This is a genomic window from Streptomyces lienomycini, assembly GCF_027947595.1.
Taxonomy (GTDB): domain Bacteria; phylum Actinomycetota; class Actinomycetes; order Streptomycetales; family Streptomycetaceae; genus Streptomyces; species Streptomyces lienomycini.
This window is the reverse complement of the sequence record NZ_CP116257.1, coordinates 5,504,481-5,617,616: the sequence shown is the minus strand read 5'-3', so window position 1 is coordinate 5,617,616 and position 113,136 is coordinate 5,504,481. Positions and strand designations below refer to the sequence as shown.

Annotated in this window: 104 protein-coding genes, 1 tRNA gene and 3 pseudogenes (2 of these 108 running past the window's edge); 61 read left to right on the top strand and 47 right to left on the bottom strand. The window is 73.3% G+C overall.

The window, feature by feature from the left end:
* A protein-coding gene (locus BJ961_RS25595; RefSeq protein WP_271417164.1) for a glycoside hydrolase family 15 protein crosses the window boundary here: on the bottom strand, positions 1-1,139 show its 5' portion. 664 nt of this gene lie to the left of the window's left edge; 1,139 of the gene's 1,803 nt are visible here — the first part of the coding sequence; it begins with the start codon at positions 1,137-1,139; its stop codon lies beyond the left edge, outside the window.
* 584 nt (positions 1,140-1,723) lie between these two features.
* Between BJ961_RS25595 and BJ961_RS25590 the strand changes: the two genes are divergently transcribed.
* The 12 genes from BJ961_RS25590 (at position 1,724) to BJ961_RS25535 (ending at position 15,156) form a co-directional block, all read left to right on the top strand.
* On the top strand, positions 1,724-3,373 hold the full coding sequence (locus BJ961_RS25590; RefSeq protein WP_271415145.1) for a CTP synthase: 1,650 nt from the start codon (positions 1,724-1,726) through the stop codon (positions 3,371-3,373).
* An 85-nt stretch (positions 3,374-3,458) separates the two neighbouring features.
* The gene (locus BJ961_RS25585; protein WP_271415144.1) at positions 3,459-4,094 is read left to right on the top strand and encodes an NUDIX domain-containing protein; all 636 of its coding nucleotides are present in this window, start codon (positions 3,459-3,461) and stop codon (positions 4,092-4,094) included.
* A 195-nt stretch (positions 4,095-4,289) separates the two neighbouring features.
* The gene (locus tag BJ961_RS25580; RefSeq protein WP_271415143.1) at positions 4,290-6,317 is read left to right on the top strand and encodes a tetratricopeptide repeat protein; all 2,028 of its coding nucleotides are present in this window, start codon (positions 4,290-4,292) and stop codon (positions 6,315-6,317) included.
* Positions 6,318-6,451: 134 nt separating this feature from the next.
* Positions 6,452-7,576 (top strand): alanine dehydrogenase, encoded by a 1,125-nt coding sequence (gene ald / locus BJ961_RS25575; RefSeq protein WP_271415142.1) that lies wholly within the window; start codon positions 6,452-6,454, stop codon positions 7,574-7,576.
* Between the two features lie 399 nt (positions 7,577-7,975).
* Positions 7,976-9,106 (top strand): ParA family protein, encoded by a 1,131-nt coding sequence (locus BJ961_RS25570; protein ID WP_271415141.1) that lies wholly within the window; start codon positions 7,976-7,978, stop codon positions 9,104-9,106.
* Positions 9,091-9,654 carry a hypothetical protein gene (locus tag BJ961_RS25565; RefSeq protein WP_271415140.1) on the top strand — a complete coding sequence of 188 codons (564 nt, stop codon included), beginning with the start codon at positions 9,091-9,093 and terminating at the stop codon, positions 9,652-9,654. The genes BJ961_RS25570 and BJ961_RS25565 overlap by 16 nt, the downstream gene beginning before the upstream one ends.
* 18 nt (positions 9,655-9,672) lie before the next feature.
* Positions 9,673-10,779, top strand: a complete 1,107-nt coding sequence (locus BJ961_RS25560; protein WP_271415139.1) for a segregation and condensation protein A — start codon at positions 9,673-9,675, stop codon at positions 10,777-10,779.
* Between the two features lie 98 nt (positions 10,780-10,877).
* The gene (gene scpB / locus BJ961_RS25555; protein WP_271417163.1) at positions 10,878-11,447 is read left to right on the top strand and encodes an SMC-Scp complex subunit ScpB; all 570 of its coding nucleotides are present in this window, start codon (positions 10,878-10,880) and stop codon (positions 11,445-11,447) included.
* Complete coding sequence (locus tag BJ961_RS25550) at positions 11,447-12,562, top strand: pseudouridine synthase (RefSeq protein WP_271415138.1); 1,116 nt, start codon at positions 11,447-11,449, stop codon at positions 12,560-12,562. Before scpB ends, BJ961_RS25550 begins: the two co-directional genes overlap by 1 nt.
* 92 nt (positions 12,563-12,654) lie before the next feature.
* On the top strand, positions 12,655-13,374 hold the full coding sequence (locus tag BJ961_RS25545; protein ID WP_271415137.1) for an NUDIX hydrolase: 720 nt from the start codon (positions 12,655-12,657) through the stop codon (positions 13,372-13,374).
* Entirely contained in the window at positions 13,371-14,393 is a 1,023-nt protein-coding gene (locus BJ961_RS25540) for an ADP-ribosylglycohydrolase family protein (RefSeq protein ID WP_271415136.1), read from the top strand. The genes BJ961_RS25545 and BJ961_RS25540 overlap by 4 nt, the downstream gene beginning before the upstream one ends.
* A gap of 4 nt (positions 14,394-14,397) precedes the next feature.
* On the top strand, positions 14,398-15,156 hold the full coding sequence (locus BJ961_RS25535) for a nucleotidyltransferase domain-containing protein (protein ID WP_271415135.1): 759 nt from the start codon (positions 14,398-14,400) through the stop codon (positions 15,154-15,156).
* Here BJ961_RS25535 and BJ961_RS25530 read toward each other — a convergent pair.
* Positions 15,082-15,840 (bottom strand): nucleotidyltransferase domain-containing protein, encoded by a 759-nt coding sequence (locus BJ961_RS25530; protein ID WP_271415134.1) that lies wholly within the window; start codon positions 15,838-15,840, stop codon positions 15,082-15,084. The genes BJ961_RS25535 and BJ961_RS25530 overlap by 75 nt on opposite strands.
* 159 nt (positions 15,841-15,999) lie before the next feature.
* Between BJ961_RS25530 and aroH the strand changes: the two genes are divergently transcribed.
* The 5 genes from aroH (at position 16,000) to der (ending at position 20,649) form a co-directional block, all read left to right on the top strand.
* Positions 16,000-16,362: a chorismate mutase gene (aroH, locus tag BJ961_RS25525; protein WP_271415133.1), complete on the top strand. Its 363-nt coding sequence runs from the start codon at positions 16,000-16,002 to the stop codon at positions 16,360-16,362.
* Positions 16,359-17,444, top strand: a complete 1,086-nt coding sequence (locus BJ961_RS25520; protein WP_271415132.1) for a prephenate dehydrogenase — start codon at positions 16,359-16,361, stop codon at positions 17,442-17,444. The genes aroH and BJ961_RS25520 overlap by 4 nt, the downstream gene beginning before the upstream one ends.
* 288 nt (positions 17,445-17,732) lie before the next feature.
* The gene (gene cmk / locus BJ961_RS25515) at positions 17,733-18,437 is read left to right on the top strand and encodes a (d)CMP kinase (RefSeq protein ID WP_271415131.1); all 705 of its coding nucleotides are present in this window, start codon (positions 17,733-17,735) and stop codon (positions 18,435-18,437) included.
* Positions 18,434-19,096 (top strand): lysophospholipid acyltransferase family protein, encoded by a 663-nt coding sequence (locus BJ961_RS25510; RefSeq protein ID WP_271415130.1) that lies wholly within the window; start codon positions 18,434-18,436, stop codon positions 19,094-19,096. The genes cmk and BJ961_RS25510 overlap by 4 nt, the downstream gene beginning before the upstream one ends.
* 74 nt (positions 19,097-19,170) lie before the next feature.
* Positions 19,171-20,649: a ribosome biogenesis GTPase Der gene (gene der, locus BJ961_RS25505; RefSeq protein ID WP_271415129.1), complete on the top strand. Its 1,479-nt coding sequence runs from the start codon at positions 19,171-19,173 to the stop codon at positions 20,647-20,649.
* Between the two features lie 66 nt (positions 20,650-20,715).
* Here der and BJ961_RS25500 read toward each other — a convergent pair whose 3' ends face one another.
* Both BJ961_RS25500 and BJ961_RS25495 read right to left on the bottom strand, forming a co-directional pair.
* Positions 20,716-21,009, bottom strand: a complete 294-nt coding sequence (locus BJ961_RS25500; protein ID WP_271415128.1) for a hypothetical protein — start codon at positions 21,007-21,009, stop codon at positions 20,716-20,718.
* Positions 21,010-21,082: 73 nt separating this feature from the next.
* Positions 21,083-21,880 carry a hypothetical protein gene (locus BJ961_RS25495; RefSeq protein WP_271415127.1) on the bottom strand — a complete coding sequence of 266 codons (798 nt, stop codon included), beginning with the start codon at positions 21,878-21,880 and terminating at the stop codon, positions 21,083-21,085.
* Between the two features lie 410 nt (positions 21,881-22,290).
* On the opposite strand from BJ961_RS25495, the gene BJ961_RS25490 reads away from it, so the two are divergent.
* Together BJ961_RS25490 and BJ961_RS25485 are read left to right on the top strand one after the other, a co-directional pair.
* On the top strand, positions 22,291-23,154 hold the full coding sequence (locus tag BJ961_RS25490) for a hypothetical protein (protein WP_271415126.1): 864 nt from the start codon (positions 22,291-22,293) through the stop codon (positions 23,152-23,154).
* Positions 23,155-23,508: 354 nt separating this feature from the next.
* Complete coding sequence (locus BJ961_RS25485; RefSeq protein ID WP_271415125.1) at positions 23,509-23,724, top strand: I78 family peptidase inhibitor; 216 nt, start codon at positions 23,509-23,511, stop codon at positions 23,722-23,724.
* 21 nt (positions 23,725-23,745) lie between these two features.
* Here the strand turns inward: BJ961_RS25485 and BJ961_RS25480 are convergent, their stop codons facing one another.
* Both BJ961_RS25480 and BJ961_RS25475 read right to left on the bottom strand, forming a co-directional pair.
* Positions 23,746-24,765: a phosphatase PAP2 family protein gene (locus BJ961_RS25480; protein WP_271415124.1), complete on the bottom strand. Its 1,020-nt coding sequence runs from the start codon at positions 24,763-24,765 to the stop codon at positions 23,746-23,748.
* A 235-nt stretch (positions 24,766-25,000) separates the two neighbouring features.
* Positions 25,001-26,188 carry a mannosyltransferase family protein gene (locus tag BJ961_RS25475; RefSeq protein WP_271415123.1) on the bottom strand — a complete coding sequence of 396 codons (1,188 nt, stop codon included), beginning with the start codon at positions 26,186-26,188 and terminating at the stop codon, positions 25,001-25,003.
* 260 nt (positions 26,189-26,448) lie between these two features.
* Here BJ961_RS25475 and BJ961_RS25470 point away from each other — a divergent pair, with 260 nt between their 5' ends.
* Positions 26,449-28,056 (top strand): MFS transporter, encoded by a 1,608-nt coding sequence (locus BJ961_RS25470; protein ID WP_271415122.1) that lies wholly within the window; start codon positions 26,449-26,451, stop codon positions 28,054-28,056.
* Positions 28,057-28,209: 153 nt separating this feature from the next.
* Positions 28,210-29,403 (top strand): acyl-CoA dehydrogenase family protein, encoded by a 1,194-nt coding sequence (locus BJ961_RS25465; protein WP_271415121.1) that lies wholly within the window; start codon positions 28,210-28,212, stop codon positions 29,401-29,403.
* Positions 29,404-29,446: 43 nt separating this feature from the next.
* On the opposite strand, the gene BJ961_RS25460 is transcribed toward BJ961_RS25465, so the two are convergent.
* Positions 29,447-29,884 carry a cell division protein SepF gene (locus BJ961_RS25460; RefSeq protein ID WP_271415120.1) on the bottom strand — a complete coding sequence of 146 codons (438 nt, stop codon included), beginning with the start codon at positions 29,882-29,884 and terminating at the stop codon, positions 29,447-29,449.
* Positions 29,885-30,233: 349 nt separating this feature from the next.
* On the opposite strand from BJ961_RS25460, the pseudogene BJ961_RS25455 reads away from it, so the two are divergent.
* The 5 genes and pseudogenes from BJ961_RS25455 to BJ961_RS25440 all read left to right on the top strand — a co-directional run bounded on the left by BJ961_RS25455 (position 30,234) and on the right by BJ961_RS25440 (position 35,202).
* Positions 30,234-31,369 (top strand): annotated as a pseudogene (locus BJ961_RS25455) (DUF5685 family protein).
* A gap of 401 nt (positions 31,370-31,770) precedes the next feature.
* Complete coding sequence (locus tag BJ961_RS25450) at positions 31,771-32,685, top strand: LLM class flavin-dependent oxidoreductase (protein ID WP_271415119.1); 915 nt, start codon at positions 31,771-31,773, stop codon at positions 32,683-32,685.
* 196 nt (positions 32,686-32,881) lie between these two features.
* A pseudogene (locus tag BJ961_RS36205) lies at positions 32,882-33,133 on the top strand (alpha-lytic protease prodomain-containing protein); the annotation flags it as partial.
* Between the two features lie 75 nt (positions 33,134-33,208).
* Positions 33,209-33,805, top strand: coding sequence for a S1 family peptidase (locus BJ961_RS25445; RefSeq protein ID WP_381332896.1), 597 nt, complete (start codon positions 33,209-33,211; stop codon positions 33,803-33,805).
* Between the two features lie 314 nt (positions 33,806-34,119).
* On the top strand, positions 34,120-35,202 hold the full coding sequence (locus tag BJ961_RS25440; protein WP_271415117.1) for a S1 family peptidase: 1,083 nt from the start codon (positions 34,120-34,122) through the stop codon (positions 35,200-35,202).
* Between the two features lie 87 nt (positions 35,203-35,289).
* Here BJ961_RS25440 and BJ961_RS25435 read toward each other — a convergent pair whose 3' ends face one another.
* Positions 35,290-36,351: a DUF3533 domain-containing protein gene (locus tag BJ961_RS25435; protein WP_271415116.1), complete on the bottom strand. Its 1,062-nt coding sequence runs from the start codon at positions 36,349-36,351 to the stop codon at positions 35,290-35,292.
* A gap of 173 nt (positions 36,352-36,524) precedes the next feature.
* Here BJ961_RS25435 and BJ961_RS25430 point away from each other — a divergent pair, with 173 nt between their 5' ends.
* Both BJ961_RS25430 and BJ961_RS25425 read left to right on the top strand, forming a co-directional pair.
* Entirely contained in the window at positions 36,525-40,085 is a 3,561-nt protein-coding gene (locus BJ961_RS25430; protein WP_271415115.1) for a DNA polymerase III subunit alpha, read from the top strand.
* Entirely contained in the window at positions 40,082-41,050 is a 969-nt protein-coding gene (locus tag BJ961_RS25425; RefSeq protein ID WP_271415114.1) for a DNA polymerase Y family protein, read from the top strand. The genes BJ961_RS25430 and BJ961_RS25425 overlap by 4 nt, the downstream gene beginning before the upstream one ends.
* Before the next feature lie 12 nt (positions 41,051-41,062).
* On the opposite strand, the gene BJ961_RS25420 is transcribed toward BJ961_RS25425, so the two are convergent.
* Complete coding sequence (locus BJ961_RS25420; RefSeq protein ID WP_271415113.1) at positions 41,063-41,437, bottom strand: cupin domain-containing protein; 375 nt, start codon at positions 41,435-41,437, stop codon at positions 41,063-41,065.
* A 96-nt stretch (positions 41,438-41,533) separates the two neighbouring features.
* On the opposite strand from BJ961_RS25420, the gene BJ961_RS25415 reads away from it, so the two are divergent.
* Both BJ961_RS25415 and BJ961_RS25410 read left to right on the top strand, forming a co-directional pair.
* Complete coding sequence (locus BJ961_RS25415; RefSeq protein ID WP_271415112.1) at positions 41,534-41,980, top strand: MarR family winged helix-turn-helix transcriptional regulator; 447 nt, start codon at positions 41,534-41,536, stop codon at positions 41,978-41,980.
* A 147-nt stretch (positions 41,981-42,127) separates the two neighbouring features.
* Positions 42,128-43,000 carry an esterase/lipase family protein gene (locus BJ961_RS25410; RefSeq protein WP_271415111.1) on the top strand — a complete coding sequence of 291 codons (873 nt, stop codon included), beginning with the start codon at positions 42,128-42,130 and terminating at the stop codon, positions 42,998-43,000.
* A 101-nt stretch (positions 43,001-43,101) separates the two neighbouring features.
* On the opposite strand, the gene BJ961_RS25405 is transcribed toward BJ961_RS25410, so the two are convergent.
* Together BJ961_RS25405 and BJ961_RS25400 are read right to left on the bottom strand one after the other, a co-directional pair.
* Positions 43,102-44,160 carry a lytic polysaccharide monooxygenase auxiliary activity family 9 protein gene (locus BJ961_RS25405; RefSeq protein ID WP_271415110.1) on the bottom strand — a complete coding sequence of 353 codons (1,059 nt, stop codon included), beginning with the start codon at positions 44,158-44,160 and terminating at the stop codon, positions 43,102-43,104.
* Positions 44,161-44,524: 364 nt separating this feature from the next.
* Positions 44,525-44,659 (bottom strand): hypothetical protein, encoded by a 135-nt coding sequence (locus tag BJ961_RS25400; protein ID WP_271415109.1) that lies wholly within the window; start codon positions 44,657-44,659, stop codon positions 44,525-44,527.
* Positions 44,660-44,810: 151 nt separating this feature from the next.
* Here BJ961_RS25400 and BJ961_RS25395 point away from each other — a divergent pair, with 151 nt between their 5' ends.
* Positions 44,811-45,428, top strand: coding sequence for a class I SAM-dependent methyltransferase (locus BJ961_RS25395; RefSeq protein WP_271415108.1), 618 nt, complete (start codon positions 44,811-44,813; stop codon positions 45,426-45,428).
* A 13-nt stretch (positions 45,429-45,441) separates the two neighbouring features.
* Here the strand turns inward: BJ961_RS25395 and BJ961_RS25390 are convergent, their stop codons facing one another.
* Positions 45,442-45,942: a DUF402 domain-containing protein gene (locus BJ961_RS25390; RefSeq protein WP_271415107.1), complete on the bottom strand. Its 501-nt coding sequence runs from the start codon at positions 45,940-45,942 to the stop codon at positions 45,442-45,444.
* Positions 45,923-46,849: a GNAT family N-acetyltransferase gene (locus BJ961_RS25385; RefSeq protein ID WP_271415106.1), complete on the bottom strand. Its 927-nt coding sequence runs from the start codon at positions 46,847-46,849 to the stop codon at positions 45,923-45,925. Before BJ961_RS25385 ends, BJ961_RS25390 begins: the two co-directional genes overlap by 20 nt.
* A gap of 72 nt (positions 46,850-46,921) precedes the next feature.
* Between BJ961_RS25385 and BJ961_RS25380 the strand changes: the two genes are divergently transcribed.
* A complete protein-coding gene (locus BJ961_RS25380) occupies positions 46,922-47,287 on the top strand; it encodes a GntR family transcriptional regulator (RefSeq protein ID WP_271415105.1) in 366 nt (121 codons plus the stop codon).
* Positions 47,288-47,367: 80 nt separating this feature from the next.
* On the opposite strand, the gene BJ961_RS25375 is transcribed toward BJ961_RS25380, so the two are convergent.
* The 5 genes from BJ961_RS25375 to BJ961_RS25355 form a co-directional block, all read right to left on the bottom strand.
* Positions 47,368-48,135 (bottom strand): DUF72 domain-containing protein, encoded by a 768-nt coding sequence (locus BJ961_RS25375; RefSeq protein ID WP_271415104.1) that lies wholly within the window; start codon positions 48,133-48,135, stop codon positions 47,368-47,370.
* A gap of 37 nt (positions 48,136-48,172) precedes the next feature.
* Positions 48,173-49,267, bottom strand: coding sequence for a DUF5925 domain-containing protein (locus BJ961_RS25370; protein WP_271415103.1), 1,095 nt, complete (start codon positions 49,265-49,267; stop codon positions 48,173-48,175).
* A 165-nt stretch (positions 49,268-49,432) separates the two neighbouring features.
* A complete protein-coding gene (locus BJ961_RS25365) occupies positions 49,433-50,269 on the bottom strand; it encodes a polysaccharide deacetylase family protein (RefSeq protein ID WP_271415102.1) in 837 nt (278 codons plus the stop codon).
* Positions 50,262-51,353: a glycosyltransferase family 2 protein gene (locus BJ961_RS25360; RefSeq protein ID WP_271415101.1), complete on the bottom strand. Its 1,092-nt coding sequence runs from the start codon at positions 51,351-51,353 to the stop codon at positions 50,262-50,264. Before BJ961_RS25360 ends, BJ961_RS25365 begins: the two co-directional genes overlap by 8 nt.
* On the bottom strand, positions 51,350-52,189 hold the full coding sequence (locus BJ961_RS25355) for a glycosyltransferase family 2 protein (RefSeq protein ID WP_271415100.1): 840 nt from the start codon (positions 52,187-52,189) through the stop codon (positions 51,350-51,352). The genes BJ961_RS25360 and BJ961_RS25355 overlap by 4 nt, the downstream gene beginning before the upstream one ends.
* Before the next feature lie 532 nt (positions 52,190-52,721).
* Here BJ961_RS25355 and BJ961_RS25350 point away from each other — a divergent pair.
* Both BJ961_RS25350 and BJ961_RS25340 read left to right on the top strand, forming a co-directional pair.
* Complete coding sequence (locus tag BJ961_RS25350) at positions 52,722-53,528, top strand: SGNH/GDSL hydrolase family protein (protein ID WP_271415099.1); 807 nt, start codon at positions 52,722-52,724, stop codon at positions 53,526-53,528.
* 428 nt (positions 53,529-53,956) lie between these two features.
* Positions 53,957-54,226, top strand: a complete 270-nt coding sequence (locus BJ961_RS25340; protein WP_271415098.1) for a hypothetical protein — start codon at positions 53,957-53,959, stop codon at positions 54,224-54,226.
* A gap of 184 nt (positions 54,227-54,410) precedes the next feature.
* On the opposite strand, the gene BJ961_RS25335 is transcribed toward BJ961_RS25340, so the two are convergent.
* Together BJ961_RS25335 and BJ961_RS25330 are read right to left on the bottom strand one after the other, a co-directional pair.
* Positions 54,411-55,205, bottom strand: coding sequence for an ABC transporter permease (locus tag BJ961_RS25335; RefSeq protein WP_271415097.1), 795 nt, complete (start codon positions 55,203-55,205; stop codon positions 54,411-54,413).
* The gene (locus BJ961_RS25330) at positions 55,202-56,203 is read right to left on the bottom strand and encodes an ATP-binding cassette domain-containing protein (protein WP_271415096.1); all 1,002 of its coding nucleotides are present in this window, start codon (positions 56,201-56,203) and stop codon (positions 55,202-55,204) included. Before BJ961_RS25330 ends, BJ961_RS25335 begins: the two co-directional genes overlap by 4 nt.
* Before the next feature lie 63 nt (positions 56,204-56,266).
* Between BJ961_RS25330 and BJ961_RS25325 the strand changes: the two genes are divergently transcribed.
* Positions 56,267-56,971 (top strand): TetR/AcrR family transcriptional regulator, encoded by a 705-nt coding sequence (locus BJ961_RS25325; protein ID WP_271415095.1) that lies wholly within the window; start codon positions 56,267-56,269, stop codon positions 56,969-56,971.
* 53 nt (positions 56,972-57,024) lie between these two features.
* On the opposite strand, the gene BJ961_RS25320 is transcribed toward BJ961_RS25325, so the two are convergent.
* Genes BJ961_RS25320 through hmgA form a run of 3 tightly spaced genes read right to left on the bottom strand, consistent with a single transcriptional unit; the run spans position 57,025 to position 60,310 of the window.
* Entirely contained in the window at positions 57,025-58,185 is a 1,161-nt protein-coding gene (locus BJ961_RS25320; protein ID WP_271415094.1) for a type ISP restriction/modification enzyme, read from the bottom strand.
* Between the two features lie 22 nt (positions 58,186-58,207).
* Entirely contained in the window at positions 58,208-58,957 is a 750-nt protein-coding gene (locus BJ961_RS25315) for a GntR family transcriptional regulator (protein WP_271415093.1), read from the bottom strand.
* Positions 58,958-58,984: 27 nt separating this feature from the next.
* Positions 58,985-60,310 carry a homogentisate 1,2-dioxygenase gene (gene hmgA / locus BJ961_RS25310; RefSeq protein ID WP_271415092.1) on the bottom strand — a complete coding sequence of 442 codons (1,326 nt, stop codon included), beginning with the start codon at positions 60,308-60,310 and terminating at the stop codon, positions 58,985-58,987.
* Between the two features lie 213 nt (positions 60,311-60,523).
* On the opposite strand from hmgA, the gene BJ961_RS25305 reads away from it, so the two are divergent.
* The 11 genes from BJ961_RS25305 to BJ961_RS25255 all read left to right on the top strand — a co-directional run bounded on the left by BJ961_RS25305 (position 60,524) and on the right by BJ961_RS25255 (position 77,909).
* The gene (locus BJ961_RS25305; protein ID WP_271415091.1) at positions 60,524-61,093 is read left to right on the top strand and encodes a hypothetical protein; all 570 of its coding nucleotides are present in this window, start codon (positions 60,524-60,526) and stop codon (positions 61,091-61,093) included.
* 190 nt (positions 61,094-61,283) lie between these two features.
* Positions 61,284-61,913 carry a TetR/AcrR family transcriptional regulator gene (locus BJ961_RS25300; protein ID WP_271415090.1) on the top strand — a complete coding sequence of 210 codons (630 nt, stop codon included), beginning with the start codon at positions 61,284-61,286 and terminating at the stop codon, positions 61,911-61,913.
* 108 nt (positions 61,914-62,021) lie between these two features.
* The gene (locus tag BJ961_RS25295) at positions 62,022-62,885 is read left to right on the top strand and encodes a hypothetical protein (RefSeq protein ID WP_271415089.1); all 864 of its coding nucleotides are present in this window, start codon (positions 62,022-62,024) and stop codon (positions 62,883-62,885) included.
* Positions 62,886-62,891: 6 nt separating this feature from the next.
* Entirely contained in the window at positions 62,892-68,369 is a 5,478-nt protein-coding gene (locus BJ961_RS25290; protein ID WP_271415088.1) for a caspase family protein, read from the top strand.
* Between the two features lie 82 nt (positions 68,370-68,451).
* Positions 68,452-70,704 carry a molybdopterin-dependent oxidoreductase gene (locus BJ961_RS25285; protein WP_271415087.1) on the top strand — a complete coding sequence of 751 codons (2,253 nt, stop codon included), beginning with the start codon at positions 68,452-68,454 and terminating at the stop codon, positions 70,702-70,704.
* Positions 70,705-70,828: 124 nt separating this feature from the next.
* On the top strand, positions 70,829-72,286 hold the full coding sequence (locus BJ961_RS25280; RefSeq protein ID WP_271415086.1) for a CitMHS family transporter: 1,458 nt from the start codon (positions 70,829-70,831) through the stop codon (positions 72,284-72,286).
* A 29-nt stretch (positions 72,287-72,315) separates the two neighbouring features.
* Positions 72,316-73,566: an MFS transporter gene (locus tag BJ961_RS25275; RefSeq protein ID WP_271415085.1), complete on the top strand. Its 1,251-nt coding sequence runs from the start codon at positions 72,316-72,318 to the stop codon at positions 73,564-73,566.
* Between the two features lie 5 nt (positions 73,567-73,571).
* A complete protein-coding gene (locus BJ961_RS25270; RefSeq protein ID WP_271415084.1) occupies positions 73,572-73,763 on the top strand; it encodes a hypothetical protein in 192 nt (63 codons plus the stop codon).
* Positions 73,764-73,939: 176 nt separating this feature from the next.
* The gene (locus BJ961_RS25265; RefSeq protein WP_271415083.1) at positions 73,940-75,277 is read left to right on the top strand and encodes an ABC transporter ATP-binding protein; all 1,338 of its coding nucleotides are present in this window, start codon (positions 73,940-73,942) and stop codon (positions 75,275-75,277) included.
* 122 nt (positions 75,278-75,399) lie between these two features.
* Positions 75,400-76,788 carry an aldehyde dehydrogenase family protein gene (locus BJ961_RS25260; protein WP_271415082.1) on the top strand — a complete coding sequence of 463 codons (1,389 nt, stop codon included), beginning with the start codon at positions 75,400-75,402 and terminating at the stop codon, positions 76,786-76,788.
* A gap of 23 nt (positions 76,789-76,811) precedes the next feature.
* A complete protein-coding gene (locus BJ961_RS25255) occupies positions 76,812-77,909 on the top strand; it encodes a Zn-dependent alcohol dehydrogenase (protein WP_271415081.1) in 1,098 nt (365 codons plus the stop codon).
* Positions 77,910-77,918: 9 nt separating this feature from the next.
* Here the strand turns inward: BJ961_RS25255 and BJ961_RS25250 are convergent, their stop codons facing one another.
* From BJ961_RS25250 to BJ961_RS25235, 4 genes are all read right to left on the bottom strand, one after another.
* On the bottom strand, positions 77,919-78,164 hold the full coding sequence (locus tag BJ961_RS25250) for a DUF397 domain-containing protein (protein ID WP_271415080.1): 246 nt from the start codon (positions 78,162-78,164) through the stop codon (positions 77,919-77,921).
* An 8-nt stretch (positions 78,165-78,172) separates the two neighbouring features.
* Entirely contained in the window at positions 78,173-79,015 is an 843-nt protein-coding gene (locus BJ961_RS25245) for a helix-turn-helix domain-containing protein (RefSeq protein WP_271415079.1), read from the bottom strand.
* A gap of 124 nt (positions 79,016-79,139) precedes the next feature.
* Positions 79,140-79,856, bottom strand: a complete 717-nt coding sequence (locus tag BJ961_RS25240) for an ArsR/SmtB family transcription factor (protein WP_271415078.1) — start codon at positions 79,854-79,856, stop codon at positions 79,140-79,142.
* A 46-nt stretch (positions 79,857-79,902) separates the two neighbouring features.
* Entirely contained in the window at positions 79,903-80,553 is a 651-nt protein-coding gene (locus BJ961_RS25235; protein ID WP_271415077.1) for a TetR/AcrR family transcriptional regulator, read from the bottom strand.
* Between the two features lie 80 nt (positions 80,554-80,633).
* Between BJ961_RS25235 and BJ961_RS25230 the strand changes: the two genes are divergently transcribed.
* The 3 genes from BJ961_RS25230 to BJ961_RS25220 all read left to right on the top strand — a co-directional run bounded on the left by BJ961_RS25230 (position 80,634) and on the right by BJ961_RS25220 (position 82,869).
* Positions 80,634-81,785, top strand: a complete 1,152-nt coding sequence (locus BJ961_RS25230; protein WP_271415076.1) for an acyl-CoA dehydrogenase family protein — start codon at positions 80,634-80,636, stop codon at positions 81,783-81,785.
* Between the two features lie 61 nt (positions 81,786-81,846).
* The gene (locus BJ961_RS25225; protein ID WP_271415075.1) at positions 81,847-82,161 is read left to right on the top strand and encodes a YiaA/YiaB family inner membrane protein; all 315 of its coding nucleotides are present in this window, start codon (positions 81,847-81,849) and stop codon (positions 82,159-82,161) included.
* 60 nt (positions 82,162-82,221) lie between these two features.
* Positions 82,222-82,869, top strand: a complete 648-nt coding sequence (locus BJ961_RS25220; RefSeq protein WP_271415074.1) for a TetR/AcrR family transcriptional regulator — start codon at positions 82,222-82,224, stop codon at positions 82,867-82,869.
* Here the strand turns inward: BJ961_RS25220 and BJ961_RS25215 are convergent.
* Positions 82,860-83,321 (bottom strand): MaoC family dehydratase, encoded by a 462-nt coding sequence (locus BJ961_RS25215; RefSeq protein ID WP_271415073.1) that lies wholly within the window; start codon positions 83,319-83,321, stop codon positions 82,860-82,862. The genes BJ961_RS25220 and BJ961_RS25215 overlap by 10 nt on opposite strands.
* A 142-nt stretch (positions 83,322-83,463) precedes the next feature.
* Here BJ961_RS25215 and soxR point away from each other — a divergent pair, with 142 nt between their 5' ends.
* Positions 83,464-83,994 (top strand): redox-sensitive transcriptional activator SoxR, encoded by a 531-nt coding sequence (gene soxR / locus BJ961_RS25210; RefSeq protein WP_271415072.1) that lies wholly within the window; start codon positions 83,464-83,466, stop codon positions 83,992-83,994.
* Between the two features lie 232 nt (positions 83,995-84,226).
* On the opposite strand, the gene BJ961_RS25205 is transcribed toward soxR, so the two are convergent.
* Positions 84,227-84,964, bottom strand: coding sequence for a 3-keto-5-aminohexanoate cleavage protein (locus tag BJ961_RS25205; protein ID WP_271415071.1), 738 nt, complete (start codon positions 84,962-84,964; stop codon positions 84,227-84,229).
* 148 nt (positions 84,965-85,112) lie between these two features.
* Positions 85,113-85,715, bottom strand: a complete 603-nt coding sequence (locus BJ961_RS25200; RefSeq protein WP_271415070.1) for a hypothetical protein — start codon at positions 85,713-85,715, stop codon at positions 85,113-85,115.
* Positions 85,716-85,937: 222 nt separating this feature from the next.
* Here BJ961_RS25200 and BJ961_RS25195 point away from each other — a divergent pair, with 222 nt between their 5' ends.
* Entirely contained in the window at positions 85,938-88,745 is a 2,808-nt protein-coding gene (locus tag BJ961_RS25195) for a penicillin acylase family protein (RefSeq protein ID WP_271415069.1), read from the top strand.
* 16 nt (positions 88,746-88,761) lie between these two features.
* On the opposite strand, the gene BJ961_RS25190 is transcribed toward BJ961_RS25195, so the two are convergent.
* On the bottom strand, positions 88,762-90,024 hold the full coding sequence (locus BJ961_RS25190) for an exo-beta-N-acetylmuramidase NamZ family protein (RefSeq protein WP_271415068.1): 1,263 nt from the start codon (positions 90,022-90,024) through the stop codon (positions 88,762-88,764).
* Between the two features lie 192 nt (positions 90,025-90,216).
* Between BJ961_RS25190 and BJ961_RS25185 the strand changes: the two genes are divergently transcribed.
* Together BJ961_RS25185 and BJ961_RS25180 are read left to right on the top strand one after the other, a co-directional pair.
* Positions 90,217-90,987, top strand: coding sequence for an SDR family oxidoreductase (locus BJ961_RS25185; RefSeq protein ID WP_271415067.1), 771 nt, complete (start codon positions 90,217-90,219; stop codon positions 90,985-90,987).
* Between the two features lie 134 nt (positions 90,988-91,121).
* Positions 91,122-91,715 (top strand): TetR/AcrR family transcriptional regulator, encoded by a 594-nt coding sequence (locus BJ961_RS25180; protein WP_271415066.1) that lies wholly within the window; start codon positions 91,122-91,124, stop codon positions 91,713-91,715.
* Here BJ961_RS25180 and BJ961_RS25175 read toward each other — a convergent pair.
* The 7 genes from BJ961_RS25175 to BJ961_RS25145 form a co-directional block, all read right to left on the bottom strand.
* Entirely contained in the window at positions 91,654-92,592 is a 939-nt protein-coding gene (locus BJ961_RS25175; RefSeq protein ID WP_271415065.1) for a LysR family transcriptional regulator, read from the bottom strand. The two genes, BJ961_RS25180 and BJ961_RS25175, sit on opposite strands and share 62 nt — an antisense overlap.
* Before the next feature lie 161 nt (positions 92,593-92,753).
* On the bottom strand, positions 92,754-93,968 hold the full coding sequence (locus BJ961_RS25170) for an acyl-CoA dehydrogenase family protein (RefSeq protein ID WP_271415064.1): 1,215 nt from the start codon (positions 93,966-93,968) through the stop codon (positions 92,754-92,756).
* Between the two features lie 6 nt (positions 93,969-93,974).
* Positions 93,975-95,000, bottom strand: a complete 1,026-nt coding sequence (locus BJ961_RS25165; protein ID WP_271415063.1) for a phosphotransferase family protein — start codon at positions 94,998-95,000, stop codon at positions 93,975-93,977.
* A gap of 149 nt (positions 95,001-95,149) precedes the next feature.
* Complete coding sequence (locus tag BJ961_RS25160; RefSeq protein ID WP_271415062.1) at positions 95,150-95,479, bottom strand: DUF202 domain-containing protein; 330 nt, start codon at positions 95,477-95,479, stop codon at positions 95,150-95,152.
* A 2-nt stretch (positions 95,480-95,481) separates the two neighbouring features.
* Entirely contained in the window at positions 95,482-95,874 is a 393-nt protein-coding gene (locus BJ961_RS25155; RefSeq protein ID WP_271415061.1) for a YidH family protein, read from the bottom strand.
* Between the two features lie 49 nt (positions 95,875-95,923).
* Complete coding sequence (locus tag BJ961_RS25150; RefSeq protein WP_271415060.1) at positions 95,924-96,439, bottom strand: NUDIX hydrolase; 516 nt, start codon at positions 96,437-96,439, stop codon at positions 95,924-95,926.
* A 49-nt stretch (positions 96,440-96,488) separates the two neighbouring features.
* Positions 96,489-97,382 (bottom strand): DMT family transporter, encoded by an 894-nt coding sequence (locus BJ961_RS25145; protein WP_271415059.1) that lies wholly within the window; start codon positions 97,380-97,382, stop codon positions 96,489-96,491.
* 281 nt (positions 97,383-97,663) lie between these two features.
* Between BJ961_RS25145 and BJ961_RS25140 the strand changes: the two genes are divergently transcribed.
* Together BJ961_RS25140 and BJ961_RS25135 are read left to right on the top strand one after the other, a co-directional pair.
* Complete coding sequence (locus BJ961_RS25140; protein WP_271415058.1) at positions 97,664-98,614, top strand: hypothetical protein; 951 nt, start codon at positions 97,664-97,666, stop codon at positions 98,612-98,614.
* 86 nt (positions 98,615-98,700) lie between these two features.
* The gene (locus tag BJ961_RS25135; protein ID WP_271415057.1) at positions 98,701-100,239 is read left to right on the top strand and encodes an APC family permease; all 1,539 of its coding nucleotides are present in this window, start codon (positions 98,701-98,703) and stop codon (positions 100,237-100,239) included.
* A 40-nt stretch (positions 100,240-100,279) separates the two neighbouring features.
* Here BJ961_RS25135 and BJ961_RS25130 read toward each other — a convergent pair whose 3' ends face one another.
* The 4 genes from BJ961_RS25130 to BJ961_RS25115 all read right to left on the bottom strand — a co-directional run bounded on the left by BJ961_RS25130 (position 100,280) and on the right by BJ961_RS25115 (position 104,158).
* Entirely contained in the window at positions 100,280-101,341 is a 1,062-nt protein-coding gene (locus tag BJ961_RS25130) for an L-idonate 5-dehydrogenase (RefSeq protein ID WP_271415056.1), read from the bottom strand.
* Positions 101,338-102,099 (bottom strand): SDR family oxidoreductase, encoded by a 762-nt coding sequence (locus BJ961_RS25125; RefSeq protein WP_271415055.1) that lies wholly within the window; start codon positions 102,097-102,099, stop codon positions 101,338-101,340. The genes BJ961_RS25130 and BJ961_RS25125 overlap by 4 nt, the downstream gene beginning before the upstream one ends.
* 46 nt (positions 102,100-102,145) lie before the next feature.
* On the bottom strand, positions 102,146-103,543 hold the full coding sequence (locus BJ961_RS25120) for a GntP family permease (RefSeq protein WP_271415054.1): 1,398 nt from the start codon (positions 103,541-103,543) through the stop codon (positions 102,146-102,148).
* 87 nt (positions 103,544-103,630) lie between these two features.
* Entirely contained in the window at positions 103,631-104,158 is a 528-nt protein-coding gene (locus BJ961_RS25115) for a gluconokinase (RefSeq protein ID WP_271415053.1), read from the bottom strand.
* Between the two features lie 137 nt (positions 104,159-104,295).
* Here BJ961_RS25115 and BJ961_RS25110 point away from each other — a divergent pair, with 137 nt between their 5' ends.
* Positions 104,296-104,997, top strand: coding sequence for a FadR/GntR family transcriptional regulator (locus BJ961_RS25110; protein ID WP_271415052.1), 702 nt, complete (start codon positions 104,296-104,298; stop codon positions 104,995-104,997).
* Between the two features lie 36 nt (positions 104,998-105,033).
* Here BJ961_RS25110 and BJ961_RS25105 read toward each other — a convergent pair whose 3' ends face one another.
* Positions 105,034-105,408, bottom strand: a complete 375-nt coding sequence (locus BJ961_RS25105) for a YchJ family protein (protein WP_271415051.1) — start codon at positions 105,406-105,408, stop codon at positions 105,034-105,036.
* A 67-nt stretch (positions 105,409-105,475) separates the two neighbouring features.
* Positions 105,476-105,563 (bottom strand) — tRNA-Leu (locus tag BJ961_RS25100).
* A 161-nt stretch (positions 105,564-105,724) separates the two neighbouring features.
* Here BJ961_RS25100 and BJ961_RS25095 point away from each other — a divergent pair.
* From BJ961_RS25095 to BJ961_RS25085, 3 genes are all read left to right on the top strand, one after another.
* A complete protein-coding gene (locus BJ961_RS25095) occupies positions 105,725-107,050 on the top strand; it encodes a M20/M25/M40 family metallo-hydrolase (RefSeq protein WP_271415050.1) in 1,326 nt (441 codons plus the stop codon).
* A gap of 133 nt (positions 107,051-107,183) precedes the next feature.
* Complete coding sequence (gene chpH, locus BJ961_RS25090) at positions 107,184-107,417, top strand: chaplin ChpH (RefSeq protein ID WP_019325258.1); 234 nt, start codon at positions 107,184-107,186, stop codon at positions 107,415-107,417.
* Between the two features lie 178 nt (positions 107,418-107,595).
* The gene (locus BJ961_RS25085; RefSeq protein WP_271415049.1) at positions 107,596-108,405 is read left to right on the top strand and encodes a chaplin; all 810 of its coding nucleotides are present in this window, start codon (positions 107,596-107,598) and stop codon (positions 108,403-108,405) included.
* A 90-nt stretch (positions 108,406-108,495) separates the two neighbouring features.
* On the opposite strand, the gene BJ961_RS25080 is transcribed toward BJ961_RS25085, so the two are convergent.
* Positions 108,496-108,684, bottom strand: coding sequence for a DUF5703 family protein (locus BJ961_RS25080; protein WP_003977152.1), 189 nt, complete (start codon positions 108,682-108,684; stop codon positions 108,496-108,498).
* A gap of 47 nt (positions 108,685-108,731) precedes the next feature.
* Between BJ961_RS25080 and BJ961_RS25075 the strand changes: the two genes are divergently transcribed.
* Complete coding sequence (locus tag BJ961_RS25075; protein ID WP_271415048.1) at positions 108,732-109,532, top strand: hypothetical protein; 801 nt, start codon at positions 108,732-108,734, stop codon at positions 109,530-109,532.
* A 97-nt stretch (positions 109,533-109,629) separates the two neighbouring features.
* Here BJ961_RS25075 and BJ961_RS25070 read toward each other — a convergent pair.
* Together BJ961_RS25070 and BJ961_RS25065 are read right to left on the bottom strand one after the other, a co-directional pair.
* A pseudogene (locus BJ961_RS25070) lies at positions 109,630-111,974 on the bottom strand (helix-hairpin-helix domain-containing protein).
* On the bottom strand, positions 111,971-112,957 hold the full coding sequence (locus BJ961_RS25065; protein WP_271415047.1) for an aldo/keto reductase: 987 nt from the start codon (positions 112,955-112,957) through the stop codon (positions 111,971-111,973). The pseudogene BJ961_RS25070 and the gene BJ961_RS25065 overlap by 4 nt, the downstream one beginning before the upstream one ends.
* Before the next feature lie 113 nt (positions 112,958-113,070).
* Between BJ961_RS25065 and BJ961_RS25060 the strand changes: the two genes are divergently transcribed.
* Positions 113,071-113,136, top strand: the start of a protein-coding gene (locus tag BJ961_RS25060; RefSeq protein ID WP_271415046.1) for an LLM class F420-dependent oxidoreductase. 990 nt of this gene lie beyond the right edge of the window; 66 of the gene's 1,056 nt are visible here — the first part of the coding sequence; its start codon is at positions 113,071-113,073; its stop codon lies beyond the right edge, outside the window.

Genomic DNA, 113,136 nt, shown 5'->3' with positions numbered 1-113,136 from the left:
TAGCGGATCAGCTTGAGCTGGAGGACCGAGGCGTAGTCGTTGCGGGCCAGGCCCGTCATGTGGCCCAGGTGCAGGGCCTCGGTCACCTCGCCGTAGACGTCCAGCTGGAGCTGGTGCGCCGCGCCGTTGCCGACCCGGACCGGGGTGGAGTTCTCGTAGCCCGGCAGCCAGTCCAGCTCCGCCTCGCCCAGCTCGCGCTCACCCGCGATGCCGTACATGATCTGCAGGTTCTCGGGATCGCCGGCGACCGCGCGCAGCAGCCACTCGCGCCAGGCCCTGGCCTCCTCGCGGTAGCCGGTGCGCAGCAGCGAGGACAGGGTGATCGCGGCGTCGCGCAGCCAGGTGTAGCGGTAGTCCCAGTTGCGGACCCCGCCGATGTCCTCCGGCAGGGAGGTGGTGGGCGCGGCCACGATGCCGCCGGTGGGGGCGTACGTCAGGGCCTTCAGCGTGATCAGGGAGCGGACCACGGCCTCCCGGTAGGGACCGTGGTACGTACAGTGCTCGACCCAGTCGCGCCAGAAGTCCTCGGTGGCCACCAGCGACTGCTCGGGCTCGGGCAGCGCGGGCGGCTCCTTGTGCGAGGGCTCCCACGAGATGGTGAACGCGATCCGGTCACCCGGCGCCACCGTGAAGTCCGCGTACGTGGTCAGCGCCTTGCCGTAGGTCTCCGCCTCCGTGTCGAACCACACGGAGTCCGGGCCCGCGACGGCCACCGTGCGGCCCTCGTGCTTGTGCACCCAGGGGACCACCCGGCCGTAGCTGAACCGCATCCGCAGCTCCGAGCGCATCGGCACCCGCCCCGTGACGCCCTCCACGATCCGGATCAGCTGCGGGGCGCCGTCGCGCGGCGGCATGAAATCGGTCACCCGGACCGTGCCGCGCGGGGTGTCCCACTCGGACTCCAGGATCAGCGAGTCGCCGCGGTAGCCGCGCCGGGCCGCGGTGGGCGGTTCGGCGCCGGGGGCGTAGGCGGGGCCCATCCGCCAGAAGCCGTGTTCCCCGGTGCCCAGCAGACCGGCGAAGATGGCATGCGAGTCGAAGCGGGGCAGGCACAGCCAGTCGACTGTGCCGTCCCGGCAGACCAGGGCAGCGGTCTGCATGTCTCCGATGAGTGCGTAGTCTTCGATGCGCCCGGCCACGTGCAACTCCAGTCGAACGGCCACGTCACCCCGCATGGGGGCGGTCGCTGGTGCGGTCAAGGGTGAGGTCAGGGGTGTGTGTCAGGGATGTGGGTCGTGCGGTGTGTGTCGTGCGATGTGTGTCATGCGTCGTTGAGTCATGAAGCAAAGCAGCCGTCCGACCGTGAAGCCAAACGCGGTGCCGCAAACGACAACTGTTGCTCAACGAACTGACGAGCTCTCGTTGTTCCGGTGCTGACGGGCGAGGGGTGGTGCCGCGTCGCCGGGCGGACTCGGCAGCGAACGTCCGAGCAGGATACGACGCACGTAGATGATCTGTGTGCCGCTCCGGGCAAGCCGGGTCCGCCGAACGGGTGACCGCCGGGTGAGGAAACGGTGATGTTCCCGCCTGCGTGTCCGGACGTGCGCGGAGGGTGGCCGGAAGCCGCCGCCCCGAGGCGCTGTTACGCTGGTAGCCCGTGGACCGGTGGGAGAAGAACCCCGGAACCGCAGCGACGGCGCCGCCGACGACACCCCGGGAGACCGGGCCGGAGGACGGACGCACCGCACCCCCAGACCGCGACCACGGGAGCCCCGTCTTGGCCATGCCGCCCAAATCCTCGACGACCAAGCACATCTTCGTCACCGGGGGTGTCGCCTCCTCGCTCGGCAAGGGGCTGACCGCCTCCAGCCTCGGCATGCTGCTCAAGGCCCGGGGTCTTCGCGTCGTGATGCAGAAGCTCGACCCGTACCTCAACGTCGACCCCGGCACGATGAACCCCTTTCAGCACGGTGAGGTCTTCGTCACCAACGACGGTGCCGAGACCGACCTGGACATCGGACACTACGAGCGCTTCCTGGACCGTGACTTGGACGGCACCGCCAATGTCACTACAGGACAGGTGTACTCGGCCGTGATCGCCAAGGAGCGGCGCGGCGAGTACCTGGGCGACACCGTGCAGGTCATCCCGCACATCACCAACGAGATCAAGCACCGCATCCGCCGCATGGCGACGGACGAGGTCGACGTCGTGATCACCGAGGTCGGCGGCACCGTCGGCGACATCGAGTCCCTGCCGTTCCTGGAGACCGTCCGCCAGGTCCGCCACGAGGTCGGCCGGGACAACGTCTTCGTGGTCCACATCTCGCTGCTGCCCTACATCGGCCCCTCGGGCGAGCTGAAGACCAAGCCGACCCAGCACAGCGTCGCCGCCCTGCGCAACATCGGTATCCAGCCGGACGCGATCGTCCTGCGCTGCGACCGGGAGGTCCCGACCGCGATCAAGCGGAAGATCTCCCTGATGTGCGACGTCGACGAGGACGCGGTCGTGGCCTGCCCCGACGCCCGGTCGATCTACGACATCCCGAAGGTCATCCACACCGAGGGCCTGGACGCCTACGTCGTCCGCAAGCTGGACCTGCCGTTCCGCGACGTGGACTGGACGACCTGGGACGACCTGCTCGACCGCGTCCACAAGCCCGAGCACGAGATCGTCATGGCCCTGGTCGGCAAGTACATCGACCTGCCCGACGCCTATCTCTCGGTCACCGAGGCACTGCGCGCCGGCGGTTTCGCCAACCGGGCCCGCGTCAAGATCAAGTGGGTCACGTCCGACGACTGCAAGACCCCGGCCGGTGCCAAGGCGCAGCTCGGCGACGTCGACGCGATCTGCATCCCGGGCGGCTTCGGCGAGCGCGGTGTGACCGGCAAGGTCGGCGCCATCAAGTACGCCCGCGAGAACAGGATCCCGCTGCTCGGCCTCTGCCTGGGCCTGCAGTGCATCGTGGTCGAGGCCGCCCGCAACCTGGCCGGCGTCGCGGACGCCAACTCCACCGAGTTCGACCCGGCCACCGCCCACCCGGTCGTCTCCACCATGGCCGAGCAGCTGGACATCGTGGCCGGCGAGGGCGACATGGGCGGCACCATGCGGCTCGGCATGTACCCGGCGAAGCTGGCCGAGGGCTCCATCGTGCGCGAGGTCTACGACGGCAAGGAGTACGTGGAGGAGCGGCACCGCCACCGCTACGAGGTGAACAACGCCTACCGCGCGGAGCTGGAGAAGAAGGCCGGCATCGTCTTTTCGGGCACCTCCCCGGACGGCAAGCTCGTCGAGTACGTCGAGTACCCGCGCGACGTCCACCCCTACCTGGTCGCCACCCAGGCCCACCCGGAGCTGCGCTCGCGCCCGACCCGCCCGCACCCGCTCTTCGCGGGCCTGGTCAAGGCGGCGGTCGAGCGGAAGACGTCGAAGTAGCACACCGGTTGTACGGTGGCCGGGGCACGCGCGTCGACGGCGCGGGCCCCGGCTTTTCGCGTACGTCTGGAAGGGCAGGTCAGGGATGACGGGCAGCACGATCAAGGACACCCCCGAGGAGTGGGAGGTCCGGAGCACCCGGACGCCCTTCCGGGGCAAGAAGACCTCGATCCGCACGGACGACGTGGTCATGCCCGACGGCTCCGTGGCCTCCCGCGACTACCAGGTCCACCCCGGCTCGGTGGCCGTCCTCGCCCTGGACGGCGAGGGCCGGGTGCTGGTCATCAGGCAGTACCGGCACCCCGTGCGCGAGAAGCTCTGGGAGATCCCGGCCGGGCTGCTCGACGTCCCCGGCGAGAACCCGCTGCACGCCGCCCAGCGCGAGCTGTACGAGGAGGCCCACGTCAAGGCCGAGGACTGGCGGGTGCTGACCGACGTCTACACCACCCCCGGCGGCTGCGACGAAGCCGTACGGATCTTCCTCGCCCGGGACCTGTCCGAGGCCGCCGGCGAGCGCTTCGAGGTCGAGGACGAAGAGGCCGACATGGAGCTGGCCCGGGTGCCCGTCGCGGACCTGGTCCGCGGTGTGCTCGCCGGGGACCTGCACAACAACTGCCTGGTCGTGGGCGTGCTCGCGCTGGTCGCGGCGGAGCGGGGCGACGGGTTCGACGCGCTCCGCCCGGCCCAGGCGCCGTGGCCGGCCCGGCCCTTCGAGGCCTGAGGACCGCCCCCGCCCCCGGGGCCGAGAGGCCCGGGCGGCCGCCGGACCCCCACCGATGTGACCATCGGCTGATCCGATCGGGGGATGTGCCCGCCGCGCTCCGCCGGGAACGTCGCAGAGCGTGAACTAGGCTCGGGAAACGCCCGAACCGGGGTTCCGGCGGGCGCCGGTGCGGTGGGATCGGGAGTGTGGCCCGTGACGGATCAGGCGGTGGACACGGACGGCGTCCGGCTGTCGGACGACCCTGCTGAGGAGCGTCGGTTCCTGGGCCGCACTCGGGAGCTGAAGGAGCTGCGCGCCGACATCGAACGCGCGGGCCTCGACACCCTCTCCGGCCGCAAGGCCCCCCGCGCGCGCGTCCTGCTCATCGCGGGCCGGCCCGGCTCGGGACGCACCGCGCTCGCCGAGGAACTGGCCGCCCGGGTCGCGGACGACTACCCCGACGGTGTGCTGCGGGCCCGGCTGAGCGAACCGGACGGCACCCGCGTCCCCGTCGAACGCCTGGCCAGGGGCCTGCTCACCGAGCTGGACCACTCCGCACCGCCCGGGGCCGACGAGGACGACCTCACCGAGGCCCTGCGCACCGCACTCGCCGGACGCAGGGTCCTGCTCCTGCTCGACGACGCCGCCGACGCCGAGCAGGTCGACGCCCTGCTGCCGGACACCCCGGACTGCCTCGCCGTCGCCGTGGCCGAGGGCCCGCTGACCGGCATCGCGGACGTCCGCCCGTGCACGCTGGGCGGCCTCGACACCAAGTCGGCCGTGGAACTGCTGTCCCGCTGCACCGGCTCGGTCCGCATCACCGTCGACCCCCGGGCCGCCGAACAACTGGTCGAGCTGTGCCAGGCCCATCCCGCCGCGCTGACCCTGGCCGGCGGCTGGCTCGCGGCCCGCCCCCAGGCGGCCGTCGCCGACCTCGCCAAGCACGTGCACGCGGAGAGCGACGAGGGGGGCGCCCTCGGCCGCGTCTTCCGCCTCGTCTACGCGTCCCTGCCCGCGGCCGCCGCCCGGATGCTGCGGCTGCTCTCCCTGGCCCCGGCGGGCCTGGTCGACCCGCACACCGCCTCCGCGCTCGCCGGCTGCTCGGTCGGCGGCGCCCGCACCACCCTCGACGACTTCGTCGCCCTCGGTCTGCTGCGCGTCGTCGACTCGCCGCTGCCCGCGTACGAGGTCCCCGGGTGCCTGCACGACCCGCTCAGGCGCCTCGCCCGCAAGCACGACCGGCCGGCCGAGCTGCAGCTGGCCCGCGCCCGCATGCTGGAACGGACGGTACGGCTGCTCCAGTCCTGCCGTGCGGTCACCGAGACCGACAATCCGCAGGCCCGGGAGAAGCTCCTCGGCACACCGCGCGACCTGCGCTTCCCCCACCCCCGGGCCGCCGCCGACTGGCTGCGCGCCCGGCGTCCCGCGCTGCTGGCCTCGGCCCGCCTCGCGGTCGCCGACGGGGAGCTGGACACCCTCGCCCGCAGGCTCATGTCCCAGCTGGTGCGCGCCATGGTGGCCCATTTCGGCACCCGGGCCGCCGCCCCCGACCTCTACGGCGTCCACCGCCTCGTCCTCGACGTCGCCGAGCGCCGCGAGCTGCCCCGGGAGAAGGCCGCGGCCCTGCTGAACCTGGCCGACCTGGACGCCCGTACCGGCCGCACCGCCGAGGCCCTGGTGCGCTACCGGGCCGCGCTGGACGCCGGACGCGAGGCGAACGACCCGTACGCGACCGGCCGCGCCATGGAATCCGTGGGCGGCGCCCACCTGGAGCTGGGGGACTACGACCGGGCCGCCGACTGGTTCGGCCGGGCCCTCGCCCAGCGCCTCGCCCGGGACGAGCGCGACGACGCCGCCCGGATCTACGGCCGTATCGCCACCGCCCACACCTACGCCGGCCGCTACGGCGAGGCGGTGCGGTCCTGGCGCGCGGCCCTCGCCGGACACCGCAGGTCGGGCGACGTGGCGGCGCACGCGCGGGCCCTGTCCGAGCTGGCCCGCGTCCAGGAGTACGCCGGGCGTCCCGAGGAGTCGCTGCGCACCTGCCAGGAGGCCGTCGAATGGGCCCGCCGGGCCGAGGACGTACGCCTCCAGGCCGCCCTCCACCTGCGGCTCGCCGACACGCTCGACCGGCTCGGCGACCCCACCGCGGCCGGGCTGCAGCGGAGCACGGCCGAGCGCATGCTGAGGGAAGAGACCGCAGATGCCTGCGAAATCCGTAGCCCACTGTCTGAAGATTGATGCTTTGAAAGGCTGGACAGTGGGAACGCCTTCATTAGACTGGCTCTGCCGCACATTCTCCTGCGGCTTCTCCCGGTGCGCCCGCGTTCGAGCGGGTATGCCTTGTCATAGCCCCATCCTCTGAGCCAAGGACCGTGATCCACGTGCAGGTCGGCATCCCCCGCGAGGTCAAGAACAACGAGTTCCGGGTGGCCATCACCCCCGCCGGCGTGCACGAGCTGGTGCGCCACGGTCACCAGGTCGTCGTCGAGCGCGGCGCCGGTGTCGGCTCCTCGATCCCCGACACCGAGTACGTCGCCGCGGGCGCGCGGATACTCGACACCGCGGACGAGGTCTGGGCCTGCGCCGACCTGCTGCTCAAGGTCAAGGAGCCGATCGCGGAGGAGTACCACCGCCTGCGCAAGGACCAGACGCTCTTCACCTACCTGCACCTGGCCGCCTCCAAGGAGTGCACGGACGCGCTCATCGAGTCCGGCACCACCGCGATCGCCTACGAGACGGTCGAGCTGCCCAGCCGCGCGCTGCCGCTGCTGGCCCCGATGTCCGAGGTCGCGGGCCGCCTCGCCCCCCAGGTCGGCGCCTACCACCTGATGGCCGCCAACGGCGGCCGCGGCGTGCTGCCCGGCGGCGTCCCCGGTGTGCTCGCGGGCCGGGCCGTCGTCATCGGCGGCGGCGTCTCCGGCTGGAACGCGGCGCAGATCGCCATCGGCCTGGGCTTCCACGTCACGCTGCTCGACAAGGACATCACCAAGCTCAGGGAAGCCGACAAGATCTTCGGCACGAAGATCCAGACCGTCGTCTCCAACGCCTTCGAGCTGGAGAAGGCCTGCCTGGAGGCCGACCTCGTGATCGGCGCCGTGCTGATCCCCGGCGCCAAGGCGCCGAAGCTGGTCACCAACGAGCTGGTGTCCCGCATGAAGCCCGGGAGTGTCCTTGTCGACATCGCGATCGACCAGGGCGGCTGCTTCGAGGACTCCCACCCGACCACCCACGCCGAGCCGACCTTCCCGGTCCACAACTCGGTCTTCTACTGCGTCGCCAACATGCCCGGCGCGGTGCCCAACACCTCCACCTACGCGCTGACCAACGCCACGCTGCCGTACATCGTGGAGCTGGCCGACCGCGGCTGGGCCGAGGCGCTGCGCCGCGACCCCGCGCTGGCCAAGGGGCTCAACACCCATGACGGCAAGGTCGTCTACAAGGAGGTCGCCGAGGCGCACGGTCTCGAGTACGTGGACCCGGCCTCGCTGCTCGCCTAGTCGCCCGACCAAGTCGGCGACCGGAAAAGGCGATACGTCAACAGTGGTCGTCAACCCCACACACCCGGCCGGACCTTGCCCGACAAGGTCCGGCCGGGTGTGTGTATGGTCACTTTGCGATACTCGGTCAACTCGCCTCGAACGTAACGCTTCAACCGATTCGCGCACCGGTGAAACCTGCTGTGCGACGGCCGTACGCCCTTGACAGAGGGATGTTTCATTGCCGACACATCGGGCCGGGTCCGGCGGATTGTGTTGCTGCGGACGGCCGACACGCCATAGAGTCGCCGAACGTCGGCATGGTGCCACGCTGACCTGTCTAGAAGTTCCCTGGTCACCAAGGAGGTAAGACGACTTGTGAATGAGTCGACATTTACTCCCGGGGGTGGTCATCCAGGAATGCCGGCACGGACCCACGGTCCCGGGCGTCTCGAGGCCGTCGGCTCCGTAGCTGTACGCACCTCGGCAGCCGACCACCAGAGTCCGCAGGCAACTCGGACAGCACACATGAGTATGGATGGCCAACACGTGAACGCCATGGCCGGCAACGGAAGTGGCACGCCCCGCAACCACTTCGCCGACTACGACGAACTGCCCGAGGGGCACTTCTACGACCCGGACGCGGAGTACGAACCGGATCCCGAGTACGCCGCCACGCTCGCGCCCGACGCGGCCCGACAGCGCCGTGAGCGCATCGGCCCGACCGGACGCCCGCTGCCGTACTTCCCGATCCCGGGCCCGCTGACCGATCACGGCCCCGCCAAGATCATCGCGATGTGCAACCAGAAGGGCGGCGTGGGCAAGACCACGTCGACCATCAACCTGGGTGCCGCGCTCGCCGAGTACGGGCGCCGGGTGCTGCTCGTCGACTTCGACCCGCAGGGCGCGCTGTCGGTCGGACTCGGCGTCAACCCGATGGAGCTCGACCTCACCGTCTACAACCTGCTCATGGAGCGGGGCATGGCGGCCGACGAGGTGCTGCTGAAGACGGCGGTCCCCAACATGGACCTGCTGCCCAGCAACATCGACCTGTCGGCGGCCGAGGTGCAGCTGGTGAGCGAGGTCGCGCGCGAGTCCACCCTGCAGCGGGCGCTGAAGCCGCTGTTGGACGACTACGACTACATCGTGATCGACTGCCAGCCCTCGCTCGGCCTGCTCACGGTCAACGCGCTGACCGCCGCGCACAAGGTGATCGTGCCGCTGGAGTGCGAGTTCTTCGCGCTGCGCGGTGTGGCCCTGCTGACCGAGACGATCGAGAAGGTCCAGGAGCGGCTCAACCCCGACCTGGAGCTCGACGGCATCCTCGCCACGATGTACGACTCGCGCACGGTGCACAGCCGCGAGGTGCTCGCGCGGGTCGTCGAGGCGTTCGACGACCACGTCTACCACACGGTCATCGGGCGCACGGTCCGCTTCCCGGAGACCACGGTCGCCGGTGAGCCGATCACCACGTACGCGTCCAACTCCGTCGGTGCCGCCGCCTACCGCCAGCTCGCCAGGGAGGTGCTCGCCCGGTGTCACGCCGAGTGAGTCTGCCGGGGGCCGACGAACTCTTCCGTACGACAGGGGGAACGGCGCTCCAGGCGTCCACCCCGCGGCGACCGGCGGGCGGCGAGGCCCGGGTGCCGGCCCCGGCGGGGGAGAGCGACCAGGCCGCCGCCGAGGACGCACCGCAGTCGGTGCCCGCGCGGGGCGGTGACGGCGAGGGCGCGGAGCACGCCGCGGCGGACGCGGAGGCGGGCGAGCCGCGCAGCCGGGGCGCGGAGCGCTCCGCACAGGGCGCCGGGCCGGGTACGGGCGCGCAGGAAGGTTCTGCCGCCGACCGGCCGCGCAACAAGCGCGGCAGAGCCGCCGCACGCCGCCCCAGCGGGCGGGAGCGCCACGACGAGAAGATCACCGTGTACGTCTCCGCCGAGGAGCTGATGGACCTGGAGCACGCCCGCCTGGTGCTCCGCGGCGAGCACGGCCTAGCCGTCGACCGCGGCCGCATCGTCCGCGAGGCGGTCGCCGTGGTCCTCGCCGACCTGGAGACCCGCGGGGACGCCAGCATCCTCGTACGACGGCTGCGCGGGCGGTAGCGGTAGCCTGCGGGGGCCATGACCTCGAACGACGCTCCCAGCCCCGGTGCCCGCGCGGGCCGTCGGCGCGCGCTGGGCAGGGGTCCGGGGCAGCGGGCGGCTCCGCCGGGGCCCGAGGGCCCGCCCGCCGACGCGGACCCGTCGGCGTCCGCCGCGCCACAGGCCGCGGAACCCGCCCCTGCGGTGCCGCTGTCCGAGGCGCCGGACTCCTCGCCCTCGGGAACCTCCGCGTGGAACGACTCCACCTCCGCGGAAGCCGTCCGCGCGACGAGTGAGCGGCTTCCGGGCGTCGATGCGACCGGCGACGGCGGTGGCGACGGCGTCTTCAAGGTGCGGCTCGCCAACTTCGAGGGACCGTTCGACCTGCTCCTCCAGTTGATCTCCAAGCACAGGATGGACGTCACCGAGGTCGCGCTGTCCAGGGTGACCGACGAGTTCATGGCGCACATCCGGGCGCGGGGACAGGACTGGGACCTCGACGAGACGACCGAGTTCCTGGTGGTCGCGGCCACCCTGCTCGACCTGAAGGCGGCCCGGCTGCTGCCCGCCGCCGAGGTCGAGGACGAGGCCGACCTGGCGCTGCTGGAGGCCCGTGACCTGCTCTTCGCGCGACTGCTCCAGTACCGCGCGTACAAGCAGATCGCGGAGATCTTCAACGACCGGCTCGCGGCCGAGGCCCGCCGCTACCCCCGCACCGTCGGCCTGGAACCCCACCACGCCGAGCTGCTGCCCGAGGTCGTCATCAGCATCGGCCCCGAGGGCTTCGCCAAGCTCGCCGTGAAGGCGATGCAGCCGAAACCCAAGCCGCAGGTGTACGTCGAGCACATCCACGCGCCCCTGGTCAGCGTGCAGGAACAGGCCGGGATCGTCGTCGCCCGCCTCAAGGAGCTGGGCGAGGCCGATTTCCGTGTGCTGGTCCAGGACACGCAGGACACGCTCACCGTCGTCGCCCGCTTCCTGGCCCTGCTGGAGCTGTACCGCGAGAAGGCCGTCGAGCTGGACCAGGAGACCGCCCTCGGCGACCTGCTGGTGCGCTGGACCGGCGGCGACGGGGACGCCCCGCCCGCGGTGACCGACGAGTTCGACCGGCCGGCCGAGGCGCCGAAGGAGGAGCGGAAGGCGTGAGGGAAGACACCAACGAGGTGGGAGAGACCACCGGGGCCGCGGAGGGTGCGGACGACGTCACCGGACTCGACCTCAAGCCCGCGCTCGAAGCCGTCCTGATGGTCGTCGACGAGCCCGCGGCCGAGGAACACCTGGCGAAGATACTGCGGCGGCCCCGGCGGCTGATCGCGGACGCCCTGCGCGAGCTGGCCGACGAGTACGCCGTCCAGGGCCGCGGCTTCGAGCTGCGCCTGATCGCGGGCGGCTGGCGCTTCTACAGCCGCCCCGAGTACGCCGCGGCCGTCGAGGGCTTCGTCCTGGACGGCCAGCACGCCCGCCTCACCCAGGCCGCCCTGGAGACCCTCGCCGTCGTCGCCTACCGCCAGCCGGTCAGCCGCGGCCGGGTCTCCGCGGTGCGCGGCGTGAACTGCGACGGCGTGATGCGCACCCTCCTGCAGCGGGGTCTGGTCGAGGAGGCGGGCACGGAACCCGAAACAGGTGCGATCCTGTACGTGACGACGAACTACTTCCTGGAGCGGATGGGCCTGCGCGGTCTGGACGAGCTCCCGGAGCTCGCGCCCTTCCTCCCGGAGGCCGCGGCGATCGAGGCCGACACGCTGGAAGCGGTGCCGTCGTTCGATCCGGACGCCCCGGATTCCGAGGACGCAGACGACAAGACGGAACTTTGATGCGAAGCAGCAGCGGCAGGAACAGCAGCGGAAACAACGGCGGGAGCCGTGGTGGCAACAGCGGCGGCCGCGGCGGGAGCGGCGGTGGTCGCGGCAACCACCGCGGCGCCGGCAACAACCGCGACGACAAGCAGGGCGGCCGTCCCAAGAAGCCCCGCCCCGAGGAGCGGCGCTACGACGTGGGCCCCGGAGCCACCAAGGACGGTCCCAAGTCCGGCCGCGGTGCCTCGGCCCGCGGCGGCGCCAAGGGCGGCCCGAAGCGGCCGCAGGAGCGCGGGCGCAGCGCCCCGGCCACGTCCCGCGAGTACGAGGCGCGGGCCGAGGAGCGCAACCGCGAGCGGTACGCGGGCAAGAAGGACGTCAAGCTGCCCAAGACCTTCCCGGGCGCCGAGCAGGAGGGCGAGCGGCTGCAGAAGGTCCTCGCACGCGCGGGCTACGGCTCCCGGCGTGCCTGCGAGGAGCTGATCGAGCAGGCCAGGGTCGAGATCAACGGCGAGATCGTGCTGGAGCAGGGCCGCCGCGTCGACCCGGAGAAGGACGAGGTCAAGGTCGACGGCCTGACCGTGGCGACGCAGTCGTACCAGTTCTTCTCGCTCAACAAGCCCGCCGGTGTCGTCTCCACCATGGAGGACCCGGAGGGCCGGCAGTGCCTCGGCGACTACGTCACCAACCGGGAGACCCGCCTCTTCCACGTGGGCCGGCTCGACACCGAGACCGAGGGCGTCATCCTGCTCACCAACCACGGTGAGCTGGCCCACCGCCTGACCCACCCCCGGTACGGCGTGAAGAAGACCTACCTCGCGCACATCGTGGGCCCGATCCCGCGCGACCTCGGCAAGCAGCTCAAGGACGGCATCCAGCTGGAGGACGGGTACGCGCGCGCGGACCACTTCCGGGTCGTCGAGCAGACCGGCAAGAACTACCTGGTCGAGGTCACCCTGCACGAGGGCCGCAAGCACATCGTGCGCCGGATGCTGGCGGAGGCGGGCTTCCCCGTCGACCAACTGGTGCGCACCGGCTTCGGTCCGATCACGCTGGGCGACCAGAAGTCGGGCTGGCTGCGCCGGCTGTCCAACACGGAGGTCGGGATGCTGATGTCGGAGGTCGACCTCTAGACCGGCCCCCGGGCGGCCCCGCCCGCGGAACGCTTGTGCCGACCGGCCACCCCCATTTATAGTCGCAGTGACTATTAAGGGGGTGGCCGGTCGTGCGCGGCTACGACAAGTACGCTTTCGAACCCTTCGCCGTCACCGTCGATCTCGCCGTCCTCACGCTCCGCGCGGGCGCGCTGCACGCGCTGCTCGTCGAGCGGGGACAGGAGCCGTACGCGGGCCGCTGGGCACTGCCCGGCGGATTCCTGCTGCCCGAGGAGTCGGCGGAGGAGGCGGCCCGGCGCGAGCTGGCCGAGGAGACGGGCCTGGCGGACGTGACCGGGCTGCACCTGGAGCAGCTGCGGACCTACAGCGAACCCGGCCGCGACCCCCGCATGCGGGTCGTGTCCGTGGCCTTCGCCGCGCTGCTCCCGGACCTACCCGCACCGCACGGCGGCGGCGACGCGGCCGAGGCCCGCTGGGTGCCCTACGACGAGGCCCGGGGCCTCGCCTTCGACCACGACCGGATCCTGGCCCACGCCCGGGACCGCGTCGGGGCCAAGCTCGAGTACACCTGCCTGGCCACCGCCTTCTGCCCGGCCGAGTTCACCCTCGGCGAGCTCCAGCAGGTCTACGAGACGGTCTGGGGCACGGCCCTGGACCGGCCCAACTTCCGCCGCAAGGTCCTCGCCGCCCCGGGCTTCGTCGAGCCCGTCCCGGGCGCCGCCCGCCTGACCGGAGGGCGCGGCAAACCCGCGGCGCTGTACCGCGCGGGCCCGGCCGGCGCCCTCCACCCGCCCCTGCTGCGCACCCCTCGGGAAGGACGCCCCGCATGACCCGGACCACCGTCACCAAGCGCGCCGCCACCGGAGCGCTCACCGGCCTCGCCCTCGGCGACGCGCTGGGCTTCCCCACCGAGTTCAACGACGTGCCGGCGATCCTCGCCAAGTGCGGGCCCTGGCGGGAGATGGAACTGCCCCGGCCCGCGATCGTCACCGACGACACCCAGATGACGCTGGCCCTGGGCAAGGGGCTGCGCGCCGCGACGGACCGGGGCGTCCTGGCGCCCGAGACGATGACCGAACCCGTACGGCGGGAGTTCGTCGCCTGGAACCGCTCCCCGGAGAACAACCGGGCCCCCGGCCACACCTGCCTCACCGCCTGCGACCTCCTGGAACGGGAGGACCGCCCCTGGCAGGACGCCAGCCAGATCCACTCCAAGGGCTGCGGCGCCAACATGCGCGTCGCACCGGTCGGACTCGTCCCCGGCCTCAGCGACGAGCAGCGCGCGGGCGCCGCCCAGCTGCAGTCGGCGCTCACCCACGGGCACCCCACCGCGCTCGCCGCCTCCGACCTCACCGCGCACGCCGTACGGCTGCTCGCGGAGGGAGCCGAGCCGACCGGGCTGGTGGGACTGCTGCGCTCCTACGCCTACGACAACCGCACCCGCTACCACGAGCGCTGGCTCGGCGACCTGTGGACCCGCGCCCAGGACCCCAGCCCCGAGCACTTCATCGCCCGGGGCTGGGACGACTGCCTGGCGATACTCGACCGCCTCCAGGACGCGCTCCGCACGGTCTCGCCCGAGACCGACCCGTGCCTGGCCACCGGCGAGGGCTGGATCGCCGAGGAGGCCATGGCGACCGGCCTGCTCTGCTTCCTCCTCTTCGTCGACGAACCGCTGACCGCCCTGCGCCGCGGCGCCTGCACCTCCGGCGACTCCGACTCCGTCGCCTGCCTGGCGGGCGCCTTCGCGGGCGCGCACCTGGGGGCCGACGCCTGGCCGGCCGCGTGGGCGGACCGCATCGAGTACCGGGGCGACCTGGTCTCCCTCGGAGCGCTCTGGGACGCTTGAGCGCGTGACCGACGCACTCGACATCGACATCGACCTGGCTCCGGTGGTGGCCGAACAGCCCTTCCCGGTGCTCTTCGCCACCGTCTCCGGCGCCCACCTCTACGGCTTCCCCTCCCGCGACTCCGACGTCGACCTGCGCGGCGTGCACCTGCTGCCCGCCGCCGACCTGGTCGGGCTGCGCGAGCCGGAGGAGACGAGGTCGCGGATGTGGGACCGGGACGGCGTCGAGATGGACCTGGTCACGCACGACCTGCGCAAGTTCGTCCGGCTGATGCTCCGCCGCAACGGCTACGTGCTGGAGCAGCTGCTGTCCCCGCTGGTCGTGCACACCACCGACGCGCACCGGGAGCTGGCCGGATTCGCGCCGGGGGTCCTCACCAGCCACCACGCCCACCACTACCGGGGGTTCGCGGCGACCCAGTGGCGGCTGTTCGAGAGGACCGGCCAGCTGAAGCCGCTCCTGTACACCTTCCGGGTACTGCTCACCGGCGTTCACTTGATGCGTTCCGGCGAGGTGCAGTCCCACCTGCCGACCCTCGTCGAGCAGGTCGACGCCGCTCCGGGATACCTGCCCGAGCTGGTCGCCGCCAAGGCCGAGCGGGAGCACGGGAACGCCGATGTGGACCACGCGCGCGTGCGGGCCGACGTGGAGCGGCTGCACGGCGTGCTGGACGCCGCCCAGGGCGCCTCAGCCCTCCCCGACGCCCCGTCCGCGTACGACGCCCTGCACGACTTCGTCGTACGGACCCGGCTGGAGCGCTGAGGCGCGGCGGGTGCGGATCAGGAAGTCCTCGACGCGGCGCCGGTCCGGCTCCTCGGGCAGGGGGCTGCGCGCGGCGGCCTCCTCGCCCTCGCGTGCCAGGCGTGTCATCCGCGCCTCCACCTCCGGCCAGGGCACCTCGCCGCGCTTCACGGCGAGCAGCGACTCGCGGGCCTCGCCGACGTCGACCGTCAGGGCGCCCGTGCGCAGCAGGTCGCGGGCGGAGATCAGCAGCCTCAGCAGGTGCATCGCGTGCTTCCAGCGCGGGGCGCCGTGGGCACGAACGTCGGCGTCCAGCTTGCGGCGCTGACCGTGCGCGTAGCGGGTGAACGTCTCGTGGGCCCGGCGGGACAGGAACGCCTCGCGCAGGGCGAGCAGTTCGCGGCCCGTGTCGTCCACCGACTCCACGAGCGGGGAGTGCAGGCACTCCAGGATGTTCGGGTTCGCGCGCAGCGCCAGCTCGCAGAAGCGCTCCAGCTCCCAGCCGAACTGCTCCGGCGCCGGGCCCTCCACATGCGTCGGCGGCTTCTCGAAGCGCCAGAACAGGGCGGTCGGGGCGAGGAAGACGCCCCGCCGGTCGGTGTCGCTGTCCTCCGTCGCCAGACCGAACGCGCGTGAACCCATGACACAGGCGTAGATCGTGTGGTCGCGCACCAGGGTCTCGGGCAGCGGCGTCTCGGGAGGCATGGCGGGAGCGTACGCGGGCGCACCCCCGCGGGCGCACCGGATTTCCCGCCGCCGCCGTCTCAGGGGACGGGCGGCGGCGGCCGGTGCGCGGCGCGCTGACTAGGCTGGACGGACCAGGAACCGACACCTGCGTCAGCAACGTCAGCAAGGAGCATCGCCGTGGCGGTACGAGCGGTCCGGGGCGCCGTCCAACTGGAACGGGACGCGGCCGGGCACATGGACGAGCAGGTCGCGGCCCTGCTGACCGCCATGCTGGAGCGCAACGGACTGACGGTCGACGACCTGATCAGCCTGTGGTTCACGGCCACCCCCGACCTGCACAGCGACTTCCCGGCCGCCGCGGCCCGCGGCCTGGGCATCACCGACGTGCCGCTGATCTGCGCCCAGGAGCTGGACGTCGAGGGCGCCATGCCGCGCGTCGTCCGTGTTCTCGCCCACATCGAGTCCGACCGGCCCCGCGTCGAGATCGCCCACGTCTACCTCGGCGCCGCCGCGGCCCTGCGCAAGGACATCGCCCAGTGAGAACCGCACTCGTCATCGGCACCGGCCTCATCGGCACCTCCGCCGCCCTCGCCCTCAGCGCGCGGGGTGTCACCGTCCACCTCGCCGACCACGACCCCGAGCAGGCCCGCACCGCCGCCGCGCTCGGCGCCGGCACCGAGGACGCCCCCGACGGACCGGTCGACCTCGCGGTCGTCGCCGCCCCGCCCGCCCTGGTGGCCGACGTGCTCGCCGACGCCATGGCCCGCGGTGCCGCCCGCGGCTACATCGACGTCGCCAGCGTCAAGGGCGGCCCTCGACGCGAGCTGGAGGCGCGCGGGCTCGACCTCTCCGCGTACATCGGCACGCACCCCATGTCCGGCCGCGAGAAGTCCGGCCCGCTGGCCGCCACCGCCGACCTCTTCGAGGGCCGCCCCTGGGTGCTGACCCCGACCCGCGACACCGACACCGAGGTGCTGAACCTCGCCCTGGAGCTGGTCTCGCACTGCCGCGCGGTGCCCGTCGTGATGGACGCGGACGCCCACGACCGCGCCGTGGCCCTCGTCTCCCACATGCCCCACCTGGTCTCCAGCATGGTCGCCGCACGCCTGGAGCACGCCGAGGAGGCCGCCGTACGGCTGTGCGGGCAGGGCATCCGCGACGTGACCCGGATCGCCGCCTCCGACCCCCGGATGTGGATCGACATCCTCTCCGCCAACCCGGGGCCGGTCGCCGACCTGCTCACCGACGTCGCCGCCGACCTGGAGGAGACGGTACGGGCCCTGCGTGCCCTGCAGTCCGCCGACGAGGACAAGCGCCGCGAGGGCGGCACCGGCATCGCCGAGGTGCTGCGGCGCGGCAACGCCGGGCAGGTCCGCGTCCCCGGCAAGCACGGGTCGGCCCCCCGGGCCTACGAGACGGTGGCCGTCCTCATCGACGACCAGCCCGGCCAGCTGGCCCGCATCTTCGCGGACGCGGGACGTGCCGGGGTCAACGTCGAGGACGTACGCATCGAGCACGCCACCGGGCAGCAGGCGGGCCTGGTGCAGCTCATGGTCGAGCCGAGGGCCGCCGCCGCCCTCACGGCGGCCCTCACGGAGCTGGGCTGGTCGATCCGCCAGTGATCGCGCGCCGCCGGACGCCTGTCGGAGGGGTCCCAGCGGCCCGGTAACCTAGGGCCTGTCTGATGATTCCTGTCTGCCCGGCGACGCCTGGCACGCACGCTCGCCGCGTTGCCGAAACGCCCGCGTGGCTCCGCCACGAGGGCGCTCCGGCGCCTTGCGATCGCACGCACCAGACGCCGCCGGGCCCGCCCTCCGGGCGGACGACGGGAATCATCGGACAGGCCCTGTGCGGGACGCGCTCGCGTCCCGCACACCACCCACCGCACCGCACCAGGAAGGTGTCCCCCCGTGGAAAACGGCGCCGCCCCGACCGCCCCGACCGCCCCGGCCGTGATTGTCGCCATCGACGGCCCCTCCGGCACGGGCAAGTCGAGCACGTCGAAGGCCGTGGCCGCACAGCTCGGCCTCAGCTACCTGGACACCGGTGCCCAGTACCGGGCGATCACGTGGTGGATGGTCAGCAACGGCATCGACACCGACGACCCGCACGCCGTGGCCGCCGCGGCCGGCAAGGCCGAGATCGTCTCCGGCACCGACCCGGCCGACCCGACCATCACGGTCGACGGCGTCGACGTGGCCGGTCCGATCCGCACCCAGGAGGTTACCTCCAAGGTCAGCGCGGTCAGCGCCGTGCCGGAGATCCGCACCCGGATCACCGAGCTGCAGCGCTCCATCGCCGCCGCCGCACCGCTCGGCATCGTCGTCGAGGGCCGCGACATCGGCACCACCGTGCTGCCCGACGCCGACCTCAAGATCTTCCTCACCGCCTCGGCCGAGGCCCGCGCCGCCCGCCGCAGCGGCGAGCTGAAGGGCGCCGACGTCCACGCCACCCGCGAGGCCCTGATCAAGCGGGACGCGGCCGACTCCAGCCGCAAGACCTCCCCGCTGGCCAAGGCCGGCGACGCGGTCGAGGTGGACACCACCGCCCTCACCCTGGCGCAGGTCATCGAGTGCGTCGTCACCCTCGTCGAGGAGAAGCGGGCGGGCAAGTGACCGCATCCTCCGCCGCGCCCACCCCCTCCGAGAAGGGCGCCGAGGTCGGCCGGCGCATCGGCGTCGGCCTGATGTACGGGCTGTGGAAGCCGCGCGTGCTCGGCGCCTGGCGGGTGCCCGCCACCGGCCCGCTGATCTACGCCGTCAACCACGCGCACAACATCGACGGCCCCATGGTCATGGGCGTGGCGCCCCGGCCGACACACTTCCTGATCAAGAAGGAGGCGTTCGTCGGACCGCTCGGACGCTTCCTCACCGGCATCGGCCAGCTGAAGGTGGACCGCCACTCCACCGACCGCACGGCCATAGGACAGGCCCTCGGGGTGCTGGCGGACGGCGGCGTCCTCGGCATCTTCCCGGAGGGCACCCGGGGCGAGGGCGACTTCGCCTCGCTGCGCGCCGGGCTCGCCTACTTCGCGGTGCGCGGCGGCGCCCCGATCGTCCCGGTCGCCGTACTGGGAAGCACGGACCGTCCCGGACGGTTGATAAAGGCGCTGCCTCCGCTGCGCTCCCGCGTGGACGTCGTCTTCGGCGACCCCTTCGACGCGGGCGACGGCAGCGGACGGCGCACCCGCAAGGCCCTGGACGAGGCCACCGAACGCATCCAGAAGCAGCTCACCGCGCACCTGGAAAACGCCAGGCGCCTCACCGGGCGCTGAGTGACACTTGAGTAGTGGATCACCCAGTACAGGGGTGTTCCACCGATCACCACGATGAACGAGGTACGGACTTCATGAACGACCACATCCACTCCGAGGGCGCGGGCGGGGAGCACGACCACGGGGCGCTCGGCGACGCCGAGTACACGCAGTTCATGGAGCTGGCCGCCGAAGAGGGCTTCGACATCGAGGAGGTCGAGGGCGCGATCGAGGAGGCCGGGCACGGCCCGCTGCCCGTCCTCGCCGTCGTCGGCCGCCCCAACGTCGGCAAGTCGACCCTGGTGAACCGCATCATCGGCCGCCGCGAGGCCGTCGTCGAGGACAAGCCCGGCGTCACCCGCGACCGCGTCACCTACGAGGCCGAGTGGGCCGGGCGCCGCTTCAAGGTCGTCGACACCGGCGGCTGGGAGCAGGACGTCCTCGGCATCGACGCCTCCGTGGCCGCGCAGGCCGAGTACGCCATCGAGGCCGCCGACGCCGTCGTCTTCGTCGTGGACGCCAAGGTCGGCGCCACCGACACCGACGAGGCGGTCGTCCGGCTGCTGCGCAAGGCCGGCAAGCCCGTCGTGCTGTGCGCCAACAAGGTCGACGGCCCCAGCGGCGAGGCCGACGCCTCCTACCTGTGGGCGCTGGGCCTGGGCGAGCCGCACCCCGTCTCCGCGCTGCACGGCCGCGGCACCGGCGACATGCTCGACAGGGTCCTGGAGGCCCTGCCCGAGGCCCCGGCGCAGACCTTCGGCACCGCCGTCGGCGGCCCCCGCCGCATCGCCCTGATCGGCCGCCCCAACGTCGGCAAGTCCTCGCTGCTGAACAAGGTCGCGGGCGAGGAGCGCGTCGTCGTCAACGAACTGGCCGGCACCACCCGCGACCCGGTCGACGAGCTGATCGAGCTGGGCGGCGTCACCTGGAAGTTCGTCGACACGGCGGGCATCCGCAAGCGCGTCCACCTCCAGCAGGGCGCCGACTACTACGCCTCGCTGCGCACCGCCGCCGCCGTCGAGAAGGCGGAGGTGGCCGTGATCCTCATCGACGCCTCCGAGTCGATCTCGGTCCAGGACCAGCGGATCGTCACCATGGCCGTCGAGGCGGGCCGCGCGATCGTCGTCGCCTACAACAAGTGGGACACCCTCGACGAGGAGCGCCGCTACTACCTGGAGCGGGAGATCGAGACCGAGCTGGGCCAGGTCGCCTGGGCGCCGAGGGTCAACGTCTCGGCGCAGACCGGCCGGCACATGGAGAAGCTGGTCCCCGCGATCGAGACCGCCTTGGCGGGCTGGGAGACCCGGGTTCCCACGGGCCGGCTGAACGCCTTCCTCGGCGAGCTGGTCGCCGCCCACCCGCACCCGGTGCGGGGCGGCAAGCAGCCGCGCATCCTCTTCGGCACCCAGGCCGGCACCAAGCCGCCGCGGTTCGTGCTCTTCGCCTCCGGCTTCATCGAGGCCGGCTACCGGCGCTTCATCGAGCGCCGGCTGCGCGAGGAGTTCGCCTTCGAGGGGACGCCGATCCACATCTCGGTGCGGGTGCGCGAGAAGCGCGGCGCGAAGAAGAAGTAGGAACGCACAGCGACGAGAGAGGGCGCCCCCGACCGGGGGCGCCCTCTCTCGTCGCTCGTCCGGCGGTCAGGTGCCGGACCGCGGGGCCGGTGGCAGCGCGGCCGGGGCATGGTGCGGGCCGCCGACGCGCTGCCACACCGACTGCTGGCCGACGCGGGCGCTCTGGGCCCCCGCGCTGTAGGCGCTGTAGGCGCCCCGGCCGCGCGGGATGCTCCTGAAGGCCGTGAATCCCAGCTCCTCCTCACCGCTGCGATCGCCCGGCAGCGATCGGAAGGACCGGACGTACTCGGCGTAGAGCGCGTCGTAGATCGGCGTGGCCGAGGGGCCGCCGTGGCGGTGGAAGGCGTCGTATGCGTACACGTATGTCCAAACGACCCCGCGCGGGAAGGGATGCGGCCCAGGTGGTGGCCGTCCGGCAGCCGTGTGAACGGGCTCAGGTCCCCGCCAGCGGCAGCGCCGCCGCGACCAGCTGCCCGTTCGCCGCCGCCTTGTCCAGCGCGTCGCGCAGCAGGTCCTCACGCGGCTGCCGGCCGATCGACCCGACGGGCGCCGCGAACATCAGCACCTGCTGGTGCTTGTTGGCCGCCGTGCGCCAGCCCTCGGTGACCTGGAGCGGCTGGTGCGCCTGCCACCAGGCCACCGGCCCGCCGCCGTTCGTCCCGGGCTGGAGCACCGCGTGCAGCTGGCCCATCGCGAGCAGGACCGACCAGCCGTGCAGTACGGCCGGCGCCGTGGTCAGCTCGGTCACCGGCATGAAGCCCTGCTCGATCAGCAGCGGCAGGAAGTCGTCACCGGCACCGGCCGTGCCGGGCCGCGCGATGGGAGCGGTGGGCTCCACCACGAGGGCCGGGTGCAGCTCCCCGGCGATCAGGATCAGCCCGCTGGTCACCCCGAGCACGGCCTGCTCCGGCGAGGCCTTCCGGGGAGCGGCCGGAGCGGGCTCGGAGCGGGCCTGGTCGGCGCTGATGGACCGCACGGCCCCCTGGAGCTGCTCCTCGGTGACCTTGACGACCTGCGAGGGCAGACAGCCCGCGTGGGCGAAGGCGAGCACGGCGGTCTCGTCCCCGATGAACAGGACGGTGCTGGTGCGCTCCTGCTCGCAGTCGCCCGGGGTGCGGCAGGACGTGCAGTCGTAGCTGCCCGGGGCGGACTCCCCGGCGAGCAGGCGGTCGGCTTCTTCGTCGCCGATCTCGGCGCGTACGTCGTCGCCGACGTCGAGCATGCGCGGCACGGGTGGCTCCCTCGGGATGCGAATGCGTGGCCGGACCGGGTGGCTCCCGGGCCGTGGTCCGGGCGGGTCCCCGGCTCATGCAAGGACAACGGGGGATCGGTGGCGGGAGTCACGCCCCATGGCCGACGGAATCGAACCAGGCGACGCGCACGCCCGTCCGTCGGCCGGGATCGCCGCTGCGGGCCCAAGTCGGCAGCCGTGAGCAGGTGTTGGGCCGTACGGGCAGGTCGAGACCGCCTGTCGGGGAGTCGACAAATCAGGAAATCAGCGAATGAACTGGGTGGCTGGAAACAGCCCGCCTCCGGAGGGACGTCCCGGTCGTGACCACATCGCAATCGGACACGGACAACCAGAAGGCGGGGTTCCGGGTCTAACCGGACGACGGGACATCCAGGAGGGAACCGCACCGCATGACGCCGCCGGCCCCACCGGCCGCCCCGCTGCGCGCCGACTGCATCGGCGACTCGGCGGGCGGTCTGACCTTCGACGTCGCCGCGCGCGGAAACACCGGCGCGGCCCTGCTCATCCTGCGCCGCCGCACCGCCGATGCCACCGGCACCGGCGAGGACGCCGCCGAGAACGCCGCCGAGGACACCGTCAGCCTGCCGCTGGCACCGGCGGCGGAGGGGCGGCTGCGGGCCGCGCTGCCCAGCAGCGTGTCCCTGCCCGAGGGCCGCTGGGACGCCTACGCCCGCCTGTCCGGCGGCGACCCGAGACGCCTGGTGCCCGGCGTCACCGATCTGCGCTCCCTGGCCGAGCGCACCCCCGGCGGGCTGCTCGGCCACGTCGCCGTCCGCATCCCGTACGCCACCCGGCGGGGCCACCTCACCGTCCGCAGCTGGCTGCGCGCCCCGCACGCCGAGGCGGTGGACCTGAGCGTCGCGAGCGGCGGCCTGACCGTGCGCGGCCGGGTGTACGGCACCCGGCTCCTGCCCGGGGCCCACGCCGAGCTGCGCGCCCGCCCGGACGCCGACCGGGGCGGCCAGGGCCCTGGCGCGCGCCTGCTGGACGTCACCGCCGTGGGGACGGAGTTCGCCTTCACGGCGCCCTACGACGGCCTGGCGCCGGGCGACTGGGACCTGTGGCTGCGGCCCGCCGGTGCCCCGGGCCCCGCGGTGCGCCTCGCGCGGCTGCTGGACGACATCGCCGACAAGCACCCCCTCCTCACCGGTCGACGCACCCGCGTGGAGACCCCGTACGGCCCCGCGGAGGCCGGTCCGTACTACACCCGGGACAACGACCTGTCGCTCGCCGTCACTCCGCTGGAAGCGTGACCGCGGAGGAGGAATCTGGCCGCGTGTCCGATGTTCGATCCGTGTAAGCGATCCGTGAAACCCTCCGTACGGATGCACGCACGTTCGTTCGGGATTGTTCGGACGCGCATTTCCGGGGCGCCGCCGAGGCGTCCCCGGCGCCATTTCCGCCCGCTTATCCGACAGAGTGCCGCGACACGCGGAAATTCGCCTCGACCGCCCGTGATACGCGAGCGAAAGCGTCCGTCCGTGTGAAGGAGTTCCCTCAAAACGCGCCCGATGATCCTGTGACAGAAATGTGACCGTAGGTGCACCTGCGACCCGTGTTACCGGTCTGGGCTTCCCCGCTCCCGGGGCAGGGCATAGCGTGGCGGCATGGCACCCATTCCCACACCCCCGGCCGAGCCCCAGGACAGTCCGGACACCTATGTCGGCCTCGGGTCCGACGCGGCCGAACGGCTGGCACGGGAGCGGGGCTGGTCCACGGTGCGTTCGCTGGCACCGGGGACGGTCATCACCATGGAGTACCGCGTGGGCCGCCTCAACTTCGAGGTGAAGGACGGCCGCGTCTCGCGGGCCTGGAAGGGCTGAGGGCCCGCCGTCAGCCGTCCGTCAGCCGCCCGACAGCGGGCGGCCGGCCGGGGCGGAGCCGCGCGGGTGGCGGTCCGGGTGCGGCGGCCTGCGGCTCCCGGCCGGGGTCACCGGCGTACGGTCCGAGCGGGCCGTGTGCGGGCCCGGAGCCAGGTACACCGGGGCCCGGGTGGTACGGGGCGCGGCGACCGGCTCGCGGGCCGGCGCCTCCTCCCGGCCGGAGCCGGCCGGGGCGACGCTCACGGGCGGGCCGACCGGCCGCTTCGTCGTCCTGCCGCGGTCGCGGCGGGCGAACCAGCGGTCGCGCAGGCCGAGGACCAGCGCCTCCGCCCGGGTGATCAGGGGTTCGCACCAGGGAAGCGCGAGCAGGATCAGCAGCCCGGCCGCCCAGCCGAGGAGCACGTCGCTGAGCCAGTGCGTACCGAGGTAGACCGTGGACATGCCGACCCCGAGCGAGGTGACCGCGGACAGCGCGGACAGCCAGCGGCGGGCTCGGTGCGTCGAGGCCAGGTAGGCGAGGATGCCCCAGGTCACGACGGCGTTCGCGGTGTGACCGCTCGGAAATATATCGCCGCCGAGCCACATCTCGTTGGCGCCGATGGTGGTCGCGTAGTGCGGTCCCAGCCGGCCCATGCCGTACTTGGCCGCGCCGACCGTGACGTTCAGCAGGAGCAGGGAGACGCCGAGCGCCAGCAGCGGGCGCAGGGTGTGCTGCCGCCAGGAACGCCAGCCGAGCCAGGCCGCGACCATCACCGCGGTCGGGCCGCGCTGGCCGAGCACCACGTAGTAGTCGACGAACGCGTGGATCTCCGGCCACTGCTGGTAGGGCCGGAAGAACATGACCTGCCAGTCGAGCCGGACCAGCCACGAGGTGATCACCACGGCCCACACGATCGCGAGGTAGAACGCGAGGGTTCCGGCGAACAGCGCGAACCTGTGCCGGGACATCTCCGGCACGTCCAGGAGCGCCGGTCGTTCCGGCTCCCGGTCCAGTCTCGCGAACACCCGGTCCAGACGGGTGGGCTTCCGTTCGGTACGCACCCAATCGACGTTACAGCGAGTGAGGAGTGATCCCGGACGAATCAACGGCTTTGTGATGACGATGTGATGTGGGATTCCTCTCAGGCGGCGCATTGTTTCCGGGTAATGCGCAATCCCGGCCGACTGCGGACTTCAATTCCTTTGATCTGCCCGGTCGACGGTTTTATCGTGCTTACGAATTCGTTCACCGAATGCCGGCCCGGAATTGTCCCGGTGGTCACCCGGCGTCCGCCGGTCAGGGCGGGCCGGAGCCGTTCAGCCAGAACGCTCCGTACACGGCCGACGCCACCGCGACACCGCACACGACCGGCACCGCCCTGGAGGCACGCGCCCGGGCCAGGGCCCGGGCGAGGGGCAGCAGCAGCGGGAAGGCGGGCAGCAGCAGCCGCGGTTTGGAGCCGAAGTAGCTCGACGCGCACAGGGCGAGCGCCATGACGATCCCCGTGTACACCAGCAGCGCGAGCGGCTGGCGCTGCCGGACGCCCACCACGTACAGCCAGAGCAGCAGCGCCACCCCGACGACCAGTCCGACCCCGGCCAGGGCCGCCGGGAACGACGTGAACTTCTCGGCGACGAAGCGGGCGAAGGCCGCGCCCCCGTCGAAGCCGTTGCGCCAGCCGGCCTGTACGTCGAGGTAGCCGAGCGGACCCTTGCCGGTGCGGTGGCCGACCCACAGGACGTAGCCGGCGGCTCCCAGGGGCGCGAGCAGCATGCCCAGCAGGCGCCGTGCGCCGACGCGGGGGACGAGCGCCGGGCGGTGGCCGCCGTCCGCTCCGCCGCCGCTTTGGCTCCGCGTGAACGCCACCACCGCCGCCGCCCAGACCGCCGCCGTCACCGCGAGCCCCACCGGGCGGGTCAGCCCGGCCAGCGCGGCCAGGGTCCCGGCCGTCACCCAGCGCCCGGTCAGCACCGCGTACAGCGACCAGGCGGCCAGCGCCGTGAACAGGGACTCGCTGTACGCCATCGACTGCACGACCCCGACCGGCAGCACCGCCCACAGCAGCACCGCGCACCCGCCGACGCGGGCGCCGTACACGTGCTCCGCCACCGCGAAGATCCCCCAGGCCGCGGCGAGCGAGGCGAGCAGCGAGACGACGAACCCGGCGTCGGCGTACGACAGCGGCGTCACCGCCGCGCCGAGCCGCTCCAGCCAGGGCAGCAGCGGGAAGAACGCCAGATTGGAGTGCACGTCGCCGCCCGGCAGCCGCACCTCGTAGCCGTACCCCAGGTCGGCGACCCTGGTGTACCACAGGGAGTCCCAGCGGGCCGTCAGCAGCGTGTACGCGCTCTTGTCGCGCGCGGCGCTCCACAGGGCCAGGGCCAGCAGGCCCAGGGCGCGTACGGCCGCGTAGCCGAGGAGCGCCGGGGCGGCCCGGCGCAGGGCTCCCGGACGGCCCGAGGTGCGCGTTTCAAGATCGGTCACGGGCCCGATTATCTGCCGGACGCGACGTCGGCCGGACCGCCGGGGCGGGCGGGACGGTGACCGCGGTGGCGCACGCCACACGGGTGACGGGGGATGTGTGAGGCCCGCCACGTGTGCGACGCACGGTCTGGCGTACCCTGACGAACCACTCGCGTTCCGTTGCACGGCCCGGAGCCCCCGCTCCTCTCCGGCCGAGCCCTCGGGGGAGTCCCCACCCCCACGGCCCGCCGGACGCGAGGGAACATCTTGGAGGTACGTACATGTCCGGGACGACCACGGCCGCCGCCGCGCCGCGCCGTCGGGCGGCCGGGGCCGGTGCCAACCGCTGGGTGGTCCTGGTCGTCCTCTGCCTCAGCCTGCTGCTCGTCGCCCTCGACGCGACCGTGCTGCACGTGGCGGTCCCCGCCGTCACCGAGGACCTCAGGCCCGGCGCCATCGAACTGCTCTGGATCGTCGACGTCTACCCGCTCGTCTGCGCCTCGCTGCTGATCCTCTTCGGCACCCTGGGCGACCGGGTCGGCCGCAGACGGGTCCTCCTGCTCGGCTACGCCCTCTTCGGCATCGCCTCCGCGCTGGCGGCCCTCGCCGACAGCGCCCAGGTGCTGATCGCGGCCCGCGCGCTGCTCGGCGTCGGCGGCGCCATGATCATGCCGGCCACGCTGTCGATCCTGCGCCAGGTCTTCCCCGACCGGCGGGAGCGGGCGCTGGCCATCGGCATCTGGAGCGCCGTGGCCGCGGTCGGCGCGGCGGTCGGGCCACTGCTGGGCGGCTTCCTCCTCGAGCACTTCTGGTGGGGTTCGGTCTTCCTCGTCAACATCCCGCTGATGCTGGTCAGCCTGCCGGTGGGCCGGCTGCTGCTGCCCGAGTCGAAGGGCGACGGCCGCGGCCCCTGGGACGTGGCCGGCGCGCTGATGGCGGCGGGCGGGCTGTTCGGCGTCGTCCTGGGCGTGAAGCGGCTGGGCGGCGGGGAGCCGGTGGCGAGCCTGCTCACGCTGCTGCCGCTGGTGGTGGGCGCGGCGCTGCTGGCCGGCTTCGTACGGCGGCAGCGGCGGCGTACGTATCCGCTGGTGGACCTGGCGATGTTCCGGCGGCCGGCGTTCAGCACGTCGGTCGGGTGCATCGTGCTGGCGATGCTGGCACTGGTGGGTCTGGAACTGATCGCGGCCCAGTATCTGCAGCTGGTGCTGGGGCTGTCCCCGCTCCAGACCGGGCTGCGGCTGCTGCCGCTGACCTTCGCGGCGATGGCGGCGGGCCTCGCGGGAGCACGGATGCTGCGGCGCCTGGGGCCACGGCTGATGGTCTGCGCGGGCTTCTGCCTGACGGCCTTCGCGGTGGCGCTGCTGACGGCGATGGGCCGGGCCGACAACGGCGCGCTGCTCCTCGCCGGTTTCGTCCTGCTCGGCTTCGGCCTGGAGACGACCCTGTTCGGGGCGTACGAGTCGATGCTGAGCGAGGCGCCGCAGGAGCAGTCGGGGGGCGCGGCGGCGATCGGCGAGACCTCGTACCAGCTGGGCGCCGGGATCGGTATCGCCCTGCTGGGCAGTGTGATGAACGCGGCGTACGCGCCCGGGCTGACGGGCGGCGTGCCGGGGGTGCCGTCGTCGGCGTCGTCGGCGGCGGGGCATTCGCTGGGAGAGGCGTACGAGGTCGCCGCGCAGCTCGGCGGGCCCGCCGGGGGTGCGCTGCGGCGGGCCGCGGCGGACGCGTTCGTGCACGGGCTGCACGTGACGTTGCTGGTGAGCGCGGGGTTGTTGCTGCTGGGGGCGGTGATGGCGCTGCGGTTGCCGCGGGTGATGCAGTGCGAGGACGAGGCGGCGGTGGCCGTGCCCGCGCCCCGGGACGCGGTGGAGTCCCGCGTCTCCGTGTGACCCCAAGGTCTCCCACCGGCGCACCGGTACCGCCCCGCCGGTCGTGCCGCGGCTGGGGGACGGGCATGGTGGACGTGCGGAGCCCGGCATCGTAACGTCGGCACGAGAGCCGCAACTAGCGCCGCTAGTTTTTGTCGTCCCGGAGGGTGTCCCATGGCCGCGTCCCCCAAGTTGCCCGCGTTCGACCCCGCCGACCCCCTCGGCATCGACGACCTCCTGGAACCGGAGGACCTGGCGGTCCGGGACACCGTGCGGGGCTGGGCCGCGGACCGCGTGCTGCCGCACGTCGCGGACTGGTACGAGAAGGGCGAGCTGCCCGGCATCCGCGACCTCGCGCGCGAACTCGGCTCGATCGGCGCGCTCGGCATGTCCCTCGACGGCTACGGCTGCGCCGGGGCGAGCGCCGTCCAGTACGGTCTCGCCTGCCTGGAGCTGGAGGCGGCCGACTCTGGCATCCGCTCCCTGGTCTCCGTGCAGGGCTCCCTCGCCATGTACGCCGTCCACCGCTTCGGCAGCGAGGAGCAGAAGCGGCAGTGGCTGCCGCGCATGGCCGCCGGGGAGGTCATCGGCTGCTTCGGCCTGACCGAGCCCGACCACGGCTCCGACCCGGCCGGCATGCGCACCCGCGCCAAGCGGGACGCCGGCGGCGACTGGGTGCTCAACGGGCGCAAGATGTGGATCACCAACGGGTCGGTGGCGGGCGTGGCCGTCGTCTGGGCGCAGACCGAGGAGGGGGTCCGCGGGTTCGTCGTACCGACCGACAGCGCCGGATTCTCCGCGCCGGAGATCAAGCACAAGTGGTCCCTGCGGGCCAGCGTCACCAGCGAGCTGGTCATGGACGACGTACGGTTGCCCGCCGACGCCGTGCTGCCGGAGGTCACCGGACTGCGCGGTCCGCTCAGCTGTCTGTCGCACGCCCGTTACGGAATCGTCTGGGGTTCGATGGGCGCGGCCCGCAGTTCCTTCGAGGCGGCCCTGGAGTACGCGAAGTCGCGGGAGCAGTTCGGGCGGGCCATCGGCGGCTTCCAGCTCACCCAGGCCAAGCTCGCCGACATGGCGGTCGAACTGCACAAGGGGATCCTGCTCGCCCATCACCTCGGGCGGCGGATGGACGCCGGCCGCCTGCGTCCCGAGCAGGTCAGCTTCGGCAAGCTCAACAACGTACGCGAGGCCATCGAGATCTGCCGTACGGCCCGCACGATCCTCGGCGCCAACGGGATCTCCCTCGAGTACCCCGTGATGCGGCACGCCACGAACCTGGAGTCGGTGCTCACCTACGAGGGCACCGTCGAGATGCACCAGCTGGTGCTGGGCAAGGCGCTCACCGGACTCGACGCCTTCCGGTAGGAGCCCGGCGGGGAGGGGCGGGGCCGTGGTGCGCGGCCCCGCCTCAGCTCTGGTTGAAGAACCCGTCGGAACGGTGTGCGGCGGACTCGCCGCTGATGACCTCGGTGTCGGCCGGGCTGAGCAGGAACACGCGGGTGGACACCCGCTCGATCGAACCGCGCAGGCCGAAGATGAGTCCGGCCGCGAAGTCGACGACGCGCTTGGCGTCGGTGCCCTCCATGGCCGTCAGGTTCACGATGACCGGGACCCCCTCCCGGAACAGCTCACCGATGGCCCGTGCGTCCCGGAAGCTGTCCGGGGTGACCGTCGCGATGCGGCGGCCCCTCTCCTCGGCCACGTCCGAGGCCACCTTCACCCGCGGGTCGGTGACCCAGGCGTCCCCGGGCTCGGTGCCCTCGGAGTAGTCGTCGTCGTAGTAACGCTCGTCATCGTTGTCGTCGACGAGGCCGAGCCACGCACTCGCCTTGCGTACCGATCCCATGGACGCCTCCTCTCACAGCGGTCTTTCGTGCTTCCGCATCCCTATGGTCATCCATGATGCGGACGTCGCGCCAAGTGGATAGACGCCGCGCGGGGGGTTTGTGACGGTACTGGTGCACAGCGGATCCGTCGAGAGTCCTTGTGTCCCAAGGGTTGTTTCCCAAACGGATGCTGACTGTGAGTGAAATATGATTCTTCACGGCGGACGGGTGAGGGAGGGTGCGTACGGGTGAAGGCGGCAGTCGGTACGATGCCGCAGCTCAGCGTCGTACGAACCATGGGGGAGCGTCGTGTTCGGAATCGTCAGGCCGTGCAGGCACCGGCTCGGAGAGAGCCTCACGAGTGAGTGGATGGCGCATTTGTGCGGGTTGTGCCTCGCCCTGCGCAAGGATCACGGTCAGTTCGCGCGCATCGTGACGAACTATGACGGGCTGCTCATATCGGTCCTGACGGAGGCTCAGGCCACGGCCGGTGGCGCGGGGGGCGGGCGGCGCACCGCCGGCCCCTGCCCGTTGCGCGGGATGCGCACCGCGTCCGTCGCGCACGGCGAGGGGCCCGGCTCGCGGCGGCGGTCTCCCTGGTACTGGCCTCGGCCAAGGTGCGCGACCACGTCGCCGACGGGGACGGGCTGCTGGCCCGCCGGCCGGTGGCCCTCGCCGCCCGCCGGGTCGCCATCGGCTGGGACGCGGCGGGAGCCCGCGGTGGCGGTGCCGTCGGGTTCGACACCGCCGTACTGGTCGACGCCGTGGACCGGCAGGGCGGCATCGAGGCGCTCGCCGGGCCGGGCACCCCCCTGCTCACGGTCACCGAGCCGACCGAGACCGCGACCGCCGCCGCCTTCGCGCACACCGCGCACCTCGCCGGGCGGCCGTGCAACGCCGAGCCGCTCGCCGAGGCCGGGCGCCTCTTCGGCCGGCTCGCCCATCTCCTGGACGCCGTGGAGGACCGGGAGGCGGACGCCGCCTCCGGCGCCTGGAACCCGCTCACCGCCACCGGGACGCCGCTCACCGAGGCCCGGCGGCTGGCGGACGACGCCGTGCGCGGGGTACGGCTCGCCCTGCGGGAGGCGGAGTTCGGGGACGGCCGGCTGGTGCACCGGCTGCTCGTGCACGAGCTGGGGAACTCCGTCGACCGCGCGTTCGGCACCGTCTCGTGCGCCCATGGCAGCCATCCGTACGCCCCTCCCGGCACGCCCGGTACCCCGGGTGCGCCCGGCGGCCCCGGTGGACCGACGCCCCCGGAGCCGCCGCGCCGCGACCGGCGCGGGCTCCTCGCGGGCTGCGCCGTGTGGCTGGGGCTGGCCTGCACGTGCCAGATGTGCTGCGGCACCTTCGACGACCCCTGGAGCGGTCAGCGCAGGGAAGGGCTCTGCTCCCAGTGCGACTGCGGCAACTGCTGCGACTGCTGCGACTGCTGCAGCAACTGCTGCGGTGACGACGGGTGCTGCGACGGCTGCTGCTGCGACGGCTGCGACTGCAGCTGCTGAGACCGCGTCAGCGCCCGGGCATGGGGCAGGGGAGGGGAAGGGGCGCGAGGGGAGGGCGCGTGTGAAGGCGGTGCGGGAAGGGCGGAGGCCCGGGTACGGCCCCGACGGGGCCGGGCGATCAAGGCAGACGGCAGGGGCTTCGGCTCAACAGGAACAGGACCACACTCGACCGAAGTCGATGTGGGAGCGCGTGACCAGCCACTGCTGCGGATGCATGGGCCAAGTGGAACAGGCATCCGGTTCGCCGTCAACGAGTTGAGATGTGCGGCTCACAGTGTGGACAGCCTTGACAGTCGGTCGAGACACCCCCGTAGTCTCGGCGGACGGCGGTGCTGAGGGGCTCGGCCGTGTGAAGGCGCCATCCACCGTGTCCGACTGACTCGATGTCACGGAGCCTTCACATGACCTTCTCCCACGCCAGACGGCGGCTGCACCTGGCCGCCGCCCTCGACCGGCGGTCGGTGCGCGACGCCGACGAGTACGCGGCGGACGCGCGGCTCGCCGAACGCGGCGCGCTCGACTTCGTCACCCTGGGCGACGGCCCCGCCGCCCCCGACGCGCTCGCCGTCCTGTCCCGGGTGGCGCCCGGCACGCGGCGCGTCGGCCTGGTCCCCACCGTCACCACCACCCGCGCCGAGCCGTTCCGGGTCCAGGCGGCCGTGGCCACCCTCGACCGGGTCAGCCGCGGCCGGGCGGGCTGGCGGATCGAGGTGTCCACCACCGAGGGCGAGGCCCGCCTCCTCTGCCACCAGGGCTCCGCGCTCTCCGTCGGGGACGCCTCGGCCCTGCCGCGGCCCCCGCAGGGGCACCCCGTACGCGTGGTCGACGCCACGGACCGGCCCGCGCGGGCGGTCGCGGCCCGGTACGCCGACGTGGCCCTCGTACGTGCCGTGCTCCCCGCGCAGGCCGCCGCCGCGCGGGACGAACTGCGGGCGTCCGCGGCGGCGCACGGCCGGGATCCGGACGCCCTGCGAATCCTCGCCGCCCTGGACGTCGACCTCGGGGACGGCGAGTGCGCGGCCGACCCCTGTCACGGCGGCGGGCCCCGGCCCACCCCGCGCGGCCCGCTGTACCGCGGCGGACCCATCGGCCTGGCCGAACTGATCGCCGCCTGGCACCGGGACGGCACCGTCGACGGCTTCCACGTCACGCCGGTCGACCCGCGCCGTGATCTCGAGCGCCTGGTCAACGGCACCGTGTCCCTGCTCCAGCACCGGGGCCTGTTCCGCACCTTCTACCCGGGCAGCACGCTCCGGGACCACCTGGACCTGGCCCGGCCCGCCAACGGGTGCGCTCCCGCGCGAGGGGTGTCCTGAGCGGACCGGGCGGCGGGAGTTGGTAAAGGGCGGTCAAAGCCCGACGGCCGAAAGGCACTCTTGCGCCGACCGGTCGTTCGGCCGAATACTCCAACCTCAGCGCTTGTCAGGGGCACGACTATCCGGAACCCGGAGGTCCGTCCCTGGCTGCGCCTCACGGGCCCCCAACCCCACACGAGGGCCCCCGACTTCCCCTGTGGAGGAACGAAAAGTGAGGATCAAGCGCACCACCCCCCGCAGCGGCATCACGAGACGGACTCGGCTGATCGCCGTATCCACCGGCCTCGTGGCCGCCGCCGCCATCGCGATCCCCAGCGCGACCGCGGCACCCACCCCGGCCGCCTTCAGTGCCGCCGAGCTGAGCAGTGCCGGCAACGCGGTGCTCCAGGCCGACGTCCCGGGCACCGCCTGGGCCGTCGACAGCGAGAGCGGCCGACTGGTCGTCACCATCGACAGCACGGTCTCCCAGGCCGAGATCGCGAAGATCAAGGAGCAGGCCGGCGACAAGGCCGGGGCGCTCACGATCAAGCGGACCCCCGGCACGTTCAACAAGCTCATCCAGGGCGGCGACGCCATCTACGCGAGCAGCTGGCGCTGCTCCCTCGGCTTCAACGTGCGCACCAGCAGCGGCGCCGAGTACTTCCTCACCGCCGGTCACTGCACCGACGGCGCCGGCACCTGGTGGTCCAACTCCGGACACTCGACCGTTCTCGGCTCGACGGCCGGGTCCAGCTTCCCGGGCAACGACTACGGCATCGTCCGGTACACCAACACCTCGGTCAGCAAGCCCGGCACCGCGGGCGGCGTGGACATCACCCGCGCGGCCACCCCGAGCGTGGGTACCACCGTCATCCGTGACGGCTCCACCACCGGCACCCACAGCGGCCGGGTCACCGCCCTGAACGCCACCGTCAACTACGGCGGCGGCGACGTCGTCGGCGGGCTGATCCAGACCACGGTCTGCGCCGAGCCCGGCGACTCCGGCGGTCCGCTCTACGGCAGCAACGGCACCGCGTACGGTCTGACCTCCGGCGGCAGCGGCAACTGCTCCTCCGGCGGGACGACGTTCTTCCAGCCGGTCACGGAGGCGCTGAGCGCCTACGGCGTCAGCGTCTACTAGGCAGCCGTGGCCTAGCGACCGTTCCACCCGTCAGAGCGCGGCCGGCGGCGCGAAGAGCCCCCGCACACCGAAGCGACGGTGTGCGGGGGCTCAGCCGTGTCCGAGGCGCCCACCGCGCGTCCGCCGCGCGAATCCCGCCGGGACACACCGGAAGGGTGAAGGTCGTGTGACCGCGCTGGAGTTGTCGTGCGCACGTCCTGGAGTCGACCTTGTGTACGGCCTGTGGACTCGGAAGAGTTAACGCTCGTCAACCAGCCTTCCGGTCCGCGAGGTCCCCACAACCTCCGGACCGACCCCCCACAGGAGGACGTGAGTTGAAGCACCGACGCATACCCAGGCGGCGGGTCGCCGTAGTAGGTGCGGGAATCACCGCACTGGTCGCGGCCGGGGTCACCTTCCAGACCGCGAACGCCAGCGAGGCCCCCGCGGCCGCCGCGCCCGAGACCCTGTCGGTCACGGCGGCCGGAAAGCTCGCCTCCACGCTGATCGGCGACCTCGGTGCCGACGCCGCGGGCACGTACTACGACGCGCAGGCCAAGAGCCTCGTCGTCAACGTGCTCGACCAGGCCGCCGCGCAGACCGTCGAGGAGGCCGGCGCCGAGGCGAGAGTCGTCGAGAACTCGCTCGCCGACCTGAAGAGCGCGCGCACCACCCTCACCGAGGACGCGACCATCCCGGGCACGTCCTGGGCGACCGACCCGACCGCCAACAAGGTCGTCGTCACCGCCGACCGCACGGTCTCCGAGGCCGAACTGGCCAAGCTGACCAAGGTGGTCGACGGGCTGGGCGCCAAGGCCGAACTCAAGCGGACCAAGGGCGAGTACAAGCCCTTCGTCGCGGGCGGCGACGCCATCACCGGAGGCGGCGGGCGCTGCTCGCTCGGCTTCAACGTGACCAAGGGCGGCGAGCCGTACTTCATCACCGCCGGTCACTGCACCGAGTCCATCTCGACCTGGTCGGACTCCTCCGGGAACGTCATCGGCGAGAACGCGGCGTCCAGCTTCCCGGACAACGACTACGGCCTGGTCAAGTACACCGCCGACGTGGACCACCCGAGCGAGGTGAACCTCTACAACGGCTCCTCGCAGGCCATCTCGGGCGCCGCCGAGGCCACCGTCGGCATGGAGGTGACCCGCAGCGGCTCCACCACCCAGGTGCACGACGGGACGGTGACCGGCCTGGACGCCACCGTGAACTACGGCAACGGCGACATCGTCAACGGCCTGATCCAGACCGACGTCTGCGCCGAGCCCGGCGACAGCGGCGGCTCGCTCTTCTCGGGCGACCAGGCCGTCGGCCTCACCTCCGGCGGCAGCGGCGACTGCACCTCCGGCGGCGAGACCTTCTTCCAGCCGGTGACGGAGGCCCTGTCGGCCACCGGTACGCAGATCGGCTGAGCGGCACCCGCACACCCGTGAAGTCCCGTCCCGCGCGCGAGGGCGGGACTTCCGCGTGCGCGCGGTGTCCGGGCGCGCGCAGGCGGGTCAGCCGGCCGGTGGGGGCAGTTCCGTCTCCTGCCGGTCGCGGCGCGGCAGTACGGCCGCCAGCATCGTGATCACCGTCCCCGCGACCGCCCACGCCCACAGCACCAGCAGGGAGGCGGTCACGTCGTTCCCCTTGAAGTAGGCGATGGACCGGGCCGCCCAGGTGCCCGCGCCCGGCGGCAGTGCCGGGCCGATCGCCTTCCAGAACGGCGGCAGCAGCGGCAGCGGGAAGGCGCCGCCCGCGCTCGGGTTGCCCGCGACCACCACCAGCAGGATCGCCAGGCCGATGCCGACGATCCCGAAGACGCCCTGGAGGGCGAGCGTGGCCGCGCCCACCGCGAAGGTGATCAGCGCGCCGAGCCCCCACAGGTCCAGCACGCCGCCGGGCAGCGCGCCCAGGACCGGTCCGATGATCACCGCGCCGCCGAGCCCGCCGACGATCGCGACCAGTGCCATCACGATCAGCCGGATCGCCGCCCGGCGCGGGTTGGCCGGTCGGGCGCCGGTGCTGATGGCCAGGATCGAGGCGCACAGATAGCCGCCGACGCACCAGCCCACCACCAGGTAGAAGGACGACAGCCCGTCGAAGTCGTGGGGAGAGGCCGGGGCCACGTCGACGACCCGTACCGTGCGCCGCTCGGCCTGCTCCACCTTGCCGACGACGCCCTCCAGGGTGGTGGCGAGGACGGTGCCTCCGCCGGAGGCGACCAGCAGGGTGTCCTGGCCGCCCTCGGGGTTCAGGACCAGGGCGCCGTCGATCTCCCGGTTCACGATCTGCTTCCGGGCGCTCGCCTCGTCGGCCACCGTGCGCGGATCCAGCGGCGAGCCGGGCAGCCGCTCCAGCCGGTCCACCGTCTGCTTGGCGGCGGCCCCGGGCGCGACCACCCCGAAGGGCACGTCCTTGGCTCTGGGGTCGTGCAGCGCCCCCACGTAGGAGGCGATGAAGAGCAGCTGGAGCGCGATCACGCCGAGCACGAGCAGGGTGGCCCGCGGGGTGACGGCGTCCTTCACCTCACCGAGGAAGGAGCCGCTTCGCGTGCCGGGGCCCGGTGTGTGTGACATGTCCCCACAGTCCGGGTCGGAGCGCGTTTGCGCAGGTGGGGCGGGGCCGAACGGATGTCGTACACACATTCGAGGATGGAGGTATGGTGGGTGAAGTAGCTGGGAACAGACGTTCGATAATGGCGTTCGGGCATACGTGGTCATGCGTCGGTTCATGAGTCGGGAGGTGCGTGGTGCCGGGTTTCACGCATCTGCACACCGTCTCCGGGTTCTCCGCCCGCTACGGCGCCTCCCACCCGGAGCGGCTGGCCGAGCGCGCCTTCGAGCGGGGCATGGACGCCCTCGCCCTCACCGACCGCGACACCCTCGCGGGCGCGGTCCGCTTCGCCAAGGCCTGCGCGAAGGCGGGCGTCCGTCCGCTGTTCGGCGCGGAGCTGGCGGTCGGCGCCCCCGAGTCCGCGGGCGCGGACCGCACGGACACCTCCGTACGCCGGGACCGGCGCCGCGTCCCCGTGCGCGGCGGCGCCTTCGTCGACGAGTCGGCCCCGCGGGTGACCTTCCTCGCCCGCGACGGCGCCCGCGGCTGGGCCGACCTGTGCCGCCTCGTCTCCGCCGCCCACACGGCCGGGGGCACCCCGCTGCTGTCCTGGCCCGACAACCACGCCGACGGGCTGACCGTCCTGCTCGGCCCCGACTCCGACGTCGGCCGCGCCCTCGCCGCGGGCCGCCCCGACCGCGCGGCGCGGCTCCTCGCCCCCTGGCGGGAGGTCTACGGCGACGCCCTGCGCCTGGAGGCCGTCTGGCACGGCCGCGAAGGCACCGGCCCCGGCTCCCTGCGCCTGGCCTCCCGCACCGTCGGCTTCGCCGCCGAGCAGGGGGTGCGGCCGGTGCTCTCCAACGCCGTCCGCTACGCCGACCCCGGCCAGGGCCAGGTCGCCGACGTCCTGGACGCCGCCCGCCGCCTCGTCCCGATCGGCGCCGGCAAGGAACTGGACTCCGGCGAGGCCTGGCTCAAGGACGCCGGCGCCATGGGGCACACCGCCGAGCGGATCGTCGAGTCCGCGGGCTTCAGGCGCGACACCGCCCACCGCCTGCTGGAGCAGACCCGGGCCACGGCCGCCGAGTGCCTGGTCGACCCCGAGGACGACCTCGGCATGGGCGCCGTCCACTTCCCCGAACCGCACCTCGTGGGCGCGGGCCGCCGCACCGCCCAGCGGGCGCTCGCCTCCCGGGCGGCGGCGGGCATGGTGCGGCGCGGCTACGACCGGCGGCCGGGCCGCCGGGAGTACTGGGAGCGGATGCACCACGAGCTGGACATCATCGCCCACCACGGCTTCGCCTCGTACTTCCTCACCGTCGCCCAGGTCGTGGACGACGTACGGCACATGGGCATCCGGGTCGCCGCGCGCGGATCCGGCGCGGGCTCGCTCGTCAACCACCTGCTCGGCATCGCGCACGCCGACCCGGTCGAGCACGGGCTGCTGATGGAGCGGTTCCTGTCCAGGGAGCGGGTCGTGCTGCCCGACATCGACATCGACGTGGAGTCCGCGCGCCGCCTGGAGGTCTACCGCGCGATCATCGGCCGGTTCGGCACCGAGCGGGTCGCCACGGTCGCCATGCCGGAGACGTACCGGGTGCGCCACGCCGTCCGCGACGTGGGCGCCGCCCTGTCCATGGACCCGGCCGAGATCGACCGGATCGCCAAGTCCTTCCCGCACATCCGCGCCCGCGACGCCCGCGCGGCGCTGGAGGAACTGCCCGAACTGCGGGAGCTGGCGGGGGAGTCCCGGCGGGAGGGAGGAGGGCGGTACGGCAAGCTCTGGGAGCTGGTGGAGGGTCTCGACGCCCTCCCGCGCGGCGTCGCCATGCACCCCTGCGGCGTGCTGTTGTCCGACGCCTCCCTGCTCTCCCGTACGCCGGTCGTGCCGACCAGCGGCGAGGGCTTCCCGATGGCCCAGTTCGACAAGGACGACGTGGAGGACCTCGGGCTGCTCAAGCTGGACGTGCTCGGGGTGCGGATGCAGTCGGCGATGGCGCACGCGGTCGCCGAGGTGAAGCGGGCGACCGGCACCGAGGTCGACCTGGACGCCGTACCCGAGGGCGACCCGGCGACGTACCGGATGATCCGGTCCGCCGAGACGCTGGGCTGCTTCCAGATCGAGTCGCCGGGCCAGCGGGACCTGGTGGGGCGGCTCCAGCCGGCCACCTTCCACGACCTCGTGGTCGACATCTCGCTCTTCCGGCCCGGTCCGGTCGCCGCCGACATGGTGCGGCCGTTCATCGAGGCCCGGCACGGGCGGGCGCCGGTGCGCCACCCGCACGAGGACCTGGCCGAGCCGCTGGAGGGGACGTACGGGGTCGTCGTCTTCCACGAGCAGATCATCGACATCGTCGCCATCATGACCGGCTGCGGACGCGGCGAGGCCGACCGGGTGCGGCGCGGGCTCTCCGACCCGGAGTCGCAGGGGCGGATCAAGGTGTGGTTCGCCCAGCACGCGGCGGCGAACGGCTACGACGCGGAAACGATTCAGCGGACCTGGGAGATCATCGAGGCCTTCGGCAGCTACGGCTTCTGCAAGGCGCACGCCGTCGCCTTCGCGGTGCCGACGTACCAGTCGGCGTGGCTGAAGGTCCACCATCCGGCCGCCTTCTACGCCGGGCTGCTCACCCACGACCCCGGCATGTACCCCAAGCGGCTGCTGCTGGCGGACGCGCGGCGGCGCGGGGTGCCGATCCTGCCGCTGGACGTGAACAAGTCGGGGGTCGCACACAAGGTCGAACTGGTGTCTGAATCAGGTGGGCCGCGCAGGGCGAAGACCTGGGGCCTGCGCCTCGCCCTCTCGGACGTGCACGGCATCAGCGAGGCCGAGGCGGCGCGGATCGCCGACGGACAGCCGTACGCCTCCCTGCTCGACTTCTGGGAACGGGCCCGCCCCAGCAGGCCGCTGGCCGGACGGCTCGCCCAGGTCGGCGCGCTGGACGCGTTCGGCGCCAACCGCCGCGACCTGCAACTGCACCTGACCGAGCTGCACCGCGGCGCCCGGGGCGGACGCGGCGACCAACTCCCCCTCACCGGCGGCCGCAGGACCGCCCCCGCCGGGCTGCCCGACCTCACCTCGGCGGAGAAGCTCAGCGCCGAACTCGGCGTGCTCTCCATGGACGCCTCGCGCAACCTGATGGACGACCACAGCGCCTTCCTGCGCGAGCTGGGCGTGGTGTCGGCCAAGCGGCTGCGCGAGGCCCGGCACGGGGAGACGGTGCTGGTCGCGGGCGCCAAGGCGGCCACCCAGACCCCGCCGATCCGCTCCGGGCGCCGGGTCATCTTCTCCACCCTGGACGACGGCAGCGGCCTGGTCGACCTCGCCTTCTTCGACGACTCCCACGACGCCTGCGCGCACACCGTCTTCCACTCCTGGCTGCTGCTGGTGCGCGGGGTGGTCCAGCGGCGCGGCCCGCGCAGCCTCAGCGTCGTCGGCTCCGCCGCCTGGAACCTCGCCGACCTGCTGGAGGTGCGCCGGGAGGAGGGCCTGGAGGGCGTCGCCGCCCGGCTGGCCGCAGCGGGCGGAAGCCAGGAGGGCGACGCCCCCGAGGGCGGCCCGGCCCGCCGCCGCCTCGCCGGTTCGGACGGGCGGCCCGCGCCGGCCGGCTCCGCGGCCCAGGACCCGATGGAGCAGCGGAGGATCCGCATGACCACCGGGTACGAGATGCACCCCTGGGCCGATCTGCGCCCCGCGGGCGAAGGGCCCGCGGTCGGAAGGAAGTTGTGGCACCAGAGTCCGGGGAGTGCGGGATGACCGTTCTGTGCGTACGTTTCCAGCTGCCGCCGATGTACGAGGCGGTCCTGCCCGAACTGCTCGGGCTGTTGGCGGAGTTCACGCCGGTCGTCGAGGCGTTGCCGCCCGACGGCGCGCTGGCCGACCTGCGCGGCGCCGAGCGCTACTTCGGGCGCGGCGCGGTGGAACTGGCCTCGGTGATCCGGGTCCGCGCCCTCGCGCTGTACGGCGTGGACTGCGTGATCGGCGCCGGACCCGGACCGATGCTGGCCCGCATGGCCCTGCGCGACGCCCGGCCCGGACTGACCCGCGCGGTGCCCGGCGGCGAGGAGCGGGAGTTCCTCGCCGGGCGGCCCGTCGCCGCGCTGCCCGGCGTCGGCACCGCGACCGCCCGCACGCTGTGCGAGTACGGCCTCGACACCCTCGGCCGGGTCGCCGCCGCGCCGCTGTCCACGCTCCAGCGCCTGGTCGGCGCGAAGACCGGCCGCGAGCTGTACGAGAAGGCCCAGGGTGTCGACCGCGGCCGGGTCGTCCCCAACGGCGTCTCCCGGTCCCTGGCCGCCGACCGCCCCTTCGGCCGCGACGAACTCGACCCCGACCGCCACCGCCGCGCCCTGCTCTCGACCGCCGGGGAACTGGGCGCCCGGCTGCGCGCCGTGGACAAGGTCTGCCGCACCCTCACCCTCACCGTCCGCTACGCCGACCGGTCGGCCACCACCCGCAGCCGCACCCTGAAGGAGCCGACCGCGCACTCGGCGGCCCTGACCCGGACCGCGTACGACCTGTACGAGGCGCTCGGCCTCCAGCGCGCCCGGGTCCGTTCGATCGCTCTGCGCGCGGAGAGCCTCACGTCCGCCGAACACGCCTCCCACCAGCTCACCTTCGACCCCGTGGACGAGAAGGTCCGCCGGATCGAGGAGGTCGCGGACCGCGCGCGGGCGAAGTTCGGACCGAGGGCGGTGATGCCGGGGTCACTGGCGGCGTGAGGCCCCCGCGGGTCAGTTGGCCCACGGGGGAGTGATGCGGGTGCCGTCGGCCAGCTCCGCCGTCAGGCCGACGGAGGTGGTGACCCAGGAGGTCGCGGTCCGGTCGGTGGGGTTCTCGACGGCGAGGGTCGCCCCGGAGCCGATGATCACGGTGTCGCCCGCGGTGACGCGCTCGGTGCGGCCGTCGAGGGTGATCAGCAGCTCGCCGGTGAGCAGGTGGAAGACCTCCTCCCGGTCGACGGTGTGCGCGGGCGCCCTCGTCCCCGCCGGGATCTCGCCCCGCCAGGCGCACAGCTCCTTGCTGCCGGCGCGGGGACTGGCGTACGAGACGAAGCGGGCGCCGTGGATCTCGTGGGTGACGCCCTCGGACGAGCGGACGACGGGCATGGCTGTCTCCTCACCTATGGTCAAGCAGCTTGACTGACTTCCGCCACCCATGGTCAAGCCGCTTGACCAAAACGTCAAGGGTGTTTCAATGCCCCCGTGCAGAACTCCGACGCCATGGCCCTGACCGCCGCGCTGCTCGCCGCGGCCGGCGGGCTCACGCAGCGCATCCACGAGGGTGTCGTCGCCCGCGGCTTCGAGGGCATGCGGCCCGCGCACGGTTTCGCCTTCGCCCGGCTCGCCCCGGACGGTGCGACGGTCACCGACCTCGCCGTGCACCTCGGGACGACCAAGCAGGCCGCGAGCCAGCTCGTCGACGAGCTGGTCCGCAAGGGGTACGTCGAGCGCCGGCCGCATCCCGCCGACGCGCGTGCCCGGCTGGTCGTGCTGACCGAGGCGGGGTGGGCCTGCGCGCGGGCCGCGGAGGAGGCGGCGGCCGAGGCCGTGGGCGCCTGGGCCGACGTGCTCGGCGAGGACGGGGCGCGTGCGCTGGCCGACGGTCTGCTGCGGGTGGCGCCGAGCGGGCCGGTCCGGCCCGTCTGGTGACGCGGGCCGGCGCTGGAAGTTTTTACTGACGCGTAACTTCACACGTGCGCTACTCGTCCGTAACTTGACGAATGAACAGCATCCCGTGATCCGGATCACAGGGCATCTTGCCGTCGCAACTCCCCACCCCCGCAAGGAGTTCACCCGATGCTGCCCTGGAGCCGAGTGCTCAGACCGCTGACCGCGCTGCTGCTGACCGCCGCGGTCGCCCTGTTCCCCGCCGTCACCGCCACCGCGGCCCCCGCCGCGGACGCGCGTCCCGCCTCCGGCTGGAACGACTACACCTGCAAGCCCTCCGCCGCCCACCCCCGCCCCGTCGTCCTGGTCCACGGCACCTTCGGAAACTCCGTCGACAACTGGCTCGGCCTCGCGCCCTACCTGGAGAACCGCGGCTACTGCGTCTTCTCCCTCGACTACGGCCAACTGCCCGGCGTCCCGCTCTTCCACGGGCTCGGACCGGTCGAGAAGTCGGCGGAGCAACTGGCCGCCCATGTCGACAAGGTGCTCACCGCGACCGGCGCGGCCGAGGCCGACCTCGTCGGCCACTCCCAGGGCGGCATGATGCCCCGCTACTACCTCAGGTTCCTCGGCGGTGCCGCCAAGGTGAACGCCCTGGTCGGCATAGCGCCCAGCAACCACGGCACCACCCTGTCCGGCCTCACCCGCCTGCTGCCGTACTTCCCCGGCGTCGAGGACCTGCTCGACGAGCACACCCCCGCCCTCGCCGACCAGGTCGTCGGCTCCGACGTCCTCACCAGGCTCAACGCGGGCGGCGACACCGTGCCCGGCGTGCGCTACACCGTCCTCGCCACGAAGTACGACGAGGTGGTCACGCCGTACCGCGGCCAGTTCCTCGACGGTCCCGGGGTGCGCAACGTCCTGCTCCAGGACCTGTGCCCGCTCGACCTCTCCGAGCACCTGGCGATCGGGCTGTTCGACCGGATCGCCTTCCACGAGGTGACCAACGCCCTGGACCCGGCGCACGCCACGCCCACCACCTGCGCCTCGGTCTTCGACTGACCGGCGCTCCGGCGATCCGGCGCCCCGGCGCCCCGGCGTTCTGGGGCACGGTGCGGGGCCCGTCCGGCCTGAGCCGCCGGACGGGCCCCGCGTCCCCCGTGTCAGTGGCCGTGCCGGCCACCGGTCGTCGCGCGCCGGCGGACCGACGCGAACAGGACGGCCGCGCCGAGGGCCAGGGCGGCCGCGCCGCCGACGGCGATGTACGGCGTGGTGCTGTCCCCGCCGGTCTCGGCGAGGTTCTCGGTGCCCCCGCCGGCGGCCTTGACCCGGTTGGGCTCGGCGGCGGCGTCGGGAGCCTCCTCGGGAGCGGCCGGGGCGGCCGGGGCGTCCGTCGGGTCCGTGGTGGTCTCCGCGTCCTGGTCGCCGTGGCCGTGGTGCTCGATCGTCGACTTGTCGGCCGCGGCCGCGAGCTGCTCCTCGGACGGCGCGGAGGCCGTGGGCGCCGGGGCGGCACCGGGCGCGTCCGGCGCGGCCCCGGACGCCGTGTCGCCGCCGCTGCCCTCGCCGCCGCTGCCACCGCCGAAGGAGACGTCGGAGCAGGAGTAGAACGCCTCCGGGCTGTCCGAGCGCTGCCACACCGCGTACAGCAGGTGCTTGCCGGAGCGCTCCGGCAGCGTGCCGGAGAACGTGTAGAAGCCGCCCGAGGCGACCGGGTCGGTGGCGGTCGCCACCGGGGCGGACAGGTCCAGGTCGCCCCAGCCGAGCGGCTGCGCCGGGTCGTAGCCCGGCTTCGTGACGTACACCTTGAACGTGCCCTTGTGCGGTGCCGTCACGCGGTACTTGAAGGTGTACGCGCCGCTGCTCACACTGGTCGCGGGCCAGTCCGCGCGGGCCAGGTCCATGCCCTTGAACGCCGGGTCGTTGGCGCTGCACAGCTTGCCGTCCGGGATCAGCTCCCGGTGCTTGCCGGCGGCGTTGCCGATGCGGATGCCGTTCCAGTCGTACAGCGCCTGCGTACCGCCCGCCGCCACCGCCGCCTTGCACGCGGCCGACTTCGGGTTCTCGGGCCCCTCGGCGTGGCACTGCGACACCCGGCTGACCGGGTCGCCCATCGAACCGTGCGCCGACGCGGGCGCGGCGGCCAGCGTGGTCAGGGCGAGCGGGGCGAGACCGGCGACGGCGACGGCGGCGGCCCTGCGGGGCGCGGACGATGCGGGCATGGGGACTCCTCGAACGGTCACTGGGGATGCGGGAACAACCCGGGCCAAAGCCCGTGGGGTTGACCAGCAAGCTAGCCCCAGGAGACCGCGGAACCGCCTGCTGGAGGCGGGTGGCGGAGATCCTTATGGTCGCGTTAAGGGAGTGCTCAGGCTGGGCTGAGGTAGCTGCCGTTCGCGGCATGGAACCAGAGCGCGTCCGCCCGGCGGCCCCCTCGGACGGGCCGGCGGTGAGGGCCGTGACCGACGCCGCGTACCGCCCCTACGTCGTCGTGGACGCGCACGCGCGTGCGCTCGGCCTGTCCGAGGTCAGGCTTCACACGAACGCGATGATGCGGGAGAACCAGGAGATCTCCCCGAGGCACGGTCAGCTCTCCGGCCACCAGGTGCGCGCGATGTCCTTGCGGACCTCCGGGCGCCCCGAGGGGCGCTCGTCGGTCTCCTCGCGGACTCGGCGGGCGTCGCTCTTCTTCAGGGGCTTCTGCACGGTCAGACGGCGCATGGCTGCCTCCTTACGGATCCACCGGGTTCCGCGTTCTCACGGAGGTAGACCCTTTCCCCGAGAGTTGCCCATCGATGCATTTCTGTCAGTGGCGGTTGTCACGTTCCGGTGCCACGACCGCGTTGTCAGTGGCGGGTGCCACGCTTGGCGCATGAACGAAGACAGTGACGGGACGGCCGCGCCGAGTGCCGACTGGGACGCGCTGGCCGCCTCCTTCGACGACGAGCCGGACCACGGTCTGCGCGACGCCGGCGTCCGCCGGGCCTGGGCCGCCCGGTTGCGGTCCTGGCTGCCCCCGCGGGCCGCTGACGTCCTCGACCTCGGCTGCGGCACCGGCAGCCTGTCGCTCCTCGCGGCCGAGCAGGGACACCGCGTCACCGGAGTCGACCTCTCCCCGGCCATGGTGGCGCTGGCCAGGACCAAACTCGCCGGTCGTGACGCGGTGTTCCTCACCGGCGACGCCGCGGCGCCGCCCGTGGGCGAGCGGCGCTTCGACGCCGTGCTGGTCCGGCACGTCCTGTGGACCCTGCCCGACCCCGGCCGGATCCTGCGGCACTGGCGGGGGCTGCTCCGTCCCGGAGGGCGCCTGGTCCTGGTCGAGGGCGTCTGGGGGAGCGTCGCCCCGGTCGGCATACCGGCCGACCGGCTCACCGCCCTCCTCGACCCGCTCGCCGGGCAGGCGCGCGTGGAGCGGCTGTCGGACGACCCCGCGCTGTGGGGGAGGGAGGTGACGGACGAGCGGTACGCGGTGGTGGCGACGTACGCGTGAGCCGGGCGGAGTGTCAGGCGAGCAGGCCGGTGAAGCCCTCCCCGCGGGCCAGCCGCTCCAGTTCGTCCAGCGCGGCCACGGCGGCGGCAGCGGCCCCCGGGTCCCGGTCCGCCAGCCCGCTCTCGGCGAACTCGTCCTCGTCCAGCCGTCGTACGTCCGTGCCGTCGGCGGAGCGCCACAGGTCCAGGTCGAGATCCTCGACGACCAGCTCCGTGCCGGTCAGCACGGCGGGGCGGGTGATGTCGCAGTACCAGCCCTTCAGCGCACCGGCCGCCGTGCGGACCTCCTTCACCGCGTACCACCGGTCCCGCCAGTAGTACTCGGTGAACACGTCACCGGCCTCGAAGCGCACGAAGCCGAAGTCGCGGACGCCGTCACCGGCCCAGCGCGCGCGGACGGCGAGCCGGGTGCCGTCGTCGTGCAGCAGCGTGCTCGCGTACCGGATCTTCGTGCGGCCCGCCTTGACGAGTGCGACGCTCACCTCGGTCGCCGGTTCAGCCGAGTTCACGGACATGCCGCACCTCCGTCGCGCAGATCTCGTACCCGAGCCACTTGTTGATGGCGAGCATCGGGCCGTTGTCGGTGTCGTTGCCGGTCAGCGCCTCCGTGTACCCGGCGGCGCGGGCCCGGTGCAGGGAGGCGGTCTTCGCGAGCCTGGCCAGGCCGCGGCCCCGGTGGGCGCGGACCGTGCCCGTCATCGCGGTCGAATACCGGGTGCCGTCGGTGTAGGCGACGCTGAAGGCGGCGGGGCGGCCGTCGACGACCACGACCGTGGTCAGCTCCCGGTCGAGCAGCGGATGCCGCCAGGTCTCCGCGAGCCAGGCCTCGTAGTCCGTGAACTCGACGCCGACGTCGCCCGGTTCGTCCGCGACCGACTCCGCGTCCAGCTCGAACACGGGCCGGGGGTCGTCCGCGAAGTCGGCGGCGGTACGCAGCTCGGCACCCGGGGGAGGTGACCACAGCGGCGGGAGGGCGGCGTTCGCCAGGTCCAGCCGCAGGAAGTACGCGGCACGCCGCCGTTCGTAGCCGTGCCGCTCGGCGAAGGCCAGGTTGGCGGGCTCGTCCAGCACCCAGGAGTACAGCTTCGTCGCGCCCTCACCGGTCAGGTACTCCTCCGCCGTACGCACCAGCAGGCCCCCGGCGCCGCGCCGGAGCCTCTCCGGGTGGACGTAGACGTTCAGGAAGGCCGGGCCGGGCTCCGCACTGTCGTGCACCAGCCCGATCTGGGCCGTGCCGACCACCTCCCCGTCCTCCTCCGCGACCAGCGACCGGCTCCGGGCACCCGGGGGCGTGTGGACGAGCCGGTGCACGACGGATTCGGGGGTCCACAGGATGAACGGCACGGCGCGATGGCGGACCCGGGCGAAGGCCGCGACGTCGGCCGGGTCGTCAGAACGCAGATCGCGTACAAGAACGGTCATGCGGGCGCACGCTACGGCGGTCGGCCGGTCGGCTGCCTCCCATTTTCGCGGGGGTGCGGGACAATGAGCCGGGTGACCCTGACGATCCATATCGACGACAGCGCGCCGCCCTACGAGCAGGTGCGCGCCCAGATCTCCGAGCAGGCGCGGTCCGGAGCCCTGCCGGTCGGGTACCGGCTGCCGACCGTACGCGGACTGGCCGAGTCCCTGGGGCTCGCCGCGAACACGGTCGCCAAGGCGTACCGGGCGCTGGAGGCGGACGGAGTGATCGAGACGCGGGGGCGCAACGGAACGTTCGTCGCCGCCGCGGGCTCGGCGGCTCAGCGGGAGGTGGCCGCCGCTGCCCAGGGGTATGCCGAGCGGGCTCGGCGGCTGGGGGTGTCGGAGGAGGACGCGTCGGGGGCGGTGCGGGATGCGTTGCGGGCGGCTTACGGGTGAGCGCCGTCGGGGTTCGGGCCGCAGCCCGGCCGCGGGTCCGCTGTGGCTCGTCGCGCCCACGCGGCGGAGCCGCACATGTCTCAGCCCCGCGCCCCTGAGGGCGTACGGGTGACCGTCAGTGCCGACGTGCGAGCCAAGCGTGCGAACGTCGCGGCGTCCTGTACCGCTGCCCCGTTCGGGTCGTTGTTGAAGTAGGTGTAGACGTCGCTCGTGTCCGGCCAGGTCGTCGTGATGCGGTCGGCCCACGTGGCCAGGGAGCGGCGGCCGTAGTGCGGCCAGGCCCCGGCCCGGCCCTCGTGGAAGCGGACGTAGCCCCAGTCGGTGGTGCGCCACAGCGGGGCGACCGGGCGGGCGCGGACGTCCGCCCAGCACAGGGCCGCGCGTCGGGACACGAGGACCTCGCGGACCTCCGGCGTCCACCAGGACGCGTGCCGGGGTTCCACCGCGACCCGCGTGCCCGGCGGGAAGCAGGCGAGGCAGGTGTCCAGGAGGGCCGCGTCGGCGCGCAGGGTCGGGGGCAGTTGCAGCAGGACCGGGCCGAGGAGGCCGCCCAGTCCGGCCGCGTGGGTCATCAGACGGGCGACCGGTTCCGCCGGGTCGCGCAGGCGTTTGACGTGCGTCAGGTAGCGGCTCGCCTTGACGGCGACCACGAAGTCCGGTGGCAGCCGGTCGCGCCACGCCGCGAAGGTCTCCCGGGCGGGCAGGCGGTAGAAGGCGTTGTTGACCTCGACCGTCGCGAAGGCGGCCGCGTAGCGCTCCAGCCAGAGCCGGACGGGCAGACCGGGCGGGTAGAGGACCTCCCGCCAGTCCCGGTACTGCCAGCCCGACGTGCCGACGAACAGGGTCATACCCCCATCAAAGCACCGCGCCGCGGAGACGGGGCTCCTACAGGTACAGCCCCGCCTCGCTGCCCGCCCGCGGTTCCGGCAGCGCCGTCGGCGAGGTGCCCCGGCGCAGCGCGTACAGCTCCGCCAGCGTGGCGCCCTCGCGGCCGACCCCCTCCTCCGTGCCGAGCCAGTCCACCGCCTCCCGCCGGGTGAGCGGGCCGACCTCGATACGGGCCAGACAGCGGCCGGGGCGGACGACGGCGGGGTGCAGGCGCTCCAGGTCCTCGTTGGTCGTGACGCCGACCAGGACGTTGCGGCCCTGGCCGAGAAGCCCGTCGGTGAGGTTGAGCAACCGGGAGAGCGCCTGCCCCGCCGTGTGCTTGGCCTCGCCGCGGATCAGCTCGTCGCAGTCCTCCAGCAACAGCAGCCGCCAGCGGCCCTTGCCCGCCGCGTCCTCCTCGCCGATGGCGATGTCCATCAGATAGCCGACGTCGGAGAAGAGCCGCTCCGGGTCCAGGACGCAGTCCACCTGGCACCAGTCCCGCCAGGACCGGGCCAGCGTCCGCAGCGCCGAGGTCTTGCCGGTGCCCGGCGGCCCGTGCAGGAGCAGCAGCCGGCCCGCGATGTCCTCGGGCGTCGTCTTCATCAGGCCGTCCATCGCGTCCGCGACCGGCGCCGTGTAGTTGGCCCGGACCTCGTCCCAGGTGCCCGCGGCGATCTGCCGGGTGGTGCGGTGCGGGCCCCGGCGCGGGGAGACGTACCAGAAGCCCATCGTCACGTTCTCCGGCTGCGGTTCGGGCTCGTCGGCCGCTCCGTCCGTCGCCTCGCCGAGCACCTTCTCGGCCAGGTCGGCGCTGGTCGCCGTCACGGTGACGTCGGCCCCCCGGTTCCAGCGCGAGACCAGCAGCGTCCAGCCGTCGCCCTCCGCAAGCGTCGCGCTGCGGTCGTCGTCGCGGGCGATCCGCAGCACGCGCGCACCCGGTGGCAGCAGGGTGGCGCCGGACCGTACGCGGTCGATGTTCGCGGCGTGCGCGTACGGCTGCTCACCCGTGGCGAAACGGCCGAGGAACAGCGCGTCGACGACGTCGGACGGGGAGTCGCTGTCGTCCACGTTGAGCCGGATCGGCAGGGCGTCGTGCGGGTTCACGGACATGCCGCCATGATCGGGCACCCGGCCGTCGCGTGCACCCGCTTTCCCGGGCACACGCGGCACGGACGGCACGGACGGCCGACGGAAGGGGCCGACCGGCGCCCGACGGGGCCGACCGGCGCCCGACGGGCGTCCGACGCGCGGGCGACGGACGGGCCGCCGGCGCGGTCAGGCACCGGACCCCGGCAGCCGGCCCCGCCCGAGCACCCGCCGACGTGCCTGCCGCGTCCTGCGGAGCACGGCGTACCCCTTCGTCAGGGCACGGTCCCGGACGAAGGTGCGGGCGATCGCGCGGCCCTCGACCAGCCGGGCGAACTCCTCCGCCCCCGTCGAGCGGCGCACCGTGACCCGCCGCAGGGCGTACGGCCCCTGGGCACGGCGGGCCAGTGCGTTGCCGACGGCGAGCGCCTGCGCGTACCCCGTCTCGCGCACCGCCCGGCGCACCCGGCGGTCGGAGTACCCGTACGGGTAGGCGAACGACGCGGGTACGGTGCCCAGTTGGTCGGCGATGACCTCCTTGCAGTGGATCAGCTCGAACCGCAGCCGGGCCCGGCCGAGCTGGTCGAGCTGCGGGTGGGTGTGGCTGTGCCCGCCGATCTCCACGCCGGCCGCGGCGAGTTCGCGGACCTGGTCCCAGTCGAGCATGGTGTCCGGGGCACCCCCGGTCCCGTACGGGCCGCGGAGCCAGCCGGTCGAGACGAAGAGGGTGGCCGGGAAGCCGTGTCCCGCGAGGACGGGCAGGGCGTGCCGGTGCACGCCCTCGTAGCCGTCGTCGAAGGTGATGAGGACGGGCCGCTTCGGCAGCGGACCGCCGGAGCGCCAGGCGGCGGCCAGCTCCGCCGTGCCGATCGGGGTGCGGCCCCCGTCGGCGATCGCCGCCATCTGCTCGGCGAACGCCTTCGGGGACACCGACAGGGCGCGGGTCGCCTCGTTCGGGCCGTCCGCGACCGCGTGGTACATGAGCACCGGCACGCGCGCGTCGGCCTCGTGGACCTCCTCAGCCATGCGCGCCCTCCCCGACGGGCGCCGAGGAGAACACGACCCCGCCCCGCCGCGCCCGTACGCTCCCCACCACGTAGCCGCCCGCCGCGGTGAGCACCCCGGCGACGATCGCGCCCGCCCGGCCCGCACCGCCCGGCCGGGCCAGCACGGCGTCGCCCAGCCCGCGCAGCACACCCCGGGGCAGCACCCGTGTGGTGTACCGGCGTTCGGACTCCAGGCCCCTGCCGGCGCCCACGCTGCGTGCCACCAGCGCCTTGGACAGGCCCTCGGCGTAGGTGCGGGTGCGGAAGTAGCCGAAGTGCTCGCGTGCCTCCGGCACCCGGTGGTGGATCACCGCGCGGTCGTCGATCAGCAGCACGGCGTCCGGCCGGGCGCGGGAGAGCCGGATGCACAGCTCGGTCTCCTCGCAGCCCAGCGGGCGCCTGTCGCCGTCGCGTCCGATGCCGGTGGCGAAACCGCCCGCGGCGTCGAACGCCTCGCGGCGGAAGGAGGCGTTGCCGCCGAGCACGTTGCGCACCCGGACCCGGCCGGGCGGCAGCCCGCGGTACGTGCAGCCCACCACCCAGTCGAACTCCTCCGGGAACCAGTCGGGCCGGCGCCCCGACGCCCAGATCGGCACCGTGCGCCCGCCGACGGCGACGACCGCCGGGTCGGCGTACCCCTCGGTGAGGTGCCGCAGCCAGTCGCGTTCGGCCACGGCGTCGTCGTCGAGGAAGGCGATCACCTCACCGCGCGAGGCGGCGATGCCGGTGTTGCGCCCGGCCGACAGGCCGCGGGGACCCGCGTTGGCGAGCACCCGCACGCCCCGCACGCCGCCCACGTCCCGCACGCCCCGCACGCCGCCCACGTCCCGCACGCCGTCCACGTCCCGCATGCCCCGCGCGCCCCGCGCACTCCGGCTCTCCTCGTACTCCGCCAGCAGCCGCACCCGCAGCGCCTCGTTGTGGTCGACGACCAGCAGCGTCTCCCGGGCCGGGTGGGACTGCGCCCGCACCGAGGCGACCGCCGCGAGGATGTCCTCCCAGCGGTCCTCGGTGTAGACGCAGATCACCACGGAGACCGTGGGGGCGGCGGCGGGAGCGCTCAAGACGCCTTCCCCGGGACCGGGCCCACGGACACCAGAGTCGTCGCGCGCTCACGACCGCGCAGCGCACGCCGGTTGGAGCGCTCGTCGAGGATGACTCTCAGCACCCGCAGCCCGTCCCGCACGGCGCGCAGGTTGCTCACGCCGTGGATGCGCAGGTACTCGTGGCTGGGGATCTCCTGGACCCTCAGCCCCGCCTTCACGACCCGGATGTTCATCAGGGTCTCCACCTCGAAGCCGGTGCAGTCGAGGTCGATCTTGTCCAGGCAGTGCCGCCAGAACGCGTTGTAGCCGTAGCACAGGTCGGTGTAGCGGGCGCCGAACTTCCGGTTGACCACCGCGCACAGCGCGCGGTTGCCGAGCTTGCGGACGAAGGTCATGTCGTCGGTGCCGCCGCCGTTGGCGAAGCGGGAGCCCTTGGCGAAGTCGGCGCCGGAGACGAGGGCGGAGACGTACGAGACGATCTCCTGGCCGTCGGCCGAGCCGTCGGCGTCGACCATCACGATGATGTCCCCGGTGCACGCCTCGAAGCCGCTGATCAGCGCGTCCCCCTTGCCCTTGCCGCGCTGCTCCACCACCGTGACGTCCGGCCGCAGCTCCCGGGCGACCTCGACGGTGCCGTCGGTGGAGTTGCCGTCCACGAGCACGACCTCGTGGATCCAGTCGGGCAGCGTCTTGAAGACGTAGGGAAGGTTCTCCGCCTCGTTCATGGCGGGTATCACCACGCTCACCGGCGGTGCTATCGCCAGATGCGAGGAGACGGGCCGGTACTCCCCGGCGGGCGGCGGCTCGGGCGACGGATCGCTGCCCGCCGGCGCCGGCTGCAGAACTGAGCTCATGGTCTGGTCCCTCTCGTCCGGCGGACCGCCCGCCCCAGGGGCGGTCCGGCTCTGTCTCCGGTTCGAAAGGGGGGTTCTCATCCACGGCACGACGGCATGGATCTCCGTGCCCGCCAGGTGAGTCGGCAAAGCCTGTCGGCGCCGTGGAAACGGCAGCCGACCGCGCGGCGCGGCCCGGTCACCGGTGCGGTCACCGAGCACGGCACCCCCCTACCGCGCGTCCCGCCCCGGTGCGCCGCGGCCTCGAGCCCTCCCCAGAGCCGCTTGCCGACGTACCGATGACGGGAGATCTATGACGGTATTGACGATTGAACCCGTATGGCAAGACCTGCCAGCAGGCCTCACATTTTTGTCGGTTTGACCGGCCTCAATGTGACGTAGCGTGCAGTGGAGCGTCAAGGGCGCACTGACGTTCCCGCTGACTTTCGTCCGAATGTGAACGACTGTCAGCCATTCATTGGCATGGACACTTCCAGTCAACGCGCGTAGCTGGTACCACGGTTGCGGCAGAGATCCTGCTAAGGGAGGTTCCATGAGACGTTTCAGACTTGTCGGCTTCCTCGGCTCACTCCTTCTCGCCGGGACCGCGGCCCTCACCGGCGCCGCGACCGCCCAGGCGGCCCAACCCGCCGCCGCCGACGGCTATGTGGCGCTCGGCGACTCCTACTCCTCCGGGGTCGGAGCGGGCAGCTACATCAGCTCCAGCGGCGACTGCAAGCGCAGCACGAAGGCCCACCCGTACCTCTGGGCGGCCGCCCACTCACCCTCGACGTTCGACTTCACCGCCTGCTCCGGCGCCCGTACGGGTGATGTTCTCGCCGGACAGCTCGGCCCCCTCAGCTCCGCCACCGGCCTCGTCTCCCTCAGCATCGGGGGCAACGACGCGGGCTTCGCGGACGTCATGACGACGTGCGTGCTCCAGTCCGAGAGCTCCTGCCTCTCGCGGGTCGCCACCGCGGAGGCGTACGTCGACTCGACGCTCCCCGGCAACCTCGACGGCGTCTACTCGGCGATCCGCAGCAAGGCCCCCAACGCCCACGTCGTCGTCATCGGCTACCCGCGCTTCTACAAGCTCGGCACCACCTGCGTCGGCCTGTCCGAAGCCAAGCGGAAGGCCATCAACAACGCCTCCGACCACCTCAACACCGTCATCGCCCAGCGCGTCGCCGCCCACGGCTTCACCTTCGGCGACGTACGCACCACCTTCACCGGTCACGAGATCTGCTCCGGCAGCTCCTGGCTGCACAGCGTCAACTGGCTGAACATCGGCGAGTCGTACCACCCCACCGCGGCCGGCCAGTCCGGCGGCTACCTGCCGGTCCTCAACGGCGCCGCCTGACCCGGGGCGGGAGGAGCGGACCGGGAGGGGAGGCCCCGCGCGTCGGGGCCTCCCCTCCCGACTGCCCCGGTGGCCCCGCGTGCGGGCGAGCGGGGCACCGCGCGGGAGCGGGTACGTGAGATCGCCCACGTTCTCGCGGCTCGCGGTGGCGGCCCGCTGGTCCGACGGCGGCGACACGCCCCTGACCGCGCCCGGCCCGAGCCGCTCCGCCACCTCACTGGCGGTGACGGTCGGGCCGGACGGGGGGCCGGTCCGACCGTCACCGGAGTCGAATGTCCAACTCGCCCTGGAACCTTCCGTATTCGGAGAGTAATCGTCAACCCCCTTACGGGGAAGGTGAATCCTGTGACCGCGATACACGCATGCCGTACCGGGGCGATAGGGTTACCCTGCCCGGGCCGGGTGGACTCGTACGGGTGGGGAGTGACATGGAACAGATAACGGTGCGCAGCAGGGCAAGGGTCCCTGCGATCACCTGCGGCAGCAGCGCGACCAGCTCGCGTCTCGACCGTCATCTCGCGGTGCTCGGAGGGCCTGCCCTCCCGCAGCGGGAGACCGTGGAGGCGACGTCGTTGATGCGTGAGCTGACCGCGCGTGAGCCCGCGCACAAGCGCAGCAGCAGGGGCATCCGGGTGCGCCGGGTCTCGCTGTTCGCGCCGCTGCGTCGACTGCGTCGCTCGCTGTTCGGCGGCAACTGAGGCCCGCGCTCCGGCGGTCACACCGTCCCGGCGCGGCGCCGCGGCACTCGTCCGTCATCCCCACGGCACGCAGCGGCGCCCCGGTGTGCCCCCCGAGCGCGGGTGACCCCCGCACGTACGCCCGTATCCGTACGCCCGGCTCTCGTACGCCCGCCCCGCACGTCCTCCCGCCTTCCCGTCCCGCTCAGCGGCCCCCGTGCGCGTACCGGCGTACGGCGAGCGGGACGAACACCACCAGCAGCACCGCGCACCAGGCCAGCGACCCGGCGACCGGATGCGCCACCGGCCAGGCCGCCCCGTCCGGCACGGGAGCGTTGCCGAAGAGGTCCCGCAGTGCCGTGGTCACCGCGCTGATCGGATTCCACTCCGCCACCGTGCGCAGCCAGCCCGGCAGGCCCCCGGTCGGGATGTACGCGTTGGACAGCAGCGGAAGGATGAAGGTCGCGCCGCCCAGTTGACCGGCGGCCTCCTCGTTCCGGGTGAGCAGCCCCAGGTAGATCCCGATCCACGTCGTCGCGAACCGGAACAGCAGCAGCAACCCCACCGCGCCCACCGCGCCGAGCGCGCCGCCCTCCACCCGCCAGCCCACCGCGAGCCCGACCAGCAGCAGGGGCACCGTCCCGGCGGCCGTGACGACCACGTCCGCGACCGACTGCCCCAGCGGCATCGCCGCCCGGCTCACCGGCAGGGTGCGAAGCCGGTCCGTCACGCCCCGGTGGGTGTCCTGGGCGGCCTGGAACATGCCCGTCATGATGCCGTTCGCGGCCGTGGCGACCAGCAGCCCCGGGACCAGGAAGGCCCGGTACTCCTCGCCCGGCATCGCGAGCGCGCTGCCGAAGACGTACCCGAAGAACAGCAGCATCGTGATCGGCATCGTCTGGGTGAGGATCAGCAGACCCGGGTTGTTCCGCAGCCGCCGCAGCTGGCGTCCCAGCATCGCCGCGCCGTCGTACGCCAGGCCGTGGGCCATCGTGCTCATGCCGCCAACTCCTTGGTGCCGCCGCTGTCGCCGCTGCCGCCGTTGTGATCACCGCTGACGCCACCGCCGCTGTCGCCGGTCAGGCGGAGGAAGACGTCGTCGAGGGTCGGCGGACGCAGGCTCGCGTCCAGCAGCGGCACGCCCGCCGCGTCGAGTTCGCGCACCAGGCGGGGCAGGGTGAGCGTGGGGTCGGTGCTGACGGCGCCGACGGTGCGCCGGTCGGGGTCCAGCGCCGGCTCGACGCCGGTGAGGCGGTCCAGGACCGCCGCCGCCCGGGCCAGCTCGTGCCCGTCCGCGACGACGGCCTCCGCGTAGGACCCGACCAGCGCCTTGAGTTCGGCCGGCGACCCGGTGTGCGCCACCCGGCCGCGGTCCACCAGGGCGATGTCGTCGGCCAGCCGGTCGGCCTCCTCCAGGTACTGCGTGGTGAGCAGCACGGTCGTGCCCTCCTCCTTCAGGGCGCGCACGGCCTCCCAGACGCGGTTCCGGCTGGCCGGGTCGAGCCCGGTCGTCGGCTCGTCCAGGAACAGCACGTCGGGGCGCCGCACCAGACTCGCGGCCAGGTCGAGACGGCGTCGCATGCCGCCCGACAGGGTGGAGGCCGGCCGGTCGGCGGCGTCGGCCAGACCGAAGCGGTCGAGCAGCGCGTCGGCCCGCCCGGCCGCGTCCCGCACCCGGTGCAGCCGGGCGAACAGGCGCAGGTTCTGGCGTCCGGTGAGGTCCCCGTCCACCGACGCGTACTGCCCGGTCACCCCGATCCGGCGGCGGACCGCGGCCGCCTCGCGCACCAGGTCGTGCCCGGCGATCCGCGCCGACCCCGCGTCCGGTCGCAGCAGCGTCGTCAGCAGCCGCACCGCCGTGGTCTTGCCCGCGCCGTTCGGCCCGAGCAGTCCGCAGACCGTGCCCTCGGCCACCGCGAGATCCAGACCCCGCAGCGCGCGCACGGCCCCGAAGCGTTTCTCCAGACCCTCACTAAGTACAGCGTACGTAGTAGTCATGGGACGACCATAGCGCACTACGTACGCTGTACGTAACTAGGATGGAGGCCGAGGTGATGCACGATGGCGGGCCGAGCGGCCGTACCCGAAGTGATCTGGTCGCGCCCCGAGCGCACCGGCCGCGGCCCGAGGCCCGCGTACACCCGCGCCGACATCGCCGCCGCCGCGGTGCGGATCGCCGACGCCGAGGGCCTGGACGCGGTCTCGATGCGCCGCGTCGCCGGCGAGCTGGGCTGCGGCACCATGTCGCTCTACAACTACGTCCCCCGCAAGGAGGACCTGTACGAGCTGATGATGGACGCGGTCAGCGGCGAGCACGAGCTGTGGGAACCGAGCGGCGACTGGCGCGCGAACATGATCCGGGTCGCCCACCAGACCCGCGCCCTGATGCACCGCCACACCTGGCTGCCCCGCCTGATGTCCCCGGTCTACGGCTTCAGCCCCAACGCCCTGCGCTACCTCGAACACTGCCTGGCCTGCCTCGACCCCTTCGAGGCGCCCTACGGCACCAAGATGGAGCTGGTGGCGATGGTGAACGGCGTGGTGACGACGTACGTGAGCAACGAGATCGCCACCGCCGAGCGCACCCGCTCGCTGCCCTGGTCCGAGGAGCAGGAGAACGCGACACGGATCGCCTACCTCGGCCGGCAGGTCGCGAGCGGGAACTACCCGCGGCTGGCGGCGTCCTTCGCCGAGGACGCCGGACCGATCGACCTGGAGGGCGTCTTCGAGCGGGCGCTGACGCGGGTGCTGGACGGGTTCGCCTGAGGCCGAGGCCAGGGCCCCGGCCCGGCGCCACTCGCCACCGCGCCTCCGGGGGCCTACAGCAGCGCCAGCTGACCCTCCGGGCCCTCCTCGCGGCCGTCCAGGACGGAGGCCGGGCGACGGGCCGACGGAGGTACGGGCAGCACGCCGGCCGCCCGCAGCTCGGTCGCGGTGATCTCGTCGGTGACCGTCAACTCCCGGCACCGGCTCCGCACTTCGGCGAGGAGCGCGAGTACCGTGATCAGCTCCAGCAGCTCGGACGTCCAGGTCTGCGGCCAGCCGGACGGACGGACCGCCGACAGCGTGCCCGGCTCGCCCTCGGCCGTGCGGGCCGCGAACCACTGCTCGACCACCCGGACCCCGCCCACCTCGAAGTCCCAGGCGCCGGGCGGCACGGGGGAGACGCGGCCCTCGTCGAGGAAGAGCGCCTCCTCGTCCCGGTCGTAGCGCAGGGTCAGCGGGCGCCGGGGCAGCGGGGCGCGGACGTACGGGCGGCGCCCGCCGGGCAGTTTGGGGCGCTCTCCGTCGCGCCGCATCAGCCACAGCGCGCGCCGGCCCAGTCCGACGCCGCGCTCCCACAGCTCGGGGTCCGCGGTGAGCGGGACCAGCGAGCCGGGCCGCACGGCCGCCACCGACCAGGCGAGCACGTCCGGCGGGCCGGGGCGCACCCCGAGCCGGGCGGTCAGATGGTCCAGGAGGCCCGGGGCGAGGTTGGGCTCCGCACCGCCGGGTCGGCGGTGCAGCGGCCGGATCCGGGCGGGGCCGAACAGCGGCAGCAGCGAGGTCGCGAGCAGCAGCGGCGGACCGGCGGCAGCCGGGGCCTCCACCACGAACACCTGCCGCTCGTCCGCCACCCGCCACAGCTCCGGGCGGGCCGCGTCGATCAGCCGGTGGTCGGGAATCAGCCACTGCTCGTCGAACGGCGCCCGCAGCACCCGCACCGGCTCCGCGGACGGGCCCGAGGCGCGCGCCAGCCGCCCGGTGCCCCCGGCGCCGCCCGGCAGCCGCCCGACCGCCGAGTCCGGGGTGCGCGAGCGGGTCGGCTCGAACAGGGCCGCGCGCTCCGGCCCCTCGGCCTTCACCAGGGCGTCCCAGCGGGCCTTCAGGGACGCCGCGTCGGGAGCCGCCGGCCACCCCCGGCCGAGCCGCGGCGGTGCGACGGACCACGGCATGAGGTCCGCCAGCGGCGGAGCGTCGTCGTGCGTCACGCCGGGCATCGTACGACGGGGCGGCGCGGCCTCACGTGGCGTCCAGGGTGACCGTGAAGGAGAAGCGGTCGCCCCGGTAGTGGATGACCGCCACGTCGAGCACCCGGCCCGCGGTGTCGTAGGTGATGCCCGTGTAGTGCAGGATCGGGCTGAGCAGCGGCACCCGCAGCAGCCGCGCCGTCTCCGGGTCCGCGAGCCGGGCCTCCACGGTGTCCGTGATCCGGCTGATGTCCACGCCCACCACGTCCCGCAGCACCTTCGTCATCGGCCACCGGACGAGGTCGTCCGCGTCGATGCGCGCGGCCAGCTCCGGACGGACGTAGTTGCGGGCGTGGTTGGTCGGCTCGCCCGTCTTCTCGTCGCAGCGCAGCCGGTGGTACATGGCCAGCTCGGCCAGCTCCGGGAAGAACTCGGTGAGGGCGGAGGGCACGGCGGCGGGGCCGTGGTCCAGCAGCTCGGCCTTCATGCCGGACTGCTGCGCCACGATCGCGTCCACCGAACCGAGCAGCCGCACCGGGGCGCCCCGCCGGGCGTGCGGCTCGATGAACGTGCCCCGCCGGCGATGGCGGGTGATCAGCCCCTCGTCCTCCAGCTCCTTCAGCGCCTGCCGCATGGTCAGCACGCTCACCCCGTAGTGCCCGGCCAACTGCTCCTCGGTGGGCAGGCGCAGCGGGTCCCGGGGCGAGCGGCCCAGTATCGAGGCGCGCAGCGACTGCGACACCTGGTACCAGAGCGGCAGCTTGCGGTTGAGGACGACGGAGTCCGGGGCGAAGGAGGTCACGGGTCATCCGTACCGGTAGGGGAAACCTCAGTGCAAGGGGCGGAAGTGCCGCTCCAGGCCCTGCCAGACGTCGTCGTAGCGGGGTTGCAGGTGCTCGGCGCGGGCCGCCTGGGGCGTGAGGGTCACCGGCCACCGGGTCTCGAACATGAACGCCAGCCCGTCGTCGATCCGCTGCGGCTTCAGCTCCGCCGCGCTCGCCCGCTCGAAGGTCTCCCGGTCCGGGCCGTGCGCCGACATCATGTTGTGCAGCGAACCGCCGCCCGGCACGAAGCCTTCCGCCTTGGCGTCGTAGGCACCCTCGATCAGGCCCATGTACTCGCTCATCACGTTCCGGTGGAAGTACGGCGGACGGAAGGTGTCCTCGCCCACCAGCCAGCGCGGCGCGAACACCACGAAGTCCACGCCCGCCAGACCCGGCGTGTCCGACGGGGAGGTCAGCACCGTGAAGATCGACGGGTCCGGGTGGTCGTACGAGATGGTGCCGATGACGTTGAAGCGGCGCAGGTCGTAGACGTACGGCACGTGGTTGCCGTGCCAGGCGACGACGTCCAGCGGGGAGTGGTCGTACTCGGCGGTCCAGAGGTTGCCGCAGAACTTGTTGACCACCTCCACCGGGCCCGTCGTGCTCTCGTCGTCCTCGTACGCGGCGACCGGCGCGTGGAAGTCCCGCGCGTTGGCCAGGCCGTTGGCGCCGATCGGGCCGAGGTCCGGGAGCCGGAAGGGGGCGCCGTAGTTCTCGCAGACGTAGCCGCGGGCGTCCGCGTCGAGCAGCTCCACGCGGAAGCGGACCCCGCGCGGGATCAGCGCCACGTGCCCCGGCTCGGCGTGCAGCAGCCCGAACTCGGTGCGCAGCAGCAGGCCGCCGCGCTCCGGGACGATCAGCAGCTCGCCGTCCGCGTCGCTGAAGACGCGCTCCATGGACGCGGTGGCGTGGTACAGGTGCACGGCCATGCCGGTGCGCTGGGTCGCGTCGCCGTTGCCGCCGAGCGTCCACAGCCCCTCGACGAAGTCCGTGGCGGGTCCGGGCACCGGCAGCGGGTTCCACCGCAGGCGGTTCGGGTCCGGCACGGCCTGGTTGAAGGGCGCCGTGCGGATTCCGCCGTTACCCGAACGGGTGAACGCGGGGTGCGCGGCCGACGGGCGGATCCGGTACAGCCACGAGCGCCGGTTGTGCGCCCTCGGCTCGGTGAACGCCGTGCCGCTCAGCTGCTCCGCGTACAGGCCCAGCGGCGCCCGCTGCGGCGAGTTCCGGCCCTCGGGCAGTGCGCCCGCGACGGCCTCCGAGCTGTGCTCGTTGCCGAAGCCGGACAGGTAGGCCAGCCCCTCCGCGGTCTTCCGCGCGTCCCCGCTCATTGATCGCTCCCTCGCAACCCGATTCCCGCCCGATTCCTATGGCACACCGTAGGATTGCGGTTTCCCGTGCGCAAGGGGGCTCAGGAGGACTTCCCCGCTCCGCGCGGGTTCTCCCCGTTCGGCCCGTTCCTTCTTGGTCGTCCTCCCGGAGGATGACCGGAACCGGACCCCCGGGGGATCCGGAGTGTCGGACCGGTGTTCTAGTCTCACGTCATGTCGTGGACGCGGGGAGTGGTCGCCGTGCTCGCGGTCTGTGTCCTGTTGTTGACGGGGTCCGCGGGCTGCGGCTCCGGTGGTGCGGGTGAACCGGAGGGCGGGGATTCGGCCACGCCGGTCGGCAGGCTGCTCGACGCCACCGACGAGGAGGGCCGCCGCTACCGCGAGGTGGACGCCGACCGCGCGCCCGAGGTCGGCATCGAGGTGCAGCCCGAGGCCGACGACAGCTGGGACGTACGCCTGACCGTCCGCGACTTCCGGTTCTCGCCCGCCGGTACGGAGGCGAAGGCGGTGGCCGGCCGCGGCGTCGCCCACCTCCTCCTCGACGGCGACCCCCTGACCACCCTGCGCGGCCCCAGGTACCGCATCGCCGCCGACCTGGTCCCGCGCGGCACCCACGAGGTCACGGTCCGCCTGTACGCCGACGACGGCACCGTCTGGGCCGTCGACGGCGAGCCCGTCGAGAGCACGGCGGACGTCACCGCGTCGGACGCGGAGCCGACCGGGGCCACGCAACCGGAGGAGATCGGGAGCGCGACGGCCACCGAACCCGCGGCGGACCGGTGAGCACGGCCACCGCCTCCTCCCGGCGCCGAGGGCACCGCGCCGGCTCCGCCCTCGGCCGGGGGCGCGCGGTGGACGCCGCCGCGCCCGCGCCCGGGGTGGGCGGCGGCCCCGGAACAGGCCGCCGGTTCCCGCGGGGCGCCCCGGACCGTACCGGAGGCGGCGGTTCCCCCGGCCGCGCGGGGAGGGCATCATGAGCACCGTGTCCCCAGCGACCCCGCTCCGCCGCGCCCCCGTGCAGCGACGCAGCGCCGAACGCCTGGCCCGCATCCTCGACGCCTGCGCCGACCTGCTCGACGAGGTCGGGTACGACGAGCTGAGCACCCGGGCCGTGGCCGTGCGCGCGGGCGTCCCCATCGGCTCGGTGTACCGCTTCTTCGGCAACAAGCGGCAGATGGCCGACGCCCTGGCCCAGCGCAACCTGGAGCGCTACGCGGAGCGCGTGACCGAACGGCTGACGGAGACGGACTCGGGGCCGGACGGCGGCGGCTGGCGCGGCGCCCTGGACGCCGTGCTCGACGAGTACCTGGCGATGAAGCGGACCGCGCCCGGCTTCTCCCTGATCGACTTCGGCAACCAGATCCCCGTCGGCGACCGCCACGCCGTCCCCAACCACCGTGTGGCCGAGCGGCTGACCGAACTGCTCTCCGGCTACCTCGGCCGCAGCCCCGACGAGGACCTGCGCCGCGTCTTCCTCGTCGCCGTGGAGACCGCCGACACCCTCGTCCAACTCGCCTTCCGGGTCGCACCGGACGGCGACGAGAAGATCATCGAGGAGGCCCGGGAGCTGCTGCGGGCCTACCTGGGCCGCGTCCTCGACTGACGGCGGACCGTCCGCACCGCTCCCCGAAACCGCGCTTCCCGAACCCACCGCCCAGGCCCTCCCGTTGCTAGAGTGATCACGCGTTTGGGTCGGGGCTTGGGGGGCGCGATGGCTCGAGTGGTCTGCATCCACGGGATCGGCCAACAGCACACGGGTGAGCGAGAGTTGCACCGGTTCTGGCACCCCGCGATCAGCGACGGACTGCTGCGCGCCAGGGCCCCCTTCACGCTCGGCGAGGACGACGTGCGCTGCGTCTTCTACGGCGACCTCTTCCGCCCGCCCGGCCGCACCCTCGCGCTGGCCGACCCCCCGCTCGGCGCCCCGGACGTCGCGGCGGGACTGGAGCGGGACCTGCTGCTGGCCCTGTGGGCGGAGGCGGCCCGCACCGACGAGGCGGTGCTGCCGCCGGACGCCCGCACCCTGGCCCGCACCCCGCGCACCGTCCAGCGGGCCCTCAACGCGCTCGGCCGTTCCCGGTTCTTCGCCGGGATCGCGCTGCGCGCCATGGTCCTCGACCTGAAGCAGGTCCGCGCCTACCTGTGCGACCCGGACGTCCACGAGGCGGTGCAGCGGCGGGTCGCCGACGCGGTGACCGACCGCACCCGGGTCGTCGTGGGCCACTCCCTGGGCAGCGTCGTCGCCTACGAGGCGCTGTGCGCGCGCCCCGACTGGCCGGTGCGTTCGCTGCTGACGGTGGGGTCACCGCTGGGCATCCGGCCCCTCGTCCACGACCGGCTGCGCGCCGGTGCGCAGGGCCGGCCCGGTGACTGGCCGGGAAGCGTCGAGCACTGGACCAACATCGCGGACGAGGGCGACGTGGTCGCCCTGGTGAAGGACCTGAGGCCGCTGTTCGGCGACCGCGTCCGCAGCCACCTCGTGCACAACGGCGCCCGCGCCCACGACGCCACCCGCTACCTCAACACCCCGGAAGCCGGCCGGGCGGTCGCCGACGGCTTCGGCCCCGCGGACTGAGACACGATGACGGGCGCGGTCACGGCACCGGGGACACACGGCGCGCACACCGGAGCGCCGGCCGACGGCGGGACGTCCGCGCCCGCCGCCCGCCGCTTCCTCATCGCCGCCGCCGTCACCGACGTACGCGCGCACCCCGAGGCCGCCCGTCCGGAACTCACCGAGGACGTCCGGCGGATCACCGACCTCTTCGTCGGCGAACTCGGCTACCGGACCGCCCTGGACCTCGGCCCCCACCCGACCCGGCGGCAGCTCACCGAGGCGCTGCGCGCCTTCGCCACCGACCCCGACCGCCGCCCCGACGACTACGTCGTCCTCTACTTCGCCGCCCACGGCATCACCGACGAGGACAGCGGACGCCACTACCTCCTCCTGCACGACAGCGACGCCGCCGACCCGTACGGCACCGCCCTGCCCACCGAGGACCTGGTCGGCGGCGTCTGGAACGGGACGGCCGTCGAGCGGCTGCTCGTCCTGATCGACGCCTGCTACGCCGAGGAGGGCGCGGACAAGGCGCTCCACGGCGCCCTGGACGCCCGCCGCTTCCGCGAGCCGGTCACCGAGCACGGCACCACCGGCCTGGTCCTCGTCTCCTCCTCCCGCCGCAAGGAGGAGACGTACACCGGTGCCCTGTCGACCGCCTTCGACCGGGCCGTCCGCGCCCGCGCCACCGCGGGCAACGCCCCCGCCCACATCAGCGTCGAGCACGTCATGGCCGCCATCCGCAGCGACCCCGAGGTCCCGGCGGCCCAGCGCCCCGGCTGGTCCCTGTCCCACGCCACCGGCGGCATCCCCGCCTTCCTGCCCAACCCCCGGCACGTCCCGGACTCCGACGGACTCAAACTGGACGAGATCGACCGCATCGTCGCCCTCGCGGCCCGGGAACGCGAAGCCCGCGACCAGGACATGCGCTCCTTCTTCCTGCCCCGGGCCCGCGGCACCGACGTGGTGACCGACGACGTCTGGGACTTCACCGGCCGGCACGCGGCGCTCGGCGACATCAGCGCCTGGCTCGACCCGCGCCGGACCGACGAACGGCTCTGCGTCGTCACCGGGGACCCGGGTTCCGGGAAGTCCTCCCTGCTCGGCATGGTCGCCGTGCTCACCGACCCGGAACGCGCCGCGGCCGTGCCCCGCGCGGGCCTCCCGCCGCTCCTGCCCCGCCCCGGCGACGTCGACGTGCGCGTCAACGCGAGCCACCTCTCCACCCGGCAACTGCTCGACGCCCTGGCCGCCGCCGCCGGCTGCGCCGCCGCCTCCCTCGGCGCGCTCACCGCCCACCTCCAGACCAGGAAGACCCCCCTCGTCGTCCTCGTCGACTCCCTCGACGAGGCACTGGCACCCCACGAGACCGTCGGCGAACTCGTCGTCCCGCTCACCGACCCCGAACGCAGACTGCCGCTGCGCCTGCTGGTCGGCGCCCGCCCGCACATCGCCGCCCGGCTGCCCGACGACGCGCCCCGCGTCGACCTCGACTCCGAGCGCTACGCCGACCCCGGCGCCGTCCGCGCCTACACCCGCAAGCTGCTGCGCACGCCCGGTTCCGTGCTGGAGGCCGCCGGGGACGCTCTGGTGGACGCGGTCGCCGAAGCCGTCGCCGAGGCCGCGGGCCGCTCCTTCCTCGTCGCCCGCATCACCGCCCGCACCGTCGCCCGCGAGTCCCGCCCGCCCGACCCCGGCGACCGGCGGTGGCGCGAGGAACTGCCCCGGCTGCCCGGCGAGGCCATGGAACGCGACCTGGAGCAACGCCTCGGCCCCCGCGCCGCACAGGCCCGGGACCTGCTCCTCCCGCTCGCCTACGCCCAGGGCGCCGGACTGCCATGGGCGGGCGTGTGGCCACGCCTGGCCGGCGCGATCACCGGCACCCCGTACGGCGACGAACACCTCGTGTGGCTGCGCCAGGAGGCCGGTTCCTACGTGGTGGAGAGCGTGGAGAGCGGCGGATCGGTGTACCGGGTCTACCACCGGGCGCTCATCGAGTACCTGCGCGAGGGCCGGGACGCGGCCCGGGTGCAGCGCACGATGACCGAGGCCCTGCGCACGGTCGAGCACCCGTACGTGCGGCAGTACCTCGCGCTGCACGCCGCGGAGGGCGGAGTGCTCGACCCACTGGTGCAGGACGCGGAGTTCGTCCTGTCCGCCGACCCCGGGCAGCTGCTGGCCGCCCTGCCCGCGCTGCGCACCGCGGAGGGGCGGCGGGCCGGGCAGGCGGTGCGGGACATGGAGACGGAGCTGCGGGCGCGGGCCGGGAGCGGGGCCGACCCGTCGGCGCGGGCCCGGCTGCGGCTGGCCGCGGTGTGCCGCCGGGCGGGGCGGCTGGCGGACTCGTGCGACACGGGGGAGGGCGAGCTGCCCTGGCGGGCCCGGTGGGCGGCCTGGGATCCGCACGGGGGCGGGCGGCGGTATCCCGGGATGTACATCGGGGAGACGGGGGTGGTGGTGCCCGGCGGTTCCCAGGGGCCCCGGTACCTGGAACTGGAGTCGACGCGCGGGCCGTGGTGGTACGACCTGGACGAGGGCGACCGTCACCCCGCCCACCGGGAGAAGGAGGCGGACCACCGCTACTTCCGGGGCCTCACCGCGCCCCCGCAGCTCCCCGGCCTCGCCGCGGCGTGGTCCTACGACACCTACCTCGACCTGGCCCGGCGCGAGGAGACGAAGCGGCGATTCACGCGTCTGCTGCACGTCTGGCGCGGGCGGGAGAGCACCATCTGGGTGCTGCCGGCGGACGACGAGGGCGAGGAGGGCTACGAAGGGCGGCCCCTGCGGTCCGTGGATCAGCTGGTGCTGCTTCCCGGCCGGCGCACGCCCGACGAGCCCGCCGTGGCGGTGGTGCGCCTGAACGACGGACGGGTCCGCGTCTACCAGCTCGGCTCCGCGCCGCACTACCCGCCGCTGACCCGCGGACAGCGCCGCTCGCTCTTCGAGTTCCAGATCCGCGAGTGGGAGGAGCGGGCGCACTGGCGCAGGGCCGCCCTCTCCGCCACCCTCCTGCCCGCCGACGTGGGGGCCCGCGTCACGGCGTGCGCCGCCCCGTCCGGGCTTCCCCCGCGGACCGTACTGCTGGGCTGCGAGGACGGCCGGGTCGTCCTGCACGGGACCGACGACCGAACGACCCGCTCCGTGGTGCGCACCGGCCACGACGGCCCGGTCGTCTCCGTCGACCTGGTGCCCGGCCATCCGCAGCGGCTCGTGGTGACCACCGGCGAGGACGGCACCGTACGCCTCTCCTCGCTCTCCCGCGGCGAGCCCCTTCGCACGCTCCTGACCAGCCCGTACGTCACCGTTTCGGCCGCGGTGCACCGCGTCGGGCGGCAGTGGGTCGTCGCCGCGGTGACCACCGACGGGCAACTGCACCGGATCGACCTCGACAGCGGCCGTCCGGTCGGCCTGCCGCTGCGGGTCGACCCGGGCGCGCGGGTCAGGGTGGCCGCCTTCGACCTCGGACCGGTCGCCTGCGTGTCGGTCGAGGGCGGGGCCCGCGGGCTCCAGCTCCACGACCTCCTCACCGGGGACCGGATCGGCGGCCAGGAGCTGCGGCACTCGGCCGACGCGGTGTGCCGGGCGGGCACCACGGTCTGCGTCGGCGGCTCGGACGGCGTCGTGCGGTTCTGGCCCACCGCCTACGCGGCGGACTCCACCCGGATCACCGCCCACCACGGGGGCGTGCTGGCCCTCGGGGAGGTCCGCGGACCGTCCGGCGCCCCCGCTGTCGTCAGTGTCGGCAAGGACCACGAGATCCGCTGCTGGGACCCCGTACGCGCGCACGAACTGTGGCGCCGGCGGGTGCTCGACCCGGGGCTGTGGCAGTTCCCGCTGATCGGCTGCGCCACCGTCGGACACACCGCCGACGGCCGCGACCTCGTCGCCACCGGAGAGTACGGAGGCCGGGTCCGGGTGCTCGTCCTGCGTGACGGACTGCCCGTCGCCGAGCAGGAGTTCACCGTCCCCGGCATCGTCACCGCGCTGACCGCCGGACGCGTCCGGGACCGGGACGTGGTCGTCGCCGGCACCGACTCGGGGCGGCTCGTCTGCTGGGACGCGGGCGCCGGGCGGAGCTGGGCGTGCGGCCCGGTCCCGGACCGGCCGGCGTGGATCACGGCCCTCGCCCTGTCCCCGGACGGTTCGGGACGGCTCGCGGCGGGGGACCACGACGGATCCGTACGGGAGTGGTCGCTGCCCACCTGCCGGCCCCTCGGTCCGCCCCGCCGGGCGCACCGCGCGGCCGTCACCGCCCTCGCCCACCTCGGGACCCGGTTGTTCGGGTTCGGCACCGACGCCCGGCTGGTGTCGTACGAGGACGGCTGGGAGCGCCGCATGCCGCAGAGCGGCACCTCGCTGCACGCGACGGACGACGGCCTGCTGTGCGGGGACGAGACGGGGAACGTGTGGCGGGTGCGGGACACGGCCGACGGCCGCCTGGTCGAGGAGGCCCTGGACGCGGTGCGGCGGGTGTCCGCCGTGGCGGTGGTGGCGCGGGACGGAGCGCCGGTGGTCGTGGTCGGGGGCGCCGACGGGTCGCTCCAGGTGCGCGAGGCGGAACACGGCGAGGTGGTCCGCCGGCTGCGGCCGGTCGACGGCGCCGACGTGGAGCAACTGGCCGCGGTCTCCTGGCGGTCACCCGGACGGGAGCCGCGCCCCCTGCTCTTCGCCCGCAGCGGCAACGGCCTGCTGGAGTACTGGGACTTCGGCTCGGGGGACCCGGTGCGCGCGGCGGGCCGTCCGCTGGCGACACCCGTGCCCCACCAGCGGGAAGGGGCGCGGCTCGCGGTGGTGCCGGACGACACCGGTGCGCAGTCCCTCCTGTCGCTCGTGCCGTGGGACGAGGCGGACCCCTGGGCCGCCGACTCCTTCGTGGACGGGCGGGTGTCCGTCCACGACGTCGCCCGGGGACCGATCGCGCACCAGCCCTGTTCCGCCTACGACGACGGGAAGACACGCCTCGGGGGCCCGCTCCGCGCGGTGCGGTGCGCCGGGCGGCTGCTCGTCTTCGCGCCCCTCACCGACGACGTGGTGCGGGTCCTGGACACGACGACCCGGCGCTGGGCGCTGCTGCGGCTGCCCGACGAGGGGCTGGTCGACGTGTTCGCCCTGCCCGGGGAGGGCGGCGACGCGCTGCTGGTGGTGGGCCAGGCGTGCACCAGGATCGTCCCGTGGGAGGCGTTCCGTGCCCGTTTCGCGTCGTCCGGCGAGACGCCCGCCCCGCACCACCCGGCCGGCTCGCGCTCCCCGCTGCGGCGCCCCGTCCCCCCGCCGCCGGTCACCCACGAGCACGAGACCCCGCTGTGGGGCGACTTCGCCGCCCTCCTGCCGGGCGGAGACGCCTACGCCCTGGCGTCCCACCGGCACCTGGCCGTCGTCGGCACCCGCACCGGCACCGTGCACCGCGCCCTGGAACTGCCGTCCCCCTGCACCGCCCTCGCCGCCGGCCCGCACGGCGAACTGGCCGTCGGCACGCGCAACGGGCCGATCCTCTTCGACTGATCCCGACAACCCCTCCCCACCATGCATACCGGTCGGTATGCTCACCCGGGACGAGCGTCACCGCCGCCCCCCGGGAGGACCCGTGCCCCGCACCGCCCTGCGTATCTGCCCCCTGTGCGAGGCCACCTGCGGCCTGACCCTCACCGTCGACGGCACCTCGGTCACCGCCGCCCGGGGCGACCGCGACGACGTCTTCAGCCGGGGTTTCATCTGCCCCAAGGGCGCCTCCTTCGGGGCCGTCGACTCCGACCCCGACCGGCTGCGCACGCCGCTGGTGCGCAGGGGCGGCACGCTGCGCGAGGCCACCTGGGAGGAAGCCTTCGACGCGGTCGCCGCCGGTGTCCGGCCGGTCGTCGAGCGGTACGGGCCGCACTCCGTCGGCGTCGTCCTCGGCAACCCCAACGTCCACACCGTGGCCGGTGCCCTCTACCCGAACGTCCTGCTCGGCGCCCTCGGCAGCCGGAGCCTCTTCACCGCGTCCACGCTCGACCAGATGCCCAAGCACGTCTCCAGCGGGCTCCTCTTCGGCGACGCGAACGCCATCCCGGTGCCCGACCTCGACCGCACCGACCACCTCCTGCTCATCGGAGCCAACCCGCTGGAGTCCAACGGCAGCCTGTGCACCGCCCCCGACTTCGCGGGCCGGCTCAGGGCGCTGAAGGCCCGCGGCGGCACCCTCACCGTCGTCGACCCGCGCCGAACCCGCACCGCGAAGCTCGCCGACCGGCACGTGGCGATCCGCCCCGGCGCCGACGCGCTGCTGCTGGCCGCGATGGTCCACGTGCTGTACGAGGAGGACCTGGCCGACCTCGGCGCACTCGCCCCGCACGTCGAGGGCGTCGCCGAAGTCCGCGACGCCGTACGCGACTTCACCCCCGAGTCCGTCGCCGCCGCCTGCGACGTGGACGCGGACGTGACGCGCGCCCTCGCCCGCGAACTCGCCGCCGCCCCCACCGCCGCCGTCTACGGCCGCATCGGCAGCTGCACCGTCCCGCACGGCACCCTCGCCAGCTGGCTCGTGGACGTCCTCAACATCCTCACCGGCAACCTCGACCGGCCCGGCGGCGCCCTCTTCCCGCAGGCCGCCACCGACCGCACCCCGCGCCCCGCCGGACCCGGCCGCGGGTTCGCGCTCGGCCGCTGGCACTCCCGGGTGGGCCGGCACCCCGAGGCGAAGGGCGAACTGCCGCTGTCCGCCCTCGCCGAGGAGATCGACACCGCCACCGGCGCGGGCGAGCCCGTCCGCGCGCTGCTCACCATCGCCGCCAACCCCGTGCTGTCCGCGCCCGACGGCGACCGGCTCGACAAGGCGCTCGGCTCGCTCGACTTCATGGTGAGCGTCGACCCCTACCTGGGCGAGACCTCGCGCCACGCACACGTCGTCCTGCCGCCGCCCCCGCCGGCCCAGAGCCCGCACCACGACTTCGCCCTCAACACCCTCGCCGTGCGCAACCAGGTCCGCTACACCCGCCCCGCGGTCCCGCTGGAGCCCGGCAGGATGGCCGAGACGGAGATCCTCGCCCGGCTGACCCTGGCCGTCACCGGCATGCACGGCGCCGACCCCGCCGCCGTCGACGCCACGGTGATCGAGCAGACGCTCGCCAAGGCCGTACGGGAGCCGCACTCACCCGTGCACGGCCGCGACCCCCGCGCACTGGCCGCCCTGCTCACCGGCGAGAACGGCCCCGAGCGGCGCCTCGACCTGATGCTGCGCCTCGGCCCCTACGGCGACGGCTTCGGCGCCCGACCGGATGGGCTGACCCTCCAGCGGCTCCTCGCCCACCCGCACGGCATCGACCTCGGCCCGCTGCGCCCGCGCCTGCCGCAACCGCTCAAGACCCGCAGCGGCAAGGTGGAGCTGCTGCCGGGACCGATCGCCGCCGACCTGCCGCGTCTGCGGCGGGCCCTGGACGCACGCCCCGCCGGGCTCGTCCTCGTCGGGCGCCGCCACCTGCGCTCCAACAACAGCTGGATGCACAACATCCCCGCCCTCACCGGCGGTTCCAACCGCTGCACCCTCCACCTGAACCCCGGCGACGCCGAACGGCTGGGCGTGCGCGACGGGCAGCCCGTGCGGGTGAAGGGCGCCGGGGGAGCGGTCACCGTCCCCGCCGAGGTCACCGACGCGGTCCGGCCCGGCGTGGTCAGCCTCCCGCACGGCTGGGGCCACGACCGGGCCGGCACCCGCCAGACGCACGCCGCGACCGATCCAGGCGTCAACGTCAACCAGCTCCTCGACGGCAGCGCGCTCGACCCGCTCTCCGGCAACGCCGTCCTCAACGGCGTTCCCGTCGAGCTGACCCCGACGCCCGCGCCGATCGACGCAAAGCTGTGACCTGGAGTTTTGCGCTTATTGCTCGCATGTCAACGTCTTGTTAACGCGGCTTGACGGCACCTAACGTCGCTCGCACCGCCTGCCCCGGTGGGAATGTTCAAGGGCGAACGTTAGGTACTCACTCATGCTGACCATCCTCGGCTTCGCCATGATCGCGACCTTCCTGGTCCTGATCATGATGAAGAAGATGTCGCCGATCGCGGCGCTCGTGCTGATTCCCGCGCTGTTCTGCGTGATCGTCGGCAAGGGCGCCCATCTGGGCGACTACGTCATCGACGGCGTGTCCAGTCTCGCCCCCACCGCGGCGATGCTCATGTTCGCGATCGTCTACTTCGGGGTGATGATCGACGTCGGGCTCTTCGACCCGATCGTCCGGGCCATCCTGAGGTTCTGCAAGGCCGACCCGATGCGCATCGTCGTCGGCACCGCGCTGCTCGCCGCGATCGTCTCGCTGGACGGCGACGGCTCCACCACCTTCATGATCACGGTCTCGGCGATGTATCCGCTGTACAAGCGGCTGAAGATGAGCCTGGTCGTCATGACCGGCGTCGCCGCCATGGCCAACGGCGTGATGAACACGCTGCCCTGGGGCGGCCCCACCGCCCGTGCCGCCACCGCGCTGAAGGTCGACGCCACCGACATCTTCGTCCCCATGATCCCGGCCCTGGCCGTCGGTCTCGTCGCGGTCGTCGTCCTGGCGTACGTGCTGGGTCTGCGCGAGCGCAGGCGCGTCGGCACGCTGTCCTTGGACGGGGCGCCCCAGCCGGAGCCGGAGACCGAGACGGTGCTGGTCGGCGCGGGCACGGGCGCCCGGGCGGGCGGTGCCGGAACCGGTGCCGCCCACGGTGGACCGGCCTCGGGCGGCGCGGGCTCGGGCGGCTTCGGCGGCGCCGGCGACCCGGCGGGTTCCGACGGCCGGGACGAGGAGAGCGAGGACGACTTCAAGGGCCTCGACCCGAACCGGCCCACCCTGCGTCCCAAGCTGTACTGGTTCAACGCACTGCTCACGGTGGCGCTGCTCACCGCCATGATCATGGAACTGCTGCCGATCCCGGTGCTCTTCCTGATCGGCGCCGCGCTCGCCCTCACGGTGAACTTCCCGCACATCCCGGACCAGAAGGCCCGCATCGCGGCCCACGCCGACAACGTCCTCAACGTCTCCGGCATGGTCTTCGCCGCCGCCGTCTTCACCGGCGTCCTCACCGGCACCGGCATGGTCGACCACATGGCCAACTGGCTCGTGGACACCATCCCCGACGGCATGGGCCCGCAGATGGGCCTGGTCACCGGCCTGCTGAGCCTGCCGCTCACCTACTTCATGTCCAACGACGGCTTCTACTTCGGCGTCCTGCCGGTGCTCGCCGAGGCCGGCCAGGCGCACGGCGTGTCGTCGCTGGAGATCGCCCGCGCCTCGATCGTCGGCCAGCCGCTGCACATGTCCAGCCCGCTCGTCCCCGCCGTGTACGTCCTGGTCGGCATGGCCAAGGTCGAGTTCGGCGACCACACGCGGTTCGTCGTCAAGTGGGCGGTCCTGACGAGCCTGGTGATCCTCGCGGCGGGCATCCTGTTCGGCATCATCTGACCGTCGGATCATCAGAAAGGGACGCGCTCATGGTGCCCGGTGGCAACCGCGGCTGGCTGCTCCGCCTCGTCATCGCCTTCGGCTTCGCGCAGGGGGCGGTGTCGATGGCGCGGCCCGCCGTCTCCTACCGGGCCCTCGCGCTGGGCGCCGACGAGCGGGCGATCGGTGTCATCGCCGGTGTGTACGCGCTGCTGCCGCTGTTCGCGGCCGTCCCGCTGGGCCGCCGCACCGACCACGGGCGCTGCGCGCCGCTGCTGCCCGTCGGCGTGGTGCTCATCGCCGGGGGCTGCGCGCTGAGCGGCGTGGCCGGGTCCCTGTGGTCGATGGCCCTGTGGAGCGGAGTCATGGGGCTCGGACACCTCTGCTTCGTCATCGGCGCCCAGTCACTGGTCGCCCGCCAGTCCGCGCCGCACGAACAGGACCGCAACTTCGGCCACTTCACCATCGGCGCCTCGCTCGGCCAACTGATCGGCCCGATCGCCGCGGGCGCGCTCATCGGCGGCCCCGACATGGCCGGCAGCAGCGCGCTGGCCCTCGTGGTGGCGGGCGCGGGCGCGGCGGTCGCCTTCACGTCCCTGTGGCGCATCGAGCACCCGGGGGCCGCCACGTCCCGTGCGGCACGGGGCGCGCGCGTCCCCGTGGGCAGCATCCTGCGCGCCCGGGGCGTTCCCGCGGGCATCCTGATCAGCCTCTCCGTGCTCTCCGCCACCGACATCCTCACCGCCTACCTGCCGGTGGTCGGTGAGCACCGGGGCATCTCCCCGGCCGTCATCGGCGTACTGCTCAGCCTGCGGGCCGCCGCCACGATCGCCTGCCGGCTCGTGCTGACGCCCCTGCTGCGGCTGCTCGGCCGCACGGTGCTGCTCACGGTCACGTGCCTGATGGCCGCCCTGCTGTGCGCCGGGGTCGCGCTGCCGGTGCCGGTGTGGGTGCTCGCCCTGATGCTGGTCGTCCTCGGCTTCTGCCTGGGCGTCGGCCAGCCGCTGTCCATGACGACCGTCGTCCAGGCGGCACCCGACGCGGCGCGCTCCACGGCCCTCGCCCTGCGCCTGACCGGCAACCGCCTCGGCCAGGTCGCCGCACCCGCCGCCGCGGGCCTGATCGCCGGCGTCGCGGGCGTCGCCGCGCCCTTCGTGATGCTCGGCGCGCTGCTCCTGCTCTCCTCGGGCGTCGCCCTGCGCTCCCCTTCGGCGGGTCCGCCCGGCCCCCGGCGCGGGGCGGTCGGGCAGGATGTCCCGGACCGGGCCGACGACAGCCGGCCGTGTCGGGAAGCGAAGTGACGAACATGATCCTGATCCTTCTGTCAGCCGTCCTGGTCCTCGTCCTCGGCGGCTGCGCCTGCGTCGTGTGGGCGGCCCGCGGCGGCCCGCGCTGGACCCGCGGCGTGTCGAGGGCGACCCTGCTGGCGGGCGAACTGGTGCGCGCGTCCGGCCGTTCCGGCGGGAACCGGAACCGCCGTTCCGGCGGGGACGACTGAGGGAATGCGGACGTCCGCTTTCTCACCAGATGGACATCGCGCCGAGTTGTGGTCCAGCGTCTTCCCCCGGCCGGGCACGGTCCGTTAACTTCCGTGACTCACACGCCCCGTACGACCCGCACGAGGGCGTCCGACCGCGGAGCACCAACGCTCAGTGAGCCCCCGGGGGCACCTCCATGACACGCGCCATCTCCCTGCACGACGTGAGCAAGACCTACACGCGAGGCGTCCGCGTGGTGGACCGGCTGTCGCTGGACATCGCGCCGGGCGAGTTCCTCGTCCTGCTCGGCCCCTCCGGCTGCGGCAAGTCGACCGTGCTGCGCATGATCGCCGGGCTGGAGGAGATCAGCGACGGAGCGCTGACGCTGGACGGCGCGTACGCCAACGACCTGCTCCCGGCCGAGCGGCGCATGGCGATGGTCTTCCAGAACTTCGCCCTCTACCCCAACATGACGACCCGCGGGAACATCGGCTTCCCGCTGCGCGTCGAGGACCCCCAGACCGACCCCGCCCCCCGCGTGGACGCCACCGCCCGCATGCTCGGCATCGAGGACCTCCTCGACCGCCTGCCCGCCCAGCTCTCCGGCGGCGAACGCCAGCGGGTCGCCATGGGCCGGGCCATCTCCCGCCACCCCACCGCCTTCCTGATGGACGAGCCGCTGTCCAACCTCGACGCCAAGCTCCGCAACCACCTGCGCGCCGAGATCACCAGGCTGACCCGGGAGCTGGGCGTCACCACGATCTACGTCACCCACGACCAGTCCGAGGCCATGTCGCTGGGCGACCGGGTCGCCGTCCTGCGCGGCGGGATCCTCCAGCAGGTGGACACCCCGCGCGCCGTGTACGCCCTGCCCCGCAACGTGTTCGTCGCCGCCTTCATCGGCACCCCGCGCATCAACCTGCTGCGCGGCCTCGTGCGCGCCCCCCTGGACGGGGCGATGACCATCAGCCTGGGCAAGCAGTTCCTGCGCCTGCCCGAACCGCTCTCCCTGGACCACCAGTTGCTCCGCGTGCAGCAGGGCCGCGAGGTGATCGTGGGCCTGCGCTCGGAGGCCGTGCGGATCGCCGACCCGTCGTCCGCCCGCCCCGGCGAGGTGCTGCTCACCGGCCTCGTGGAGCACGTCGAGTTCCAGGGCCACGAGGTCCTCGTGCACTTCAACACCGGTTCGCGGCCGGCCGTCGTGCCCGACCTGGAGGCGCCGCGCCCCGCCGTCCGCCCGGAACGGCGCCGTCGCCGCGACGGCACGGTCCTGGAGCGGTTGCGGGAGCGGGCGGGCGCCCTGCGCGCCGGACCGGTGGTCGTCCTGGACGAACCCCCCGAGCCGCCGCCCGCGGTCGCCGCCCCCGACGGACGCCTCCCCGGCGACCTGATCGTCCGGACCACCCCCGACATGGACCTCCGCCACGGCATGCAGGTGCCCCTCCTCGTCGACCTCGCCCGCCTGTTCGTCTTCGACCAGCACGGCGACCGGATCTGCCCCGCCCCGGCGCGACTGCCCGACCTGGACGAGTGATCCCGCCCCGATCCCGCACGCCGGGAGGGTGACCCGCGCCACCATCGGGGGAGCCCCTGGTGCCGTAAAACTATCGGCGCTAGTTTGGGGTCGGACGACGAGGCCCGCCCGGAGGGAACGCGATGAAGGCACACGACGGCATGTACATCGACGGAGCCTGGCGCCCCGCCGACGGCCGGGACACGATCGACGTCGTGAACCCGGCCGACGAGCGGGTGATCGGCCACGTCCCCGCCGGGAACGCCCTGGACGTCGACACCGCCGTACGGGCCGCCCGCGCCGCCCTGCCGGGGTGGGCCGCCACCCCGCCCGCCGAGCGCGCCGCCCGGCTGGCCGCCCTGCGGGACGTGCTGGTGGCCCGCAAGGACGAGATCGCCGAGACGGTCACCGCAGAACTGGGCTCCCCGCTGAAGTTTTCCCAGGCCGTGCACGCCGGAGCCCCCATCGCCGTCGCCGGTTCCTACGCCGAGCTGGCGGCGACGTACGCCTTCGAGGAGAAGGTCGGCAACTCCGTCGTCCACCACGAGCCCGTCGGTGTGGTCGGCGCCATCACCCCCTGGAACTACCCGCTCCACCAGATCGTCGCCAAGGTCGCCCCGGCGCTCGCGGCCGGCTGCACGATCGTCCTCAAGCCCGCCGAGGACACCCCCCTCGTCGCGCAGCTCTTCGCCGAGGCGGTGGACGAGGCCGGGGTCCCGGCCGGTGTCTTCAACCTCGTCACCGGCCTCGGCCCGGTCGCCGGCCAGGCGCTGGCCGAACACCCCGGCGTCGACCTGGTCTCCTTCACCGGCTCCACCGCCGTGGGCCGCCGCATCGGCGCCACCGCGGGCGCGGCCGTCAAGAGGGTCGCCCTCGAACTCGGCGGCAAGTCCGCCAACGTCATCCTCCCCGGCGCCGACCTCGCCAAGGCGGTCAACGTCGGGGTCGCCAACGTCATGTCCAACTCCGGTCAGACGTGCAGCGCCTGGACCCGCATGCTGGTCCACCGCGACCAGTACGACGAGGCCGTGTCCCTCGCCGCCGAGGCCGCCGCGAAGTACGGCGACCGCATCGGCCCCGTCGTCAACGCCAAGCAGCGGGAGCGGGTGCGCGGTTACATCGAGACGGGCGTCGCCGAGGGCGCCCGCCTGGTCGCGGGCGGCCCCGAAGCGCCGCGCGAGCAGGGGTACTTCGTCAGCCCGACGGTCCTCGCCGACGTGACCGAGGAGATGACCGTCGCCCAGGAGGAGATCTTCGGACCGGTCCTGTCCCTCCTGCGCTACGAGGACGAGGACGACGCCCTGCGCATCGCCAACGGCACGGTCTACGGCCTCGCGGGCGCCGTCTGGGCCGGGGAGGAGGCCGAGGCGGTCGCCTTCGCCCGCCGGATGGACACCGGGCAGGTCGACATCAACGGCGGCCGTTTCAACCCGCTGGCGCCCTTCGGCGGCTACAAGCAGTCCGGCGTGGGCCGCGAACTGGGCGCCCACGGCCTCACCGAGTACCTCCAGACCAAGTCCCTCCAGTTCTAGCCCGTAGGGGAGTCGTCCACGCCATGGCCGTCCGTACCGCAGTCCGTGCCGCCGTCGTACCCGCCGTAGGCGCCCCGCTGGAGGTCACCGGGATCGAGCTGCCCGAGCCCGGCCCGGGGCAGGTCCGGGTGAGGCTCGCCGCCGCCGGGGTCTGCCACTCCGACCTGTCCCTGTCCAACGGCACCATGCGCGTGCCGCTGCCCGCCGTCCTCGGCCACGAGGGCGCCGGCACCGTCGTCTCCGTCGGCGAGGGCGTCTCCCACGTCGCGCCCGGCGACGAGGTCGTCCTCAACTGGGCTCCGTCCTGCGGCGCCTGCCACGCCTGCTCGCTCGGCGAGGTCTGGCTGTGCGCGAACGCCCTGGCCGGTGCCGCGAACCTGCACGCCCGCCGCGCCGACGACGGCACCGACCTGCACCCCGGCCTGAACGTCGCCGCGTTCGCCGAGGAGACGGTGGTGTCCGCGGCCTGCGTCCTGCCCGCCCCCGAGGGCATCCCCCTCACCGAGGCCGCGCTCCTCGGCTGCGCCGTCCTCACCGGCTACGGCGCCGTCCACCACTCGGCCAAGGTCCGCGAGGGGGAGACGGTCGCGGTCTTCGGCGTCGGGGGAGTGGGCCTCGCCACCCTCCAGGCGGCCCGGATCGCGGGCGCGTCGAAGATCGTCGCGGTCGACGTGTCCCCCGAGAAGGAGGAGTTGGCCCGCGCCGCGGGCGCCACCGACTACGTCCTCGCCTCCGACACCACCGCCCGCGAGGTCCGCGCCCTCACCGGCAAGCAGGGCGTCGACGTCGCCGTCGAGTGCGTCGGCCGCGCGGTCACCATCCGCACCGCCTGGGAATCCACCCGGCGCGGTGGCCGCACCACGGTCGTCGGCATCGGCGGCAAGGACCAGCAGGTCACCTTCAACGCCCTGGAGATCTTCCACTGGGGCCGCACCCTGACCGGCTGCGTCTACGGCAACGCCGACCCCGCCCGCGACCTCCCGGTCCTCGCCGCACACGCCCGCGCCGGCCGCCTCGACCTCGGCGCCCTGGTCACGGAGCGCATCGCCCTGGACGGCATCCCGGCCGCCTTCGACAACATGCTGGCGGGCAAGGGCGGGCGGGCGCTGGTGGTGTTCTGACGGCAGGGGTCAGGATTCGGCCGCGTACGCCAGGAAACCGACCCAAGCCTCGGAGGAAAGCGCCAGTCGCGGGCCCTGGCGCACCTTCGAGTCCCGGACATGGACGGTGTCCGGGCACGCCGCGACCTCGACGCAGTCGCCGGAACCGCCGCTGCTGTAGCTGGACTTGTGCCAGGACAGGGCGACCTCGACGCAGTCGTCTCCGGATCCGCTGCTGTAAGTGCTCTTGAACCAAGCCAGTTCTGTGGCGCTCATTCTGCTCCTCACATGCGCTGCAACAGGTTCAGCGATTCTTCCAGAGACAGGGCCTGCGAGCGCATCCTGGCATACCGCATCTGAAGTGTGCTGACGATCTTCCGTTCGTGAATGAACTGGCCGCTCTCCTGACCTTCGCAGTAGGCCAGCCACCGGTTCTCCGGGGTCTCCATCAGCTGGATGGGACCGTCCAACCCAGCATGGCGCTCACGGACTTGCGGCATCACCTGCATCTCCACGTTCCGCAGCTCCGCCAGCTCCAGCACATGGTCGATCAGCCCACGGGTCACTTCCGCCCCGCCCGTCCGCCGCCGGAACAACTGTTCCTCCAGGATGAAGCTGAACGCCGTGTTGGGCCGCTCCCGCAACAGCCGTTGCCGCTCCGCGCGAGCCACCCACTGGGCTTCGACCTGTTCGTCACCCAGCGGCGGCAGTTGGTTCACGAACAGCGTGCGCGCATACGCCTCCGTCTGCAACAGGCCCGGGATCAGGCGGCACTCGTACGTGTGGAGACTCACCGCCGTCTCCTCCAGCCGCGCCCACTGCCGGAACCAACTGGCCAGCCCGGGCTGCCGCGACAGATGCCGCGCCGCGCCCCGCAGCGCCCCGAACGCGTCCAGCACCTCCTCCGCCCGCTCCACGAACTCGTGCGTGGGGAAGCGCCGACCCTGCTCGATGGAGGCCACGGTCGGAACCGAGTACCGCACCCGCGGAGCGAACTGCTCCTGCGTCAGACGCGCCCGCTTCCTGAACGCCTTGACGACCTCGCCGAACGTCCGCAGGCTGTCCGACACCTCCGGTTCGCCGCCGCCGCAGCCCGGGGCACCCGCCCCGCCCGTACCGTCCGCCATGTGAGGCCCTCCGTCCACCCGTGCCCACCACAACCGCGCCAACTGGGCAAGGGTCACGGACGGTTACCTCTACTGTCCACTGCGTGAAACCGTACGCCGGGTGCGCGTAGGAGTGGTGGGGCACTCAGGCGCGCAGCGCCGCCGCGTCGACGCCCAGCAGCTCGGACAGCGCCCGCTCGCCCGACGGCGTCACCTTCACCGCCCGCTCCGAGCCGATGCGCACGCACCAGCCCGCGTCCAGGGCGTGCCGGCACAGGGCGGCGCCCGCGACGCCCGCGAGATGGGGGCGGCGTTCCGTCCAGTCGAGGCAGGCGCGGGCCAGCGGACGGCGGCCGGTGGGCCGCAACGGGATCCCGGCGGTGGCGAACCAGCCGAGCCCCGCGTCCGTGAGCGCGAAGCCCGTGTCCTGGCGCAGCAGACCCCGCCCGGTCAGCGCGTCGGTGACCGCGATGCCGAGCCGCCCGGCGAGATGGTCGTAGCAGGTGCGGCCCCGGGCCATCGCGGACCCGGCGCTCGACGCCCGCAGGGTGCGCGGACGCCGGGCGGCGGCCCCGGGGGCGACCTGTGCCGCCAGGTCCTCCACCAGCTGGGCGATCCGGTCGTCGGCGAGCCGCACGTACCGGTGCCGCCCCTGGCGCTCCTCGGTGAGCAGCCCGCCCGCGACGAGCTTGCCCAGGTGCTCGCTGAGCGTCGACGCGGCCACCCCGGCGTGCCGGGCCAGCTCACCGGCCGTCCACGCCCGCCCGTCCAGCAGGGCCAGCAGACAGGCGGCCCGCGTCTCGTCGGCGATCAGCGCGGCCAGCCGTGCCAGGCCGGGCGCCCCGGCGTCCCTCTCGGTCATGCCTCCAGGATGCGCCACGCACCGTTCGGCGGGCGCCGAAGTGTCCTCAGACGTCCTGTGCGACCCGCGCGTACTGCTGCGCCAGCCCGTCCAGCAGTGCCGTCAGCCCGGTCTCGAAGGCCCGCTCGTCGATCTTCTCCTGCTGCTCGGCCAGGAGGTGGGCCTGCTGGAGGTGCGGGTAGTCGGCGGGGTCGTAGGCGCCCGGCTCGTCCACGAAGCCCCCGGCGAAGGAACCGAGCGCCGAGCCCATGATGAAGTACCGCATCAGCGCGCCGATGGACGTGGCCTGGGCCGCGGGCCAGCCCGCCGCGACCATCGCGCCGTAGACGGCGTCCGCGAGGTGCAGCGCGGCCGGGCGGCGGCCGGGGCCGTGGGCCAGCACCGGGACGATGTTGGGGTGGTCGCGCAGGGCCGTCCGGTAGGAGACGGCCCAGTCGTGCAGTGCGGTCCGCCACTCCCGGCCGTCCTCGAACATCGACAGGTCGACCTGGGCGCTGACCGAGTCGGCGACCGCCTCCAGGATCTCGTCCTTGGTGCGGAAGTGGTTGTAGAGCGAGGGCCCGCTGACCCCCAGCTCGGCGGCGAGTCGGCGGGTGGAGACGGCCGCGAGGCCCTCCGCGTCCACCAGCGCGCGGGCCGTCTCGACGATCCGGTCGGTGCTGAGCAGGGGCTTGCGCGGTCGGGCCATGGCGCACATAGTAGGGCTGAGACTTTAAACTAGCAGTGCTAATTTAAAGGTCCGACGTTCAAGGACCGTCTTCTGTGGGGTGACTCGGCATGAACCTGGAGCTCAGCGAGGAGCAGGCCGCCGTACGGCAGCTCGCCCGGGACTTCGTGGAGCGCGAGATCGCCCCCCATGTCGTCGACTGGGACCGCGCCGAGGAGGTGGACCGGGGCATCGTGAAGAAGCTCGGCGAGGTCGGCTTCCTCGGGCTCACCATCGACGAGGAGTACGGCGGCTCCGGCGGCGACCACCTCGCGTACTGCCTGGTCACGGAGGAGCTGGGGCGCGGCGACAGCTCCGTGCGCGGCATCGTCTCCGTCTCCCTCGGCCTGGTCGCCAAGACCGTCGCCGCCTGGGGGAGCGAGGAGCAGAAGCGGCGCTGGCTGCCCGGTCTCACCTCCGGCGGGTACGTCGGCTGCTTCGGCCTCACCGAGCCCGGCACGGGATCGGACGCGGGCAACCTGTCCACCCGCGCGGTCCGGGACGGCGACGACTACGTCGTCAACGGCACCAAGACGTTCATCACCAACGGCACCTGGGCCGACGTCGTGCTGCTCTTCGCCCGCTCCACGGACGCCCCCGGCCACAAGGGCGTCTCCGCCTTCCTCGTCCCCACCGACACGCCCGGTCTGACCCGCCGCACCATCCACGGCAAGCTCGGGCTGCGCGGCCAGGCCACCGCCGAACTGGTCCTGGAGGACGTCCGCGTCCCCGCCTCCGCGATGCTGGCCCCCGAGGGCAAGGGCTTCTCGGTCGCCATGTCGGCCCTCGCCAAGGGGCGGATGTCGGTCGCGGCCGGCTGCGTCGGCATAGCCCAGGCCGCGCTGGACGCCGCGGTGACGTACGCGGGCGAGCGCGAGCAGTTCGGCAAGACCATCGCCCACCACCAGCTGGTCCAGGAGCTGCTCAGCGACATCGCCCTCGACGTGGACGCGGCCCGGCTGCTGACCTGGCGGGTCGCCGACCTCATCGACCGCGGGCAGCCCTTCACCGTCGAGTCCTCCAAGGCCAAGCTCTTCGCCTCCGAGGCCGCCGTCCGCGCCGCCAACAACGCCCTCCAGGTCTTCGGCGGCTACGGCTACATCGACGAGTACCCGGCCGGCAAACTGCTGCGCGACGCCCGCGTGATGACCCTCTACGAGGGCACCAGCCAGATCCAGAAGCTGGTCATCGGGCGGGCGCTGACCGGCGTTTCGGCGTTCTGAGTACGCGACCTGAGTATCTCGGCGGATGTGGCCGGTGCCACATCCGCCGACGCTTGTCCCCATGAGTGAGACACCGGTCAAGCAGCAGAACACGGCGGCCTTCTACGGGCAGGCCGTCGCCTCGTTCGCGGTGGCCATGGCCGCCACCGCCATCGGCATCTACCAGCTCCAGGCCGACGCCTGGGTGCGCGCCTTCCTCGCCATCGCCGTGCTGTACCTCGTCACCTCGGCCTTCACCCTGGCCAAGATCATCCGCGATCGCCAGGAGGTCGGGCAGATCGTGAGCCGGGTGGACCAGGCGAGACTGGACAAGATCCTCGTCGAGCACGACCCCTTCCACAAGCCCGGCGGCACCCCTGCGGGCCAGCGCCCCTAAGCGCCCGCTCACCTTCGGCGGTATGGTGGTGCTCCTGTCACCGAGAGGGGCGAACAAGCGATGAGTACGGCGGCCGAGACGACGGGCGGCGACATCGAGCCGTGGGAAGAGGTCACGCCCGACGCGGCCCGCAGGCTCCTGGTCGCCGCCGTGGAGGCGTTCGCCGAGCGCGGGTACCACGCGACCACGACCCGCGACATCGCCGGCCGGGCCGGAATGAGCCCGGCAGCGCTCTACATCCACTACAAGACCAAGGAAGAGCTGCTCCACCGCATCAGCCGCATCGGCCACGACCGGGCACTCGCCATCCTGCGGACGGCGGCCCGGGGGCAGGGAAGCGCCGCGGAGCGGCTGGCCGACGCGGTGGGTTCCTTCGTACGCTGGCACGCCGGACGGCGGACGACCGCGCGCGTGGTGCAGTACGAACTGGACGCTCTCGGACCCGACGCCCGCGCCGAGATCGTGGCGCTGCGCCGGCAGTGCGACGCCGAGGTGCGCCGCATCATCGAGGACGGCGTCGAAGCGGGCGAGTTCGAGGTGCCGGACGTCAAGGGCACGACGCTCGCCGTGCTGTCGCTCTGCATCGACGTGGCCCGCTGGTTCAACGTGAACGGCCCCCGGACGCCCGACGAGGTCGGCGCGCTCTACGCCGACCTCGTCCTGCGGATGGTGGGGGCGCACGGCCGGTCCGGCACCACTCAGACGTAGTACCGCGAGACGGACTCGGCGACGCACACCGGCTTGTCGCCGCCCTCGCGCTCCACGGTGAAGGCGACGCTCACCTGGATCCCGCCCGCGACGTCCTCGACGCCCGTGATCGTCGCCGTGGCGCGCAGCCGCGAGCCGACCGGCACGGGGGAGGGGAAGCGGACCTTGTTGGTGCCGTAGTTGACGCCCATCCGCACGCCCTCCACCCGGATCAGCTGCGGGCCGAAGAGCGGGAGCAGCGACAGGGTCAGATAACCGTGCGCGATGGTGGTGCCGAACGGTCCCGCGGCGGCCTTCTCCGGGTCCACGTGGATCCACTGGTGGTCGCCGGTCGCCTCGGCGAACAGGTCGATCCGCTTCTGGTCGACCTCCAGCCAGTCGGTGTACCCCAACTGCTCGCCCACCGCCGCCTTCACCTCGTCGGCGGACGCGAAGGTCCTCGGCTCTGCCATGTCCCGGCCTCCCAAGTCGTACTGGTCCCAACAAGTCTCTCGCAGACTAAGCGACTGCTTAGCATGGTGGTCCGCGGGGCCCGTGTCAACGGACCGGACGGGTGAGGGGCCGGGCGGTCGCGAGGTCGGTAGGGTTCGAGGGGTGCCTCAGATTCCCGAGAAGATCCAAGAGCTCACGGTCGGCCAGCTCGCCGCGCGCAGTGGTGCCGCCGTCTCCGCCCTGCACTTCTACGAGTCCAAGGGCCTGATCAGCAGCCGCCGCACCTCGGGCAACCAGCGCCGCTTCGGCCGCGACGCCCTGCGCCGGGTCGCCTTCGTCCGCGCCGCGCAGCGCGTCGGCATCCCGCTCGCCACGATCCGCCAGGCGCTCGCCGAACTGCCGGAGGAGCGCACGCCCACCGAGGACGACTGGGCCCGGCTCTCCGCGTCCTGGCGCTCGGAACTGGACGAGCGCATCAAGCAGCTCAACCGGTTGCGCGACCACCTGACCGACTGCATCGGCTGCGGCTGCCTGTCCCTGGAGACCTGCGTCCTGTCCAACCCCGACGACGCCTTCGGCGAACGCGCCACGGGCTCCCGGCTGTTCGTGGAGCGCCGCGAGACCACGGCCAAGGGCGGCGGCAGGCGGCCGAGCGGCACCCCCGACCGGGAGGCCCTGTGCTGCGACGACTGACCCCCGCTGACCCTCCGCTGCCCCCGTCTGACTCCCGCTGACCCTCCGCTGCCCCCGTCTGACTCCCGCTGACCCTCCGCTGCCCCCGTCTGACTCCCGCTGACCCTCCGCTGCCCCCGTCTGACTCCCGCTGACCCTCCGCTGCCCCCGTCTGACTCCCGCTGACCCTCCGCCGCCCCCGTCTGACTCCCGCTGACCCTCCGCCGCCCCCCGTCTGACCCGGCGCGGCCCGTCAGCCGTGCTCCCGGCGTGCCGCGGCCCACTCCCGCACCCCCGCGGTGACCAGTTCGGCGTTGGAGGCGGCCCGGCCGCCGTCCGGCAGGCACAGGGTGTCCTCCAGGCCGATCCGGGTCGCCAGGCCGACCCGGCCCGCCAGGCGCAGCACCGGCCAGGCCCCGCCGTCCTCACCGTGCAGCAGGACGGGGCGGCCGTGAGCCGCGCCGAGTCCGCTCAGCAGGGCGTGCGCCGAGTCCCGCGCCGTCGCCGGGTCGGTGTCCGTGACCTCCGCCAGCACCCGCAGCACCTCGGGCCCGAGCGGTGAGCGCAGGAACCGGGCCGCCCCGTCCGTGCCCGACCAGATGCCCGCCTCCACCGCGACCCCGCGTGCGATCAGCGCGGCGGCGACCTCCTCGGCGCCCGGCTCGTGCCAGTTGACCGAGGCGTGGTCGGGCAGCACCGACCAGCTCCGTATCCGCGCCACCCGGGCCGCCGGATCGGGCTCGGCCCAGGCGCCCGTCGTGACCCCGACCGGCACCGGCGCCGGGACCCGCGCCCTGATCGCCCCCAGCGTCGCCGCGAGCACGCGCGGGGACAACGTGTCCCGCCCGCACGGAGTCTTCGGATGCACGTGGACGTCCGTGGCCCCGGCCGCGACCGCCGCGGCCGCCGACTCGGCGACCGCCTCCGGCGACAGCGGCACCACCGCGCCGTCGGCGCCTCCCCGCGCCCCGTTCACACACAACTGCACCATCCCCCCATGGTGCCGGGCGCCGCTGACAAGCCGCGCCGCGCTCCACTCCGTATCAGCCGGTGGAGGCGGCCACCGAAGCCGGCCGCCGGGGACGAGGACCGGAGTCGGTCACCGGGGATGCGCCGTCCCAGCGCACCCCCGCGGTCGGCTACGCCGACATCAGCAACCTGCCCCGCCGGGCGTACGCCCGCGCGTCCGGAGTGAGGACGGGCCGCGGCACGAGGATGCCGCAGTCCGCGCAGACGGGGCCCGTCGAGGGTTCGTGGTCCAGGTCGTACTTCCAGACGAGGCGGTCCCCGTCGCACACCGGGCACACGGACCCCGGTTCACGCTCCAGCGCCGAGATCAGCCGGCGCAGCACTTCCGCCAGCGGTCCGTCGGGGTGGACCCGGGGGTCGTCGCACCAGGCCACCCCGAAGCCGCCCCAGGTCAGCCGGTGCCAGTCGTCTACGCTGCCCGGCCTGCGCAGCCCGTCGTGCTTCTCCTTCCTGCGCCGCTCGGCGAAGGCGACCTCGTAGGCCAGCCACACCGAACGCGCCTCCTCCAGCTCCTCCAGTGCGGCCACGAGCCGCGCTGGGTCGGGGGAGCGGTCCTCGGGACCGAACCCGGCCCGGGAGCAGAGATGGTCCCAGGTCGCCCTGTGCCCATAAGGGGCAAAACGCTCAAGGCACTTGCGCAGCGAATAGCGCCGCAGCGCCAGGTCGCACCGTGGATCGCGGACCTGTCTCGCCAGACTTCGGAAACCGGCCATCGCCCTGCACCTCCGTCACACCTGCACCTGTACTCGGGTCACTTCGGCGTCGTCGTACGGACGTCGCCGAATAGACGTATCGACAACCGATTCGGCTCCATCCGATTTCCGATGCCCCCCATAAGCCGATCCACCCGCTCCAAAAAAGTGACGCATGTTCATCTTCCAACTCGGGGATACCGGCGGTAACGTCCCGCCACACCCCCGTCGGGAGGAGCTGCCATGCCACGGCGCACCCCACGCAACGCCCTCGACAGACTGAGAACTCCCCGCGGTCTCCACGGGTTCCTGAAGACCGCATCCGTATGCGCCCTCATTGCCGGAGTTTTGTCACCGCTTTCCCCGGCGATGGCCGCCGGGACCGAATCCGCCGAGGTCACGGCCGCCGGAGTCGCCGCCAACGACCACTGCGGCGGCCAGTGTTCCGACATCCTGCCGCCCGGCCAGAACGGCAACGCCACCCTGGCCCAGATCCTGCTCAACCAGGCCTTCGGCACCCAGCCCGCGCACGCCGAGGACCAGCTCGGCCCCTACGCGAACCTCGCCACCGGCTACAAGAGCCTCACCAACGACAAGATCAACAATTTCTTCAACGACGCCTCCTTCGGCGTCCCGGCCGGCCAGGTCGCCTCCACGGTCCGCCCCGCGGGCCGCGACGACGTGACCATCGTCCGCGACAAGAAGGCCGGGGTGCCGCACATCACCGGCACCACGCGCTACGGCACCGAGTTCGGCGCGGGCTACGCCGCGGCCCAGGACCGGCTGTGGCTGATGGACCTCTTCCGGCACGTCGGACGCGGCCAGTTGACGCCCTTCGCCGGCGGCGCCCCCGCCAACCAGGGCCTGGAGCAGCAGTTCTGGCGCAGCGCCCCGTACACCGAGGCCGACCTGGAGGCGCAGATCGAGAGCGCCGCCGCCAAGGCCGGGGAACGCGGCGACCTGGCCCTCGCCGACGTGGACGCCTACGTCGCCGGTGTCAACGCCTACATCGACGCCTCCGACAAGGGCCGCTACTTCCCCGGCGAGTACGTCCTGACCGGCCACAAGGACGCCATCACCAACGCCGGCACCATCGAGCACTTCAAGCGCGCCGACCTGATCGCGCTGGCCTCCGTCATCGGCTCCCTCTTCGGCGCCGGAGGCGGCGGCGAGGTCACCAACGCGCTCTCCCTGCTCGCCGCCCAGGAGAAGTACGGCGTCGCCGAGGGCACGAAGGTCTGGGAGTCCTTCCGCCAGCGCAACGACCCCGAGGCCGTCCTCACCCAGCAGGACGGCAGCTTCCCGTACCTGCCCACCCCGGCCGACCCGCAGGGCCGCGCCCTGCCCGACGCCGGGTCGGTCGAGGCGGAGCCGCTGGTGTACGACCGTACGGGCAGCGCCGGCGCCGCGAGCGCGACCGGCGCCTCCACGAAGGCGGCGGACGCGGCCGTGACCTCGGCGCGGCGCGGCATGTCCAACGCCCTCGTCGTCAGCGGCGAGCACACCGCGAGCGGCCACCCGGTCGCCGTCTTCGGACCCCAGACCGGCTACTTCGCCCCGCAGTTGCTGATGCTCCAGGAGATCCAGGGCCCCGGCATCAGCGCCCGCGGCGCCTCCTTCGCGGGCCTGAGCATGTACGTCGAACTCGGCCGCGGCCAGGACTACGCCTGGAGCGCGACCACCTCCGGCCAGGACATCATCGACACCTACGCGGTCGAGCTGTGCCAGGACGACCACCACTACCTCTACCGCGGCACCTGCACGCCCATGGAGAAGGTCGAGCGGTACAACGCCTGGAAGCCGACCGTCGCCGACTCCACCGCCGCCGGCTCCTACACGATGCGCGTCTGGCGCACCAAGTACGGACCCGTCGAGTCCCGCGCCACGGTCGGCGGCAAGAAGGTCGCCTACACCACCCTGCGCTCCTCCTACCTGCACGAGGCCGACTCGATCATCGGCTTCCAGATGCTCAACGACCCGGACTACCTCAACAGTCCCGAGCGCTTCCAGGGCGCCGTCCAGCACATCAACTACACCTTCAACTGGTTCTACGCCGACTCCGAGCACACCGCCTACTACAACAGCGGCGACAACCCGGTGCGCGCGAACGGCGTCGACGCCGAGTTCCCGGTCTGGGCCCGGCAGACGTACGAGTGGAGGGACTGGAACCCGGCCGCCAACACGGCCCGGTACACCGCCGCGTCCGCCCACCCGCAGTCGGTCGACCAGGGCTACTACGTCTCCTGGAACAACAAGCAGGCCAAGGACTACCCGGCCGCCTCCTGGGGCAACGGGTCCGTCCACCGCGGCAACCTCCTCGACGACCGCGTGAAGAAGCTGGTCGCCGACGGCGGTGTCACCCGCGCCGCGCTGGTCGAGGCCATGGCCGAGGCCGCCCTCGCCGACCTGCGCGCCGAGGACGTCGTCCCCGACCTGCTGAAGGTGGTCGAGTCCGCCCCGGTGACCGACCCGGCCGCGAAGACGGCCGTGGACGGGCTCAAGGCGTGGCTGGCCGCGGGCGGCCTGCGCACGGAGACCTCGGCCGGCTCGAAGAAGTACGCCCACGCCGACGCGATCCGCACCCTGGACGCCTGGTGGCCGCTGCTGGTGAAGGCCGAGTTCGAACCCGGCCTCGGCAGCGACCTGTACACCGCCTTCACCCGCAACCTGCCCGTCGACGAGTCCCCGTCCGCCGCCCACGGCCCGACCGGCGCCCACGCCGGCAGTGCCTTCCAGTACGGCTGGTGGAGCTATGTCGACAAGGACGTCCGGGCCGTGCTCGGCGAGACCGTCAAGGGCCCGCTGGCACGCGCGTACTGCGGCGGCGGCGACCTCGCCGCCTGCCGGGACAGCCTGGTCACCACCCTCAAGGAGGCGGCGGGCCGCACGGCCGCCCAGGTCTACCCCGGCGACGACAGCTGCTCGGCGGGGGACCAGTGGTGCGCCGACTCGGTGATCCACCGCACCCTCGGCGGCATCAAGCACGGCGGCATCAGCTGGCAGAACCGGCCGACCTACCAGCAGGTCGTGGAGTTCACGTCCCACAGGTGACCGGCCGGCCCGACGGTCACCTGTAGAGCAGGTACTGGCGGCGTGTCCTGCGGAACGCCGCCAGTTCCCGCTCCCAGCCGTGCACCACCTCGTCGGTGTCCGCGCCCGCGTCGATCATCGTGCGCACCCGCGTGGAGCCGGTGAGCTTGTCGATCCAGTTGTCCGACCGCCAGGCGAAGCCCTCCCAGGTCCGCCTGGCGGTCACCAGCAGGGCGATGCCGGTGCGGACCGGGTCGAACGCGGCCCGGTCGTGCACGTGGAGCTGCACACCGCCGACGGTCCTCCCCTGGAACTTGGAGAAGGTGGGCGCGAAGTACGCCTCCCTCAAGCGCACGCCCGGCAGCCCGGCCTCGTTCGCGGCGGCGGCCCAGCCCCCGCCGATGCCCTCGGCGCCCAGCAGCTCGAACGGACGGGTGGTGCCGCGCCCCTCGGAGAGGTTCGTGCCCTCGAACAGGCAGGTCCCCGAGTACACCAGCGCGCACTCCGGCGTCGGCATGTTCGGGCTCGGCGGTACCCAGGGCAGCCCGGAGGCGTCGTAGAACTCCGAGCGCTTCCAGCCCGTCATCGTCACCGTCTCCAGCGCGACCGGCCTCGCCAGGAACTCGTGGTTGAAGAGCAGCGCCAGCTCGGCGACCGTCATGCCGTGCGCCTGCGCGATCGGCTGCCGCCCGACGAAGGTCGCGAACTCCTTGTGCAGGACCGGACCGAGGGCCGCCCGCCCGGTCACCGGGTTCGGCCGGTCCAGGACCACGAACCGCTTGCCCGCGAGCGAGGCCGACTCCATGCAGTCGAACAGCGTCCAGATGTACGTGTAGAAGCGCGCGCCCACATCCTGGATGTCGAAGACGACGGTGTCCACACCGGACGCCGTGAACACGTCCGCGAGCGGCTGCCCGCTCTTCAGGTACGTGTCGTAGACCGGCAGCCCGGTCGCGGGGTCGTCGTAGCGCCCCTCGGAGCCGCCCGCCTGCGCCGTGCCCCGGAAGCCGTGCTCGGGCCCGAAGACGGCGGTCAGGTTCACCCGGCCGTCGGCGTGCATGACGTCGACGAGGTGGCGCACGTCGCGGGTGATGCCGGTCGGGTTGGTGACGATGCCGACCTTCTGCCCGTCGAGCAGGGCGTAGCCGTCGTCGGCGAGGCGCTCGAAGCCGGTGCGCAGCCGGCGGCCCCCGTGTCCCGCGGGCGCCGCCTGCGCCGGGCCCGCCGACGCCGTGGCGGCGGCGGTACCGGCCGCCACGGCGGCCGTCGTGGCGAGCAGGTTGCGTCTGGACAGCGTCATGCGGTGACCTCCGTGATCGCGGCGGGTGTCATGCGCACGCACGCTAACCCGCGGCCTGGGCCGCGCGGAACGGAGTAGACCGCGGTTCTCCCCTTCCGTCGTACATACCGACTGGTTAGTCTGGCGCTGCGGCGTGCCCGGGACGGGGTGGGGCCGCCGCGCGCCCGTCGCAGCCGTGTTCTAAGGAGACCGATGGTGGAAGCCGTGCAGGATGCGGGAGTCGTCGTCACCGGGGCGGGAGGCGGCATCGGCGCCGCGCTGGCCCGCCGCTTCGCCGCCGGGGGCGCCCGGGTCGTCGTCAACGACCTGGACGCCGACCGGGCGAAGGTGGTCGCCGACGAGATCGGCGGCATCGCGCTCCCCGGCGACGCCTCGGCGATCGTCGGCGAGGCCCGCGAGGCGCTGGACGGCACGGTCGACGTGTACTGCGCCAACGCGGGCGTCGGCTCCGGGGGCTCGGAGGCCGCCGAGGAGGCCGTCTGGGCCCTCGCCTGGGACGTCAACGTCATGGCCCACGTCCGCGCGGCCCACGAACTCATCCCCGACTGGCTGGAGCGCGGCCGCGGCCGCTTCGTCTCCACCGTCTCCGCCGCCGGACTGCTCACCATGATCGGCGCCGCCCCCTACAGCGTCACCAAGCACGGCGCCTACGCCTTCGCCGAGTGGCTGTCCCTGACGTACCGCCACCGCGGGATCAAGGTGCACGCCATCTGCCCGCAGGGCGTGCGCACCGACATGCTCGCCGCGAGCGGCAGAGCCGGCGAGCTGGTGCTCCAGCCCACCGCGGTCGAGCCCGAGGACGTAGCGGACGCCCTCTTCGAGGGCATGGACGAAGACCGCTTCCTGATCCTGCCGCACCCCGAGGTGGCCGAGTACTACCAGGCACGGGCCGCCGGACCCGACCGCTGGCTGCACGGCATGAACCGCCTCCAGCGGCAGTGGGAGGAGTCGACGGCCCGGTGACGTCCGGCGCCGAGCCGGGCTGCCCGACGTGCCGAGGACGATGAATGGGAAGATCCTCCGTCGGGAACAGCGTTCCCGTACGCACCAGCACGCAGCAGTGAACAGACAGTGAAACGGAAAGGCAGGTGACGGCAGTGCCCAGGACCACGGACGGGGACGGCACTCCGGTGCCGCAGCGGCTCCTGGCCGCCGCCACCCGGCTCTTCGCCGAGCAGGGCTACGACCGCACCTCGGTACAGGAGATCGTCGAGGCGGCAGGCGTCACCAAGGGGGCGCTCTACCACTACTTCGGCTCCAAGGACGACCTCCTGCACGAGGTGTACGCGCGCGTGCTGCGCCTCCAGCAGGAACGCCTGGACGCCTTCGCGGACGCCGACGAGCCGGTGGAGAAGCGGGTGCGGGACGCGGCGGCCGACGTCGTCGTCACCACCATCGACAACCTCGACGACGCGTCGATCTTCTTCCGCTCCATGCACCAGCTCAGCCCGGAGAAGAACAAGCAGGTGCGCGCGGAGCGCCGCCGCTACCACGAGCGGTTCCGCGCCCTGATCGAGGAGGGCCAGCGGACCGGCGTCTTCACCCGGGACACCCCGGCCGACCTCGTGGTGGACTACCACTTCGGATCCATCCACCACCTGTCCACCTGGTACCGCCCGGACGGGCCGCTCAGCCCGCAGGAGGTCGCCGACCACCTGGCCGACCTGCTGCTCCGGGCACTGCGGCCATGAGGTCGCCGGTCCCCGTGAGGTGACCGGCGAGGGCCGCCGCCGCGGGATTGCGCGGCCGCGGCCCCCGCCCGGCCAGCACGACCGTGCGGCCCGGCTCCGGCTGCCGGATCTCCACGCACGGCAGCCCCGCCAGCTCACCGATGCGCCGTGGCACGAACGCCACCCCGATCCCGGCGCGGACCAGATCCACCAGCAGCCCGATCTGGGTGACGTCGCAGGTGATGCGGCGCTCCAGACCGCAGTGCGCGGCCAGGCGCCGCACCGCCGACTCCAGCCCGGTGCCCGCACGGAAGTCGACGAACGGCTCCTGGGCGAGATCCTTGATCAGGGTCCGCCCCGCCGCGGCCAGCGGATGCCCCGGCGCCGTGATCAGCACCAGCTCCTCCTGCCAGGTCGCGTAGGCGGTCAGCCCCTCGGGCAGCCGCCCGGCGTCCGGCACGAGATACGCCAGATCCAGCTCCCCCGCGCGCAACGCGTCGGTCAGCTCACCGACCGGCGCGTCCCGCACCGACACCTGGACGCCCGGGAACCGGCGGTGGAAGGTGGCCAGTTCGGCCGGCAGATCCACACAGGTCAGTGTCTGGATCGTGCCGATCGCCACCCGTCCGGTGGCCAGCCCCACCACGGCCGCCACCGTGTGCCGCGCCTCCTCGGCACCGGCCAGCAGCGCGCGGGCCCGCGGCAGCAGGGCACGGCCCGCCTCGGTGAGCACGACCCGGCGCCCGGTGCGGTCGAACAGGTCGGCGCCCAGCTCGCGTTCGAGGTTGCGGACGGACGTGCTGAGCGCGGACTGCACGATGAGTTCGGCGCGGGCGGCGGCGGTGAAGCCGCCCTCGGTGACGACGGCCATGAAGTGGCGGAGCTGGCGGATCTCCATCCATCCATTCTAGAGATGGGAGGCAGCGAAACCATCTGTTGGACCGTCGGCGGGACCGCGGGCCAGCCTGGAGGCATGAACCGCAGACCACCGTTCTGGCTCCGTCTCGTCTCCTTCGCCCGTGCGCTCGCGCGCGCCGAACACCACGGCTCCGGCGGCTACTAGAGGTACTTCTTGATCTCCCGGCGGGCCAGCGAGCGCTGGTGCACCTCGTCCGGGCCGTCGGCGATCATCAGCGTCCGGGCGCCCGCGTACAGTTCGGCCAGCGGGAAGTCCTGGCTCACGCCGCCCGCGCCGTGCAGCTGGATCGCCCGGTCGATGATGTCGACCACCGCGCGGGGCGTGGCGATCTTGATGGCCTGGATCTCGGTGTGCGCGCCCCGGTTGCCGACGGTGTCCATCAGCCACGCGGTCTTCAGCACCAGCAGCCGCAACTGCTCGACGGTGACCCGGGCGTCCGCGATCCAGTTGTGGACCACGCCCTGCTGGGCCAGCGCCTTGCCGAAGGCGTCGCGGGAGACCGCGCGGCGGCACATCAGCTCGATCGCCCGCTCGGCCATGCCGATCAGCCGCATGCAGTGGTGGATCCGGCCGGGACCGAGCCGGGCCTGGGCGATGGCGAAGCCGCCGCCCTCCTCGCCGACGAGGTTCGACACCGGCACGCGCGCGTGGTCGAAGGTCACCTCGGCGTGCCCGCCGTGGTAGTGGTCCTCGTACCCGAAGACCTGCATGGCCCGGTCGACCGTCACCCCGGGCGTGTCGCGCGGGACCAGCACCATGGACTGCTGGCGGCGGATGTCCTCGCCCTCGGGGTCGGTCTTGCCCATCACGATGAAGATCCCGCAGTCCGGGTTCATCGCCCCGGAGATGTACCACTTGCGCCCGGTGATGACGTACTCGTCGCCCTCGCGCTCGATGCGCGTGGTGATGTTCGTGGCGTCCGAGGAGGCCACGTCCGGCTCGGTCATCGCGAACGCCGAGCGGATCTCCCCGGCGAGCAGCGGCTGGAGCCACTGCTTGCGCTGCGCCTCGTCGGCGAACTGGGCCAGCACCTCCATGTTCCCCGTGTCGGGCGCGGCGCAGTTCGTCGCGGTCGGCGCGAGCTGCGGGCTGCGGCCGGTGATCTCGGCGAGCGGGGCGTACTGGAGGTTGGTGAGCCCGGCGCCGTGCTCGGCGTCGGGGAGGAAGAGGTTCCACAGGCCCTGGCGGCGGGCCTCGGCCTTCAGGTCCTCCACCACCCGCGGGGTCTCCCAGGGCGAGGCCAGCCGGGCGCGCTGCTCGTGGACGACCTGTTCGGCCGGGTAGACGTGTTCGTCCATGAAGGCGAGCAGCCTGGCGCGGAGTTCCTCGGTGCGTGCGTCGTACGTGAAGTCCATGGCGGGTCAGCCCTTCTGAAGGGTGGTCAGGCCGTGCTCGATGAAGACGGGGACGAGGTCGCCGATGCGGTCGAAGCCGCGGCCGACCGTCTGGCCCAGCGTGTAGCGGTAGTGGATGCCCTCCAGGATCACGGCCAGCTTGAACCAGGCGAACGCCGTGTACCAGGCGACGGCGGACACGTCGCGCCCCGAGCGCGCGGCGTACCGCTCGATCAGCTCGGCGGGGGCCGGGTGGCCGGGCGCCTGGGCGGTGGTGGAGACGGGGGAGTCGGGCAGGCCGAGGGGGCTGCTGTACATCACCAGCAGTCCGAGGTCGGTCAGCGGATCGCCCAGCGTGGACATCTCCCAGTCCAGGATCGCCCGGATCTCGTCGTCCTCGCCGCCGATCAGGACGTTGTCGAGGCGGTAGTCGCCGTGCACGACGGTCGGTGCGGGGGAGCGGGGCAGCTCGCGGCCGAGGGTGGCGTGCAGTTCGTCGATGCCGGCCAGGTCCCGGTCGCGGGACGCGTCGAGCTGCTTGGCCCAGCGGCGGAGCTGGCGGTCCAGGAAGCCCTCGGGCCGGCCGAAGTCCGCGAGGCCCACCTCGACCGGGTCCACCGCGTGCAGCCCGACCAGCGTGTCGACGAGGTTCAGCACGGCGGCCCGGGTGCGCTCCGGACCGAGGGGGGCGAGCTGCTCGGAGGTGCGGTACGGGACGCCGTCCACGAACTCCATCACGTAGAAGGGCGCCCCCAGCACCTCCTCGTCCTCGCACAGCAGCACAGGGCGGGGCACGGGCACGGCCGTCGGGTGCAGGGCGCTGATGACCCGGTGCTCGCGCCGCATGTCGTGCGCGGTGGCCAGGACGTGGCCGAGCGGGGGCCGCCGCACGACCCAGCGGGCGCCGCCGTCCGAGACGGCGTAGGTGAGGTTCGACCGTCCGCCCTCGATCAGCCGGCCGGACAGCGGACCGGCCACCAGGCCGGGCCGCTCGCGGTCGAGCAGGACGCGCAACCGGTCGAGGTCGAGTCCGGGCGGGTGGTCGGGGCTCATCGTCGCTCCCTGGGGCAGGTGAACAGTACCCGACTCATGATGCCGACCGGTCGGTATGCCGTCCAGTGGGCGAACCGGACGTGATCGGCGTTACGGCCGGGTCCGCGGCCCGCGCCGTTCTCCGGGAGCCGCCGTCCGCTCCGCGGCCTTCAGAGGACGAGGAACGCGCCGCAGACCGCGAGGGCCACGGTGCACAGGACCGCCGCCGCGGCGTGCGGCGGGGTGAGGGCGGGGGGCCGGTGCGCCGAGGCGAGGGTGCGGATGCGTCCGTGGGCGACGCGGAGGAAGGCCAGCCACAGCGCGCAGCACAGCGCGGCGGCGAGCACCGAGGCGGGCGTGGGGCCCTCGTGCAGCACGGTCTTCGCGGCGAGTACGGCGGCGACCGTGCCGGACAGGGTGGTGCGGCGCCAGGCGAGCCGGGTGCGCTCGGGCTGGAGCCCCGGGTCGCGGTCGGCGGGTGCCGCGTCGGCGCCGCTCACGCTCAGCCCTCCCAGCCGACGAGGACCACGACGACCATGACCACGGCGACCACCGCGACGACCAGGCCGAGCAGCGCCGGGAAGCGGGAGACGGGCAGGTCCTCTCCCCGGCGCATGGCGCGTTCGCAGCGCACCCAGTGGTTCACGGCCCGCAGCGAGCACAGCACCCCGGCGCCGAGCAGCGCGAGCGCGAGCCCCACGCGCCAGCCCCAGCGCAGGTCGGGCAGGAACTGGTCGACCGCGAAGCCGCCGCCGATCAGCGCGAGCGCGGTCCGCAGCCAGGCCAGGAAGGTGCGCTCGTTGGCCAGCGAGAACCGGTAGTCGGGGGTACCCCCCTCCCGCCGCACCCCCTCGGGCGCGAACCACAGCCGGACGTTCCGCACGAATTCGATCACCCGGGGACCCTATCGGTCCCTCCCGCCGCGACCGCGGGGCACGGACCGCTCACCCCCGCAGGGCCCGCAGTCGCGCGTACGCCTCCAGCCCGTCCGGAGTGAAGTCCCACTCCCCGCCCCGCAGCCGTCCCTCCAGCTCCTCCGGCGTGAGGAACCCGTACCAGTCGACCTCCTCCACCTGCGGGGCGACCGGCCCCGCGCACCGCACCTCGTACACCGCCGACCACCAGGTGCGCCCCGCGCCGTCGTCGTACAGGAACGTGAAGAGGTGCTCCGGGCGCGGCAGCCCGCTCACCCCCAGCTCCTCCTCCGCCTCCCGCAGCGCCGCGTCGTCGTAGGACTCGCCCGCCCCCACCACCCCGCCGACGAACATGTCGTACAGGGAGGGGAACGCCAGCTTCGTCGCCGTGCGGCGGTGGACGAAGACGCGCCCCTCCGGGTCCCGGGCCCACACGAACACGCAGCGGTGGCGCAGCCCCCGGGCGTACACGTCGCCCCGCCGGGCCTGCCCGACGACGCGGTCGTCCTCGTCGACGACGTCGAGGATCTCGTCAGCAGAACTCATGCGCCCATCCAAGCAGCCGGCCGCACCGCGGGCGCCGCCGCGGACCTCCTCAGCGCCGCTCCAGTGCCCGTTCGTGCCCGCTCTCGCCCGTGCCCTGGGGCATCGCCGGATGCAGGCCCAGCAGGACGATGCCCGCCACGACCGCCGCGAGACCCCCCGCCTCCCACGCGAGGGCCCCGGTGTCCGTGTGCAGCCGGTCGCCGAGGAAACCGACCCCGCAGGCGATGCCCGCGAGCGGCTGGGCCGCCGTCAGCGCGGGCAGCGACCTGCGCAGGGGCGCCGTCTCGAAGGCGCTCTGGACCAGGACCAGGCCGGTGACCCCGAGCACCACCACGGCGTACGGCTGCCAGCTCGTCAGCAGGCCCGCGAAGCCGCCCGCGGAGAAGCGCCGGCCGCTGACCCGGGTCAGCGCGTCCTGCACCCCGTACAGCAGGCCGGCGGCCAGGGCCAGCAGCGTCGGACCCCACGTCAGCCGCAGGCGTCCGGCGCCCAGCGTGAGCAGCAGGGCCAGGCCCAGCATCGCGCCGACGATCAGCCAGTGCCGTACGGGGTCGGTCACCGCGCTGCCCCCGCGCGGCTCGCCCGCCAGGATGAAGGCGGTCACCCCGCCCGCGAGCAGCGCGAGGCCGGCCCAGCCCTGGTGGCCCAGCGGCTGCCGGGTCTGTATGCGGGACAGGGCGAGGGCGAACAGGAGGTTGGTCGCCAGCAGGGGCTCGATGAGGGTCAGTTCGCCGCCGCCCAGCGCGATCGCGCCGAGGACCAGCCCGGCCACCATCAGGCCCATGCCGGCCAGCCAGCGCGGCACCCGCACGAGGTCGAGCAGGAGGCGGGGCGAGAGGAAGTCGCCCAGCGGGGCGCGCTCGGCCACGTTCTGCTGGAGGACGAAACCGAAGCCCAGACAGCACGCGGCGCTCACGGCGAGGACCAGAACCAGAACCGACACGCTGCGTACCTCGATCGTCAGTCGGGTCACGGGGGCGTCGGGGCCGACTCTAGTGCGGGTGGGTGCCGGACGCCGGGCGAGTGGTGCATTCGAGGGGGAGAAGGCGCGGGGGTCTGTCCCAAGTACCCCTGTGATCACGCCAGTTGACGCGTGTAACGGGATGAATCCTCTTGACGTCAAGCGTTGGCTGCCGGTTTGCTGTGCGTGATCAGTTCATGGCAATCCGGTCATGGAAGTCCGGCTACGACGGCCCACCCCGTCGCGTGAGGAAGATTCCCGCGGTGCCCCCACCTCCGCTTCCGCTCGGCCGCGGCCGCAAACGCGCCGCCCAGACCTTCGACGAGGCCCTCGACGACGCCGAACTCATCGCCGTCCGCGCCGCGTTGGCCCAGGGTCGCTGGCAGTCCGTGCGCTCCCTGCTGGTCCACACGGGTGACGACTGGGACCGTCGGGGACACCGGACGGCCGTACTCGCCAAGGAGCCCCACTGCGCCCCCTGGGCCCGCGAGTGGCTGCTCGCCGAACCCGACTCCGCCGACGCCGCGGTCCTGCTCGCCCTCGCACTGGTCCACCGCGCCCTGCGGGGCAAGGAGAAGCCCGACCCGGTCCGCGAGGCCTGCCGCGCCGCCGCCGCCCTCGTACCGGAGGACCCCACGCCCTGGCTCGGGCTCCTCGTCCTGGAGCGGGCGCTGGGCGCCGACGAGGACGTCGTCCGCGCCTTCGACGAGGTGCGCGGCCGGTACGCCGACCACCACCACGCCCACCACCTGATGGTGGCCCGGCTCGCCGAGCGCGTCGGCGACGGCGGGCCCGACCCGCTGCACGAGGTGTACGACTTCGCCAACTGGGCCGCCGAGCAGGCCCCCGCCGACTCACCGCTGGCCATCCTCCCGGTCGTCGCGCACGCCGAGCGCTACCGTGTGCTGGCCGCCGCCGGACTGGAGTCCACCGACCCGAGCGCCTCCGGACACTGGGTCGGCCGACGCGCCCGGCTGGTGATGAAGGCCGCCTTCGACTGGTGGCTGGAGTGGGAGCAGGACGGCCACCCGCGCCGCCTGGTCGACCTCAACTTCCTCGCCCACGCCAAGTCCTGCGAGGGCCGCGGCGCCGAGGCCGCCGCCCTCTTCCACCGCATCGGCGAGCACGCCACACCCGCCCCGTGGTCGTACCCGGACCGCGACCCGTTCGCCGCCTTCCGGGCCGCCCGCGCCGGCGCGCTCGGCACGGCCTGACCGCCCCGACCGACCCGACGCACACCACCCCGCACGAGAGCCGCACGAGAGCCACACGAGGCCACACGAGAGAAGGACGTCCTGCGATGACCACGGGCAGTTCGAGCACGCGCGCATCCGCGAGCGGTGGCGCCATCAGCACGTTCAAGGGCGAGGAGCGCGCGCTGCGCGCCGACCGGCTCGGCACCGGAGGACTCCTCCTGTCCGTCCTCGCGGCCACCGCCCCGCTGATGGTGGTCGCGGGCGTCATGCCCACCACCTTCGCGGTCATGGGCATCGTCGGCCAGCCGCTGCTCTTCGTGGTGCTCGGCGTGGTGCTGATCCTGTTCAGCGTCGGATACGCCGAGATGAGCCGGCACGTCCACAACGCGGGCGCCTTCTACGCCTACATCTCCCGCGGCCTCGGCGGCACCGCCGGCGCGGGCGCGGCCCTGGTCGCGCTGGTCGCCTACAACGCCCTCCAGGTCGGCATCTACGGCATCTTCGGCTTCGAGGTCTCCGGGCTGCTCGCCACCTACGCCGACCTCGACGTGGCCTGGTGGATCCCGGCCCTGCTGGCGGTGCTCGCCGTCGGCGCGCTGGGCTGGCTGAAGATCGACGTCAACGCGCGCGTACTGGGCGTCCTGCTGCTCATCGAGGTCGTGCTCGTGGTGGTGTTCGACATCGCCGCCGTCACCGACCCGGGGGCACAGGGCCTGTCGCTGCACGCCTTCAACCCGGACACCCTCACCGGCGCCGGGGTCGGCACCGCGCTCTGCTTCTGCATCGCCGCCTTCCTCGGCTTCGAGCAGGCGCCGGTGTACGCCGAGGAGACCAGCCGGCCGCACGTGCTCGTTCCGCGTGTCATGTTCCTGGCGGTCGGCGGGGTGGCCGTCTTCTTCGCGCTCAGCAGCTGGGCCCTGACCGTGGCCACCGGACCCGACAGGATCGTCGGCACCGCGCAGGAGCAGAGCGCCGGACTGCTGTTCTTCCTGACCGAGTCACGGCTCGGCGGCACCTTCACCGACGTCCTGCACGTCCTGTTCGTCACCGGCATGTTCGCCGCCCTGCTCAGCTTCCACAACGTCGTCGCCCGCTACGCCTTCGCCATGGGCCGCGAGGGCCTGCTGCCCCGTGCCTTCGGGCGGACCAGCGGCACCAGCGGTGCGCCCGGCACCGGCTCGCTGCTCCAGACCGCCGTGTCCGCGGTGGTCGTCGCCGGCTTCGCGATCGCCGACGACAAGCCGAACGGAGACCCGACCCAGCCCGTGCTGCACCTGTTCACCTGGGGCGGCAACATCGGGGCCCTCGGCGTGATCGTGCTGATGGCCGCCGCCTCGTTCTCCGTCGTCGCCTTCTTCGTCCGGCGCGGCGCCGCCGGGGCCCAGCGCGTACGCCTGGTCACCTCCACCGTCGCGGGCATCGCCCTGCTGGTGATCGCCGGGTACACGGTCAAGGACTTCGACGTCCTCGTCGGAGCGGGGCCCGACTCCGCCCTGAGCTGGGTACTGCCCGGCATCATCGGCCTGGCCGCGGTCGCCGGAGTGGTGCAGGGCCTGATCCTGCGGGCCCGCGCACCCGAGCGGCACGCCCGCATCGGGCAGGGCAACGAGGCGTTCCAGCTGGACAAGGCCGCGTCCTCCTGACCGGAGGGCGCGGCCTCGCGCGGGTCCCGGCTCCGGCCCTTCAGCCGGCCGGGGCCGCGCCGAAGTCCAGCAGCACCTTGCAGGACCGGCTCCGGTCCGCGGCCAGCTCGAACGCCGACTCCGCCTCCCGCACCGGCACCACCGCGCTGACCAGCGCGTCGAACGCGGGCTCGGCCGCCAACAGCCGCAGCGCCCCGTCGAACTCGCCGTCGAAGCGGAACGCCCCGCGCAGCTCGATCTCCCGGCTCACCACCAGGTTGCCCGCGAAGGGACTGAGCCCCGGCGGCAGCATGCCGAGCTGGACGACCACGCCGCCGCGCCGCACCAGGCGCAGACAGGTGTCGAGCCCCGCGGCCACTCCGGACGCCTCGATCGCCGTGTCCACCTCCACCGGCAGGCCGGTCCCGTCCGGGTCGTCGGCCCGTACGAGGGCGTCGGCCCCGGCGGCTCGCGCGTACTGAAGTGCCGCGGGCAGCAGGTCCGTCACCGTCACGTGGGCCGCGCCCGCCGCCTTGGCCGCCGCGACCACCAGGCACCCGATCGGCCCGGCCCCGGTGACCAGCAGCCGCCGCCCGGTCAGGTCCCCGGCCCGGCGCACGGCGTGCAGGGCGACGGAGAGGGGCTCCGCGAGGGCGGCACGGCGCGGGTCGAGGCCGGCCGGGAGGGCGCGCAACTGTCCGGCGGGGACCACGATCCGCGCCGCGAAGCCGCCCTGCACATGCGGGAAGCGGGCCGCGCTGCCCAGGTACCGGGTGTCCCGGCACACGTTGCGCCGCCCGTCCACGCACTCCGGGCACACCCCGCACGGGGTCGCCGGGTGCACGGCGACGGGCGTACCGGTCGCAGGACCCGGCGTGTCCGGCGAGCCGTACGCCACCACCGTCCCGACCACCTCGTGCCCGAGCAGCATCGGCTCCCGCAGGCGGAAGTCGCCGACGCCCCCGTGCCGCCAGTAGTGCAGGTCCGAGCCGCAGACACCGCCGTAGCGGACCGCGACCAGCGCCTCGCCCGGACCCGGGCGGGGGACCGGCACGTCCTCGACGCGCAGGTCGCCCGCGCCGTGGATCACACAGGCCCGCGCGGAAGCCTCCCCGGCGCTCACAGCACGCTCGTCATTCCGCCGTCGACGTACAGGATCTGTCCGCCGACGAAGTCCGCGGCGGGCGAGGCGAGGAACAGCAGCCCGCCCACCAGGTCCTCGGTCCGGCCCCAGCGGCCGGCCGGAGTGCGCCCGCGCACCCAGGCGCTGAACTCCTCGTCCTCGACCAGCGGCCGGGTCAGCTCGGTCTCGATGTAGCCGGGACCGAGCCCGTTGACCTGGACGCCGTACGGGCCCCAGTCCGCGCACATGCCCTTCGTCAGCATCTTCAGCGCGCCCTTGGTGGCCGCGTAGGGCGCGATGCCCGGGCGGACCACCTCGCTCTGCAGCGAGCAGATGTTGACGATCTTGCCGCGGCCGCGTTCCGTCATCCGGCGCGCGGCCTCCCGGCCCACCAGGAAGGCGCTGGTGAGGTTGGTGTCCAGGACACGGTGCCAGTCCGCGTCCGCGAACTCCAGCAGAGGTGCCCGCAGCTGCATCCCGGCGTTGTTGACCAGGATGTCGAGCGGACCCACCCGCTCCTCGACCTCCGCGATCCCGGCGGCCACGGACGGACCGTCGGTCACGTCGAACACCGCGGTGCGGACGTCGCCGGGAAGGCCGGCGGCGGCCTCGGCGAGGCGGTCGGCGTCGCGTCCGTTGAGGACCACCCGGCAGCCGGCCTCCGCCAGGCCCCGGGCCAGCGCCAGCCCGATGCCCCGGCTGGAGCCGGTCACCAGGGCGGTGCGCCCGCCGATGTCGAAGAGGGGGTGAGCCGTCATCGTCGTACTCCTGAACCTTGCTGAGCGGTGCGTGTTCCCGGTGCGGCTATATGACCAGGGACAACAGCAGCACCAGTCCACCGGCGACCACCGAGATGATCGTCTCCATGACGGACCAGGTCTTGATGGTCTGGCCGACGTTCAGCCCGAAGTACTCCTTCACCAGCCAGAAGCCGGCGTCGTTGACATGGCTGAAGAAGAGCGAGCCGGCGCCGATGGCCAGGACCAGCAGCGCGGCGTGCGTGGTCGACATGTCGGCCGCGAGCGGCGCGACCAGACCGGCCGCCGAGACCGTCGCCACCGTCGCCGAACCGGTCGCCAGCCGGATCACCACCGCGATCAGCCAGGCCAGCAGCAGCGCCGGGATCGACCAGTCCTTGGAGATCTCCAGGATCATCTGGCCCACACCGGAGTCGATCAGCGTCTGCTTGAAGCCGCCGCCCGCGCCGACGATCAGGAGGATGCCGGCGATGGGCGCGAGGCCCTTCTCGACCAGCCCGGTAAGACGGTCCTTGCCGAACCCGGCGGGCCGCAGCAGCGTGAAGATGCCGACGAGCACGGCGACCAGCAGGGCGATCAGCGGGTTGCCGATGACGTCGAAGGTGCGCTGCACCACGTTCTCGGGGTCGTCGACGATGATGTCGACGAGCGCCTTGAGCAGCATCAGGACGACCGGCAGCAGGATCGTGGCCAGGGTGGGACCGAAGCCGGGACGCTTGTCCAGTTCCTCGGAGGCGCGCTGCGGGGTCATGCGGTCGGGCGCCGGGACGTCCACCCAGCGGGCCGCGTACTTCGAGAACAGCGGACCGGCGATGATCACCGTCGGGATGGCGATCAGCACGCCCAGCGCGAGGGTCACGCCGAGGTTGGCGTCCACCGCGTCGATGGCGACCAGCGGGCCGGGGTGCGGCGGGACCAGGCCGTGCATCACGGACAGACCGGCCAGCGCCGGGATGCCGATCCGCATCAGCGAGTAGTTGCCGCGCTTGGCGACCATCAGGACGACCGGGATCAGCAGCACGATGCCGACCTCGAAGAACAGCGGCAGTCCGATGACCGAGGCGATCAGCACCATCGTCCACGGCATCGAACGGGGCGTCGCCCTGGCGAGGATGGTGTCCACGATCTGGTCGGCGCCGCCGGAGCCGGCGAGCATCTTGCCGAGGATCGCGCCGAGGGCGATCAGCACGCCGACGCCCGCGACGGTGGAGCCGAGCCCGGCGGTGAAGCTGGTGATGACCTTGTCCAGCGGCGCTCCGGCGAACGCGCCGAGCGCCAGTGACCCGATGGTCAGCGACAGGAAGGCATGCAGCTTGAACTTGGTGATGAGCAGGACGATGACGGCGATGCCCAGGAGCACGGCGATGCCCAGCTGGGCGTGACCGGCCGAGGTGATCGGCTCGACGGTGTCCGCTGCCAGCATCTCGACGCTGAGTCTGGTCACGGTGGGTTCCTTGCGGTGATGGGGATTCGGGGGATTCGGGGCGGTGCGCGCGGGGGTGGCACGGCCCCGGGGGAGGGGTGCGGCGGGTTACCGGGCCGGCTCGGGAAGACCCTTCAGGGCGTCCGCCGCCCGTCCGGTGATCTCCTCGGGGGTGCCGGCCACGTCCACCGCGACTCCCGCCTCGTCCGGCTGGAGCGGCTGGAGCGTGGCGAACTGGGAGTCGAGCAGGGCCGTCGGCATGAAGTGGCCCTGCCGGTGCGACATCCGGTCCTCGATCAGCTCACGGCTGCCCGTGAGATGCACGAAGACGACACCGGGAGCGGCGGCCCGCAGCCGGTCGCGGTACGAGCGCTTCAGCGCCGAACTGCTCACCACCCCACCGAGCCCGGCACGCCCGTGCGCCCAGCCGCCGATGGCGTCCAGCCAGGGCCAGCGGTCCTCGTCGGTGAGCGGGGTGCCGGCCGTCATCTTGGAGATGTTGGCCGGTGGGTGGAAGTCGTCGCCCTCGGCGTAGGGAACGCCGAGCCGGGCCGCGAGCAGGGGACCGATGGTGGTCTTCCCGGTGCCCGCGACGCCCATGACCACGACCACGTGGGGGGTGTGCAGTTGCTGCATCGCACTCTCGCTGTCTGCTGTCTTCGTCGACACCTGATGTCGACGTAACTGAAACCCATTACGTACGACGAATTCAAGCCCCTGTGACATATAAGTCTGACTTTTTGTTCCGGTGACGCGCCCCGTACGCTGAGTGCATGAGCACACCGGACCGAGGGCTGCACGGCCGCGTACTGGACGCCCTCGGCCCCGCGATCACAGCGGGCGCCTACCCCGCGGGCAGCGTTCTGCGCACCGACGAGCTGGCACAGCGCTTCGAGGTGTCGCGCTCCGTGATGCGGGAGGCGGTCCGGGTGCTGGAGTCCATGCACCTCGTCGAGTCGCGCCGCCGCGTGGGCGTCACCGTCCTGCCCGAGTGCGAGTGGAACGTCTACGACCCGCAGGTCATCCGCTGGCGCCTGGCCGGCACCGAACGCCCCCGGCAGCTGCGCTCCCTCACCGTGCTCAGGTCGGCCGTGGAACCGGTGGCGGCGGGCCTGGCGGCCCGGCTCGCCACGCCGGAGCAGTGCGCCGAGCTGACCGAGTGCGCGCTCGGCATGGTCGCCAACTCACGCGGTCACCGGCTGGAGGAGTACCTCTTCCACGACGTCGCCTTCCACCGCGTCATCCTCACGGCCTCCGGCAACGAGATGTTCGCCCGCCTCGGCGGCGTCGTCGCCGAGGTCCTGGCCGGCCGCACCCACCACGACGTGATGTTCGAGGACCCCGACCCGGCCGCCGTCACCCTGCACGTCCAGGTCGCCGAGGCCGTCCGCGCCCGCGACGCCGCGCGCGCGGAGGAGCTGACCCGGGAGATCACGGTCGGGGCGCTGCAGGAGCTGGACATCCTGGCGCCGTAGAGAGCCGTAGAGAGCCGTGGCGGGCCGGAGGGGGCGTCAGTCGAGGAACTCCCCGTCCACGTACACCCACGCCCCGTCGACCCGCTCGAACCGGCTCCGCTCGTGCAGCGAACCGCCGCGGTAGGACGCCCGGAAGGTCACGGTGCCGGTGGTGTGGAAGGCGGATCCCTCGGTGGTGCCCAAGATCTCCAGGCCGGTCCACCGCATACCCGGGTCGAGGTCGAGCCGGGCCGGCCGGGTCCGCGGGTGCCAGGTGCGCAGCAGGTACCCCGTGTCCCGCTTCACGAAGGCGCCGTAGCGCGAACGCATCAGGTCCTCGGCGGTCGGGGCGGCGGCGGTCCCGGCGTGGAGACGGCCGCAGCACTTCTCGTACGGCTCGGACCGCCCGCAGGGGCAGGAAGGGGTGGTCATGGCGACCACTGTAGAGGAGAAACGGGGCGAGAAAAGCAGAAAACCCCTGCTCAGCAGGGGTCTCAGCTGGTGTCCGAGGGGGGACTTGAACCCCCACGCCCGATAAAGGGCACTAGCACCTCAAGCTAGCGCGTCTGCCATTCCGCCACCCGGACAAGGTGTCTGTCGCGCGGGTTGCTGCCCTTGGCGACGACGTAAACATTACCAGGCTTTCCGGGGTGGCCGATCACCCCCTCCTTGGGCGCGGACGGCCGGAGGGGGAGGATGAGGGGGACCCACCAGCAGTGACATCGGCAGCGACAGCGGGAGGAACCACGTGAGCGACTCGGGCACGGCCAGGAGCGTCACCGGCGAGGACGAGGTCGTCGACCTCTGCCGCGAGCTGATCCGGATCGACACCAGCAACTACGGCGACCACTCGGGGCCGGGCGAGCGCAAGGCCGCCGAGTACGTCGCGGAGAAGCTCGCCGAGGTGGGGCTGGAACCGAAGATCTTCGAGTCCCACCCCGGACGCGCCTCCACGGTGGCCCGGATCGAGGGCGAGGACCCGTCCCGGCCCGCGCTGCTCATCCACGGCCACACCGACGTCGTCCCGGCCAACGCGGACGACTGGACCCACCACCCCTTCTCCGGCGAGGTCGCCGACGGGTGCGTGTGGGGGCGCGGCGCGGTCGACATGAAGGACATGGACGCGATGACCCTCGCGGTCGTCCGCGACCGGCTGCGCAGCGGGCGCAAGCCCCCGCGCGACATCGTGCTGGCCTTCCTCGCCGACGAGGAGGCCGGCGGCACGTACGGCGCCCGGCACCTCGTGGACCACCACCCCGACCTGTTCGAGGGCGTCACCGAGGCGATCAGCGAGGTGGGCGGCTTCTCCTTCACCGTGAACGAGCAGCGCCGCCTCTACCTGATCCAGACGGCCGAGAAGGGCATCCACTGGATGAAGCTGACGGTGGCCGGCACCGCGGGGCACGGGTCGATGATCCACCGCGACAACGCCATCACCGAGCTGTCGGAGGCCGTCGCACGCCTGGGCCGGCACAAGTTCCCCGTCCGCGTCACCAAGACCACCCGGGCCTTCCTCGACGAACTCGGCGACGCGCTCGGCACCGACCTCGACCCGGAGAACATGGAGGGCACGCTCGCCAAGCTCGGCGGCATCGCCAAGCTCATCGGCGCGACCCTCAGCAACACCGCCAACCCGACCCAGCTGGGCGCGGGTTACAAGGTCAACGTCATCCCCGGCGAGGCCACCGCCCACGTCGACGGGCGCTTCCTGCCCGGGTACGAGGAGGAGTTCCTCGCCGACGTCGACCGCATCCTCGGACCGCACGTGCGGCGCGAGGACGTGCACGCCAACAAGGCCGTCGAGACGACCTTCGACGGGGCGCTGGTCGAGGCCATGCAGTCCGCCCTGGTGGCCGAGGACCCGGCCGCGAAGGCGGTGCCCTACATGCTCTCCGGCGGCACGGACGCCAAGTCCTTCGACGAACTCGGCATCCGGGGCTTCGGCTTCGCGCCGCTCAAGCTGCCGCCGGAGCTGGACTTCGCGGGCATGTTCCACGGCGTGGACGAGCGAGTGCCGGTGGAGGGACTCCAGTTCGGCGTGCGGGTGCTCGACCGCTTCATCGACGCGTCCTGAAATTCGCCCGTGCGTACGGGAGGTGACCGGGGCGAGTGAATGCGCTCATAAGCTCGTAGCCTGATTACTCCCTCCTCGTTACAGGTGATGCGATCGGCAATTTTGAGATCGCGTTTGCCAACTAGGAGGAACAATGCTCAAGAAGGTCGTCGCCGCCGCGGCAGCCACCGGTGGTCTGGTTCTCGCGGGCGCGGGCATGGCCGTCGCCGACTCCGGTGCCCAGGGTGCCGCCGTGCACTCGCCCGGCGTCCTTTCCGGCAACGTCGTGCAGGTCCCCGTGCACGTGCCGGTGAACGTCTGCGGCAACACGATCTCCGTGATCGGTCTGCTGAACCCCGCCTTCGGCAACGTCTGCGTCAACAAGTGACGTTGCGCCTCGCCCCGTGAGGGTCTGAGTCCGTCGGCCCCGGAGCGCACGCCATGCGCTCCGGGGCCGACGGCCTTTCGAGGGATCTTCCGGGCGAGGAATCGACGGCAAGGCCGGAATTCCGGCATTCTCGGCATTCTCGGTACCACGGGACCAGGACAAGGCAGGGATTCAGGAAATGCGACAGGTCACCCGCAAGGGCCTGATGACGATGGCGGCGGCCACCGGCGTGCTCGCCGCCGCGGGCGGCGCCGCCCACGCGGACTCGGGCGCGCAAGGCGCGACTTCGGGTTCGCCCGGCGTACTGTCCGGCAACACGGTGCAGGCTCCGGTGCACGTGCCGGTGAACGTCTGCGGCAACACGGTCGACGTCGTCGGCATCCTCAACCCGGCGATGGGCAACGCGTGCGCCAACCGGGGCGGCGGCGCCTCCGGCGGGCACGGGCACGGCGGCTCCGGCGGGTACGGCGACTCCGGCAGCCAGGGCGGCTCGCACGAGGGCTCGCACAGCGGGTCGCACGCCGGTGGTCACGCCTCGGACTCGCCGGGCGTCGGCTCCGGCAACCACGTCGAGGTGCCGATCGACGTGCCGGTGAACGTGTGCGGCAACAGCATCGACGTCGTCGGTGTCCTCAACCCGGCCCTCGGCAACGCGTGCGACAACGGAGGCGGTGGCGGGGATCACTCCACGCCGCCCGGCGACGACGAGACGCCTCCGGGCAAGCCCGGCGAACCCGGGAACCCCGGTACGCCGGAGAACCCCGGCAACCCCGGCACCCCGGACAACCCGTCCGGCCCGGGTGACGAGACGCCGGGCGGCTCGACGGACGACAACGGGCCGGGCACCCAGACCGTCGCCCAGCCTCCCGGTGACGCGCGGCTCGCCGAGACCGGCAGCGAACTGCCGCTGGGCCTCGCCCTGCCGGTGGGCGCCGGCGCGCTGCTCGCGGGCACGGTGCTCTACCGCAAGGCGCGCGCCTCGGCGTGAGACGGGCGCACGGGCGCACACAGCGGGCTCCGCGACGGCGGGGCCCGCTCCGTCCGCGTCACCCGCGCCCTGCCGTGCGGGATCACCGGTTCACCAGGTGGCGCGCACCTGGCGGATGATCCGGCGCCGCAACCGCACCTTGCGGCTGCCGTCGCGCAGCAGGGTCAGGCGGTACAACTCCCAGTGTCCGTACTCGGCATGGTCCGTGAGTTGACGTGCCGCCTCCTTGCGGGTGACCCCGCGCGGTAGGTACACATCGACAAATTCGTATTCCGGCATCGAATCTATTGTGCGGGCTGGGGCCCGGTACGGATAGCGTCTGCACTATGTCTGATGCTGCGCAGCCCACCGCTGCCGAGGTACGCGCCGCCGCCGAGGCCGTCAAGACCGCGCTCGACCGCCACCTGGCCGCGGTCGAACGCCGGTCGGGGGAGGACGACCCGGCCGTCTACGACGCGTTCAACGAGCTGGCCGCGGCCGCGGAGGCTTACGACGAACTGCTCTACGACCGGTACGACGAGGTCACCCCCTTCGAGATCCCCGGCACCGAGGACACGCTGCCGCCCTACACGGGGCCCGAGGAACCCAGCGCGCTGAGCGTCCTGATCCGCCGCGACTACGCCGTGGCCGAGCCGCAGCGGCTGATGGCCCAGGCCAGGCGGGTCGAGGCGGCGGACGAACAGGGTCCGGACGTGGGGGCCTCGGGCACGGTGCACGGGGCCGTCGGCCTCCTGTTCGGGGAGTTCGAGCCGGACGAGATCGCCTCCCGGCACAAGGAGTTCGGGCTGGAGGAGGGCGACTCCACGCTCTGGGTGACGGCCGCGGACGAGAGTGCCGACCCCGGCGAGTGGCTGGAGGACCCGTTCGAACAGGTCGACCCCCAGCGGGTGGTCTGCCGCTTCGACGTCAGCGCGGTCTTCGACGAGGAGTTCGACGACGACGAGGCGGACGGGGCGGAGCCCCGGGAGGTCTACGACCCCGACCTGGTCGACGAGGTCGAGGACGATCTGGACGACCACCTGGGCGACGACGATCCCGACCCGGACGGCGACAGCGACGCCGACGCCGACGCCGACGGGGACACCGACGGCGACGGCGCACCGGCACGGCTGGAGGCGGGTCGCTGAGCGGCGGGTGACGGGGGAGGCGCTGTCCTCCCCCTCCCCCGTGACAGCGACTCCGGACAGCCCTCGCGTCCGGCGACGGGTCAGGGCCGGGGGCGGGTCAGCCGGAGACCGGGACCTGCGGTGCGAGCAGCACCGACAGCCGGGTCGTCCGCGGCTTGGCCGGGACCTCCGCCACGGCCCGGGGCAGCGCCTGCTCCACGCCGTGCACCACGGACAGGTGCCGCGCGGCGCGGCCGAACGCCGTGTAGACCCAGGGGCGGCTGAGGGCCTGCGCCGCGTCGCCGGGCAGCACCACCACCACCGCGGGCCACCGGCCGCCCAGCGCCTGGTGGGCGGTGAGCGCCCATCCGTGGCGTACGGATCCCTCCACCCGGTCCCTGGGCACGACCACGGCCTCACCCGCGCACGACAGGTGCAGCCCGTCGGCGTCGGCCTTCACCACCAGGCCCGGACGCGTACGACCCGGCGCGGGGGAGTGGACGACCCGGTCGCCGGGGTCGAAGCCGCCGAAGCGGCCGGGGCCAGGGTTCAGCCGTTCCTTCAGCGCGGCGTTGAGCGCCCGGGTGCCCGCGGCGCCGCCGTGGCCCGGCGTGATGACCTGGGTCTCCTCGGCCGGGACGCCGATCGCGCGCGGCACCGAGTCCGCCACGAGCTGGACGGTGCGGTGCACGGCCTCGCCCGCGTCCCGCACCGGGACGATCACGACCTCCTTGCCGGGCGCCTCCACCTGGCCCAGCTCACCGATGCCGACACCCGACACCAGCTCGCCGAGCGGGCCGGGGTCGGGCCGACGCGAGGCGATCTGGGGGCAGGCCCGCGCCGCCAGCAGGTCCGCGAAGACCCGCCCGGGGCCCGCCGACCAGAGCACCGCCGGATCACCGGCCAGCACCAGCCGGGCCCCGTCCGGCAGCGACTCCGCCAGCAGGGCGCCCGCCTCGACGTCGAGCTGCGGCGCGTCGAGCACGACCAGCAGGTCGAGGTCCAGCGCGCCGTCGGCGTCCCGCCCCGGCCCCTCGGCCCCGGTCAGCAGCCCGGCCACCGTGACGGCACCCGGGGAGGGCGGGGCGGGGACCGGCGCGGAGGACGGCGCGGAGGGCGGGTCCCCAGCAGGGCGGCGAAGCGGTCGCGGCCGAGCGGCCCGGGCGCGGCGGCCCAGGCCCGCAGCCCCAGGGCGTGCGCGGCGTGCAGCAGGGCGGCCGGCTCGGCCAGGGACGCCTCGCCTCCGGTGTGCAGGACCAGCCCGTGTCCGGCGACGGCACGGATCAGTTCGGCGGTGGAGCCCTGAGCGGAGGCGGCGGCCTGCTCCCAGTCCGCGGCGGAACCGTCCTGCTGGGGCGCCGAGTTGACCAGCCGGGCCAGTCCGTCGGCGAGGCTCTCCTCCGCGAGCGCGTACCGCTCCAGCCCGATCAGCACCCGGACGGGACGCTCCTCGCTCTCCTCCCCGTCCCCGCTTCCGTCCGCGCCCCCGGCGCCGCCGGCCGCGTCCGCCGGGCGGGCGCCGGTCTCCTCCAGGGCGTCCTGGAAGGCCAGCGCCTCACCCTCGGCGAGCGTGCTCTGCACCGCGGCCTCGGGGTCGGGCACGCCGCGCTGGGCCAGCGTGGCCGTGAGCCGCGGCAGCTCCAGCGCCGTGTGCCCGGCCAGCGCCGCCTGCTCCAGGAGCCACACGGTGACGGCACGGCCGCGACGCTCGTCGTCCGGACCGCACTCCGCGCCGAGCAGCGCGCGGGCGAACCCGTCGGCCTGGTCCGGCCGCACTCCGGCGACCCGGAGCAGCTGCCAGGGGTCCGCGCGCAGTGCCTCCTGAGCACCCTCACCGAGGAGCGCGGCGATCCCCGGCGCGAGCGCTTCGGGGGCCCCGCCCTCGGCCAGCACACGCCGCGCCGCCTGCACGGTCTCCGCCGCAGGCCCCGCCACGGGCTCGGGGAGGGGGCGGCCGACGCGGGCCGGGGCTGTCGTACCGGCTCCGGGGCGGGGCGGCGGGCGGGCTCGGGGGCGCCGAAGACCGCGGCCGCCGGCTTCGCGCCGCTCTCCACGGCCCGTACCGCGGCGAGCAGGTCGGCCGCCGTACCGCTGAGCTTGCCCCCGCGTCGACCGGCCCCTGCCGCTCGGCCCTGCGCCGCTCGATCCGCTCCCGCTCGACCCGCTGCGCGGCCAGCTCGGCCTCGCCCTCGGACACCTGCGCGCCCGCGCCCTCGCCGCCCTCCCGGGCCCCGACCGGGCCCTCTCCGTCCGCCGGCTCGGCGGCCTCGCTCCCGGGGTGCCACCGCCGCTCTCCCCGGCGGCGACGTCGTCCTCCGGCTCGGCCGTGCGGCCGACGGCTGGGTCCGCCGACGGCCCGGCCTGGGCGGCCGCCCAGGCCTCGCCCACGGTGCCCGGGGTCTCCGGCCCGGTGTCCACGGCGTCCGCGGTGTCCTCGGTGGCGGGCTCGGGCTCCGTGCTCACAGCGTGCTCCAGTCGTGATCGGGATAGCGGTGCACCGGCGCCGACACGTCGTCGAGCGCCCGGCAGATCTCGTCAGGAAGACTAAGGGTCTCCACTGACAACGCCGCCGTGAGCTGCTGCGCGTTGCGCGGGCCGATGATCGGGGCGACCACCCCGGGCCGGTCGCGCACCCAGGCGAGGGCGACCTGCAGCGGCGTCACCGCCAGCCCGTCCGCCGCGGTCGCCACCGCGTCCACGATGCGCCCGGCCGTGTCGTCGAGGTAGGGCTCGACGAACGGCGCCAGATGGTCCGAGGCGCCCCGCGAGCCCGACGGCGTCGCGTCCTTGCGGTACTTGCCGGTGAGCACCCCGCGGCCCAGCGGGGACGAGGGCAGCAGCCCGACGCCCAGGTCCAGGGCGGCCGGCAGCACCTCCCGCTCGACGCCCCGCTGGAGCAGCGAGTACTCCATCTGGGTGCTCGCCACCCGGTTGCGGACGCCCGGCGCCGCCAGCTGCCAGGTCGCCGCCTTGGCGAGCTGCCAGCCGCAGAAGTTGGAGACCCCCGCATAACGTGCCCGGCCGCTGCTCACCGCCACGTCCAGGGCGTGCAGCGTCTCCTCCAGCGGAGTGTGCGGGTCGAAGGCGTGCAGGTGCCACACGTCGACGTGGTCGGTGCCCAGACGGGCGAGGGAGGCGTCCAGCGCGGAGAGCAGATGGGCACGCGAGCCGTCGAAGCGGCGGTCGGGGTCCGGCACGCTGCCGGCCTTGGTCGAGACCACCAGGTCCCGGCGCGGCACCAGCCCCTCCATGATCCGGCCCAGCAGATACTCCGACTCCCCGTCGCCGTAGACGTCCGCGGTGTCGACGAGGGTCCCGCCCGCTTCCCAGAAGGTCTTCAAGAGGTCCGCGGCGTAGTGCTCGTCCGTGTCCCGGCCCCAGGTCAGGGTGCCGAGACCGATGCGGGACACGCGCAGGCCGGTGCGGCCGAGATGCCTCTGCTCCATGAACGCCGACATTACTGGCCGCCGCTTGCGCTGTGGGGGCCTGTGGACAACCGAATTCCGCGCGCTAAGGTCGGGACACCAGCCACGTTACTGATCGGTAAGGGGAATCGGCCATGCAGCTCGGGATCAACCTCGGCTACTGGGGTGCCGGAATGGACGCGGACAATCTGGCCGTGGCC

Excerpts from the sequence above, each read along its gene's own strand:
- BJ961_RS25390 (WP_271415107.1), bottom strand. The coding sequence starts at position 45,942 with ATGTCCGTGAACTCGGCTGAACCGGCGACCGAGGTGAGCGTCGCACTC.
- BJ961_RS25450 (WP_271415119.1), top strand. The coding sequence starts at position 31,771 with ATGACCTTCTCCCACGCCAGACGGCGGCTGCACCTGGCCGCCGCCCTC.
- BJ961_RS25260 (WP_271415082.1), top strand. The coding sequence starts at position 75,400 with ATGAAGGCACACGACGGCATGTACATCGACGGAGCCTGGCGCCCCGCC.
- BJ961_RS25340 (WP_271415098.1), top strand. The coding sequence starts at position 53,957 with ATGGAACAGATAACGGTGCGCAGCAGGGCAAGGGTCCCTGCGATCACC.
- BJ961_RS25375 (WP_271415104.1), bottom strand. The coding sequence starts at position 48,135 with ATGACCCTGTTCGTCGGCACGTCGGGCTGGCAGTACCGGGACTGGCGG.
- BJ961_RS25240 (WP_271415078.1), bottom strand. The coding sequence starts at position 79,856 with ATGACCGAGAGGGACGCCGGGGCGCCCGGCCTGGCACGGCTGGCCGCG.
- BJ961_RS25400 (WP_271415109.1), bottom strand. The coding sequence starts at position 44,659 with ATGCGCCGTCTGACCGTGCAGAAGCCCCTGAAGAAGAGCGACGCCCGC.
- BJ961_RS25590 (WP_271415145.1), top strand. The coding sequence starts at position 1,724 with ATGCCGCCCAAATCCTCGACGACCAAGCACATCTTCGTCACCGGGGGT.
- BJ961_RS25215 (WP_271415073.1), bottom strand. The coding sequence starts at position 83,321 with ATGGCAGAGCCGAGGACCTTCGCGTCCGCCGACGAGGTGAAGGCGGCG.
- BJ961_RS25290 (WP_271415088.1), top strand. The coding sequence starts at position 62,892 with ATGACGGGCGCGGTCACGGCACCGGGGACACACGGCGCGCACACCGGA.
- BJ961_RS25395 (WP_271415108.1), top strand. The coding sequence starts at position 44,811 with ATGAACGAAGACAGTGACGGGACGGCCGCGCCGAGTGCCGACTGGGAC.
- BJ961_RS25195 (WP_271415069.1), top strand. The coding sequence starts at position 85,938 with ATGCCACGGCGCACCCCACGCAACGCCCTCGACAGACTGAGAACTCCC.
- BJ961_RS25235 (WP_271415077.1), bottom strand. The coding sequence starts at position 80,553 with ATGTGCGCCATGGCCCGACCGCGCAAGCCCCTGCTCAGCACCGACCGG.
- BJ961_RS25250 (WP_271415080.1), bottom strand. The coding sequence starts at position 78,164 with ATGAGCGCCACAGAACTGGCTTGGTTCAAGAGCACTTACAGCAGCGGA.
- chpH (WP_019325258.1), top strand. The coding sequence starts at position 107,184 with ATGCTCAAGAAGGTCGTCGCCGCCGCGGCAGCCACCGGTGGTCTGGTT.
- BJ961_RS25320 (WP_271415094.1), bottom strand. The coding sequence starts at position 58,185 with ATGCCCGGCGTGACGCACGACGACGCTCCGCCGCTGGCGGACCTCATG.
- BJ961_RS25460 (WP_271415120.1), bottom strand. The coding sequence starts at position 29,884 with ATGGGATCGGTACGCAAGGCGAGTGCGTGGCTCGGCCTCGTCGACGAC.
- BJ961_RS25295 (WP_271415089.1), top strand. The coding sequence starts at position 62,022 with ATGGCTCGAGTGGTCTGCATCCACGGGATCGGCCAACAGCACACGGGT.
- BJ961_RS25425 (WP_271415114.1), top strand. The coding sequence starts at position 40,082 with ATGACCGTTCTGTGCGTACGTTTCCAGCTGCCGCCGATGTACGAGGCG.
- BJ961_RS25105 (WP_271415051.1), bottom strand. The coding sequence starts at position 105,408 with ATGACCACCCCTTCCTGCCCCTGCGGGCGGTCCGAGCCGTACGAGAAG.
- BJ961_RS25125 (WP_271415055.1), bottom strand. The coding sequence starts at position 102,099 with ATGACGGCTCACCCCCTCTTCGACATCGGCGGGCGCACCGCCCTGGTG.
- BJ961_RS25470 (WP_271415122.1), top strand. The coding sequence starts at position 26,449 with ATGTCCGGGACGACCACGGCCGCCGCCGCGCCGCGCCGTCGGGCGGCC.
- scpB (WP_271417163.1), top strand. The coding sequence starts at position 10,878 with ATGGTCGTCGACGAGCCCGCGGCCGAGGAACACCTGGCGAAGATACTG.
- BJ961_RS25165 (WP_271415063.1), bottom strand. The coding sequence starts at position 95,000 with ATGAGCCCCGACCACCCGCCCGGACTCGACCTCGACCGGTTGCGCGTC.
- BJ961_RS25280 (WP_271415086.1), top strand. The coding sequence starts at position 70,829 with ATGCTGACCATCCTCGGCTTCGCCATGATCGCGACCTTCCTGGTCCTG.
- BJ961_RS25560 (WP_271415139.1), top strand. The coding sequence starts at position 9,673 with ATGACCTCGAACGACGCTCCCAGCCCCGGTGCCCGCGCGGGCCGTCGG.
- BJ961_RS25175 (WP_271415065.1), bottom strand. The coding sequence starts at position 92,592 with ATGGAGATCCGCCAGCTCCGCCACTTCATGGCCGTCGTCACCGAGGGC.
- BJ961_RS25230 (WP_271415076.1), top strand. The coding sequence starts at position 80,634 with ATGAACCTGGAGCTCAGCGAGGAGCAGGCCGCCGTACGGCAGCTCGCC.
- BJ961_RS25225 (WP_271415075.1), top strand. The coding sequence starts at position 81,847 with ATGAGTGAGACACCGGTCAAGCAGCAGAACACGGCGGCCTTCTACGGG.
- BJ961_RS25275 (WP_271415085.1), top strand. The coding sequence starts at position 72,316 with ATGGTGCCCGGTGGCAACCGCGGCTGGCTGCTCCGCCTCGTCATCGCC.
- BJ961_RS25465 (WP_271415121.1), top strand. The coding sequence starts at position 28,210 with ATGGCCGCGTCCCCCAAGTTGCCCGCGTTCGACCCCGCCGACCCCCTC.
- BJ961_RS25550 (WP_271415138.1), top strand. The coding sequence starts at position 11,447 with ATGCGAAGCAGCAGCGGCAGGAACAGCAGCGGAAACAACGGCGGGAGC.
- BJ961_RS25305 (WP_271415091.1), top strand. The coding sequence starts at position 60,524 with ATGTCGTGGACGCGGGGAGTGGTCGCCGTGCTCGCGGTCTGTGTCCTG.
- BJ961_RS25065 (WP_271415047.1), bottom strand. The coding sequence starts at position 112,957 with ATGGAGCAGAGGCATCTCGGCCGCACCGGCCTGCGCGTGTCCCGCATC.
- BJ961_RS25085 (WP_271415049.1), top strand. The coding sequence starts at position 107,596 with ATGCGACAGGTCACCCGCAAGGGCCTGATGACGATGGCGGCGGCCACC.
- BJ961_RS25205 (WP_271415071.1), bottom strand. The coding sequence starts at position 84,964 with ATGGTGCAGTTGTGTGTGAACGGGGCGCGGGGAGGCGCCGACGGCGCG.
- BJ961_RS25325 (WP_271415095.1), top strand. The coding sequence starts at position 56,267 with ATGGCGGGCCGAGCGGCCGTACCCGAAGTGATCTGGTCGCGCCCCGAG.
- BJ961_RS25410 (WP_271415111.1), top strand. The coding sequence starts at position 42,128 with ATGCTGCCCTGGAGCCGAGTGCTCAGACCGCTGACCGCGCTGCTGCTG.
- BJ961_RS25190 (WP_271415068.1), bottom strand. The coding sequence starts at position 90,024 with ATGACGCTGTCCAGACGCAACCTGCTCGCCACGACGGCCGCCGTGGCG.
- BJ961_RS25220 (WP_271415074.1), top strand. The coding sequence starts at position 82,222 with ATGAGTACGGCGGCCGAGACGACGGGCGGCGACATCGAGCCGTGGGAA.
- BJ961_RS25135 (WP_271415057.1), top strand. The coding sequence starts at position 98,701 with ATGACCACGGGCAGTTCGAGCACGCGCGCATCCGCGAGCGGTGGCGCC.
- BJ961_RS25075 (WP_271415048.1), top strand. The coding sequence starts at position 108,732 with ATGTCTGATGCTGCGCAGCCCACCGCTGCCGAGGTACGCGCCGCCGCC.
- BJ961_RS25350 (WP_271415099.1), top strand. The coding sequence starts at position 52,722 with ATGAGACGTTTCAGACTTGTCGGCTTCCTCGGCTCACTCCTTCTCGCC.
- BJ961_RS25370 (WP_271415103.1), bottom strand. The coding sequence starts at position 49,267 with ATGTCCGTGAACCCGCACGACGCCCTGCCGATCCGGCTCAACGTGGAC.
- BJ961_RS25355 (WP_271415100.1), bottom strand. The coding sequence starts at position 52,189 with ATGAGCTCAGTTCTGCAGCCGGCGCCGGCGGGCAGCGATCCGTCGCCC.
- BJ961_RS25200 (WP_271415070.1), bottom strand. The coding sequence starts at position 85,715 with ATGGCCGGTTTCCGAAGTCTGGCGAGACAGGTCCGCGATCCACGGTGC.
- BJ961_RS25485 (WP_271415125.1), top strand. The coding sequence starts at position 23,509 with ATGGCACCCATTCCCACACCCCCGGCCGAGCCCCAGGACAGTCCGGAC.
- BJ961_RS25420 (WP_271415113.1), bottom strand. The coding sequence starts at position 41,437 with ATGCCCGTCGTCCGCTCGTCCGAGGGCGTCACCCACGAGATCCACGGC.
- BJ961_RS25270 (WP_271415084.1), top strand. The coding sequence starts at position 73,572 with ATGATCCTGATCCTTCTGTCAGCCGTCCTGGTCCTCGTCCTCGGCGGC.
- BJ961_RS25080 (WP_003977152.1), bottom strand. The coding sequence starts at position 108,684 with ATGCCGGAATACGAATTTGTCGATGTGTACCTACCGCGCGGGGTCACC.
- BJ961_RS25365 (WP_271415102.1), bottom strand. The coding sequence starts at position 50,269 with ATGGCTGAGGAGGTCCACGAGGCCGACGCGCGCGTGCCGGTGCTCATG.
- BJ961_RS25265 (WP_271415083.1), top strand. The coding sequence starts at position 73,940 with ATGACACGCGCCATCTCCCTGCACGACGTGAGCAAGACCTACACGCGA.
- BJ961_RS25245 (WP_271415079.1), bottom strand. The coding sequence starts at position 79,015 with ATGGCGGACGGTACGGGCGGGGCGGGTGCCCCGGGCTGCGGCGGCGGC.
- BJ961_RS25490 (WP_271415126.1), top strand. The coding sequence starts at position 22,291 with ATGACGCCGCCGGCCCCACCGGCCGCCCCGCTGCGCGCCGACTGCATC.
- BJ961_RS25150 (WP_271415060.1), bottom strand. The coding sequence starts at position 96,439 with ATGAGTTCTGCTGACGAGATCCTCGACGTCGTCGACGAGGACGACCGC.
- BJ961_RS25405 (WP_271415110.1), bottom strand. The coding sequence starts at position 44,160 with ATGCCCGCATCGTCCGCGCCCCGCAGGGCCGCCGCCGTCGCCGTCGCC.
- BJ961_RS25540 (WP_271415136.1), top strand. The coding sequence starts at position 13,371 with ATGACCCGGACCACCGTCACCAAGCGCGCCGCCACCGGAGCGCTCACC.
- hmgA (WP_271415092.1), bottom strand. The coding sequence starts at position 60,310 with ATGAGCGGGGACGCGCGGAAGACCGCGGAGGGGCTGGCCTACCTGTCC.
- BJ961_RS25170 (WP_271415064.1), bottom strand. The coding sequence starts at position 93,968 with ATGGACTTCACGTACGACGCACGCACCGAGGAACTCCGCGCCAGGCTG.
- BJ961_RS25255 (WP_271415081.1), top strand. The coding sequence starts at position 76,812 with ATGGCCGTCCGTACCGCAGTCCGTGCCGCCGTCGTACCCGCCGTAGGC.
- BJ961_RS25570 (WP_271415141.1), top strand. The coding sequence starts at position 7,976 with ATGCCGGCACGGACCCACGGTCCCGGGCGTCTCGAGGCCGTCGGCTCC.
- BJ961_RS25585 (WP_271415144.1), top strand. The coding sequence starts at position 3,459 with ATGACGGGCAGCACGATCAAGGACACCCCCGAGGAGTGGGAGGTCCGG.
- BJ961_RS25435 (WP_271415116.1), bottom strand. The coding sequence starts at position 36,351 with ATGTCACACACACCGGGCCCCGGCACGCGAAGCGGCTCCTTCCTCGGT.
- BJ961_RS25335 (WP_271415097.1), bottom strand. The coding sequence starts at position 55,205 with ATGAGCACGATGGCCCACGGCCTGGCGTACGACGGCGCGGCGATGCTG.
- der (WP_271415129.1), top strand. The coding sequence starts at position 19,171 with ATGAACGACCACATCCACTCCGAGGGCGCGGGCGGGGAGCACGACCAC.
- BJ961_RS25300 (WP_271415090.1), top strand. The coding sequence starts at position 61,284 with ATGAGCACCGTGTCCCCAGCGACCCCGCTCCGCCGCGCCCCCGTGCAG.
- BJ961_RS25530 (WP_271415134.1), bottom strand. The coding sequence starts at position 15,840 with ATGCCTCCCGAGACGCCGCTGCCCGAGACCCTGGTGCGCGACCACACG.
- BJ961_RS25115 (WP_271415053.1), bottom strand. The coding sequence starts at position 104,158 with ATGCAGCAACTGCACACCCCCCACGTGGTCGTGGTCATGGGCGTCGCG.
- BJ961_RS25385 (WP_271415106.1), bottom strand. The coding sequence starts at position 46,849 with ATGACCGTTCTTGTACGCGATCTGCGTTCTGACGACCCGGCCGACGTC.
- BJ961_RS25330 (WP_271415096.1), bottom strand. The coding sequence starts at position 56,203 with ATGACTACTACGTACGCTGTACTTAGTGAGGGTCTGGAGAAACGCTTC.
- BJ961_RS25185 (WP_271415067.1), top strand. The coding sequence starts at position 90,217 with ATGGTGGAAGCCGTGCAGGATGCGGGAGTCGTCGTCACCGGGGCGGGA.
- BJ961_RS25110 (WP_271415052.1), top strand. The coding sequence starts at position 104,296 with ATGAGCACACCGGACCGAGGGCTGCACGGCCGCGTACTGGACGCCCTC.